We start from the raw sequence: 115,343 nt of genomic DNA, 5'->3' as shown, positions 1-115,343 counted from the left end.
TTATAACGACGATTACTTAAATAGCCCTTTTTCATATTTGAATGTCCAGATTGTTAATAATTTAGTTTCACCATATTCAACTACATATTATATAAAGCTCTCAGGCTCAGAGAACCAAGGGGTTCATGCAAGAATTATATTGGAAAAGGTACCCAACCAATTTGTACCTCTTGAACTTGATAGTCCAATTGATTTAACAATGGACATTTTTAAAGCGGGATTTTATCTGTTTAAACCAAGAATAACAGCAAATTATCGCTTATTCACAGGGCCTTATAAAGGGATAGGATCTAATAATGATACCGAGATCCAAGTTTATAGAGATTCAGAATTCGAATCATTATTAGTACTAAATGATGATTGGGGAGAAGGGAATTTTTCAAGCGTAAGCATTAGAATGAATGCAGGGGAGAATTACTATATATTGTTACGTGCGTACGACGATTTTAACAGCTTTAATGCCCGGTTTACGATAAGGGAAGAACAACCTCCTTCCATGCCGGATTTTTTCAGGGTCATAGATAGGACAGCAACAAGTGTAACTCTGGCATGGGACGCGTCAACCGATGATGTTGGTGTTTTAGGATATCAGATTTTTACTACTACAATTACAGATGACAATAGGATAGAAGAACACATTATTGCAACAGTAAATGCATCAACATTCAGCTACACGGTAACCGGTCTGTATGGCGATCGTATTTACAACTTTAAAATTCGAGCGATTGATACTAATGGAAATATTTCAATATATAATGATGTTTCAGTAAGTACAGATTCGCAAAGTCCAACTGCTCCAAGAAATTTAACTATTGTCAGCAAGACAATTGGGAGCGTAACGTTGAAATGGATAGAATCTACAGATGACGTAGGGGTATATAGCTATCACATCTATGACAATAACGAGTACATTCGTCAAGAGTCTTCAACAATTTGTGCACTCGTAATAAGTCCTAATTATCCACATTATATAACTGTCAGAGCAATAGATCGGGGTGGCAATCTTTCCAACCCGAGCAATACAGTGTATGTCTACATCGATACATCGCCCCCTAATGCTCCAACTAATTTAGCTGTCGCTAGTAAGTCAACTTCGAGCGCGGATCTAACATGGACAGCTTCTACTGACAATGTTGGAGTAATAGGTTATGACATCTATAACGGGACAACATTAATAGGCAGCAGTACAACGAATAGCTATAAGGTAACGGGACTATTGGCAAGCACTTCCTACACGTTCACGGTAAAAGCGAAAGACGCGGAGGGGAATGTATCTAACCCAAGCAATACAGTGTTTGTCTACATTGATATATCTCCCCCAACTGCTCCAACTAATTTAGTTATCACTAACAAGACAACTACGAGTGCAGATCTGACATGGACAGCTTCAACTGACAATGTTGGAGTAATAGGTTATGACATCTATAACGGGACAATGTTAGTAGGCAGCAGTCCAACGAATAGCTATAAGGTAACGGGACTATTGGCAAACACTTCTCACACAATTACGGTAAAAGCGAAAGATGCAGAGGGTAATGTATCTGAGCCTAGCAATGTTGTGAAATTCTTACTTATTAGTTCTGCTGAATATCACTATGATTCCTCTGGAAGGGTTGACTATATAAAGTTACCGTCAGGACAAATTATCGATATTCAAACAGATGCAAACGGGAATCAGACAAAGGTCATTAAACCATAGAAGTTCTGTTATACAAGCTGTTAGATTCTATATTCTTATAGGAGGATAACAATTCTAATGTTAAAAAAGCTTATTTCAACGTTGCTCAGCTTCATCATGCTCTTTACTCTCGCCGTACCAGCTTTTGCCGCTCAAAACAGCACAGTAACCGACAAGGAAGACCAATACATCATCAAATTCAAAGACGTCTCCAAAGGAAAAACGGAGCTGCAAAAGAACAAAAGGAAAGCGGACAAGCAATTTACCCGCCTTCCTTCTCATGCAGCACTAAAGCTGAAAGCTTCGGAAGTCCAGCAGCTGCGTAAAGACGCTAACGTCGAATACATCGAAAAAGATTATGCCGTCCATCAAACCGTGGAACAGGCGACATACAAGGATCAAATCAGCTACAATCTGCTGCAAATTCACGCCCCGGAGGCTCAAGAGCAGGGAGCAACCGGTGACAAAGTCAAAATCGCCATCCTGGATACGGGCATTTCATCGTCCTCGACAGAGCTCCATATTGCCGGTGGCGTCTCCTTCGTGCCTGCGGAACCGACCTACGAAGACCAAAACGGTCACGGCACAGCCATGGCGGGAATCGCCGCGGCAATAAAAGATAACAAAGGGCTGCTGGGCGTCGCACCCGGCGCAGAGATCTACGCGGTGAAGGTGCTGGACCGCCAAGGCAGCGGTACATACAGCCAGGTCATCCAGGGCATCGAATGGGCGATAGATAACCATATGGATATCGTCTCGATGAGCTTTGCCGGCATTGAATACTCCAAAGCTTTGGAAGAGGCGGCACAGCTGGCATACCAAAACGGCATTCTGCTCGTGGCGGCGACCGGCAACGATGGGGCTGCCACCGTCTCCTACCCGGCCAAATACAGCTCCGTCATTGCCGTCGGTGCGGTCGACGAGCATAACCAGCTCGCCAGCTTCTCCAATACGGGGGAGGAAGTGGAGCTTGTCGCACCGGGCGTCAACATACAGGGACTTTCCCTCACAACCTACAGTACCCTAAGTGGCACCTCGGCAGCAGTGCCCCATGTCGCCGGTGCGGCTGCGCTTGTGAAGCAGCAGCATCCGGAATATAAGAATGTACAGCTTCGGCAAGTGCTGAATCAAAGTGCGACTCCGCTCGGTAATAAAAATCAATTCGGTAACGGACTGGTCAACGCGTTAGGGTCCGTAAGGTACAGCGCTGTCGAGGGGACCGAGCCCACGCCAGAACCTCCGTCGAAGAACGATAAGTCAACACTCGGAAACTTTACGGAAGAAGAAGTAAACACCATTCAAAGCACATTCAGTTCCGATATGCTGCTGCTCGCCGCATACGTGTACCCAACATTATCCCCACTGCTGAGCCAGGAACAAGCAGGCGTTTTAGCCGGTTGGACTGATGCGCAAGCCGAACAAACGTGGACGCAGCTGAACGGTAGTCAACAAGCGCTGATCAAGAAGTGGACACCCGTTGTCGCACAGCGATGGGATCCTGCCTCCAAACCGAAAGACGACCCGGTTGAAAATACGGCGGCCAAGCAGGTTCAAGCCGCCGAGGATAACTATGATATCATCTACCGTGATCCGGTAGATCCAACACCGTATATGGCAAATATTGACGGCGCCATCGATACGATCCACCGGACTAGCGCGCAGCAGGAAACGGATTTGTACTTGCCCGGTAAACACGGTCTGGACTTCAGCATCGTACGCACGTATAATTCGCTGGCCGCTAAAGTGACGTCGCTTTCCAACTGCGGATTTTACAGCAAGGATTGTTACGTGGTTTCAGTTCCTTCGGTTTATTACCCGGGGTCCGATGAAGGATACGACTTTAACGCCACGGCACAACCGGATAATTTTAAAAAAGGAGTACGGCTCAACGAGATCGCTACCGGATGGAGTATTAATCTCCCTACCATGTCGAAAACGGTTGATTATCGGAATACAAGTACGAGTGGGAAAATTACTCTTAACACGACACCAAACGGTTATAATTATTATCGTCTTCAGCCTGTTTACGAACTCCACTTTACGCTGGAGGATGGTAAGACCTATTCGTTTCGCATAGGAGAGACCACTCCTTACAACTGGCCCTACAGCAATGTGAAATTGACCGATGCCAGAAGTGATTATTACATTCTTACGGTTAATGATGACGTACAGTACTACTTCATGTGGAACCGTGGAAACATGTATGACCGGACAAAACGTTCCGGACTGTACATGAAAAAAAATCGATACGGCGATGCGATTTATTATTCGCAAGATGGCATTCATGTAAATTCAAAAACCGGCTTTGCGGAAGGCACCCTGCAAATTACCGATACGATGGGGCGTCAAATATCGGTGCCGCTCGACAGCAGCGGCATATCCGGGTTTACGGTAACCGACGCCGGAGGGAATGAAACTCATCGGATCAGTTACAACCGGTCAAAGAAAGTACAGCAAGAAGGGGAAGAGTACTACGGTGAAACGTACTTTTATAAACTGGATAGTGTCACGGACCAGCATAACGGGCAAAAAGTTCTGCGGACGTATAAGTACAAAGATCCGGAGCAATGGCGCGCGGATGCCAATATCCAAGACGATTACCGTTACGATGTAGATAACTCTGGGAAACCGGTTCTGGATTTGACCGTAAACGGTCAAGGCGTGGACTCTTCGTGGATTCATAATAAGGACATGCAATATTCCAAAGATATCAAATACTTGCTGCTCGAATCGGTAACCGATGATATCGGATTTATAACCACGTATGAATACCAGCCTTACGATAGCAGCTGGAGGAGTTATCCTAGCTACGAGGAACGGATGCGAAAACGCGGGACCATCCGCAACTACATGGATCCGTATGCGCTGACGTATTATGGTTACCATCCTGTGGTCAACGTCAAGTTCAGCTATACCGACAGCACAGGAGCAGCGAAAAACTTAACACGGACCTTCAGTTCGAACAGCGCCGTCTCGGCGGAAATATGGAGTGAACCGAAAACAAACAACCCGTACGGCAACTTTCATTTGACGTATAGCGGAAGCTACCGCAGCGGAGATCGTCCGGCGACCACCGTGAAAACGTATTACGGCGATTACACGGAAGAGCTGACGACGCAGTATGCCGCAAACGGGTTAGGCTCCACGGTGCCGGTCAACCAATTGAAAAAGAGTAGTCCGAGCACCGTAAATTGGGAGAACGGCAACCAGCGGTACACCTGGTCGGACATCGAAGTCACCTCGTACCGGTATGACGTCAACAAGCCGAATCCCAAGAGCATCATCCGCTGGGTTGACGGCGGAGCGGCAGATACGAAGCCGCAGAACATTCTGGACTTTTTGCGTTATGGATTATATAACAATTTGCCAGCCGGTTTATCGAACTACGCAACTGTCAGCAAAAAAGATTACGATAATTACGGATATGTCACGTATGAGGAAGACTCGTACGGCAATAAGGTCACAAGGCAGTATATTGCGGATCCCGATCATCGGCTTAGTTACTTGAAGCAAACATCCGCGGACGGTCTTGTCCAGTATGAAGAAAGTTATGCTTATACATCACGAACCGGTGCAATCTCCTACTTCGTTACCGAGTATGACAATGATGGTTGGCCCTATCTTGCGGAATACCATTATCCGCTGTATACGCTCGATAAGGTGACGACAAAGGATACGTATCCGGACGCCAACACCGGTCAGGCGGTATCGGATACGGTCGTGACCGAATATTTGTTGTTTGATACAGCGAAAAAAGTACCGACGCAAATAAAAGAAGCGAGTTCCGGCAGCCAGTTTAACGATGCCATCGTAACCACGCGCAATCTGGAATATGACGGCGGCGGGCTGCATATCACCCGGGAAACGATCGGAGCTACGCTGGCCGCTGGACAAGGTCCGACGAATCTGGTCATTTCCCGGGAATACGATGCGTACGACCGGGTTAAAAAAATAACGTACCCGGATAACAATTCCGTGACCTACGGCTATGACTTTAAAAACCGCTTGACGCAGTCGATATTCGCACCGGCAGCGAATCCGGCAGCAACGCGGACGACCCAATTTGCCTACGACGATGCGTCACGGACCATCACCAAGACATTGCCGGACGGAGAGAAAGGGATCATAACCTACTCCCCGTACGGGAAAGTGGAAAAGCAGCAGCGCCAAGTGGGCGGCAGTACGATCCTGACGCTGAGAAACGTGATGGACAGCACCGGCGTCCTTTTGAAAGAAACGCAACCGTACGGGGATGCCTCGAAGAAGACGACCTACGTTTACGGAGGCAGCGGTGATATTCAAACGGCGACCAACGCGCTGGGGCAGCAAACGAACTATTATTATGGCAATACCGCTACCTCTTTAAATAATGCCACCCAGTTTCCGCAAAGCACCGTACGGGTGGTCGAGCCGGACGGTAAAGAGACGTGGACGATCAAGGACCGGGAAGGGCGCACGCTGCAGGTGGTGGAGAAGAGCCTGACGAAAAACCGGGAAACGCGGTATACGTACACGCCCCTGGGCAAGCTATCCCAGCAGCAGATTTTAAACGGCCAGGGTGCAGCACAGACGACCCAGTACAAATACGACGGTCTGGGCAACATGACGTATTTGAAAGACGATAAGGGACAAGTGTTCCAATATACGTACAACCGGTTTGGAAACATGGTCAAAACGATCATGGGAGGCACTCAGCAAAAACTCAATACATACAACGAACTGGGGTGGCTGCTTTCCAAGACGTTGTTTACGAATCCCGCGGAGCAGTACCAGTACAACAAGAACGGGCTGGTGAGTAGGTATACCGATAAGGCCGGACAGGCATATACGTATACGTACACGGATTACAACGAAGAGAGCAGAATATCGATCGTGAATCCGGCGGGGGCTGAAGTCTATTGGAAGCAAAACACTTACGACGGGTTGACTCGTTTGCTGACCGCTATAAGCAGCAGTGAAGGGGAGACGCTTGAATACCACTACGATAACCTTAAACGAATGGATTGGCAGAAGGCAGCAGGAAGAACCTACTCGCTGGGGTATGACGGCTTTGATCGGCTGAAGACACTGACCTATCCGGATGGTCAGCAAATTACTTACGGGTATGATAACTTGAACCGCATTAACTCCGTGGCCTATCCTGGAATGGGAACGGTAGTACCGTCGTACGGGGTTACGAACAACGAGAATAAGTATGCTTTGACGATGGCTAATGGGTTAAAGCAGGAGAAGAAGACCGATGCCTTTAAGGAACTGGTGGCGGAAACCCATTCCGTGAGCGGTACGAACACCTGGACCGAGTCTTTTGAATACGATGGCTTCGGGAATATTAGTAGGATTAACCGCAACGGGGCGAACTACGGGTTCCAGTACGACGGACTCAATCGGATTCAGCAGGAAAACTTGCCGAGCGGGACGAACAAATACACGTATGACGACAAAGGCAACCGACTAACGATGGAAACGTCGACAGGAGTGAACATCCCAGATAGTACACAGGATTTCACGTACAATGCGGTGAATGAGCTGAAGACGTTCAACAACAATGCGGGCACATCGGCATCGTACAGCTACTATGGGGATGGGCTGCGAGCAACGAAGAACGTTAATGGGAACCTGACTCGTTATGTGTATCTCAATGGTAAAGTCATTGAGGAGTTGGATGCCGGTGGCAACGTGAAGGCCCGAAACATTTGGGGTAACGAGCTGCTGTGGAGACAGGACAATACGAGCGGCAAGAGTGGATATTACTTCTACAACGGTCATGGTGATGTGGTGGCGATCAAGGATGCCGCGGGTAACAACATCAATACTTATGACTATGATATTTGGGGTAATCTGACTAGCAAGACAGGTATCATGGATAATCCATATCGTTATACAGGTGAACCACAGGATGACGAGAGTGGACTGATTTACCTGAGGGCGCGGTATTATGACCCTACTGTGGGACGATTCATAAGCCAAGATACGGTTGAAGGAGATTTGAATAATCCTCTGAGTTTGAATCTGTATACTTATGTGCAGAACAATCCGGTATTCTGTTTTTTACGAGGTGGATTAAAAAACAGGGAGTCAGCAATAAATTGGCATGAGAAGCCACCTTCGCATTCGTTGAAGGTGGTCTTTCGCATTCAGCCAATATAGTTAGAAGACTTAATAAATTTCTTGAAAAGTATTAAGACGCAGAAATGAAAGTGTTTCTTCAAAGTGAAGGTGGCATCTCTAAATTATTATTGTAGATCACCTTTGGATGATTTATTGGACCGACAAACACCTAATAGCGAAATCTAGCTTACTTCAACTCCGGCAACCCAAGCTCTCTTAAAAACCGATTGTGTTTTTCCTTGGCTTCATTTATATCTTTTTCAATGCAGTCTAAGTCCTCTTTTACTTTCGCAAGATTAATAATTTCTTCTTCCGGAGCTGTGCTTACATACCTTGATATATTCAGGTTGTAGCCGTTCTTTTCAATTTCTTCCATGGAGACACGGCGAGAATATTTTTTGTCATCTTCTTTTCGATATTGATATGTGTCAACTATTCTGTCAATATGCTCTGGCAATAAGATATTTTGACGTTTCCCCTTTTCGTAGTACTCACTTGCGTTAATAAACAGCACATCATCAAATTTCTTGCACTTTTTTAGCACAAGAATACAGACCGGAATACCAGTAGAGAAAAAGAGGTTTGCGGGTAATCCTATTATCGTGTCGATATTATTGTCCTTAAGCAATTTAGTCCTTATTTTTTCTTCTGCACCACCACGGAATAAAACACCATGTGGCAGAATGATTGCCATTGTGCCACTATCGCTTAAAAAGTGGAAACCATGAAGTAGAAAAGCAAAATCTGCTGCTGATTTCGGTGCCAATCCATAGTTTTTAAAACGAAAATCTTCAGCAAGTGTATCGTTCGGCTCCCAACGGTAACTGAAAGGTGGATTTGCTACAACTGCGTCACACTCCAATTTCTTGGCTGGGTTCATTTCATTGAAAATGTCCCAATCATTCAATAATGAATCTCCGTGAAATATTTGAAATTCAGAGTCTTTGAATCCATGAAGGAGCATGTTCATACGCGCAAGATTGTAAGTCGTGATATTCTTTTCTTGTCCATATATCTGCCCAATGCTGTTTGGCTCAAGTTGCTTTTTAACGTTAATTAGAAGAGAACCAGAGCCGCAAGCAAAGTCCAGCAGGTTATTAATATACTTTTTTTTCCCTTCACTTGGTTTTTGGCTATCAAGTATAACGATTCGAGAAAGGATGGTCGAAATCTGCTGGGGGGTATAAAACTCTCCAGCTTTTTTACCTGATCCTGCAGCAAATTGACTTATTAAGTATTCGTAGGCATTGCCCAGTAGATCACTTTCGTTAGAAAATTCATCTAGCCCCTCAGAAATTTCGGTTATAATCGAACACAGCATTGCATTGCGAGAGTTGTAATTTCTTCCAAGCTTATCAGAGTCAAGATTCACCTCTGAGAACAACCCACGAAACGTACTGTCGAAAGACTCATTTTCTATAAATTTAAAACCAGCTTGTAATGTCTTCAAGAGGTATTTGTTTTGCGTGCGAGCTAATTCGTATATATTACTCCAGAGATACTGCGGCTTGATTACGTAATGAAGCTTACGTCGCATTTGCTTTTCAAACATGGCTACTTGATCCAAGTTGTTATTATACCACATAATAAGCGGGGTCAACTTTTTACTTTCAAACAATGTGAAATGATCATCGAGCACCATCTTTTTTTCATTTTCTTCTAATTTTTGTTTGCTAAAATAATCTGCTGCCTGCTCTTTCATCACACTAATAGTCTCATCCTGCTTACTCGCAGCATAGATATTTTTAATTTCATTCTCACAATAAAGATAATCGCTACCAAGTTCTTTTTTTGCTGCCTGTTCATAGTTATCTGAAAGATAGCGCAAGAAGAGAAAAGACAACATGTAATCACGAAAGTCGTCGGCATTCATCGCTCCGCGAAGTTTATCTGCTATGGCCCACAGGGTTGCACCTAATTGTTTTTGTTGTAAATCATGCATCGTTACCACCACCTATGTGTAATACAAAATTATATTTATTTTGAAGCTTGTTAAATACATTTGATAAAAGTTCTGCGTTATCAGGAACTAATTCTTTTGCCTCGTACCGGAAAACAGTTTTATGCGACAATGTATTTACTATTCGAGCTACATCATCAGTGTCATCCACTCCGATTTGTTCAAGCACATACGATATTCGTCCAACGCCGAGAAAGGAGGAAACGTTTTCTAATACTTGTCTTAGTATTGCGAAATGATAAGCATATAACAGATTGTCGTTTATCGCATGCTGTAACATTTGCAGTAACTCAAGATGATAAAGAAAAACATCTTTTTTACAATCCAACAAAAATAATTCATTGGACGAGTTTTTTAAGGTATGCATTTGGGTAAATCTCTTATACGAAGATGCTTTTTCGCCTTTTGTCAGCCAGTCTGAAAGAATAGAAAAAAGTCCAACGTGGTGAGTTGTAATAATGATCTTCCTATTCTCATAATGATCATCAATCAAATCCATTATTGTTGATGCAGTAATAAAGATGTTATGGTCATCTAAGCTTGAAACAGGATCATCAATAAAGAAATGACTATTTTGTTCACCTGTCCAGCCTTGAACATCAAACATTGTGAGAAACAGGCACCAAATAAAAATTTGTTGCTCACCACGAGAAATTTTTATAGCTTCAGGTTGTTCTTCGCTTTCTGATTGCGGATAAAAACTAATGGAGCTAATTCCAAGCGATGTATCAGTATGATAATTAAACTTAAAATCAAACTTTGGCTTGTATGCAGTTAGCTTTTCACGAAGCTTTTCTTCATCCATTGACGAATGATATTGATTCAGGCTGGAATGCATGACATTCAGCTTTATTGGAGAACCAGTGTTTTCCGTATCATTATCCCAAACAAACAAATCTTCACTATAAGCATTATAATAAACACCGGAATGATTACCGCCGTTCAATTCTTTGGTAATATTTTTGTATTCAACAGAAAGTCGTGTTTTGCCGGTTCCATTAAAGGCAAACACTAAAATAATGTTTTTTCTCGATTCAACAAGTTGCTTTGCCAAAGTCTGTACATTTTCATCTGAGATAATACTCATTCTCCCACCTCCTTAATGGAAGGGAACAGTCCTTGCATTAATCCTTTTTTATGAGTGTTCAAAGCTTCAATTTTCTTTGCCTGTGCGGTAATAAGTTCATCTAAGGTAGAGAGGCAGTCAGCAATTTTTTGTTGTTCTTTTTGTTCTTTCGGAATAAAAAAAACATATTTTTCCAATTGGGTTCCATTAATTGAATTTATAGTCGCACCCAAATCAGCCTTTACTTGCCTTTCATAGGCTGTTGTTTGAAGAAGTTGAAAGACAAATTGTGGGTTTTGTGCTCTTAAGACTGTCATAAACGCACCATGTGTACACAAAGGCATATCCTTTGGTATAATCGCATTTTTTCCTATCAAAGTTTTTGAACCATTACGTACGCAAATTAATATATCGCCTTCTAAAGACAGATTTGCACCACTAATATCTGTCCTTACATAAACATTGTCATCCAATATAATTACACTATTTTTAATATTCGAAGATCTCAATACTAGCAACCCTGTTTCTCTTACATCATCTGGACTATAAGTTAACCCTGAGACAAGTTTACCCAATTGACCAAGAGTCTTCTTAGTCCATTCTCCACTATCTTTAAACTCTGGGAATCTCCACTCGGGTAGAGTTTTTCCCTCAGAAGGGAACAGCTTCTGCATTAACCCCTTTTTGTGTGCCCTAAGAGCTGACAGCTTTTTATCCTCGGCGGTGATGAGGTCGTCAAGGGAAGATAGGCAGTCGGCAATTTTTTGTTGTTCTTCGTCAGAAGGATAAGGAAGCGGCATCTTCATAAAGTTTTCTGTTGATATACTGATTCTATCGTGCCTCGCTCCAGTATTTGAAACGGTTTTTAAATAACTATTCCAAAGATTGGTTTTAAAATATTGCTCGTAAAATTCATTTCGAGGGTTATTGAATCGAAATACTGTATACAACGGAGACATTATACCTTTTCCTAATTTATTTTTGGAAATAGGGCCTACCGGTGCAGAAGTTGAAATGCGAGGGTTATAAACATAATCCCCCTCATCAACTATAAAATAGTTGTCGATATTGCTTTGTGTTACAATTTCTCTTTCAAAATACTCACTTTGATCTACAACGCCATCAGTGGCGGAATTTGTTAGAATTCGAGTTAAAGAACGATCTTTATTTTTATTTGTTATTTTGATAGCAAGTGAATTGAGAGTAGATACTTTCCATTCCCCACTTGAGTTAAACTCCGGAAACCTCAATTTTGGCACTAAAACCGTCTTTTCTTTCTTACTCATATGCCTTTAACCCCACAATCTCACGTCCATCTGCCAACTTTTTCAGTAGCGGAATTAAATCTTCCATCAGTTCCAATTCTTTCTTTGTTCTGTCTCTCCAGCCAAGGCCAAGAGGCTCTAAAAGGTCGCTTAACTTCTCACCATCAAAAATCATACGCTCCATAATTTTATCAACAAATTCTTGCAATGAGGCTGACTCTATGTCATGTTTATTTGCAACTGCATCCAATTCTTTAGCCGATTTTTCTGCCTTGAATTTTTGATAGCCTGCCCTTATGGATTTTTCATCCAATCCCTTTCCAGCTTCCAAAGTGTTGATATATTCTCCTATATCTTCTCGTTCATCCATCAAATTGGAGGTTGATGATATAAGGTCAATCAACTCTTTCTTGGTCATTTTTTCTTTTTTGGGAACATCAGGCTGTGTGAATTTTGAAATCAGCGACATGATATAATCATAGTCAATAATGGCAGAGGAGAACAAAACAAACTCAAAGTCGACTTGTTCGATTTCCGGCGCTTTATTCGCAATATCCTTGCCCTGCTGCGCCTTTAACCTTTGAGCCGTTTCAATATATGCTCCACGGAATGCACGCAAGGTGTCCTCAGGCAGCAACTTCTCAATAATTGCTGTCTGATCTTCTTTTATATCTGTATATTGGTCTAGCTGCGTTTTAAGGCGCTGTATCTCTTTGAATTTATCAATAAACTCCGCGCGTGCTATATCACCCTTCAGGTTGCTTACTTCTTCCGGTTTACACTCCAACCCATGTGATATCATGAATTTTTCCAGCTCGGCAACAGCATTATCCAACTTTTTAACCACGGCAGGAGCCGGATCAACAAGCCAAATTTCTTTTACCTTCTCGCTGCTTTCCGTGCCGGAAAAGAGTTTGATCGCATCATCGACCTCATTTTCGAGCCCTCTAAAGTCAATAATGTTACCATATGGCTTTGTGGGATTTAGAACACGATTTGTTCTTGAGAAAGCCTGAATTAAGCCGTGCTGCTTCAAGTTTTTATCAACATACAGAGTATTTAAATACTTAGAATCAAAGCCAGTTAACAGCATGTCCACAACAATAGTGATATCAATTTTGTTTTTGTGCGGATAATCTGCATTCGGATATTGTTGGTCTTTAATACGTTTTTGCACGTCCTGATAATACAAATCAAATTCGCTTATGCTGTGGTTCGTGCCAAATTGGGCGTTGTAATCATCAATAATAGCTTTAAGAGCTGCTTTTTTCTTATCGGGCTCCTGCTCATTGTCGGCTTTTTCTTGTACAAGGTCTTCTTGAAGCTGTTTCACATCTTTATTGCCCTCAGCTGGTGGAGAAAAGACGCAAGCAATATTTAGTGGATAAAATTTCTCATCTCCACTATTTTTTAGTTCCTCTTGCAGTGTTTTAAACAGTTCAAAGTACTCGATTGCGTCATTAATCGAAGATGTTGCAAAGAGTGCATTATACCGTCTGTTATATGTTGCTGCATCATGCTTTGATAAGATTGCTTCGACAACTGCTTGCTTATATTCCTTAGAGGAAACTTTTGCAGCCTTCTTATCATCTTCTGGTTTGAAATAATCGATATGAAAACGCAATACATTACCATCGTCAATTGCATTTGTTATGGTGTAGGCATGAAGTTCCTGCTGAAAAACATCTTTTGTTGTTCTGTAAGAGCCCACGGTGCCATCAATTTTCTTATATGTGGAGTTTTCTTCAAAAATTGGTGTTCCGGTAAAGCCGAAAAGCTGTGCTTTTGGAAAAAAAGTCTTTATTGCATCGTGATTTTCTCCAAACTGGGAACGGTGGCATTCATCAAAAATAATCGCCATTCGCTTATCCCTGAGTTTCTCTAATCTTTCTTTAAAGGTGAGTTCACCTTTTTTCTTTTTCTCTTGGTTACGTCTGCTGTCCTCATCAAGGGCTAATCCAAGCTTTTGGATGGTGGTAACAATCACCTTGTCTTTATAGTCGTCAGAAGTAAGGCGCCTAACCAAACTTTCGGTATTTGTGTTTTCCTCAACGCAGCCCTCTTGAAACTTATTAAATTCTAAGCGCGTTTGTCTATCAAGATCTTTTCTGTCCACAACAAATAAACATTTTTCAATTTCAGGATTGTCTTTCAAAAGTGTAGATGCTTTAAAAGAAGTGAGCGTTTTTCCACTCCCAGTAGTATGCCAAATGTAGCCGTTGCCACGATTTTGTTCAATGCAATCCATAATCGCCTTAACAGCATAAATCTGATAAGGACGCATAATCATCAGTTTTTGTTCACTTACAACAAGAACCATATATCGGTTAATTAATTGCCCAAGGGTGCATTTGGGTAAAAATCTATCCGCAAAGTCATATAGGTTCGTTATCTTTTTATTTTTCTCATCTGCAAACTCATAAATTGGCAAAAATCTTTCATCTGCATCAAAGCAAAAGTGTTCATTATGGTTATTGGCAAAATAGTATGTTTTGGTTTCATTGCTTACGATAAATAACTGCATAAAACAAAGAAGCGAATTGGTGTACCCATTGCCTTGATCATTTTTATAATCTACAATCTGCTCCATTGCTTTTTTGGGTGTAATTTGTAGAGACTTTAATTCAATTTGAACAACAGGAATACCGTTAATGAGAATAATAACATCATAACGGTGGTTACTGTTGTCTGTATTGATACGCAACTGATTTATCACTTCAAATTCATTTTTGCACCAATCTTTGATGTTTACTAGAGTGTATTGTAGAGGTATGCCATCATCGCGTTTGAAAGTATTAATTTCTCGTAACGTTTTAGCGGCCACAAATACATCTGCAGTGATAATGCTGTCCTTGAGACGTGCAAATTCAGAATCGCTTAACTTAACACGATTCAATCTCTCAAAATGTTCTCTGAAATTAGCCTCAAGAGACACTTTATCTCGAATGTCTTCTCGATATGTGTACTTTAAATCTTGTAGTTTTTGAATGAAGTCTACTTCAATTTGCTTTTCAGATTTCATATTTAATCTCCTCATATTTCTCAAGGACTGCATGTCTATTTTGTTCAAAAATCAACTCAATCTGTGTTAAGAACATATTTTTCAAAGCTCAATTAAAGCATGAAGAACAATCCGATTTGGTTTTGTAAGGTTATTCTCCCATCAATTCACCGGTATAGATACAACATGAAGTTCGCGAGCAAATATCTCTTGAGAAAAACCTAAATCCAAACGCGCAGTCTTAATTATTCCGTGAAGGACCATTTATAAATAACTATAGTACATTGTATCATATCCTATAAATTACAGTAAGAGCACGTTTTAAGCTGGTAAACCAAAGGGGGGCCGTATTCATTTTGCTTTTCACGAATTGTTCTTATTGCACTGTGGTTGGTGATATTTGAAACCGATTTAAGCACTGGGAACTGAATGGATGCGGCGCGGCTAATGAGGGGTCTTAGGGGCAAAGCCCCTAACAAGAGAATATGGCTATCCATATTCAGTGCTTGCTGCAACACGAGACAATTGTCTCGTGTTGCCCATCAAGGTCATTCACAGTTCAAAGTAAATTTCTCGCTCCTGTCACAAAATAAAAAGCCTGGTACCAATTTAGGACACAGGCTTGCATACCGTATTCACTTTATCGTGATTGTTCCGATTCACGGCGTTTTTCCGGCTCGAAGTCAATGCCGCTGATCGCATGTTCATACAAAAACAGCTTGATCTCGCTCATATCGTTCGAGGTATAGTAGGCAGATAATAATTCGTTAAATCGTTCCATATTTTTCTCTGTAATGGTCAGCATGCCATGTCCGCTCTCGACAAGAAGTTTGTTTGCAAGTAGAAGGGAGGTACGCTTGTTTCCATCCCAAAACATTTGCCGCCGCGCTCCCCATAGAAAAGCCGTAATGGCTTTCTCCGTTGTGGTTATGTCCGCGGCCAGCAAGTCCGCCAATTCCTGTTCGATCTCGCTCTGTACCGGGAGCGGCGGTACATAATCCGTGCCTGAAATTCCGACACGCCCGGTTCTAAAAACACCCCATTCCAGCGCTTCATTCCTCGCGACGTATTCATTGAGCTTGCAAATAAGGGAAAGCGTAATCGGCTCATCAATCGCGTTCAGCAAATAACGCCAGGCATCCCTCATATTAAGGACGGCTTGTATGTCGTCCAGCGCGACACCGGGAACATTGACGCCGTTCAGTATCGTTTGGGTTTGCGGAAAGGTAATATTCCGATTCTCCATCTTCATTCCGCAGTATATATTTTCGTCCCATTTTTTCTTGGCTAGAAACAAACTCTGTTGTTTGGTTAGCACATATTTATCCGAAAATGGTTTCATTTCGTATCCCTCCTGCCTGTTGTCATTATATCCGGTTTTGAAAGCAAAATCACCTTTTACCTGCACATAAAATGTTAGGAGGGAAACGCACATTCCCGTATCTCTTGTGTTGTTAGTCTTCAACCTGCCGAGAAAAAGAAAGAGCTTATTTACATTGGGTTTGACTTTTTGTCCAGACAATAATATATTATTGTCAGGACAAAAAGCGAGGTGAAGCGATGTCCTCCAAAAAGATGGGGCGTCCTCCATCAGACAAACCCAAAAGCAAAACGATTGAGATACGTGTCGATCAGGAAATTATGAACAAGCTCGACGCTTCCGCCGAGAAGCTGAATACGACACGTTCAGACGTCGTTCGCAAAGGGATTGAGAAGGTGTATGACGAGCTCCAGAAATAAAGAAGGAAGCGGCGCGTCCGACGAAGAACACAGCCACTTCCTATCCCGCAATCGCTACGTGAGCAGACTGCATAAATATCCTACCATGTGCAGGAATCTCATTCAAGCGATGCGATGACATTTGTGGGAGGATGAATATGGAATCGATTCTTGAAGCCCTGTACCGTGGGCAGCTTCATCCCGAAGAGATAATTGTACCGTCTCATCCTGAATATCGGCCGTTAAGCCGACAAATCGGCGCTATGACGGAAAAATGGAGAAAAGAACTGAGCGACGAGATGTTTCGTGAGCTTGAGGAGTATTCTGATCTTTGTGTGAGCGTGAACAGCTTGCATGTCGAAGCCGCCTTTATCCATGGATTCAGGCTCGGTGCCAACATGATCATTGAGGTTATGAGCAAACGCGAGGAGTTGGTTCCGAATGCAACTTCGGGCGTGTCATTATGATAAAGATCACGACGTCATGACGGTTGTATTTGCGGATGGGACAACATGCCGCCTTAATTGCTGCGAGATCGAAGCAACTCTGGATACGCATACAGCGGCGCGTTTCCGTCTGATCTGGCTAAAGGAAAAAGAGCCGTTTGCCTATGCTGAGTTGGTTCTTCAACACGATTTGAAGCGCTATGCCGAGGAATACAGCCGGGAATACATGAAGCAGCAGAACGAACTGGCAGAGCAGCTTGCCGATCACTATCAAGATAAGGCATATGCGCAAGCTATTGCGAGAGAAATCATGATGCATGGAGATTAACTTCGTTTTATCGAGGGAAGCGCATAAGGCAGAGGTAGCTTTCAGATCACCTAACCGAAAGGACGGATGACGCTTGAAAGCATTGCCGCCCCCGACGCTTCCTTCATTCTTTTTCCCGGCAGGTTTATACAACATGGAAATGCTGTCTTACGTTGCAGCAAGCACTGAATTTGGTCTCCCAAATTCGCTTGGCAGGGGCGCTCCCCTGATTCCCCTTACGTTTCCACCGACTTTTTCTTCGATTACATGTCCAGTTTCAGCCAATCCAAAAAAGCTTCAAGGGTGATTTCCCCGCGCAAACAAGCGTCCCGATTTAGCTTGGCCAGCTCTGCCCATTGATAGAACGTTTCTTCCGTTGTCTTCCCGTACCGAATCCATGCAAAGCGTCTTTTGTATTCCCGAGTGTAGGCTTTAAGCGCAGGCGAATCGGCTTTCTTGCGCTCCCATTGGTTGAGTGCTCCGATCTCCTTGCAGGTTTTGGAGGGAGTGGCAAACGGTCGTTCACAATATTCGGCATTTTTGTTTCGGCTCAGCGCAAAGTAGCGACCGCAATTTTTACATATTCGAAAACGCAGTTCACGACGAATACATTCGCGCACGAAAAAGTCAGGTATGTCGAATACGCTCTGTGCCTCAAGTATATCTGTAAAAATGCCTTCTTTAACGAATTCATACCGGAGTTGCAGCGGCTGAAACGTAAAGCATCGAGAGCTGTTGGGGCTCTCTGTATAGAGATTTATAAGCTTGGCTTGAATCGGCGCTTCGGATACATCCACGTCCAGAACGTCATGCCAAAGCACCCGAAGCTGTTGCTGTGTCGTTTCGAGCATAGCGGGAATCCGTACCAGTTCTTCGACAGGCAACAGTCTGTCTACGTCCTTGTACGACTGCTGCCGCGCTTGTTTCAGGCGTTCCAGCCATTGTAAACGCAAGCAGGCGAAATACATATGATAGCTGTTGAGTAAGGCCAGCCCCTCCGCAATCGGCTTTTCCAGTCGCTCCTCTTTCCCGGTTATTAGCTGATGAAGATCGGTTTGCAAGCGCTCTGTTACATCCCGAATCGGTTCTGCGTCCAGTTCCATCCATTCCAGAACAGTTTGGGAGAAAGGATATTGCGTATGCTGAACATGTCCGGAAGGTCCGTGCAGAAAGTGTTCCTGCCCATCGGCAATATAAGACTGAAAGGTATAGCTCATGTCGCACCTCGAATAGACAATCGAATGTTAATTAAAGTGATTATATATTTTTGTTGACAATAGGTCAAGTGAAGTGTAGCATATAAATTACATAGACAATTGTAATATATTATTTATGGTTATCTATGTAGTAACGAGGGAAGGAGAAGCAGGCAAGAAATCTGTTCCTTGATAATTGAATAGCTGTAGCGAGGAGGAGCGTGTATGAATGACGATCAACAGCGATTTCCGTCACCTACCCTGTCTGTTCCAAAAGGGGCAGGCAAGCAGGTGACGGGCTATCGCAATCATTCGGCAGAAAGTTTGCATCGACGCGAAGTGCAAATCGGTAAAACGATATACATAGTGCAAAGCTGCTACATCGGCAAAGACACGCTCAGCGACAAAATCAGGCGGCTTGTTCTGAGAAAATGGGAAGACGAGCAGCATCGGAGCGAATGAGGACCAATACCGGGAATCCACAAGATTCCCAGCTTTTTTCGGTTATGCCGCTTCATGAAGAGATATCATTCCCGTTCAGAAAAAAGCTGTACAATGAACAAGCCCCTGTGTGGAACCGTAGACCGCCTCCCTCGCTACGCTATTTCATGGAATGAACAGGAACATCGTTCAAAGATCCATTATACTGAAATCAGCCGACATGTTGCTGGGAAAGGATGGAGGATGAAAAAACAGCAGCGGACCCGAACCGCTATTTACTGTCGTCTGAGTCGGGACGATGAGCAGAGCGGCGAAAGCATGAGTATTGAAAATCAGCGAATTTTGCTCCAGCGTTATGCGAAAGACAACGGCTTTGAAGTGACGGACGTCTACATTGACGATGGCTGGAGCGGTACGAACTTTGATCGCCCCGATTTTCAGCGGATGAAACGCGATATTGAGAGCGGCGGCATTGATATCGTATTGGTAAAGGACTTGAGCCGATTAGGGCGCAACCAGATTGAAACAAGCCTGTGCATTCAGGTGTTCTTTCCCGAATACCAGGTGCGTTTTATTGCCGTCAGCGAAAACATTGACACCGCCAAAGGCGAAGACGACTTCATGGAACTGCGCAATCTGTTCAATGAATGGTTCGTCCGCGATACAAGCCGGAAGGTAAAGAGCGGCTACCGCCAACGGGCGTTGAACGGCGATTACACCGGAGCCTTTGCTCCCTACGGCTACCGCAAGGATGAGCAGAACAAGCATAAGCTGATTCCGGATGAGAACACCGCCCCTGTCGTACAGCGTATTTTTCGATTGGCGGTCGAAGGGCATAGCCCCTACAAAATCGGCAGATTGCTCCGAGCAGATCGCATTCTGACCCCGCGCGCTTACCTGGCCGAGCAGCATCAACGTTACCTGAAAGTAGTCAATGCCAGGCATCCGTATGATTGGGGAGCAACGACAGTCAAGGTCATACTCCAGAACAAGGTGCATCTGGGACATATGGTGAGTCACAAGACGACCAAGCCTTCCTTCAAGAGAAAAGGATTGGTTGCAGTCCCAGAGGACGAATGGATTGAGGTTCCAAATACACACGAGCCGCTGGTTGACGAGGAAACCTTTGCCTTGGCGCAAAAGGTGGTTCGCGTGAAAAAACGCCCGACCAAGACAGGCGAGCATCAAATCTTTGCGGGACTTTTGAAATGCTCCACCTGCGGACAAGGATTATCCTTCGCTCGCGGCGGCAGCAGCAAGACCAGCGGCGGCAAAGGAGGGCGTGGCAGCTTCGCATGCAATCAGTCGCGGACACGCGGCAAAGCCTATTGCAGTTTTCATTATATCAGCTATGTGGATGTGTACGAGATTATATTGGCGGATATTCAGCGTCATGCGAGGACGGCCAAGGAGCAGGAAAGCGCCTTTGTCGAGATGGTTGCCGCGATGAGCCACAGCCAACAGAGGAAGCAATGGGGAGCCGCAATGAAAGAGCGAGACAAGCTGAAGAAACGGGAGGACGAACTGCAAACCATTCAGCGGAAGCTCTATGAAGACAATGCATTAGGACGAATTACGGATGAGCAATATGTGGCGCTATCACGAGATTTTACAGCAGAGCAAGCACAATTGAAAGAACGGTTGAAGCTGCTGGAAGAACAGCTTAACCAGGTAGAAAGCAAACGGGAGAACACGACCCGATTTTTGGAACTGGTACGAGCGTACACTGATATGAAGGAACTAACGAAACCGATATTGAATGAATTGATTGACAAGGTTGTTGTGTTTGATGCCGAGAAGGTAAACGGCAAGCGAGTGCAGCGTATTGATATTTACTACCGATTCGTCGGCTTAATTTCGTAAACAACAGAGGTTCTTACCTCGTTAAAAATAGATTACTCCGTTGAGGTATACTGATCCTAGTGGGCATTGCCCGGCTTGTGTTTTACCGTTTATGCCCGAGGCAATTGCAGGGATGGGGGCCGCAGCAAGTGGTATTTCAATTGTTCAACAACCTCCAACCATCATAGAATACCCTCTTGAGGGACCGACTTATGGGCCCCCCTTTATAGATCAACCTTTTATAGGGCCACCCGCACCAACAGTTACTGAGCAACCATTTATTGGACCTCAATTGCCTGTTGTTGATAATCCGACTTTGGTTGAACCAGAAAATGGTTATGTAAGTCAACAACCATTTGTTGAGCAGGGGCCAAATGTAATAATGTCAAGTAATACAGTGAGGGTTGGTAGGTGGATGTCTCAACAAGAATACGATAAAATGATTTCAACTGGAATGGTACAGGAAAGCGATACAGGAACGACACACGTAGCATTTCCAGCCGACAGTAGTGCCTTTGGAAGACAAGCACCAGATGGTTCCCTATATGTTGAGTTCGATGTTCCTGAAGGCTCTGTTGTAAGAACTTCTGATATCTGGGGTAAAATATTGGGTCCAAATACAATTGAGGCTCGACTTGCGGAAAAAAAGGGACTGCCGAAGCCTGAAATGCCTGAAGCTAAAAACGTAGAAGTAAAGGGGAAAAAATAATCTTGATAAGCAAATTTTCTTCTTGGATTGAATCAAATAAATTAAATCTACAGGATCTAGGTATCATTTCAGAAAAAATTATTAAGTCATCGAATAATCTTAATCCAAGCATTACAATACATCAAACAACGGATGATTGCTTAGGACAAATTAGTGTATGGGAATCTGGTCTCGTAGATATGGAAGTTATCAGTATATCTGACGGTAGGAAATTATTGTATGAACACCAAGAAATAAGTAATGAGCCAAATTTTGATGAAATACTATTTGGATATATTCGAATAATGACAGAGGAAAAATAGAGTACGAGTATATTTCAATGTGGGACTCCAAACAGAGTTAACAACTCTATCGGGGTTCTTTTTTTCTGCCATGCCAAATACAACACGAAAAATCGCAAATATGTACGCCGCGGCGAATTCAGTGGGGCTAAGATTGACGAGGATACGCTTGAGGTTGACAGAATCGGCTTTCAAGATATGTTAGCCGCCTTGTCTACTAAAACCGCAGATGCGGTAATCGTACTCAATACAAGTCGTTTGTGGCGGTCTGACATTGTGAAAGTATTGGTGCATCGAGAGTTTAAGAAATACGGTGTGGATGTAAAAAGCATCGAACAACCAACATACAGCATTTATAAGAATTACCATTCTGACTTTTTAATCAACGGTTTGATGGAACTACTTGACGCATACCAACGGCTTGAAATCAGTAAGAAATTAAGCCGAGGACGCAACAAGAAAGCACAGCATGGCGGCTATGCAGGAGGTCGGGCGGCATTCGGTTACAGGGCCAAGAAGGGTCAAAAAGCCATTGAAATTAATCTTGACGAAGCGTTAGCTGTACAGCGGTTGTTTGAATTAAAGGAATTGTTTCCTGATTGGTCATTGTCACAGTTGGCCTACCAGATGAACTATGACCGTTTTACGACTGCACAAGGCAAGCGATTTACGAAAGTGCAGGTTAAACGAATCCTAGACCGCAAGGAATTTTATCAAGGCTTGTATCTCTATGGGGACATTAAAGCTGACGGAAAGCATCAGGCGATCATATGATGAATGACGATTATGAACATTTGTTACAGGAGAAAGCATTGCTCAGCCAGCAAATAATGACCATTGAAGAGGTCAAGAAGATAATTTTTGATGCCATCGAACAACGAGGTCATCAACTGCATGTACTGACTTTGGAAGATATTCTGATTTCCATACATTCGTTATCATCGAATCTGCAAATGGAACTTTTACTATTACATTTGGACAAGGCACTTGCGGCCTATAAATAAATTCGCTATTCAGGGAGGAACCTAACAGACTATATGAAGAGCGATCCACAAAAAGGAAAAACACGAGCGCGAGGCAGAAAAACCGCCCACGTTAATGATTACATTCATCCACTGGACTATTATTTTCAATTATTCATTCGAGCCAAAGAAACCGAGGGATTGCGTCCTAAATCAATTCTGGGCTACAGAAACAGCTATAAATACTTTCAAAAATGGTTGTTGCAGCAGTATCCTAAGCTATCTGTATCTGAATTTGCCGCGGATCATATCCGTCAATACATACTGTACATGCAACATGAGCGGCCTCGATTTACCGAACATCCACGGCTTAGACTCAAGTACCAAACGGATATTGGCTTGGCAGCGAAGACGATTTCTGTTCGAACTAACTTTATGAAGGCTTTATTCACGTTTATGTACCGAGAGGGTCATATCCAAACAGACATAGGTTCTTTGGTCAAAGTAGTCAAAAGTAAGGATGATACGGTTGAAGCCTTTACCAAAGAAGAAATGATGTTGCTGCTGACAGCACCGAATAAAGAAGAATACACTGGATTTCGTGACTATGTATTAATGTTCTTCTTATTTGATACTGGAATGCGGATCAATGAAACTCTGCTCATGAAAATCAGCAATATTGATTTTATTCACCGTATTATACATATTCCTGCTGAGGATGCGAAGAATGGTAAACCAAGAAGCGTTCCTTTTACGAAGAAAACGAAGGAATTGCTGCAACAGTTGATTGAGGAGAATGAAACGATGTTTGGTAAACAAGCTGAGTCGGTTTTCTTGTCCAACTATGGAGAGCCACTCTCGCAGAATCAGGCTTATTGCAGAATTAGAGAACATGGTGAGCAAGTCGGCCTCAAGCATAAACGAGTTTCCCCGCATATTTTCCGTCATACCTTTAGCAAAATGTATATTCTGAACGGTGGAGATTTGTTTACGTTGCAAAAGATACTGGGACATTCCGATTTAAGCATGGTAAGGAAATATGTGCAGATGAATCCAGATGATTTGAGGAAGCAGCATGATACGAATAGTCCGATGTCTCAGTTTTAGAGGAAATTTACTCCAAATGGCGAACATTCTTCAATAGAGTGTATCGCTATTTTTATTTTGCAGATGTTTGAAAATAACTTATGAAAGCACCCAAGTTTACACCGAAACACGGTGAAAACACGTGGGTGAAAAGGTGGGGAAAACGCTGGGAAGCCTTGATACATAAGGAAAGTCATTTGGAAACATGTGGGGTAAAATGTGATCCAAATACCTAACTTTATGTGGGTGAATTCGGATGAAATGGAAGAAATCCTATTGTATCAAGGGATTTCGGCATTGTGGAACGACAGATAAAGGCCCGAAACATTTGGGGTAACGAGCTGTTGTGGCGACAGGACAATACAAGCGGTAAGAGTGGGTACTACTTCTACAACGGTCATGGTGATGTTGTTGCGATCAAGGATGCCGTAGGTAATAACATCAATACTTACGACTACGACATTTGGGGCAACGTTCTAAGCAAGACGGAGAACATGAACAACCCATACCGCTACACAGGTGAACCGCAGGATGACGAGAGTGAATTGATTTACCTGAGGGCGCGGTACTATGACCCAACGATTGGGCGATTTACTTCTCAGGATACAGTTGAAGGGGATTTGAATAATCCTCTCACGCTGAATCTATATACTTATGTGCAGAATAATCCATTGAGATATACTGATCCTAGTGGGCATTGTATTGCTGGTTCGGCTTTCTGTGATTACTTATCTGATTATTGGAGCCAAGCTTCACAGGCAGCAAGTAATACATGGAATAGCGTTAAAGGCTGGGTAAGCACTGCTGTTGATTTTACTCCCGGCTATGGAAATGCCAAATCTGCAATCGAGGTTGTAAGCGGAAAGGACGCAATAACTCAAGAAGAGCTATCAGGAGTACAAAGAGGAGTAGCTGCATTAGGGACTGTTGTTGGAAGTGGAGAAGCGAAAATCGTTGTTAAAGCGGCAGAAGGACTTGTAGAGATTGGCGGGAAAGTATACAAGTTTTTTAAGTCTAGTGCTGGAGAAACGATGCTAAAAGAAGTGACTGGTAATACTAGACTATACGTTCCCAGTCCAAAACATGACCCAGTCAGTGGCTGGGGAAGTGCTAATCCAATACCTGATCTAGAAACTGGTCAGCAAATCCTTGACTCAGCCTATTCATCCCAAAAAAATAAGCAGTTGTATAATATTTATGAAGGTCAATTAATTAAATTCCAACCAGACGGTGATCTAGGCTGGCATCCATATTTAGTTGAAAATGCGGCGAAAGAAGTTCCTGCCGATGTGCTAAGAAAAATGTTAGATGACGGAAAGATCACGAAAGCACAATATAAGAAGTTTATCAAAAATGAAGACTAAGAGGTGTTATATATGAAAACATTCGGTGATATTGGAAAATTTGGCATTCGATATCACCTTTCACCCAATCCCTTTAATGAAGTGGGGATATATGGGAAGTCGTGGGGACAATTTGAATTATGGGTGGAAGGAAAAGATATATGTAAGTATGAAATTAATGGAAGTATATTTTCGTATCAATGGAATTTATTAAATATAGCAGAATACTTCTGTATAAACTTGAAGTACGTAATTCATGAGCAGACATTTCCGTTACCTGTTTCAGGTAATGACGCACTAGAACTTGTTTCTAATAGTCACTCTTACTTGAATAAATTGGAAAATATATATGATGCTTTTGAAATTTTTCAAGATTGGGAATTTAGACATTCATGGTTTTCGAGTCGAGCAGGTTCTTATTTGCCTAATGTATATTTCAGATTAAAAGATGAACTTGTCGAAGTTTCTTGGTGCAATTCAAACATTTACAAGAAAGATTCTATACAATTTCTACACTCTACTGGGAGCGTTGTTATTGAGAAGGATAGTTTTATCTCATTGATCAATGAATTTGTTAATTCTTTATTCGATGACTTATTTATTGACTTTCCAAATGCCCCCACATTGGTTGAACTTAAAAATGAGCTTAGCAATAGTCTGTAATGTTTACCCCGAGCAGAGCTAACAACTCTCTCGGGGTTTCTTCTTTTGTCATTGCCCCGCCCCCTACCGTACCATAAAGACAAATATTCCGTTTTGTTGCATAGCGGTGCATGATAAAAAGGCTCAAACCCCGCAACATACAACGTATTTTGAGCATTACTGAGAGAAAGAAGCATAGCAAAATTCAGAATATGGGACACTGCAATTCTAGAAACAGGGTCTAAACAAAGAACTCTGCGACACGTATAGGTTTCGTGTAAGGCGATAATCAAGCCTAAAAAGTCGTAGGGGGAATTACAATGAAAAAGTTTCTAGAAACCATGTATACCGCGCCATTTGTTGAATTAACCGCTAATTTCAATGAACTGAAAACGGTCAATATCGGTTTTTATCTGCCGATGCCTGAAATCCTGAGATGTTGTGTTGTTATTTCCTGCAAGCGTCTGAAAAGCTAGTTATGTTCGAACTGGTTTCATAGGCAGCAATTAACAGGGAAAGTGAAGAGGTTGGGTATTATTCCGTTCCTGAACCAATGATTAGAGGCAATACCAACTTGCCAAAAAGCACAGTTACTAAGGCGGTAAAATCCTTACAAGAAAAAGGGTTTATCCAAATTCGTAGATATTACGATGCTCGAAGTAAATACAAAGCTATTTGCCAAGATGTTGATCTAAAGCTAAATGAACTTTACGATTTGTCCCATCGTCGTTTGAAAGATCGTATGTAATCGCTCTGTCCGCCGCCGAGAGCGGTTTTTTTGTATTTAATTTCATCGTTTCACACAGAATTTCTACTTTTACACGATAATTTTTACATTCCAAAATAAAAAAAATAATTTACTGGATATCAAATATAATCTAGGGGCTATAAAAAATGATACCTATTATTAGTATGTTATTAGTATTTCAAAAGTGAAGTTATAAACAATAATCCTCTGTCAAACTTCGTTTGCCAGAGTGGGGGGGGAGTCTTGGTTGCCATTAAGGACGCCGCGGGTAACAACATCAACACGTACGACTACGACATTTGGGGCAACGTGCTGAGCAAGACCGAAGGCATGAACAATCCATATCGCTACACAGGTGAGCCACAGGACGATGAGAGTGGATTGATTTACCTGAGGGCGAGGTACTATGTCCAGCTGCAGGGCGGTTTATCTCGCAGGATACGATTGAAGATGATTTGAACAACCCGCTGACACTGAATCTTTATACGTATGTGCAGAATAATCCGGTATTCTGTTTTTTTACGAGGTAAATTCAAAAACATGGGAATCAGCGGCAAATCGGCATGAAAGGCCACCTTCAAGAACTAAAAGGAAGGTGGCCTTTCATATATCAGAACCTATCCTCTCCGGTAAAACCACGATGTAGGGCAAAATGCTAAAGAGATATTAGAAGTTTCACAAGTAATTAACCTTTTTTATATACGCAATGATTTTATCCAAACCTTTAGTAAGGTCATCAATCATAGCAGCATTGGGCTGTGGAATAATGCTTTGCTTTAATAAATGCTTAACTTCAAAGTTGTTATATATGTACCTAGCAAGTTCATCCTTGTGCTTAATAGTACCGCTTTTTGTAGCCACTCCAGTAAGCCCTCTGCTTTCTAATATGCGACCTGCCCCTTCGGAAGGGGAAAATACATCCCAATCTGATACTGACGAAGATCCGCTAATTTGGGATGCAGGATGCTGCTCCCTTTGAGAATAGAATTTTTTCAGGAGTTCAGGATGAGTATAGTTTTCTAGTTCTCTCCCTGACAAAATCCAAAGATTTGGAATTTGATCAGTTTGACTTTCGATGTTATCTTCGTTATCAATAATACAGTCATTTAATAGGTAATGCGTCCGATTCTGTCTATTTAATTCTTTTGCAATCCTTATGAATCGCTTGTACTTCTGAGAGTCCTTGGTTGTACGATCAGAATCGATCACCACAAAAGGATTAGGGTTTACTTTGAGCACTTTTAATAACGTGTCTTCTTCAATATCATTAAGTGAAATTACCGCTTCCTCAAAAGAATAATGGGAGATTGTACTACCGCCTGTCATAAGTAGTGAGTAATGCAGTCCCTCCAGTAAATAAGAGTTCAGCCTACCTTGACTAATTAGATATTCACAATAAGTTTTGATCCAAGTTCGAAGCCAAAAAACTTCAGATGGACCCTCAACCCAAATAACACTATTGCTCAATAAAACATCTCCCGGGAGCACCCCTAATTCATTGCAAATCTCTCTAGAAATTCTAGAACCCGAAGGATCGGATCCGACATGTTTAAAAAAACCACTAAATGAACATGCTCCTTCAATTTTTTGAGAACGATATAAATAATCTTCTTCAGTCGCTGTTTCTATTGCAATAGGTGAGTGGGTAGAAATAATAAATTGAGCGTTTCCAATCTGTTTTATAACTTTCATTACTTCTCTTACGAGGCCCGGCTGCAGATGACTTTCAATTTCGTCAATAATTATTAACATTTTTTTATTACGAACAAGTTCCATTAACAAGATATACAACATCGTATACCCTGTTCCGACTTCTCTGGACGATAACTCCATATTACCGCTAAAGGTGAACCGCAGTTCTTTCTGATTAACATTTGATGAGACTGCAACAGGTGAATCCAGATGAAGTTGCTTTTCAATATACTGCTTCACTTTATCTTTTGCGGTTCTTTTCTCGGAAAGGTGCTCCGTTTCATTCAACCAATTCACAAGCTCGTACCCACTTACGGTTATACTGTCTTCACCTGCACGATCAAAAGCTCGAATTGGGTCGAATACCAGTATACTTCCTTGAAATATGCTATATAAAACATTGCATATCTTCACAACTTCTTCGTCGTTAATTCCAACGTTATTTAAAAACTCCGTATTAAATGCTATTTCAAGAGATTGGTCTTTATTTGTTGCTATATGTGAACGGACTCCATTTATACCTATACAGATATTCCCCAAATATTGCTTGCCGCATTTATGAATTTGAATGACCATCTCTGTTTCATCAAATTTCACCAATTTATTTAAATTAGGGTCTTGATACTGTGCGAGAATAGAATTATCAATAGTAAAATCCAAAACGATTGGGTTGCTCGTATCTAAGTTATAAAAATCGTTATCTGTTATCTTCTCCGCGGCAAACCTCGTCGTATTTTTGACTTGTCCATCCAAATTGTATTGAAAAATCCGAACGAGCCTGGCCAATAATGATTTTCCAGAGTTATTCGGTCCGACAATAAATGTTGCATGGTTTCTTTTTGCTAGCAAAAGGACTTGTTTATTCTTTACTCCTCTATAATGCTCAATGGAAATTTGCTTTATAAAATACGACATTATTCAACATCCCACCAACGATGAATTGTGTCTCTTACATTATAGTTGTTAAGCCTTCTCTTCCAGACCGAACTAAATCCAACATCACTCGAGTTTGGTTCAGGGGAAGGCGGAGTGATATTAACCTTAGTAGGTATAGTGACACATTCGCCCGCGACCAAGCACTCTCCATTTTGAAAAAAGGGAATCATACTCGATAATGTATTTAAATGATCTGGAAGTACTTGATTTATAAAAGCTTGATCATTGGGATTAGTCACCCGAAGAACAAAAAAATTGGAACACTGGGATACAATCGTTTCACATAGATCGGATGGTCTTTGACTGATGATTAGCTGGTTAATTCCGTACTTACGCCCCTCTTTTGCAATTCTACCTAAATACTTTTTAGGCAGTCGTGTTATAGAATTCGACTCTTTAGGTATGTAATTATGAGCTTCTTCAAAAACAAGATATAGTGGTAGTTTTTTTGGGTTAGGATCCCATAACTTGTACTCAAAACATATACGAGATACGACCCCGATGATGATTGGCATAACTTCTGAAGGTAGTGTAGATAAGTCAAATATAGTCAGTTGAGTTGTTTTGCCACCAGATGGAACGGACAATAAACTTTCCATAAATCTATAGAATGAAGTGGAGACATCAAAGTTATTCGGAAACAAAAATTGGTATCGTCGATCTGAATATATACTTTGTAGCTTTTCGATTACTTGGTCCAGTTCTCCATAATAATTTTTATCTTGATGAACTTTGTCCATCTTACCGTCTCTAGGAATGTTGGTATTGCCTGAACTGGGCAAAAAATCACCTGTATTTAAGTCAATAGCAGGCTCGTTATCAGAACTCCAAATTGTCCTTTTATTTAATCTAATCAAAGTAGGTAACAATTCATCCGCAAAGGAAAAATAGAGCGGAGCGTTAATATTAACCTTGGCAATCTCCCCAACAGTAGCTTTTATTTTCTCATGTTCACGTTCTTTTAATGATACTATGGTTTCTTTCAAGATACGGATACCGTTGCTATTCTTGTAAAGGTCCACTTCACCAAGAAAAACAGACTGAAATTCATCAAAATTTAATAGCCAGTACGGAATGTGAAGATCTACAGAATCAATCTTATTTACTTTATAGCCGCCCCTTTTATTTGGAAAAGCATTGTCATACTCATCATGCGGATCAAAAAATACAACATGACTGTAAGGATGACTTTTCAGGACATTTTGCATGATACTGGCTACAGTACATGATTTCCCTGATCCAGTTGAACCCAAAATCACAGAATGTTTTCCAAGAAACTTGTCTATATGGATGGAAACATCCTCTTCCTGAACACCGGATGCTTTTCCAATTGTTATCCCAGTGCCTTCATTTAATGAAAAAAGCTGTTTTTTCTCCTCAGGAGATAATAAATGACATTTTGCATTAAATTTTGGATAATGTCCTGCTCCACGCATAAACTTTAGTTCATTCTTTTCTTTTAGATCTTGATAGCCAATTACTTTTGCAACCGCAATAGCCTTATTCTTTGGTTCAGTACTTCTATGGAGGCTATATGGGTCTTGTTCAAATGATGAAACCAGCTTAATTTCCTCGAAAATACCAAAATGCATTACATTATAAGTTGAAGGTCCGCCTACTAGAAAAATATCTCCAACCGTCCCTACATTGAACTTGATATTTTTTCCTGCTTCTAATACTTTTTCTTGTTCCAAATTATTTGCTAACACATCTTGATAAATTTCTATGGTCACGCTCATGCCAGTAATCGAAACAATCTGTCCAAATGGATGATCCTTCATTAAAATATCCATATGACTTGCACTCCCTCGTTACTCAGTATTCTATCCCTAGTGCCCTCAATTATCTTGACTTCAAGTTTAGTAATCAATAGACGACCAAGCAAATTCAATTAAGGATTATACAATATTCGCCAAAAAACTTCATAATCCTCCCATTCTAATTATATCCAATGAAGATAAAACAACACAAAAAATCTCTCAAACACTCGGTCCCACTATGGATTCGAGAAGCCAATCCTGAATGAACTGATTGACAAAAGTCGTTGTAGTTGATGCCGAGAAAGTGGACGGCAAGCGTGTGCAGCGCTTTGATATTAACTGCCATTTCGTCGGTCTAATCTCGTAAACGAACAAGGTTGATACTTCGTTAAAAATAGATTAACCCGCTGAGGTATACTGATCCGAGTGGTCATTATATCTTCGGTCCAACTCGGGAGGACTTATGGAACGGGGCTGCAGATGTTTGGAATAACGTGACAGAATGGGCTAGACAAGAAAATGATTCATTAAGTCAAACATCTACAATTTATGAAGAGACATTTGGCAATGATATTGGAACAGTTTTAGACCCAGATATGAGCTTACAGGAAAAAGCTTCGGAATTATTATCGGATTCGCTACCTTTAGGAGGGGTTATAACCAAAGGAAGTATTAAGCCATTTGATGTTGTAACTTATCGACCTACAAATTCTCCATTAGAAAATCATCATGGTATACTGGATGTATGGGCCAGTAAAAACATAGCCTCATATCAAAGTCGAGCAGCGGATACTCCAGCAATAGCATTGACAGAGGAACAACATGCCGCTACCAAAAAGGTTTATCGGGATTGGTTAGTGGAAAAGACCGGGAAAAGGGTTGGCGGTAGGGTTGATTTGACAAAAGTTACAAAAGATGAAGTAAAAAAGCTTTCGGAGCGTATGTTTGATGCAGCAGGTGTACCACAAGAAGCTAGAGATAAATTTTATAAAAAATTTGAAGAATATATAGGTGGTGATGAGTAGAGTGAGGATAGCTGAAATTTTAGAATTACTAGGAAAAGAACAGGATTGTACCTTATTTCCTCCAAATAATTTTCTACCCGAAATTGAAAAAAACTTGGTTATGCCTGATGATCTTAAGGAGTTTTACAAGTTATGTGGTGGGGTAAGATTATTTGAGTCACAACTTTATCCAATTACAATTGTTAGACCTGATGAATTTGTATTGGCTAACCCCGTAATTGTGGGAGAGAGGTGTGAAGAGGACATTTCAGCGAATTGGTATATTATCGGTAAGGAAGGTTTAAGCCAATTTATTACTATTAATCTTCGTTCTGAACAAAACGGTAGATGTTATGATAGTTTTGTTGATAGACATGGAATAGTTGGAGAATGCCCTATTATTGCAGTATCGTTCACAGATTTGCTCGAACGATTATTACATAATAAAGGGCAAAGATGGTACTGGCTTAATGATACATTTGATCCGTTAGGAGATGCTTATGATGAATAAGTAAAACATTTTTATACTGAGCAGAGCATTCAAATCTCTCGGGGTTCTTTTTTTTGCCGCACTAAAGACAACACGAAAAATCAGTAAATATGTGTGCCGCGGCGCGGTTGATATACTTGAGAGTAAACCAAGCAGACTGTTTCATCGCGACAGGCTGTTAAATTTGAAGCCGTTCAGGATGTACATTTTCGAGAAAGAGGCGATCTGTTCACCTTGCAGAAGATTCTCGGTCATTATGATTTGAGCATGGTGCGGAAATATGTGCAGATGAATCCGAACGATTTACGAGTGCAACATGATCTGAACAGCCCGATGGCTAAACCTAAGTTAAGGGGTGTGTCGCTGCCCGAAGTAGGGGTTGGTGACATTCCCTTTTTATGGGAGAAGGAAGTCAAAACGTGGGTGATTTTTGAAAAAACACGTAGACTTTACGTGGGTGGATTTTGACCTGAAAATGCCGAAAAGTCAGGCGTGGTAAGGGTTTATCTCTCGTTAACACTTGGGTTGTGAAATCGCTTTATTTTCAGCCATTATTTGGGTCGAGGGGGTTCAGAAAGCAAAGTCCTTATAAATCAAGGGTTTATAGTCATTGAAAACCTTAATAGAAGGCCCGAAACATTTGGGTTAACGAGCTGTTGCGGAGACAGGATAACACGAGTGGCAAGAGCGGATATTACTTCTACAACGGTCATGTTGATGTTGTTGCCATTAAAGACGCCGCGGTAATAACATCAATACTTATGACTATGATATTTGGGGTAATTTAACTAGCAAAACTGGTGTTATGGACAATCCGTATCGCTATACGGGTGAACCACAGGATGATGAGAGTGGATTGATTTATCTGAGGGCGGGTTATTATGACCCGACGGTAGGACGGCTTATCTCGCAGGATACGGTTGAAGGGGATTTGAATAATCTGCTGAGTTTGAATCTTTATACGTATGAGCAGAATAATCCGTTGAGGTATACTGACCCAAGTGGTCGTTGTATTGAAGGAGACGATATCTGCAATGAAAGTGAGCAAAATAAAAAAACCAGAACATTATGCTGATGAAAATGGGGTACTGCGCAATTCAAGTGACGGTAGTATAAGCCTATGAGTGGTACAATGAGTGGTTCCAAAATGACCCACAGGGCTTTATTGGTGCAATGAAAGTTAATGGATATTTGGAAGATGTAGCTATAACCATAATATTCTCCAACGTCAGCCCTGTTGAATTTGCTTCTGGCGGAGATGGTTTGGCAGGGAAAACATCGAGGTTAGTGAAAAGCAAGTTTGGTGAGCCAGATTGCAATTGTTTCGTTGCAGGTACAAAGATTCTTACAAACTTAGGGGAGAAGCCTATCGAGGAAATCGAGGTAGGGGATAAGGTACTAGCGAAAGACGATGTAACAGGCGAAATAGGTTATAAAGAAGTCGAATGGCTCTTCAGACGTGATGTTGAGGAAACTTATAATATTACTGTAGGCAGTGAGGTCATAACGACTACTGATGAACATCCATTTTGGATTGTCGGTAAAGGTTGGGTTAAGTCTAAAGATCTCGAGTCGGGTGATGTACTATCAACCTCTAATGGTACGGTATTAGCCATTGAGAAGATTGAGATAAAGAAAGGATATGCTATTGTTTATAACTTCATGGTTAAAGACTTCCATACCTACTTTGTTTCGAATCTTGGAATATGGACTCATAATGCATATAAGCCAATAAATTTACCTTCGTATAAGACAATTGATATTGGTATGGAACATATAATATCAGGTCATACAAGCGATGGTTCACGTGCCAAACAGAGTGGAGGAAAAACTATCTTCCCGTCGAATATGAATGAGTCCCAAATTGAACAGACGGTCCGTGAAGCATACAAAAACGGAAGCAAGGTACAAACTCAAGGAGAACGCGTTTTAGTAAGAGGGCAGGCTAACGGTATTAAGGTTGAAATGTGGGTTAACAGAAATACGAAGACAATAGAAACGGCATATCCAATCAATTAAAAAGGGTGGGAGATTTGATCAAAATAATATTTAATGAAACTACAACTGAGATAAGTAAGAAAGGTAATATAACAGGAGAATTATACTTCCAGTTAAAGGATTCTTTTTTTCCTATTGAAAACTGGAACGATTTCGTTGTTGTTATCTTAGTTTGGTGGAATAAATCAGCAGATTTACTTGCAAGATCTCCAGTAGGAACAATCGCCAATTTCAGTTTTATGGATGGTCCATTTTTTGTTCGGGGGAAGAAGATAGGCATTGATAATGTTACATTGACTTTTATAAGAAGAACATCGACTGTCGAGGAAGTTCTCTATACAATCGATGTTAATAATCATGTATTAAAGCGTTCTATCCTTGAGGTATCGAAAAGAGTTCTGATAATTATTAAGGATAAAAAATGGCAGTTGAACGATGATGTTCTTGAGTTAGAGAAATTAGTCTCAACGTAAATGGCTAGTCTTGGAGTCTAAAATTATGAACGCTTCAAAACTTTGAAAATCTCCCCGAGCAGAGCTAATTGAACTGTGACCTGTAGGATGGACACTTTGAAAAAAGTGCCCTTCTACGGGTCTTTTGTGTTTTAATCATGTTATAAGGAAAGTGAGGGAACGGGATGAGTAAAAAAATATTCACGGAATTAGAAATGAGGCAATTAGAGAGGAACCCAAATGTCCGTCATGTATCGGAAAAAGCCATTACCTATGAGCCGTCGTTTAAGTTGGCTGCTGTATTAGCTAATCTGGAAGGAAATACGCCTCAACAGATATTCTTAGAAGCGGGTTTTCATCTTGAGACGATTGGAAATGAGCAACCTAAACAATGCCTAAAGCGCTGGAGGGCAACATACGCCAATTACGGTGAAACTGGTTTACTGGAGGAACGCCGCGGGAAAGGGTCCCCCGGAAGGCCGTCAGAGAAGGCATTATCGATTGAGGAACAGTTAAAACGTGCAGAAGCTCGAATCGAGCTTTTAGAGGCAGAGAATGATCTCCTAAAAAAGCTCGAAGCGCTCGAAAGACAGAAGCGGAAATCCTGACGTGTTCCGAGCGCTTTCAAATGATTAATTCCACGGTCCGTTTGCATGGCATAAAACGTATGACAAGGTATCTTTGTAAGCTGCTAGCGGTAAGCTCAAGCGGGTACTATCGCTGGTTGAGCGCGGAAGAAACAAGGCAGAAACGCGAATATAGCGACGAGCAAGACGCTAATCTCATCAAAGAACACTTTGTTGCCTTACACGGTAAAGCCGGTGCTCTTGTGATCAAAATGCGGATGGAACAGCGTAGTAACGTGACCATGAACCATAAGAAAATCCGACGGCTTATGAAGAAATATAATCTCGTGGTCACGATTCGTAGAGCCAATCCGTACCGTAAAATCGCCAAAGCTACCCAAGAGCACGCTACATGTCCGAACCTGCTGGAACGTCAATTCGATCAAGGCGAGCCGGATAAAGTATTCCTGACCGATATCACCTACCTGAACTATGGGAACGGTCAGACTGCTTACTTATCTGTTATAAAGGACGGTTCAACACGCCAAGTGCCTGCTCATTACCTTTCCACGAGTCTAGACGTTTCTTTGTCGATACAAACCTTTGACAGACTCCTAGAACATTTAGATGGTAACATTCATCCAGAGGCCATGATTCATTCGGATCAAGGTATCCACTACACTCACCCTACATTTAGGGTAAAGGTGAGCGAGGCAGGCTTTCGGCAGTCGATGTCTCGAAAGGGAAACTGCTGGGATAATGCATCTATGGAATCATTTTTCGGTCATATGAAGGACGAGCTTGATCTCGCAGAATGCAACACTTTGGAGGAGCTCCGGAACCGTGTACAAGAGTATATCGACTTTTACAATTCCGAACGGTACCAATGGACATTAAAAAAGATGACCCCTGATCAATTCAGAAGTCATCTTTTGACAGCTTAGGTTCTTTTTCAATCGTCCACTTTATGGGTCACAGTTCAAATAACTCTCTCGGGGTTCTTTTTTGCTCTTTAGCTTGAACTATTTTGCGTTGACTAAAACGGCGGGGCGGCTGCATAACGAGGGCCAAAATTGCAGAACATACAAACATTGCATATGAATCCATCACAAGGAGGCTGGCCCGAATATGACTGAACAGCAAAACGAACGCAACCGGCTGCCGATTGCGAAAAACGAAGACGTGGAGTATTCCGCCGAGCTGGCAGATGCCGAAGACAAGGAAGCCCGACAGCGCGCGGATCAGGCGGATGCACGCCAGGAAGGACAATAGGTGTTTAAGACATGGCGGAAAAAAACTTACTGGCATACTTTCATACGCCGGAACAAGCGTCGGGCGTGGCTGCGAAGCTTAAGTCGCTTCGTGCGATCGACGTAAGCGTCGACCGGTTCGGCAAATACCCGGGCGAAGGCATCGAGGAAACGCAAAACCCGCTTACCGGCAACATTCCGAGCCTCGGCTGGCTGACGCTGGGCGGCGATTTTGACCGGGATTCCGGCATATTGGCCGCGGCCGATGTGAGCGCAAGCGGGATGAGCGACGGCGGGCAAGGCGGGCCGACCGGACTGGACATCGTGCTCAGCGCGGTTGTAGACGAAAGCATCTACGAGCAGGCCCGGCGCGTGATTGAAGAAGGCGGGGGGCAAATTTAACAGCCCCTTACTTTTTGCCGAAAGCAAGCCGCATCCGTCCCGGACGCGGCTTTTAATTTTGCTTGGGAAATGATGCAAAGCTAATTTTTATGGGGAACCGGGGGGATTTGATCTTGCTCCGCCTCCTGCGGGCCGTTTTGCTGAAGCAGCTCGATCAGGCGGCGCAGCGAAGGCGAGAGCCATTTCTTTTTATGGTAAATCACCTGGGTTTGGAAGCGAATATCCGGATGGGCAAAGGGCAGCACCGCCAGATTCCGCTCCTGACATTCTTTGGCGACAGCGATATAAGGCAAAAGTGCGATGCCCAGGCCGAGCCGCACCATCATCTTGATCCCCTCGATGCTGCCCAGCTCGTAGTTGAGCTCGTAACTCACGTTGTTTTCCGTAAGCAGCTTTTCCAAAGCGTCCCGGTAAGTGCATCCCGGCTCGGATGCGACAAGCGACTGGCGGTTGAAATCGGCCACCGACATCCGTTCCAACCGGGTAAGCGGATGTTCGGGGCTTGCGACAAGCACCATCCGCTCCTCGCGGATCGGCACCGTAATCAAATCGTCGTCGCGGCAAGGCCGGTCAAGGATTAGCCCGACGTCGTGGGAGCCTTTTTTGATCGCCTCGATTATGCCGGCTTCCGTCGAAGGATGAATGTTTAACAAAATGTGCGGAAAGTTTTCCCGAAATGCGCTTATAATCGGCGGCAGAAAAAAAGGCAGCAGCGATTCGATGGTGCCGATGTGCAGCTGGCCTATCGATTGCTTGGCTATTTGCTGCTTGGACTCCTCATGAAGGGCTAAAATCCGCTCCACATACTTCTTCAGCTCCTCACCCGCCGAGGTAAGCCTCATGATCCTGCCGTATCTTTCGAACAGCACGACGCCGTATTCGTTCTCGAGCTTTTGAATTTGCGCAGTGACGCTGGACTGGGCGTAACCGAGCTGTTCCGCGGCCTTCGTAAAGCTTTGGCAGCGGACGACCTCCATAAACGTTTTGAAATATACGAAATCCACCCGATCACCTTCAATCCGTCGTTCTGAAGTTTGACGCCGTTTTACATCTCATCTTACCTCATCCGGGCCTCCGTCGTACAGCGCTTCATTTCGTGCTCCAAAAACAAAACGTCCAAATGCATGTACGTACCCCTTAAAAATTCGTTTAGTGTTTGATGGATAATGTTAACACAAAGATGCCTTGAAGCGTTATCGATAAAAACAAATGACTTCCATCGAAATTATTGATAAATCTGGACGTATGTCGTCGGATATCAGCCAAGGCGGTTTAATGGCCGAAATCAGGTTTCCGGCCAAGCTTTTTTGCACCGTAAAAAATTGCTTCCTCCTTCCGGCCCGGTGAAAAAAATGGCGGCAGTCACTCCGAATGCTTGCCGTTATTGAAGGGTCAGCCGCTTCGCCAGCTCCCGCCGCCGGTAAATTATTGTCAATTGTTTCCCGGGCGGAAGCCGGATTATATTGTGGGGGAACGATTCAAACGATGCATAAAGATGAGGGGGACGAAAAAATGTCGGCAAAACATGAGCCGAATATTCTGGCATCGACGCAGCAATTGGTGAAGGAAGCGGCCCGGCGGCTCGGCTTCTCCGAGGCGATGGCCGAGCTGCTGGAGGAGCCGATGCGGGTGCTCAAGGTTCGCCTTCCCGTGAAAATGGATGACGGCAGCGTCGCCATTTTTACGGGATATCGCGCGCAGCATAACGATGCCGTCGGGCCTACCAAAGGAGGCGTGCGGTTCCATCCGGACGTGACGGAGGAAGAAGTGAAGGCGCTGTCGATCTGGATGAGTCTCAAGTGCGGCATCGTGGATCTTCCGTACGGCGGGGGCAAAGGCGGCATCGTTTGCGATCCGCGGCGGATGTCGTCCGGCGAGCTGGAGCGGCTGAGCAGAGGGTACGTGAGGGCGATCAGCCAGATCGTCGGGCCGACGAAAGATATTCCGGCTCCGGACGTGATGACGAATTCGCAAATTATGGCGTGGATGATGGACGAGTACAGCCGCATTCGCGAGTTTGACGCTCCCGGCTTCATTACCGGCAAACCGCTCGTGCTCGGCGGCTCCCGCGGCCGGGAAACGGCGACGGCGCAAGGCGTCGTGCTGATGATCCGGGAAGCGGTGCGCTGTTTGGACATGCCGCTCGAGGGGGCCAAGGTCATTGTGCAGGGCTTCGGCAACGCAGGGAGTTACCTCGCCAAGTTTATGAACGAAGCCGGGGCTTTGGTGGTCGGCATCTCGGACGAGCACGGCGCGCTGTACGATCCGCAGGGGCTGAATGTCGGCGAACTGCTCGATCGGCGGGATTCATTCGGTTCCGTTACCCGGCTCTTCCCGAATACGATCACAAATGCAGAGCTGCTGGAGAAGCCTTGCGACATTCTGGTGCCGGCCGCGGTCGCGGGGCAAATTACGGAGCGCAATGCGGCGAACATCCGGGCCAAGGCGGTGGTGGAAGCGGCGAACGGGCCGACCACAATGGAGGCGACCCGGATACTGGCGGACCGCGGCGTACTGATCGTCCCCGACGTGCTGGCGAGCGCGGGTGGCGTCGTCGTTTCCTATTTCGAGTGGGTGCAAAACAACCAGGGCTATTACTGGGATGAGGATGAAGTAAGCCGCAAGCTGGAGCAAAAGATGAAGGCAAGTTTCGAACGGGTGTACGGCATTTCCCGCCAAAGGAACGTCGATATGAGGACGGCGGCTTATATGGCAGGGGTACGTCGGCTTGCCGAGGCCATCAAATACAGAGGTTGGATTTAGCCGATTGTGCTACAATATCATATCATGAACCGATGACGAGGAGGGAAGGCTCGTGAAGCCGTTTATCGGACGACATTATATGAAAACCGTACTTGTATCCCTCTCCGCCGTATTGGCCATGGCTTTGCTGATCGCCTTGCCCGGTTACCGTTACGCCTCGGGCGCGTTTGACGGCAGCCATATATCCAACCACGTGAAAATGGCCGAGCTGCTGGGTGCGCAGCTGGATGCCGAGCTGGAAACGGTCGTCAAAAGCGCGTCCAGCCTGCTGATGGACCCGGAGGTGCTGCTGGCGATTTATGCGAAAGACATGGAGCAGCAGACGGGCAAAGTTTCGCTCATCCAGCAGAAGCTGATCGCGTATTCGAAAAATGTGAAAAACCTGTACAGCGCCGATTTGTATTTGCCTACGTCCAACCTGCTCATTTCCGGCACGCAGGGAATCATTCACTCCTCGTCGATTCCCGATGAAACGGTGCGGCTGTACCAGACCGTCGAAGCGCTGCGCAAGCCGCTGTGGATGTATACGAAGCAGCAGTCCAGCGAGGACGTCGTTTCGTTTTTTCAGCCGCTGCCGGTGCAGTCGAATTTTCCCCAGGCGTACCTGGCGATCCATATCCGGGAGCGGGCGATCAACAATATTTTAAAATCAGGCGGAACCGACATTCCGCATGAAGCGATGGTCGTCAGCGAATCGGGCAAAATCATTTCCTCGGAAAACAAGCAGCAGCTCGGTAAATTTTTGGATTCGGACAAACAGCGGATGCTGAAAAGCATTTTGGATTCGCCGGACCATACCGGCTATATCATGGAGCGTTCCTCGGATACATTTACTGCGTTCAGCCGCTCCTCGTCCGCGGAATGGATTACCGTGCTGCGGTTTCCGGCGGATTCGTTTTTTTCGTACAAATCCGACATGTTCCGCTTCACGGCGTTTTTGCTGTTTTTCCTGGTCGCGGCGGCCATACTGCTGCTGCCTCCGGTTTTTTATTACATGCATACGCCCGTCGTAAGGCTGATTCGAGGGATGGGCATCGCTCAGCGGCAGGAGGAGCCTCACCGGAAGGTGCGTTTCCCGGACGAATGGGAGCTTTTGCAGGAAGGAAAGCGTCACATGGAGCGGGAGCTCGCCCGGCTGCAGGAGCAAAACGGCAGGCAGGGCGTATCCGTTAAGGAGCTCGCTTTGTTCCGGCTGCTTCACGGATCGTTTGCCGAGACCGGGCCGGAGCAATTGGCCGTTTATATTCATGAGCAGGGGCTGAACGAGCGGGACAAATATTGGACGATCGTCGTGGAGCCGGAGCCGGACGAATCCGAATCCAATTTTGCGAACGAGGAGAAGCCGCTGCAGTTTTTCGCGGTATCCAATCTGTGCGACGAAATATTGCGGCAAAATCATTTGGATGGCCATGTGCTGCCCTCGCTCGATATGAAGCATGTGATCGTTTTGTGCAGCGCGCCGCTGCATACGAAGGAACGCCAGCTGATCGGCGTCACGATGTTGGCAGCCGAGTCGATCCAGGCCGCCGTTTCCAACTACTTGAAATTGTCCGTGTCGATCGGCATCGGGGACGCGTACACGCTGAGGGAGGGCATTCACCGCTCCTACCGCGAATCGTGCGATTGCCTGCGGGAAAGGCTTGTGCTCGGTCCCGGGCGGATTATTACGACGGCGGAGACGAATCGGAAGTTCGTCTATTCGTATCCCTACGAGCTGGAGAGCCTTATGCTCAAGGAGCTGAAGCAAAACAACCAGGAGGAGTGTCTGCGGCTTTTTGACAGCATCATTCAGCATATGGCGGATGCCCGCGTCAATGCGGCCGCAGCGCTTCAGGCGGCTTACACGGTGTACCTTTCCGTGCTTCGCATCGTGGACGAAGCGTCGGACGGACAAGCAATTGCCGTCCGCTGGGATCCGGAAGCTTCTCCGGGTTGGACTGCGATCGAAGAGCTGCAGGCGTGGTTCAAGACGGGATTTTTTCCGGAAGTTTTCAAGACGATGGATTTGATGAACGAAAACAAGGGGCGGCAAACGATCGAAGCGGTCAAGGAATATTTGTATGAAACGGTCACGCAGACGCACTCTTTGACCTCCGTGGCGGAGCAGTTCGGCCTGAACCCGTCGTACCTCAGCCGGCTGTTCAAGAAGCTGAGCGGCCAAAGCTTCGTGCAGTTTACCGCCAATCTGAAAATCGAAAAAGCGAAGCAGCTGCTGCTGAATACGAACCTGTCGGTTGTTGAAATCGCCGAAGCGGTAGGGTATACGGAGCGGACGTTCGGGCGTGTGTTTAAAAATGTGACAGGCACGACGCCGGCCAGCTTCAGAGTGCAGCATAAAAACTGACCAAGCTGATATGTGCGATCTTCCGACGGGTACTGAATCTGACCACCATCGTATGCAAAAAATACTCAGACTATTGAGTATATATTCATACTGCGAAATCAGTTACGATGTTATCCATAAGAGTGATCCAACAAAACAATATGGAGGCTGATTTCAATGAGTATGAGAAAAGTATTAAAAACGTCAGTATTTGGTTTAGTCGCGTCTGCCTTACTGTGCGTACCGGTATCTGCACAATACGTGGATTCGAGGAAACAAGAGCCGCTGCCTAAAATACAATATGAATTGCCAAAGGAACACGCTATTACACCGGCAATCGCTGCGGATTTAGGTACTGTATATCTTTCTTTCTTTGGAGGGTTTGATTCAGATTTCAAACGGATAAAGCTCCCTGCAAATCTGGATCATAATGTAGATAATATTGAAATTATTTGCGACGATTCTGTCAAAAAACTACTTCATGTGGGATATGACGGCTTTTATATTTCAGTCCAGCAGTTGTATTATCAAAAGGATACTGCAAGAGCGAAGGTAATAATAACAGGCAAGAATGGCGCCAAAGCGTTCCTCACCGTATTTATGGAAAAAGGGCACCCTTATCCGTAAAAGAAAACTTCTCCATATTCTCCATCGCCGAGCATATCGATCCAATAATCAGTCAACGCAAAAATGATGAAAACAGGCTGCCGATTTGTCGGCAGCCTGTTCAACTACTCGGTCTTCTATGATTCAACCTCGATTTCGTACATACCTGTTAATCCGACAACAATGCGCCCGAGCGCTTGGGATCACCCGGCGGGGATTGAGGGCGTATTTTTGCGTTTGCAGGCATACCGTCATTTTTTTTCAGTGTCGTTTTCGATGTGAAAAAAATGGCGGATTGCCTGTAGTCCGGGCAGGTTCAGGCTTGGAATGCGGCGGGTGCCCCTTGTGTGCGATTCCGCATCCGGACGGGTAAATTATTGTCAGTTGCCGCAGGGCGATGCCCCACTCTAAGATGAACTCATCAACCGCTGACCAATTTGGCAGATAAGGGGGCAAGCATGTGGAGGAAGTTTTATCCAAAGCTCAGCAGTTGAAGGAGCGGCTATCCGAATGGAGAAGAGAGTTGCACCGGCATCCAGAGCTCGGCTTTGAAGAGCAGAGAACGAGCGAATTCGTCAGGAAAAAGCTGGGTGACATAGGAGTCACCGGGCTGAAGACGATCGCCAAAACCGGTGTTGTCGCGCTGATCGAAGGGGAGGCGGAGGGGCCGACGATTATGCTCCGGGCGGACATGGACGCGCTGCCGCTCCAGGATGAAAAGCAGACCGAGTACGCCTCGCTTATTCCCGGCAAAGCCCATCTGTGCGGCCACGACGCTCACACGGCGATGCTGCTTGGGGCGGCGGCGCTGCTCAAGCAGTCGCGCATCCCGCGCGGCAGCGTCAAGCTCATTTTTCAGCCGGCCGAAGAGGGATTGGCGGGGGCGAAAGCGATGATCGCCGACGGCGTGCTGGAGCAGCCGAAGGTGGATGCGGCCGTTGCGCTGCACGTGTTTCCGAGCTTGCCGGTCGGCGCGGTTGGCGTTGCTCCCGGTGCGTGCACGGCTTTTTCGGACCGGTTCGATCTCGTGATCAGCGGCAAGGGCGGACATGCGGCGCATCCGCATCAGGCGGTCGATTCGGTTACAGTAGCGGCGCAGGTCATTACGGCGATTCAGCAAATTGCAAGCCGAATGACGGATCCGCTGCAGCCGGTCGTCGTCACGATCGGCAAAATCAGCGGCGGGTACACGCGCAACGTGATCGCTCCTTCCGTCTCGCTGGAGGGCACGGTGCGAACGCTCGACAAGGCCGCTCAAGAGGCGGTTCCGGAGCTGCTGGAGCAAGTCGTCAAGGGGGTTTGCCAAAGCTTCGGGGCAACCTTCCACTTGGAATACCGCAAAGGGTATCCCTCCGTGATGAACGATCCGTCGCTTATTCCGCTGCTCGAGGACACTGTGAAGGACGTGCTCGGCCGCGATGTGCTGAAGCTGAAGCCATCCATGGGCGGAGAAGATTTTTCCTATTACGCGGAGCAAGTCCCCGGTTTGTTTTTACGGCTTGGGGTTCGCAATGAGGAAAAAGGGTTCGTCCACCCGCTGCATCATCCGCTCTTCGATTTGGACGAAGAGGCTTTGCCGATCGGAGCGGCGCTGCTCGCCGAATATGCTTTAAAGTTTTTACGTACACATTCAGCACAATTGTAAACAAAAAGGGGGCCATAACGATGATCGACGAAAATAGCTCGACATGGGCAAAACGTTTGCTGCTTCTGATCTTGACGCTGCTTGTGCTGGCCGGCTGCTCGAAACCTTCCGCCACGCCGGACGCGAAATCTGCGGGAGCGGACAAAGGCGAAGACAAGGGAAGCCGCATTCTGACCATAGGCATGCCGACCGACATGGTATCGTTCGATATCCATAATCACAATACGATTTTGACCGAAGCGATTCATATCAATATGTTCAATTACTTATTCAAGCGCAATTCCGACTTGGAGATCAAACCCGATCTGGTGGAAAGCTACAAGGTCGTCGACGATACGACGTGGGAATTCAAGCTGAAAAAGGGAGTCACCTTCCATAACGGAGATCCGTTTACGTCGGCCGACGTGAAATATACGCTCGAGCGTGTAGCCAAGGACAAAGGGCTGAAGGAAAACCCAAACTACAAGCAGATTAAAGAAGTCAAGATCATTGACGATCAGAACTTTCAAATATTGACAGACGGCCCCCAGCCGGCTTTGCTTAACCGATTGTCTCGGATCGGCTCGGGTATGCTGCCCAAAGCTTATATCGAGAAAAACGGCTTCGACTATTTTCTTGCTCATCCCATAGGCACAGGGCCGTTCAAGTTCTCGGAATGGGTGCGGGACGACCGCGTGGTGCTGGAGGCATACGACAACTATTTCGAAGGCCGCGTGAAAGATTGGGATCGCGTCGTGTTCCGCAAAATTCCGGAAGATTCCAGCCGCGTCAACGAGCTCTTAGCCGGAAGTGTCGATCTGATCGCGAACCTGCCGGCCAACCTGGTCAACGTCGTGAACGCGGAGCCTAAAACGACGATGCTGAAGGCAACGTCCAACCGCGTAGGCCTGCTGGCCGTCCGCTCCACCAAGGGGCTGCCGACCGCAGACCCGAAGGTGCGCGAGGCGATCGACCTTGCGATCAACAAGAAGGCGCTCGCCGAGACGGTGCTCGGCGGATATGCGACGCCGACGCGCACCCGCGTCACTCCGGGCAATTTCGGCGCCGACCCTTCGCTGTACAACACGTCGCTTTACGATCCGGACAAGGCGAAGCAGCTGCTGAAGGAAGCGGGGTACGCAAACGGACTGACGATTACGCTGCATTCGCCGAACGGCGTGTATACGAAAGATAAAGAAGTTTCGGAAATGATCCAGGCGATGCTCGGCGAAGTCGGCATCAAGGTGAACCTGGAGCTGATGGAACGGGCGAAATTTACGGAAATGCGGGCGGCCGGCAAAAACAAGGAGCTGTTCCTTGCCTCCTACGGCAACTCGCTGTTCGACGCCGACACGGCGCTCGACGTGTACCGCACCGAAAAGGCGAAAACGGAGCTGGACTACAGCAACAGGGAGGTCGACGACCTGCTGAAAGCGGCGCTTGTCAATATGAACCCGAAAGACCGGACCGCCCAATACCAGCGGATTCAAAAAATTGTCGCCGAAGAGCGGCCGCACATTTACCTGTACTCGGAGCAGGGCTTGTACGGCGTGAAAAAGACGATCAACTTCAAGCCGCGGACCGATGAGATGATCTACGTGCCGGATATTACGAAAAAGTAAGAGCGGGCATAAGGGGCCGGGTTTACTTTCCCGGTCCTTTTTTGTCGGGTTGACTTGCCGCTTCACAGAACCTTGTTTTACGGGGAGGTATCATGAAAGGTTACATTGCCAAAAGACTGCTGCAAATCGTACCCGTTCTTTTCATTATTACGTTTATCGTATTTGTCTTGCTGTATATGACCGGGGATCCGGTGCTGCTGATGCTGCCCGAAACGGCAACCGAGGAAGAACGGCAGGCGCTGAGGGAAGCGCTTCATCTCGACCGTCCGTTTTATGTCCAGTTTGCGACCTTTTTATGGGGAGTGATTCAGGGTAACTTCGGCAAATCGTATTACTACGGCCAGGAAGCGCTGCCATTCGTGCTGGAGAGACTGCCCGCGACATTTGAGCTCGCAGCGGCTTCCATGCTCATCGCGATCGTGATCGCGGTTCCTTTCGGCATTTGGTCGGCCACCCACAAAAACAAATGGCTCGACGTCCTGATCAGCAGTGTCGCCGTACTGGGCAAGGCGATGCCGAACTTCTGGTTCGGCATTATGCTGATCCTGCTTTTCTCCGTGAAGCTGCACGTGCTGCCGGTTTCCGGCCGGGGGACCCTGGAGCACCTCGTGCTCCCGGCGGTAACGCTCGGCTTTGGGATCGCGGCGCAAATTACCCGCCTGATCCGTTCGGCGATGCTGGAAATTTTGCAGCAGGATTACATTCGCACCGCAAGAAGCAAGGGGCTGATCGAGATGCTCGTCATTTACCGGCATGCCTTCCGCAACGCGCTGATCCCCGTCGTCACGATTATCGCCATGCAGGCGTCCTCGCTCATCGGCGGCGCCTTGATTACGGAAACCGTCTTTTCCTGGCCGGGGCTCGGTCAATTGATCGTACAGGCGATCAGCCGCAAAGATATGGCGATCGTTGAAGCGTCCGTCTTTATCATCACGCTGGTCGTCATTTTGTCCAATCTGCTCGCGGACATTGTTTATAAATGGCTGGACCCGCGTATTAAGTACCAATAAACCAAAGAAAGAGCGATTTCATATGAAAACAAACGGCTTGAAACGCGGGATGTCGCTTTTGCTTCGGAGTAAAACGGGAACCATCGGCCTCATCATCGTCAGTTTTTTGGTGCTCATCGCCGTATTTGCTCCATGGCTTGCCCCGTACGATCCGGCGAAGGTCAATCCGTCGGCCATACTGAAGCCGCCCTCATGGCTGAGCGGAGGCTCAAGCCAGCATCTGCTCGGCACGGATAATCTCGGCAGGGATATGCTCAGCCGCATCATTTACGGCTCGCGGGTTTCGTTGTCGGTCGGCATCAGCGCCGTCGTGGTGGCCGGGGCCATCGGTCTTATGCTCGGGCTCGTATCCGGGTTTTACGGAGGTTTTATCGATAATGTGTTGATGCGGCTGGTCGATTCGTTTTTGGCCATCCCGCATATATTATTTACCTTGGTCGTGCTGGGCGTGCTCGGTCCGAGCATGACAACGCTTATACTTGTGCTCGGGATAACCAACTGGGTATCCTATGCCCGCGTCAGCAGGGGAGAAGCGCTCAGCGTGAAGGAGCGCGAATTCGTCAAAGCGGCCCGTTCCATCGGCGTGCGCGACCGGTTGATCATGCTGCGGCATTTGCTGCCGAACGTATTTTCTTCCTTTATCGTGATCGCGACCTTGAATGTAGCCGGAACGATCATTGCCGAAGCGTCGCTCAGCTTTCTCGGCCTCGGCATCCAGCCTCCCGCCGTTTCGTGGGGCGGTATGCTCAGCTCGGGACGCACGTATTTGTCGACAAGCTGGTGGGTGGCGACGTTTCCCGGGGCGGCGATCACGCTGACGGTGCTCGGCATCATCATGCTTGGAGATTGGCTCAGGGATTTGCTCGACCCGCGCTCCCAGGGCCAAAAATACGCGAAGGAGTGAGGGCGATGGAACAAACGGCGCTGCTGAGCGTGACGGATTTGAAAACATGCTTTTACACGGACGGCGGTGTCGTCGCTTCGGTGGACGGCGTTTCCTTCTCCGTGCAAAAAGGAGAAACGGTGGCGATCGTCGGGGAATCCGGGTGCGGGAAAAGCGTCACTTCTTTATCCATTCTCGGCCTGCTCGGAGACTCCGGCAAGGTCGTGCAGGGAAGCATCGAATTCGAAGGGACGGACCTTTTGAAGCTGTCCAAAAAAGATATGAGACGGATGCGCGGCAGCGATATTGCGATGATTTTTCAGGAGCCGCTTACTTCGCTGAATCCGGTTTTCACGGTAGGCTACCAGATCCGCGAGACGATACTGATTCACGAAAAAATCGGCAAAGAGGCGGCCAGGCAGCGGGTGATCGAGCTGCTCAGGCAGGTAGGCATCCCTCATCCGGAGCGGGTATACGGCTCTTATCCCCATTCCCTCAGCGGGGGAATGCGGCAGCGGGTGATGATCGCGATGGCGATCGCCTGCCGGCCGAAGCTGATCATTGCGGACGAGCCGACCACCGCGCTCGACGTGACGATCCAGGCGCAAATTTTGCGCATTCTTCGGTCGCTGAAAGAGCTGAACGAAACGACGATTCTGCTCATCACGCATGATCTCGGCGTCGTTGCGGAGGTGGCCGACCGCGTGATGGTCATGTATGCGGGGCAAATCGTCGAGCAGGCCGACGTATTTACGTTGTTTGCCGCTCCGAAGCATCCTTATACGGTCGGGCTGCTGAACAGCACGCCGAAAATCCACAAGCTGTCGGAGGAGCTGGAGAGCATCGAAGGCGCGGTGCCAAGCCCGCTCAGCATGCCCGGGGGCTGCCGGTTTCACCCGCGTTGTCCGCAGGCCAGGGACGTATGCCGGAAGGCGGCGCCTGAAACGTTCGCGTTCGCGGAGCGGGAAGAAGTCCGGTGCTGGCTTTATGGGGAAACGAAGGAGGCGGCTATCGGATGACGGACAGCCAAGATAAGCGGCACGTGCTGCTGGAGCTCAAAGGCGTCAAAAAATATTTCGACATCGGCGGCGGGTCCTTGTTCGCCCCGAAACAACAGCTGATGGCGGTCGACGGAGTGGATCTGACCGTCTATGCGGGCGAGACGCTGGGCATTGTCGGGGAATCCGGCTGCGGCAAATCGACGCTCGGCAATTTGATTTTGCGGCTGCTCGAGCCGACCGCAGGCGAGGTGCGGTTCGAAGGCGTGAACTTGAACACGATGAAGGGGGAGGCGCTGCGGCGCAAGCGGGCGGAGTTTCAAATGGTGTTTCAGGACCCGTTTTCCTCGTTAAATCCGCGGATGCGCGTTTTCGATCTGATCGCCGAACCTTTAAAAACGCATGGAGCCGTAAGCCGAAAAGAGCTGGGCGAGCGGGTCGGCGAGCTTCTGCAGGCGGTCGGGCTCGATCCGTCGTACGCAGGCAGGTATCCGCATGAATTCAGCGGAGGGCAGCGGCAGCGGATCGGCATCGCCCGCGCGCTTGCGCTGAAGCCGAAGCTGATCGTGTGCGACGAGCCGGTTTCCGCGCTCGATGTGTCGATCCAGGCGCAAATTTTAAATTTGCTCGCGGCGCTCAAAAAGCAGTACAAGCTGACGTACGTGTTCATCGCCCACGGCATTCCAGCGGTCAAGCATATCAGCGATCAGATCGCGGTCATGTATCTCGGCAAGGTAGTCGAGCTTGCTCCGACCGCCGCGTTGATGGAGCATACGGCGCATCCGTACACGGCAAGCCTGCTTTCGGCCGTACCGATCCCGGACCCGACGCTGCGGGGGGCTAAGAAGACGGCGCTGCTCGAGGGCGATCTGCCGAGCGCGATCAACCCGCCGTCCGGCTGCCGGTTTCACCCGCGATGTCCGTACGCGACGGACAAATGCCGGAACGAAGAGCCGCAGCTCGCGGAAATTGCGCAAGGCCACTATGCCGCATGTCATTACCCGCTGGAAGAAGGAGGGATGGCGCATGTATTGGCGTGAAGCGGAGGGCGCGAAAGGGAGCTCATGCAGCTCGCCTGCCGGGGATGCGGACGGGCAGGATGCTTTACACGAGCCGTGTGCGGCAAATGAGCGGGGGCTGTCGGCCGGGCAAAGGAATGGTCCGGGGGAGGAGCGCGAGCAAGACGTGGCACCTCCCGGCGGGCTCGAGCGGCTGGCGCGCCTGGCCGAGGCGCTGGAAGCGCCTTTTGCACTGAACGATTACAACGGCAATATGATGGGCGGCATCGTGTATGCATACCAGACGGGGGGCTGCCCGATCCTCGTCTCCTGCCCGCACACGGTCAACCATCTGCGCGGGGATTGGGTGAAGGAAATGGACGAGTACACCGGCGCGCTCGGTCTGATTTTGAAGAGCATGACCGACTGCCACCTGATGTACACGACACGGCTTTACGATGAGGATCCGAATTTCGTGGAGGGCGGTGTGTACAAAAACGAGCTAGTCCGGCTCGCGAGGCGCCACGGCATCCGGCTTGTGATCGACTTGCACGGCGCTTCGGCGGCCCGGGAGTTCGACATCGACCTCGGGACGCAGCACGGCAGGACGCTGCGCGAGCCGCTAGCCGGTCTCATCGTCCGCCGCTTACAAAACTATGGAATCAGCGGCGTCCGTTTGAACGATACGTTTGCCGCCACCCATCCGGGGACCGTGACATCGCATGTTTTTGAGCATATGAAAATCCAATGCGTGCAGGTCGAGATTAACGGCAAGTACCGCACGCCGCAGACCGACGCGGAATCGTTCGCGAGACTGGTTGGCGGACTGGCGGATGCACTGGAAGGCATAAAGGAGGAGATCGCACGGGATGAACGGGACAAAATCAGGATCATACGGAGTGAGCGCGGCTCATCCGCTGGCTGCCGACGCCGGCATGCGCATTTTGGCGCAAGGCGGTAACGCCGTCGATGCGGCGATTGCGGTTTCGTTTGCGCTCGGCGTCGTCGAGCCTTACGGGTCGGGCATCGGCGGCGGCGGGGCGACGATGCTGTACCACGAATCGCTGGGAGCTCCGCTGTTTTTCGACTACAGGGAAGTGCTGCCCGCGTCCGGTATCGTTTCGCCGAAGGAGGTCGGCGTCTGCGGGTTCGTCAAAGGCATGGAGCACATGCACGCGAAGCTCGGCTCGATGCCGTGGAGCGATCTGCTGCAGTCGGCGATCGAGCTGGCGGAACACGGCTTTGCGATCAGCGGCATCATGGAGCACCAGCTGAATTCGGTCGCGTATTTGGACCGCTCTGCGCTGCCGCATTTTTTTCCGGACGGCGAGCCGTTGAAGGCGGGAAGCGTTCTCCTTCAGAAGGAGCTGGCGGAAACGCTGCGGCATATTGCGGCGCAGGGGGCCCGTTATTTTTACGAAGGGTCGGTTGCGGAAGATATCGTTCGTCTCGTGAACGGCATGTCGCTTGACGATCTTCGCGGGTACCAAGTGCTCGAAAGAACGCCGGTCAGCGGATTTTTTGCGGGCTATGAAATTATCGGCTCGCCGGCGCCGCTTGCCGGAATTACGATCGTGCAGGCGCTGCAAATAGCGGAGTATTTGAAGGCGAGCCGTTATGAGGAAGGTACGGCCGAATTTGTCCATCTGATCGCCGACATCATCAAAACATGCTTCGACGACCGGAAATCGCTCATGGGCGACCCGGCTTTTGTACCCGTGAATGCGGAAAAGCTGACTGCGCCGGACTATTCGCTTAGGCTTGCGAGCCGGCTTCGCCCCGACCGTTTGTCCGACGCATCGGCCGCCGAAGCGAAGGACTACAACAGCACCACGCACTTCGTCGCGGTGGACCGGCATGGGATGATCGCTTCCGTCACGAACACGGTCAGCGATTTTTTCGGCTCCGGCATCTACTTGCGCGGGTTTTTCCTGAACAATCAGATGCGCAACTTCGCCTCGGAACCGGATTCGCCGAACCGCCCGGAGCCGGGCAAACGGCCGCACAGCTACGTCTCGCCGACGATGATTTTCAAGGAGGGCAAGCCTTTTTGTACTCTCGGATCGTCCGGGGGCAACCGGGTTCCGACGATACTGACGCGCCTGCTCGTGCGCTTCCTGCAAAACCGCATGCCGCTGAGCGACGCCGTCTCGCTGCCGAGATTTTATTCCGATGAGCGGCTTATTTATCATGAGGAGGACCTCCCGGAGGCCGAAAAAAGCAAGCTGCTGCAGATGGGCTACCGGCTGCAGCACCATCCGGTGCCGATCCGGTACGGCGGCATTCACGGCATGGTGATCGGCGAACAGGGTGCGATGTACGGCATCGCCGATCCCCGCCGCCAAGGAAAATGCGCGATCGGGCGCTGACGGCAGGATAAGGACTAGTCGGCGCATAGACCTTAGTACAAACAAGATTTTTTCCCGAACATATGTTACATCATCTCGACATTGGGGGTGATTGTAATTATGGCTCGTGTAAAAGCCGTTCGTCAGACTGACTTGGTTTTGATCACTTGGTCAAGAAACCCTTTGGTCCCCGGATCCGCGCGAAGAATTACAGCTGTTCGAGTTGTCGGCAGCGCTCAACCTTGTCGTATTTCCTTGGTGCCAAACGGGTTGCTGAGACAAGCACTGGCTTGCTTATTAGACAAAGACGTAGGTTTTAAAGTGGTTTTTCGCAGAAAAACTTCAAGTATCAGCGGTTATTTGCTGCTCCAACGTAATCGATAATCAAGGGCTATACGAAATCTTCGTATGTTTCTTCCCCCTTTTATACGGACCGAGAGAAGAGGAGAAAATCCTCTTCTTTTTTTCTGATGTTAGAAACCCATCCTCGCGACAAAAATGTTCCGCTGACGGTTCTTTTTTGAACAGGTTCTCCCGGTTTTCCCGAAATAGGGCTGTCAATCCGCAATGATGCCAAAACCTCCGGATAGCCCGGTCAAAAAATGACGGTCCCCGCACCGTCATTTTTTGATCTTTCTTTCATATGGGCCTGTCAATATTGGCAAAACGGAATTTCGACAGATCGGTTAAGCATCATACCGCTGCAAAAAATGACGGGACTGCCGAGCCGGGTAAATTATTGTCGCTTGAAACGGGATACCAATTTTTTACTATGGAGATGTGGGGCCCGAACATAAAAGTGCCCTGCACAAAAATGCGAGGAGGCGATGTAATGAAGAAAAAATGGGCTGTGAAAATGTTGGCGGTTTCACTGGCGGCGGCGGTCATGCTGCCGGCGGAAACGGTCGTGCGGGCGTCCAGCATGGCGGTTGCCACCGGCAATTCCACGATCGACGGCAGGCCGGTCGCATTCAAAAACCGCGACCACTGGTCGACACCGGATGGCTGGCAGGTGTATCCATACTATTATACGGCGGACAACAGCTCCTTCGGCAGCGGCGACCGCTACAAGGCCAGGTTCGGCTACATGGGCATTACGGCGAACGGCGATTCCGGCAAAGATCCCGTCACGAACACGACGATTCCATGGGCCGGTGCCAACGATAAAGGGCTCGGACTTGTCCAGGTGGCCGGGCACACGTTGTCTTCGGATTTTGCCTCCGATCACGGGTACCCGGTTTCGCAAGACTTGACAAACGGCATGTCGGGCGGATATATGAACCACATCATTTTGTCCCGCGCGGAGACGGTGGACGAGGTCGAGCAAATTTTGCGCGATACGAATGGCGGCGGCGGTTTCCACGGCAGCTTCGCCCGCAATACGTCGGCGATGATCAGCGTGTTTGACCGAAACGGCAACGCGGCGGTGTTCGAATTTGACGGCGACAGCTTTACGCGCGACAACATTACACAGGAATACCAGCAGGACGCGAACGGGTATTACACGGCGGCGCATAACGACGACAAGGATGCGGCAAACCCGGCCGACGGCGCTTATAGCGGCTACGACTGGCGCAACAATTTCAGCAAGGTGAACTGGACGAAGGCGAGCGGATTCCCTTATTTCTTCGATGAGCAGACGACGACGGTGGCGTCGGAAACCGATCCTCATACCGGCGATGAGGACATGAACGTCATTAACACCGTCTATGTGCCCGACGGCATTCACGACTGGGAATTTTCCACCAGCGCGGTGAAACGGCATACCCGGACAGGCATCCGGCTCGACGATCCGTTCAAGAAAGACTACCGTTTTTTCATGCATAAAGTGGTCGGAACGAACGCGCTCGGTACGGAAAATTACCTGGAGACGTTAAACAAAAACATCGGCGAACTTCCGGGGGACCAAAAGCCGACCGGCTGGCATATCAACCGGTTCGTCTCGACGTTCGGCACGGTGCTGGTCGGAAACAAAATCGGCGATCCTTACGGCGGCAAGCTGACTACGATGTGGGTATGCCTCGGTGAGCCGACGGTCGGCATTTTCATCCCGATTTTCCCGTATACCGGAACGATTCCGGCCGAGCTTGCCACGATGTATCAGGCGATCAACGCCAAACGCCATCTCGTCTATGATTATACAGACGACAATGCGGTCGGCTACAGCGGCGGGCGCAATGTCGACCACACGATCGATACGGCGGCTCTTGTCGGTTCGACCGACAATTATTACGCCGAAGGCGGTATCCAAAACTACACCTTCGATATCGAAAACTGGGCGTTCGACGAATATGATAAATTTATGGCCGATTTGCGGACAGGCACGCGCACGGACGCTCAGCTGAAGGCGGACATGACCGCCTGGCAGCAAAACATGGCGGCAAAGATGAAACAGCACTATGTTGCCGGCACCAGCCCTAACGTCGCTTTGAAAAAGGCGGTTACGGCCGATTCCACTTACAGCACTTATGCGGCAGGCCAAGCCGTCGACGGCATCGTCGCCGACGAATCGCGCTGGATCAGCGCGAATACGAACGGCCCGCACTGGCTGGAAATCAACCTCGGCCAAAACTTCACGATCAAAAGCGCCGAAATTACAACGGGCAAGGGTAACGGCGAAGCGGTGTCGAACTTCAGGCTGCAGTCGTGGAACGGCACGTCGTGGGTCGACATACCGGGCACGTCGGTCAGCGGCAACACAAGCACAAAGGTGATTAAAACGTTCAACCCGGTGACGACGAGCAAGGTTCGGTTTTATTCTACGGATAACGGTTACGTGAAAGTGAAAGATATTCGCATCTTCGAATAGATCCGGCAGCAAGAGGCTGCGCCTTAAGCGGAAAGCTTGGGGCGCGGTCTTTTTGTTGTGTCTGCGGATAACCGGGGAGTTTGCTTCTTTGTTTTACCCGAACGATTAATTATAGTACAATAGGCATAATGCGCTTTTTTTCCTACAATTGAACCGGGAGGACATCGAATCAATGCGTTGGCATGAAATTACGGTACATACGACCGAAATGGCGATCGAAATGATCTCCAATTTTATACACGAGCTGGGGGCGGGCGGTGTATCGATCGAAGAATCGGGCACACTGAATAAAAAACGCGACACGTCGCTCGGACAATGGTACGAGGTGCCTTTGAACGATATTCCGGAAGGCCGCGCGGTCATCAAGGGTTATTTTGTCGAAGGCACCGATATGGATGAAATATTGGAGCAGCTGAAAAAATCGATCAATCAGCTTCCGGAATTCGATATCGAAATCGGCGATCCGACCTACGAGCTGCGCACGGTGGACGAAGAGGATTGGGCGAACGCGTGGAAGCAGTATTTCAAGCCGCTGCGCGTTTCGGAGAGGCTGACGATCAAGCCGACTTGGGAGGAGTACAGCGGCGGGCCGGACGAGCTGATCATCGAGCTCGATCCGGGCATGGCGTTCGGCACGGGAACGCATGCGACGACATCTCTTTGTCTGAAGACGCTGGAAAAGACGATCCGCCCGGGCGTCGACGTCATCGATGTCGGCACCGGCTCGGGGGTGCTGGCGATCGCTGCGGCCAAGCTTGGCGCACGCCATGTGCTGGCCGTCGACCTCGATCCGGTCGCCGTCTCGAGCGCAACCGAAAATACCCGGCTGAACGGACTGGATGAGAAAATTACCGTGAAGCTGAGCGATCTGCTGCAGGTGATGAAGGAAAGCGGCGAGGGGACGACCGGTCTCGGCGTACATATTCCGGTGCAGGTGGTCGTCGCGAACATTCTTGCGGAAATTTTGCTGCTGTTCGTGAAGGATGTATACGATATTCTTGAGCCGGGCGGTCTTTATATCGCTTCCGGAATCATACAAAGCAAGGAAGCGGATGTGGCGCAGGCTTTGACCGCCCATCATTTCGAAATCGTGGAACGCAATTACGATCAGGATTGGGTCGTGCTTGTAGCCAGAAAGCGATAGGTGGCCATGGACTGGAACTTTTTCCGTTATCCGCTTGACGAAATTCCGTTCGTGCTGCTCGTGCTGCTGATCGCCTTTACGCTGCACGAGTTTGCACATGCTTACACCGCTTACAAATTCGGCGATCCAACGGCGAAAAATCTCGGCAGGGTGACGTTAAACCCGCGAGTGCATCTCGATATTATCGGCACGCTGCTCATTCTGATCGCCGGGTTTGGCTGGGCGAAGCCGGTGCCGGTCAACCGCGGCAAGTTCAAGCATCCGCGGCTGATGGGCATCGTCGTCTCGGTGGCGGGCCCGCTCGCCAACCTGCTGATCGCTTTTGTCGGGATGCTCATTTGCTACATTTTGTTCAAGTTCCACTTGGTCGAAGCGATGTCGACCGGCGTGTATGAAGCGGTCCGCTTATTTATGAAGCTGCTCATTTTCCTGAACCTGACCTTGTTTTTATTCAATCTTTTGCCTTTGCCGCCGCTTGACGGGTATCGGATTGTGGAAGACATTTTGCCGCTGCACTTAAGGCTGAAGTTCGCGAAAATCGAGCAGTGGGCGATTTACATCTTTTTGCTGATGGTATTTATTCCGCCGATTTCCCGGGTGACACTCGGACCGGTGTTTGCGCTGCAAATGCCGATTTTCGCCGGGATCGACGCGCTCTTGTCCGGCATTTTCGGCTATCGGGTCGATTGGGTGAAATTTTTGCTGGCTTAGGAAGACAGGCCCCGCTTTGAAGAACCGGCCGAATCGCTGGTGAATTGCTGTAAATGGTAGCATTTTGACGGAAAACGGTGTATGATGAAATTTGATTGTCTGGAAAGTAGGATGGCTGAATGCAGCGTTATTTTATACCTGCGGAACAGTTTTTCGAGGATTATGTCCTTATTGCCGGTGACGACGCCCACCATCTGGCGCGTGTGATGCGGGCCGAAGAAGGCGATCGCGTCATCGTGAGCGACGGGCTTGCCCGCGAAGCGCTTGTCGAGATCCGCGAGATCGCCAAAGACCGCGTCCGCGCCGAGATCGTCGAGCGGCTGCCGATGGACCGCGAGCCGAACGTCGAGGTTTGGATCGCGCAAAGCTTGCCGAAGGGCGACAAGATGGAAACCGTCATCCAGAAAGCGACGGAAATCGGCGCCGCGCGGTTCGTGCCTTTTGTTTCCGAAAGGACCGTCGTCCAACTGGATGCGAAAAAGGAAGGCAAGCGCGTGGAGCGCTGGCAGAAGATCGCCAAGGAAGCGGCGGAGCAGGCCCACCGCAACCGGGTGCCCGCCGTGGATAGCCCTTGCGATTGGAAGGCGCTGCTTGCGCTTGCGCAGGAAATGGATGCCGCCTGGATATGCTACGAGAAGGAAAGCGGCTCGCAGCTGAAGCCGGCTTTGCGCAAGCTGCTGAGCGGCGAGAGCGGTGAAGGAGCGCGCAAAAAAATCATGCTGATCGTCGGCCCCGAAGGCGGCTTCTCGGAAACGGAAGTGGCCAAAGCGGAGGCGGCGGGATGCCTGCCGGTCAGCCTCGGAAAACGAATATTACGTACGGAGACCGCCGCAATGGTCGGTTTGACGTGTATTTTATATGAAACCGGAGAGATGGGAGGAGACTGATGATGCCTAGCGTAGCGTTTCACACCTTGGGCTGCAAGGTGAATTTTTACGATACGGAAGCGATTTGGCAGCTCTTTAAAAACGAAGGCTACGAGCAGGTCGATTTCGAATCGACGGCCGATATCTATGTGATCAATACATGTACCGTGACGAATACGGGAGATAAAAAGAGCCGGCAAATGATCCGCCGCGCCGTGCGCCGCAATCCGGACGCGATCGTGGCGGTGACCGGATGTTATGCACAGACTTCCCCTGCGGAGATTATGGCGATTCCCGGCGTCGATCTGGTGATCGGGACCCAGGACCGGGATAAAATCATCCCGCTGGTCAAGCAATTCGAACGCGAGCGCCAGCCGATCAACGCGGTGCGCAACATCATGAAGACACGCACGTTCGAGGAGCTGGACGTGCCGGATTTTGCCGACCGGACGCGGGCTTTTCTGAAAATCCAGGAAGGCTGCAACAATTTCTGCACGTTCTGCATCATTCCGTGGTCCCGCGGGCTTATGCGCAGCAGGGAGCCGCAAAGCGTACTGAAGCAGGCAAGACAGCTTGTCGATGCGGGCTACAAGGAAATCGTGCTGACCGGTATTCATACGGGCGGATATGGCGAAGATTTGGAGGACTACAGTCTCGCCCGCCTGCTTAAAGATCTGGATCGCGTGGACGGGCTGCAGCGCGTGCGCATCAGCTCGATCGAAGCGAGTCAAATTACCGACGAAGTGATCGAAGTGCTGAATACGTCGGACAAAATGTGCCGCCACCTGCACATTCCGCTGCAAGCCGGGGACGACCGGGTGCTGGCGAGAATGCGCCGCAAATATACGACCGCCGAGTTCGGCGAGAAGATTCAAAAGCTGCACAAGGCGATGCCGGGCGTAGCGATTACGACCGACGTCATCGTCGGCTTTCCGGGCGAAACGGAAGAAATGTTCCGCGCCGGCTACAAATTCATGGAGCAGATGCAGTTTTCCGAAATGCACGTATTTCCGTATTCGAAACGGACCGGAACGCCGGCGGCGCGCATGGAGGATCAGATCGACGAGGAGATCAAAAACGCGCGCGTTCACGAGTTGATCGACTTGTCTGAAAAAATGCAGCTTGCGTATGCGCAAAAGTTCGTCGGCCAAGTGCTGGAGGTCATTCCCGAGCGCACGTACAAGGCGGATCCGAAAAGCGGCCTTTTGATGGGCTACTCCGACAACTACGTGCAGATCGTTTTCGAAGGGCCGGAGGAGTGGATCGGCGATATCGTCAAGGTTAAATTGACGGAGGCGGGCGTTAACGAATCCCGCGGCAGCGTCGTTCGCATTTTAGAGCCGGCGAAAGCGGTCAATGCTTAAAAGAAACCTAAGGAGGATTTTGTCCTGCCGCACGGCAGGGTGAAATCCTCATTATTTCTATATTCTCTACATAGGGCTTAGCGGAAAGGGTGGGCGGATATGAAGGAAGTATCGGCGGGCGGTGTCGTTTTTCGGCAGCAGGACGGAGAGACGTATGTGCAAATGATACAGGACCGATACGGAAAAATAACGCTCCCCAAAGGGAAAATGGAATCCGGCGAAAGCGTGGAGCAAACGGCGCTTCGCGAAATTTTGGAGGAAACGGGGATCGAAGGCCGCATCGTGGAGCCGCTCGAAACGATCCGTTACCAGTATACGATGATCGGCGTCGGCTTGGTGGACAAGGAGGTACACTACTTCCTGGTCGAAGCGACCGGCGGCAAGCTGACCGCGCAGGTGGAAGAAATCCGCGGAGTGGAATGGCTGCTCCCGAAGGATGCATGGTATCAGCAGGTACATAACGGATACGGCAACAATGACTCCGTCGTGAAGAAAGCGTTAATCAAACTTGGGTATGAGGTGAAATGACATGGAAATAGATGTGAAAAAAATCGCCGGGTACATAGACCATACGCTGCTCAAAGCGGACGCGAACCGGCAGGCGATTGAGAAGCTGTGCGCGGAAGCGAAGCAGTATCAGTTTTACAGTGTTTGCGTAAACGGGCACTGGGTGCCTTATTGCAAGGAGCTGCTTGCCGGCTCCGGCGTGAACATCAGCGTCGTTTGCGGGTTCCCGCTCGGAGCGATGCAATCCGATGCGAAAGCGTTCGAAGCGGCGAAAGCGGCTGAGCAAGGGGCAAACGAAATCGATATGGTGCTGCAGGTCGGCTTGCTGCTCGAAGGCAATCATCAGGCGGTGGAAGACGATATTCGCGCAGTAGTAAAAGCTGTGGAGGGGCAAGCTATCGTCAAGGTGATCTTTGAGACAGGTTTCCTTAATGATGAACAAAAGAAAACGGCATGCCGTTTATCGGAGCAAGCCGGGGCTCACTTCGTGAAAACGTCGACCGGCTTCGGACCGGGCGGCGCGACCGTGGAGGACATTCGTCTGATGCGCGCGGCGGTATCGAATCAGATCGGAGTGAAAGCTTCCGGAGGCGTCCGCGACGCGCAGACGGCGCTGGCGATGATCGAAGCGGGGGCGACAAGGCTCGGAACGAGCTCCGGAGTGGCGATCATGAACGGGCTATCCAGCTCCTCATCTTATTAATCGGGACGGTCGGTGACAGCATCTTATGCCAATTGTGATATTAACGAAAAAGCGGAAGAAGCGCCTCGAGCAGGGGCATCCGTGGGTGTTTAAAAACGAAATCGAGCGCATTGAAGATGAGGGCGCCGTCGTTCCGGGCCAGCTCGTTCCTGTGCACAGCCACCTCGGGCAATACTTGGCGACCGGCTATATCAATCCGGCGTCGCAAATCACGGTGCGCATTGTCTCCTCGCGCCCGATCGAAGCGATGACGGCGGATTTCTTCGCCGCCCGCTTTCGCGACTGTGCGGAGCTTCGCCGCCGCTTCGTCCAAGACAGCGACTCCTACCGGCTCGTCTACGGCGAGGCCGACTTCCTGCCCGGGCTGATCGTCGACAAATTTGCCGACGTGCTTGTCGTGCAAATTTTATCGCTCGGTATGGACCGGGCGCGCGAAGAGATCGTGGCGGCGCTTGTTCAAGTGTTCGCGCCGAAGGGCATTTACGAACGGAGCGACGTGCCCGTTCGCGAATTGGAAGGCCTGGAGCAGCGCAAAGGCGTGCTTTACGGCGATGTACCGCGTCTCGTGGAAATCCGCGAGAACGGCATCCGGATGATCGTCGATGTCGTGGAAGGACAGAAGACGGGATATTTCTTCGACCAGCGCGAAAACCGCGCCTCGATCGAACCGCTGATGACCGGCTGGGGGCGTCGGAGCGGCATTGAGCTGCAGGAGCTGCCGGGTGAGGACGGCGCTTTGCGGCGCATCCCGGTCAACCCGAACGGCAATGAAGTGACGTTTCCTTATTGGGACGGCGCAACGGTGCTCGAATGCTTCTCTCATACCGGCAGCTTTACGCTTCACGCCTGCAAGTACGGCGCGAAGAAGGTGACCTGTCTCGATATATCCGAGCATGCGATAGACAGTGCCCGCCGCAACGTGGAGCTGAACGGCTTCGAGGACCGCGTCGAATTCGTCGTCGCCGATGCATTTGATTATTTGCGCGAGCAGGTGAAGGGAATTGAGGAACGGTCCCTGCGCAGCCAGGCTGCCGTTAAGAAAGTGGACACGTCGCAAAAGATGACGGCCAAGGGCCGCACGTGGGACGTCGTCATCCTCGATCCTCCGGCGTTTGCGAAAACGAAAGGGGCCGTGGAAGGAGCCTGCCGCGGCTACAAGGATATCAACCTTCACGGCATGAAGCTTGTAAACGAGGGCGGCTTTCTCGTCACGGCGAGCTGCTCTTACCACATGCGACCGGATCTGTTCCTGGAGACGATTCACGCCGCGGCCGTCGATGCAGGAAAAGTGCTCAGACTGCTCGAGTTTCGCGCCGCAGGCAAGGACCATCCGACGATTCTCGGCGTCGACGAGGGGCATTATTTGAAATTTGCCGTGTTTCAGGTGACAAGCCGCTAAGGCCGGTGTCACCGGGCGCGAAGCAATTAAAGGACTTGGCGGTTTGCACCGGCCAGGTCCTTTTTCACACCCGCAGCCGCCGGGATTAAAGGAGCCGCAGCACCTTGCACAGCTCAATAAGCCGATGAATGCCCCGAAGCTGGTGGCGGTTGCGCTCATGGATACTGCGAATCGCGTCTTCCGTCAACTTTTTGGCCTGCTCGATGCTCTGGTGTTCGACGGCTTGCACAATGTCTTTCATGCTTTTTAAAAAATAGACGGTGCTGCGGAGCGTACGGATGAGCAGTATTTTTCGGAGATGCGTCGGAGTGAACAAACGGTACCCGTTTTCCGGATCGCGCTCCGGCGTAAGCAGCCCTTCCTTTTCCCAATGGCGGATCGCTGAAGTCGCGACACCTGCGAACGCGGCGGCTTCGCCGATCGTCATGCGGTTTTTCAGCTTTTTACCCGTGACGGTCGGAAGTTCGGGATGCTGCAGCAGTTCGAGCGTTTGGTCGGCAGCGACCTTTTCGCTTTGCAGGACCGCTTGCTCCTTGTTGACCAGCCAGAAGGCCCCATCCACATCGGCGCTTTGAATTTTTCGCAGCACCTCGCAAGTGACCGCAACGCCGAATCCCGGGAACATGGTGCGGAGACAGCGGAAATAAGCCAAATGCTCCTTCGTATATAGCCGGTACCCATTCGCCGCTCGTGCGGGTGCGGGTACGACTCCCCACGATTCGTAATGGCGCAGCGCGCTTGTGCTGATATAAAGTTCTCTCGCAATCTCGATCGGCTTGTAATAGTCCATTTTGCAACCTCCTCACGATACGCTTCGAGGCTACAATATACCAAAAACATGCAGCGCCAGGCAAATGTTGTTGTAAAACATTCAAGCTGCACGATAAGGTGGATTTCGCCGGCATAAGCCCGATTGCCCGATACATTCTCACTTGCATCTATGTTGTATAGTGGATGGTGAGAATACGTTGAAGGGGAGAATCGCGATGAACATTTGTTATGAAAACCCGAGTGCAGAAGAGTATTTCGTGTTAAGAACGGCGGCGGGGCTGGAAGTCAAAGATGAATCTGTGGCGGAGAAAGCTTTGAGCCGTTCGATTTTTTCCGTGATTGTAAGAAACGATGATTCAAAGCCGGTCGGAATGGGCAGAATCATTGGCGATGGAGGCTGTTTTTTTCAACTTGTCGATATCGTCGTAAATCCGGATTGCCAAGCGGAAGGGCTGGAAGACGTCATTTTGAAGGAGCTTACGGACTATCTGGACAGGAATGCCCCGAAGGGGGCGGAAGTGATATTGATGGCCGATGTGCCGGCAGTGCAGCGGTACAAGAAATACGGTTTCGAGTTGACCTACCCGAATTCGTTAAGCATGAGCAGAAAGGTATAAAGCGGGTACCCGGCGTATGGCGAAGAGGCGAACGCATGTCGCTCCGCCGGGGAATTTTTCATATACTGGTATGGTAAAAATGACTGTGAGCATCTCATCCCGGCGCTGGGCCGCCGGGACGAGGAGGGAGGCATTCGATGAGTGAACATCATGTTCAGGAAGCGGGGGAAACGAACGGCGGTAACGCCGTTCTGGAGGCGATTCGGCACAGGCGAAGCATCGGGAAGGTGAAGACGGACCCGGTCGATCGCGCAGCGATTGATGCCATGCTGGACGCTGCGGTATGGGCGCCAAATCATTATCACACCGAGCCGTGGCGCTTTTACGTTATGACGGGGGAAGGCCGTCGTGTGCTCGGCAAAGCTTATGCCGATATTGCAGCGGAAGAGGCGCAGACCCTTTCGGAAGAGGAGCTGGCGGAGCTGCGGGCCAGACAGGAGGCGAAGGCGTTCCGCGCCCCGGTGGTCATCGCCGTTGCCGTCAGCCCGTCGAGCGGGCCGAAGGTGCTGCGCACCGAAGAATTCGCCGCCGTGCATGCGGCAGTGCAAAACATGCTGCTCGCCGCTTATGCGCTCGGACTTGGCGCCATGTGGCGGACGGGCGATGCGGCCTATCATCCGCTTATGCGCGAGGCGTTCGGCTTGACCGGAGACGAGCAGCTCGTCGGCTTCATCTTCGTCGGTTACCCGGACATGACGCCGCACCACGCCAAACGCACCCCGGCCGCGGCAAAAACGGTGTGGCTGGACGGCAGCGATGGAACGCAATAGGAGCGGCAGTGAGACCGCCGGCAACTTTGCGGCTATTTTGGCGGTGATGCAAAACTGTACGAGGAAGGCAGCGCTTTGAGCTTAAACGGGAACATAGAGGAACTATGGTGCGCTAAAACGGGCAATTTCGGATATTTTGGCAAATTAGAGGAACTCAGGTGTTCTATTTGCTTGTTTTCCCACTCCACAAGCCATTTTCCACGTATTTAGCGCACCTGAGTTCCTCTATTTTTTCTGTGTGCCCTTTTATCCGAGGATAGCGGACGTGAGTTCCGCTATGTGTTATAAAATCTTAAACTACGGTCCGTATGTACTCGTTAACCTCGGGAGGATGGCGCGTGCTTCCTGTGTGGAAGGCCGCTTCGCCGCACAAGCATCCGGGGGTGCTCATGCACGGGAGCCAACGCCGCCCGGGCCTCGCGCTCTTAGCGAGGTAGGCTCGCCGTGGGGCAAGCAGCACCAGCCTACTGTGCACCGCGGAGCCCATGCCGCCGAGGCTTCGCGCCCCAGCAGAGCAGGCTCACCGGGCGCCCATCCATTTGCCGCGCTTCTGCGCCGCTCGAGCCCACGCCTCGCCTTGTGTTACTGGCTGCCCACACCGCACGCCTACAAAAACTGCACCAGCTCTCGGATATGTTCGATGGCCGCGAGCGGCCGAACCCCCCGCGCCTCCATACCGGCGGCGCCGGGGCCATACGCTACGAACGGCACGCCGGCTTGCTGAGCCGCCATGCCGTCCGTCCACGAATCCCCCACGGACAGCCACCGGTCCGGGGGGATTCGCTTATGCTGCCGCAGGACGCGGTGCACGCCGTCCGGCGCAGGCTTTAAGGCCGGGAGCCCGTCCCGGCCGACAATAGTCGCGAAATACCGGGCGATGCCGGTTTCGCGCAGTGCCCTCATCGCCGCCGCATCGGCGTTGTTGGTAAGCACGCTCAGCGTCAGCTTGCCGCTGAGCGCCTCCAGCAGATCGGCGACGCCGGGCTCCAGATCGGCGCCGATCATGCCTTCCTCCTCGATGGCTGCGATGCGCCGCCAGACGGCGTTTTCCACCTCCGCCGTGTACGAGCGGCGATGCCGGACCGAATCGATCAGCGTCACCGTCGTGTATCGCTCCAACGCCACATCGTCCGAAAGCACGCCATGCTCTGCGAGCAGCAGGTAGACCTCCCTTTTCATACGCGCGAAATCGATCCTTGAGCGCAGCAGCGTATTGTCCATATCGAAAATCAGCCCCTGCACACGGTACTTTTTTTCCATCAACTTGCTCCCCCTTATGGTTGACGCTGCGGAATTGAGACCCGCTAATTTTCAAAATAAGGGCACCCCTCGTCCCCCTCCGCTTCGCAATCCTCTTCATTTTGCGTTATCGAAGTTTAATTTCCGTTATTTATACACAATATAAAATCGGTTAGATTTAGTTTATCACCGGTAGCGCCGAATGTTAAACGCTTTCGCATGCGAAAGAGACGCGGAAGGCTGCCCGGAAGATAATGACAGGGGGAACACCACATGAACGCATCGATGAAACGTATGGCCGGCATCGGTCTGACCGCCGTCATGGCGACCGGACTGCTGGCGGGCTGCGCGACAAGCAAAACGCCGGAGGCAGGGCAGCAGGGCCAAGGTCAAGCCGCCGCCAAGCCGTTTGAAGGGAAAAAGCTGACGCTCGTTACGGCAAACCATCCGTGGGGCGAAGCGATCAAGCCGCTGCTTCCGCAATTCGAGGAAAAAACCGGCATGAAAGTGGAAGTGCAAAGCTTTTTCGAGGATCAGCTGACGCAGAAGCTGACCGTTCAATTTACGACCGGCGCGGCGACACCGGACGTATTCATGTACCGTCCGCTGCAAGAGGGGCAGCTGTTTTTCAAAAACGGTTGGGTGGAGCCGCTTGACGATTATACGAAAAAAGACGCCTCCTACGACTTCGCCGATTTCTCCAAATCGGCCGTCGGTTCGACGACGGTCGGCGGCAAGCTGGCCGGAATTCCGATCATCACCGAGCAGGAAATATTGTACTACCGCAAGGATCTGCTGCAGCAGGCGGGCATCGCGGTGCCGAAGACGATGGACGAACTCGTCGCGGCGGTCAAGAAGCTGCACGATCCGGGCAAGGAAATGTACGGCTTCGTCGCCCGCGGACAGCGTTCTCCGCTCGTTACGCAGGTGTCGAGCTTCCTTTACTCCGAAGGCGCCGACTTTATACAAAACGACAAGGCGACGGTGAACACGCCGGAAGCGATCAAAGCGTTTTCGACGTACGCCGACCTGCTCAAGAACTACGGGCCTCCGGGCGTGCTGAACATGTCTTGGCCGCAGGCGATCGGCATTTTCGCTCAAGGTAAAGTAGCTTTCTACACGGATGCCAACTCGATTTACCAAAACGCGACCGATCCGGCGAAATCGACGATTGCGGACAAAGTCGGCTTCGCCGTATTTCCGGGTGGAAAAGCCGGCTCGAAGCCGTACAACATCACCTCCTGGGGACTCGCGATGAACGCCAAATCGGCTAACAAAGATGCGGCCTGGGAGTTCATCAAATGGGCGACCAGCAAGGACATCGTGCTCGCGACACAGCAAAAAGGCAACCCGGGCGCTCGTTTGTCGGTGTGGGATAAGCCGGAAGGCGTAACCGGATTCCCGGCGGACCTCGTACCGGTCATCAAGGAGTCGCAAAAAGGCGGCGTCGACCACGACCGTCCGACCGTCATCAGCGTAGGCGAAGCCCGCGACGCGGTAGGCGCCATCGTGCTGAAAGCGATGAACGGCGAAGACATCAAGGCGGCTGCGGATACGGCGAACAAAGAGCTGCAGGCGATCATCGACAAAGATAAAGGCAAGTAAAGTTTTCATCGAAAGTCCCGGGGATGTGCCCTCCGATGAGGGACGTCCCCGGCTTTTATCTTAAACGGAAGAAAGGAAGAATGATTATGGCAACGAACTGGTTCGACCGCAATTTAAAATGGATTTACACCTTGCCTGCGGTCCTCTTTGTTCTTCTTATGATGGTGTTTCCCATTGTATATACGGTGCGAATCAGCTTCTTCGAATGGAGCATGTCGGCTACGACCCCGCCCAAATGGGTAGGGCTCGCCAACTATATCGCGTTGCTGAAGGATGCGCGGTTTTGGCACGCGGTGAACGCAACGTTTTATTTTACGGTGCTCGCGCTGGTGCTCGAAACGGTATTGGGCGTCGCCATCGCAATGCTGCTGTACCGCGAATTTCGCGGTAAAAACATCGTCAAGACGCTGTTTTTGCTGCCGATGGTGGCAACTCCCGTGGCGATGGGCCTCGTCTGGCTGCTCATTTACGAGCCGTCGATCGGCGTCGCCAACATGATGCTGAAATCGCTCGGCTTCAAGCCTTTGCTGTGGCTCGCTTCGCAAAGCCAGGTCATCCCGTCGCTGGTCATCGTCGATGTGTGGGAATGGACGCCGATGATCGCTCTGATCGTCATGGCGGGGTTGTCCACGCTGCCCTCGGACCCCTATGAAGCGGCGGACGTGGACGGGGCGACGCTGTGGCAGAAGTTTACGCACATTACGCTTCCTCTGCTGCGTCCGACGATTATCGTCGCCGTCATGCTGCGTCTGATCGACGTGCTGAAAACGTTCGACATCATCTATTCGACGACGCAGGGCGGACCGAACCTCGCTTCCGAGACGCTGAACCTGTACGGTTACGTGCTCGGCTTCCAGTACTTCAAGCTCGGCATGGCTTCGGCGCTGCTCGTGTTGTTCTTCATCCTGGTCATGGGTCTCACGCTGGCGCTCATCTTTGTGCGCAAACGATTGGAGGCGTCGATGTGAAAAAGAACAAGAGGCATCTCAACCTGCTGTATTCGCTGCTGACGTTCGTCGTCATCCTGTTGTTTTCGTTCCCGTTTCTGTGGATGCTGCTCGCCTCGTTTAAAACGCAGGCGCAGATCATGTCCACGAAGCAGTTTTTCATTTTCACGCCGACCGGTAAAAACTACACGAGCGTGTTCCAGCAGTACGAGTTTTTGCGTTTTATCGTCAACAGCTTTATTGTGGCGGTCGGCTCGACGGTCGGCTCGCTTATTCTCGGCCTGCCTGCGGCTTATGCGATCGCCAGATACCGCCTGCAAGGACTCGGCCTCGTCATTTTGGTGGCGAGAATCGTTCCCGGCATCACGTTCCTGATCCCCTGGTTCATCATCTTCTCGGGCCTTGGGCTGATCGATACGTATGCGGCGCTCATTTTAAGCCATATGCTCGTCGGCCTGCCGTTTATCATCTGGGTCATGATCTCGTTTTTTGAAGGCCTGCCTCACGAGATCGAGGAAGCGGGACTTATCGACGGCTGTACGCGCACGCAGGTGTTTCTGCGCATCATCATGCCGATTTCCGGCCCCGGGGTGATCACCTCGTCGCTGCTGTCGTTTATTTTTTCGTGGAACAACTTCATGTTTTCGATTATACTGGCGGGAGATAAAACGAAGACGCTGCCGATCGCGGTGTTCAACTTCCTGTCCTATTCCGAGATCAACTGGGGCGCCTTGATGGCGGCCGCCTGCATCATTACGCTGCCGGTGCTGATCATCGCCCTGCTCGCGCAGCGCTATATCGTCAGCGGTCTTGCCGCAGGCGCGGTCAAAGGGTAAATCCGTACACAAGGGCGGCGCGTCAAATAAGGGGCTGAAGCGATTGGTCGGTAAAATGACGATATTCGGCAGGGTGATCGGGCTGATCGTCCTGCTGCTTACGCCGGTTTTTATATTATACAGCTACTCGAATAAGGTCAGCGTTGACGTGGTGAAGAGCGAGCTTCAATCTTCCAGCCTCAATCAGCTGATCTTTTTCCTTCGTCAATTCGATGCTACGGTGGAGCAGCTGTCGATGTTCCCGGTTATTCTGAGCTTCGATCCGTTTATACGCGATTTTGTCGACCGCCGCAGCGGCGGCTGGTACGACGTGCTGCGCGAGCGCACGCGTATTGCCGAGAAGCTCGGACTGCAAAGCGTGTCCAGCGCCTGGATGAACGAGCTGACACTGTATTTGCCGCAGGAGCAGCAGGTCGTGTCGACGAATATTTTCAAAAGCTACCGGGCGGACGATGTGGCCCGGTATGCGAAGCTCGCCGGCTGGAACTACGAGCCGCTCACGGCGCCGGACGGGGGCGGATACCGTCAGGGGGCGGGCACGGCGAGCGGTCCTGCGGCCGGCATGGCCGCGGCGGTAAGAGCGCAATCGGCGGCATCCGGCGGAGCCTCGAGCGGCCGGCAAGCGGCGGCCGGCGAAAAAGCCGCTCAAGCCCCCGAAGCGGGCCGTTCTACCGGCGAGAGCGCTTCGGCAGCAACAGGGGATTATGCCCCGGCGTCGCCTTCCGTTTCCGCCGGCGGTCCCGCGAACGCGAAGCTTTTCCAAGCCTCTTCGCAGGCCGCAAGGCAAAGCGCTGCAGGTGCTCCGCAAATTCCAAGCGGGATGCGAAACGACGCGCAGTTCGTGCTGTCGATCGTCGAGCCTCCGCGGGCCACGGACACTTCGCAGATCAAAGCGATGCTGCAGGTCGCCTTCACGAGTGCGAACATCGCGCAAATGCTCGATCAGGTGAAGCTGGGGGGCAAGGGCGACCCGTTTTTTTACCAAAAAGGGCTGCCGCCGATTACGAACAGCTCCCCGGATTTGGACAAGGTCCAGGAGCTGCTTCCGCTGCTGGAGCGGCAAACGCTCGAAGGCGTGGGACATACGGTCGTCGAGCTCGCCGGGCGGCAGTATGCCGTAAACTATGCGCAGTCGAAGCAGCTCGGCTGGTTTCTCGTCGATTACGTGCCGGTGGAGAACATTTTGGCACCGATCACAAAGACGAGCGTGCTGTTTTATACGAGCATCGGGCTGCTGCTGCTGGCCAGTCTGCTCGCCGCCTACATGCTGTACCGCCACGTGCAGTATCCGATCCGCCGGCTTGTGCACGGCGTGCAGTTGATCAAGAAGGGGGATTTTTCGGCGCGGATCGAAGTGAAGGCGAACAACGAGTTCGACTTTTTGTTCGAACGGTTCAACGATATGGCCGCGCAAATTCAGGAGCTGGTCGAGCGGGTGTACGAGGAGAAGCTGCGGCTCAGAGAGGCGACGCTGAAGCAGCTGCAGGCGCAGATCAACCCGCATTTTCTGTATAACAGCCTGTTTTACGTGGTCAATACGGCGATGCTTGGCGATACCGAGGCGGTCGTCGCGATGGCGCAAAACTTGGCCGAATATTACCGCTATACGACGAGGATCGACGACCAGGCCGCTCCGCTGCGGGACGAAATCAAACTTGTGCAAAACTACTTGACGATCCAAAATCTGCGCATGCACCGGCTTCATTACGAGGTGGACGTGCCCGAAGCGATGCTGGACACGCCGATTCCGCGTCTCTTGCTGCAGCCGGTCGTGGAGAACGCGATCGTCCACGGCATCGAAAACAAACCCGGCGACGGATGGATCGCCATCCGCGGCTCCGTTAGGGACGGCGTATACGAGCTCGTCGTCGAGGATAACGGCGCCGGCATGAGCGATCAGGCGCTGCAGGAGTTCGAGCGGAGGCTGAGCCGCCCGGTCGAAGCGGAAGCCGGCTACGGCGTATGGAATGTGCACCAGCGGCTGCAGATCATGTTCGGCGAAGGCGCCGGGCTGAAGCTTGCCCGCTCCGCATCCGGCGGCGTCAAAGCGACGCTGCGCTGGACTCCGCGGCGGCAGGAAGGAGGAGACGGCGATGTCCCAGCTATTGATCGTGGATGACGAGGCGCATGTGGTGGAGCGGCTGGCGACGCTCGTTCCATGGGAGCAAACCGGGATTACCGGCGTGCATAAGGCGTTTTCCGCCTACGAAGCGCTGGAGGTGCTCGCCTCGCAGCCGATCGATCTCGTTCTCACCGACATCCGCATGCCGGGAATGTCGGGCCTTGAACTGGCCGGACGCATTCGCAGCGGCTGGCCCAAAACGAAATGCATCCTGCTTTCCGGCCACGCCGAATTCGAATATGCGAAGGAAGCGATCGCGCAGGGAACGGCGGACTACTTGCTAAAGCCGGTCACCGACAGCGAGCTGCTGGGAACGGTGTCCCGCGTCCTGCGCGAGCTTCACGAGGAATGGGAGCGCGTCATATCGCAGGAGCGGATCGCGCGCACGCTGAGGGAAAACCTGCCGCAGCTCAGAGGCAATCTCTTGGCCGAGCTGCTGCAGGGGAGGCGTTTTACCGGGGAGAGGCTGCGCGAGCAGATGGAGCTGCTGGAGGTGCCGCGCTTTTACGGCGAGCCGTTTGCGATGGTGCTGCTTCGTCTCGAGGAGCCGTTTCACCGCCACAATCCGCGCGGGCTGGCGCTGCTCGAATACGCGATCGGCAACATGGCGGAGGAGCTGTTTGCGCCGCAGTTCGAGATTTGGCACGGGAAAGACGTTCACGACTACCTGATCTTCCTTGTAAAAGAAAACGGCCAGCCGGACGGCGGCATGCTGTTTCATCTCGAGCGTCCGGCAGCCAAGCTGCAGGAGGCGGTCCGCACGTATTTGAAAGGCGCGGTATCGATCGCCATCAGCCGCCGCGGCACGTTTCCCGCCGACCTGGACGCTTTGTACGGCGAGCTGCTTTCCGCTTTGCGCCGGCAAATCGGGCCGGAGTCGGAGCTGATTTTGACGGCGGAAGGACAGGCGGAAACCCGTGCCGAAGTGCGCTCGCTCGAAAGCTTGTATGAGCTGCCGACCTTGGCGCAGCTGCTTGAAGCGAGCCGCTGGGAGGCGATCGGCGAGCGGTGCGAGCGCATTTTCCGCGAGCTGAAGGAGCGCTGGGGCGAGTCGCAGGAGCATCTGCTCGAGGTGTTTCTCGCGGTGTCTTCCGCGGCGGCGCACTACGCCCATAAAAACGGCCGGCAGCTTGCCGAGCTCATCGGCCCCGGCTACGAAAAGCTGCTGCAGGGCGTGCCGTACCGCTCGGTTCAGCAGCTGCACGATTGGACAAACGAGGTGCTCGGCTCGCTGAGACTCGACGTCGAAGGGGAAGTGAAGCATTCGCGGGCGCAGCTGATCGCCGAGGTGCAGCAGTATGTGGAACGCCATTTGGCGGACGCGTCGCTGAACGCAATTGCCGAACATGTTTACATGCATCCGGTGTACGTTTCAAAAATTTACAAGCTCGAGACCGGGGAAAATTTAAGCGATTATGTGTACCGTGTAAGGATGGAGCACGCGGCCCATCTGCTGCTGAGCAGCCAGGAAAAAATTTACGAAATTGCCGCGAAGCTCGGCTACCAGCGGGCGCACTCGTTCATCAACGTGTTCAAAAAGCACACCGGACTGACCCCGCAGGAATACCGGGACAAACATTTGTCGAGCAAATGAAAGATGCCCTGCCGGCCTCGCAATGGACCGCAGGGCATTAACTTTTTTGGGACCTGTTATAACTCCTTGGTCATAAACACGCTGTTCGGATCCTCTGCATAATCCGCAAAAGGCTCGCAATATCGAAAGCCGAAGCTTTCGTACAGCTTTCTGGCCGGCTCGAACTCCGCCATGGAGCCCGTTTCCAGGCTGAGGCGCCGGTATCCGCGCCGCTTGGCTTCTTCTACGATGTGCGCAAGCATGCTTCTGGCTACGCCTTTTCTCCGATGAGCTGCGGCGGTTCGCATCGATTTGATCTCTCCGTGTCCGTCTCCAAGCTCCTTCAGCGCACCGCAGCCGAGCAAATCGCCTTGTTCCCAGGCGCTCCAAAACGTAATCCCGGTTTTTTTCAATTCCTCCGGACCGAGAGCATGCATGCTTTCAGGCGGCGAAAGCTGCGCCATATGTTCAAGATGTCCCCTGATTAACGAGGTTATTTCGGTTCCCGTCAAGTCATCCAGCTTAATCTCCAAAACGATCACCCGCCATCTGTACGATTTAGTGTTAGTATAAAGGCAACGATAACCAATCTCAACCATTTCGCTCCTTGTTTGTTCGATATGACAAATTTTCGACAACTCCATTGTAAACCTTCTTAATAGACTCGTAGATTTGCCATTTTTATGGTATAGTAACTTTGTTTGTGGAAAAAATGGACGAATTTTCGCGAGAGGTGAATCATGAGAAGCAAGCCCTTTAAAATGCTGCGCACTGTGGCGGCGGCTGTTATTTTATTCGGTTTCACGGCGGCGTCAACGGGAGCCGTTCCGGAGACCGTTTCAGCGGCTGCAGGCGAGAGTACGGCGGCGGCGCGGCTGGACCTGTGGACTCCGTCCCATGTGGATGCTCCGCAAATCCCGCTGACTTTCATTTATGCCACCGGCAAGGCGGGGACCGTTACGGTCGATTTGCTGGTCAAACCCGAAGGAGCGGGGGAGTACCGCAAGGCTTCCCTGGAAGGCGGCACATCGTTTGAAACCGCAGGGGATCAAAGCAAATTCACGATATACTGGAACAAGGAAAAAGACGCGATCCCGCCGGGAACTTCCGTTGATCTTCGGTTGACAGCAACCGATGCGGACGGGGGCGAGACCGGCTACGATCTGAACCGGCTGCGCCTGGAGCGGCGGGACGCCGTCCGCAATCATATCGACAATTACTTGATCTATTACGGTCAGTGGACCGATTCTCTCATCGAGCAGGCAAGAGAGAAATACCGGATGGTTATTTTGGATACGCGTACGGGCATTACACCCGAGCAAATTGCCAAGCTTCGCGCGGGCAAAGACCCGCATGACGCTTCGGACGACGTGCTTGTCCTGGGTTACGTTTCGTTAGGCGAAGATCTGCGGACGGAGGGCATGACCCCGGAGCAAATGAAGCAGGACGCGAGATTCGTACTGGACGGTACGGGACCTTCCACCGATCCGCGGCCGGGCGCTCCGTTCCCGAAAGGCGCCCCGATTTCCCAGGACATCAATTTGAAAGGGAAGCCGACGAACGGAGGGTACGCTCCGTTTTATTTGAACGATAACTTTGCGACGTTCGGCACGATCGGAAATGCGGGCGAGCCCGATTTCAATACCAACTTCAAAGCCGCTTTCGTCAACCCCGGCCATCCCGAATGGTTTAAAGTTTTACGCGAGATGACGCTTCAGGCGGATCATGTCTCGGGGATCGACGAACTGCTTACGGTATACGGCTGCGACGGATTGTTTATGGATACGCTCGATACGGCGGCGCCCAACTCGTTTACCGATGCGTCGAGCTCCAATCAAGGCCAGTTCGAATGGTTGCCCCGGGGCTCAGACAGCTTGTGGCGAACATCCGGCAGGCGTACCCGAACCGGTTTTTGCTGGCGAATCGGGGGCTGTTTTTATACAATCCGGATTTGTCTTCCTACGCCTATAATTTAAGAGGGCTTATCGACTTCGCGCTGTTTGAGAGCTACCGGTTGGACAGCAGCTCCGGCCAATGGTTCAACGAAGCCTTTTTCAACGACAACAAATATAATTACGCGCAAAAATTGCTGGCCGAAGCGGACCGCGAGGACGGGTTTCGCGTGCTCAGTCTCGGCTATGCGGAAGGGCCCGGCGGCGACCTGGCAAAAAAAGCGCTGGATGGAGAACAAAACGAAGCTGCGGACATATTAAATGCGGATATTCGGGAAGCGGCCGAGTTGGGCATGGTTCATTACATATCGGACGCATTGGTGAAGTCGGTGAACAGCTACACGATCGATCATCGCGATTCCGAACCGAAGCCGCCTGCATGGGGCAGCACGCTGACGCCTCCTTGGGGAAAACCTATTGCCGAGCCGAGAGCGGGGATTCAAAATATCGTTGTTCGGGGCAAAGAGGTGTACGTGCAGTGGGATGTGGCCCACTCTTCGGCCCGTCCCGTAACGTACACGCTTTATATGAAAGAGGATCAAAATTTCGATTTTTCGCAGGACTTGAAAACGCAGGCGGTACGCGCCGTTGCGCTTCATCCCGGCGTGCCGGCGGATTACGCAGGCCCGGGCGACCGCACGAAACGGTACCCGTACGAAGACAAAGTGACCGGGCTCACGTCAGGCAAAACGTATTATTTCGTCATTCGCGCGCAAAATGCGGCCGGACAATCCGACGCCAACGAAAACGCGCTTAAAATCGCAGCACCCTGACATTTTGGGAAAAAAGCAGCTGTCCGCAGCGCATTTGCGTGCGCGGCCAGCTGCTTTTGTTTTGTACGGGAGATTTATCGTCAACCTATCTTGATTACCACTTTGCCGAAACGCGGCTGATCTTTGAGATAAGCGAATGCGGCAGAGGCTTCCTCAAACGGAAAAACGCGGTCGATGACCGGCTTCAGCCGGCTTAAGGCGATTGCGCGGTTCATCGCGATAAACTGGGAGCGGCTTCCGACGGCAATTCGCCGCAGGGTATAAACGTTGGCGGCGATGGCGCCGATCGGGACCGACGAGGTGCCGCCGGCAAGCCAGCCGACTTGGCTGATTTGTCCGTCGGCCGCGGCGGATCGGATCGACTTCTCCAGCGTGCCGGCGCCGCCGACTTCGACGACGCAGTCGGCGCCGCGGCCTTCGGTGAGCTCGCGCACAGTGATATGCCAGTTTGGAACCGCATTGTAATCGATCACGTCATCGGCTCCGAGAGCTTTGAGCCGCTCCGCTTTTTCCATGCTGGAGGTGGTTGCGATCACCCGCGCGCCGAACAATTTGGCAAGCTGGATCGCAAACAGCGATACGCCGCCAGAACCGAGCGTCAGCACAGCTTGCCCTGCCTCCAGCGGCTTGCCTCCCGTTAGCGCATTCCAGGCGGTGACGGCGGCGCAGGGAAGCGTTGCGGCTTCCTCAAACGAAAGATGGTCGGGAAAACGTACGACCGCCTCCTCGCTGAATACCGCGTATTCCGTCAGCATTCCGTGAAGCGAGCCGCCGAGCTGGCCGGAGTTCTCCCAACGGAACGGCCCATCCAGCCAATGGGGAAATACGACGCCCGCAACTCTGTCCCCGGCTTTTACTTTGGTGACGCCTTCGCCGACCTGCACGATCTCTCCCGCTCCGTCCGACACCGGAATGACGTCCGGCCGAATGGGAAGCGTGTAGCTGCCGTGAAACAGGATCATGATTTCCCGGAAATTGAGGGAGCATGCCCTTACCCGTACGAGCACTTCCCCCGGACCGGGAACCGGCATGTCGTGTTCCCGCAGCAGCAGCCCCTCCAGGCCCGCTCCCAAATTCACATGATAGCTCTTCATCGAAACCGCCTCCCGGTCATCATGATACGGGAAGCGTGTAGGTGAATTGGTAGTCGGCAACGATCCGGCCGTCATCGCCCAGGATGACGAACACAGTGCCGACCGCCGCAGCGCTTCCTCCTTCTTTCGGGACCATTTCCCAGCCGAGCTTGACGACGTTATGATGGCCGTCCGGGCTGCCTGCCGCTTTAAAGAGATAACCTCCCTCGACAACGTTTATTTCGTACGCTCTTATGATTCGTGCCTCAAGCTCCGCGTAACCTCGCGCCTCCAGCGTTTTGGCATAATGCTCGGCATCCTCCGCCCAGAGCTCGGAAATGAGTTTTCTGCGCCGTCCGGCGTCAGATTCGTTCCAAACCGCCGCGTATTTCTCCGCGAATGTGTTGATATCGATCATGCTTATTCACTCTTCTTCCCTGTTTTTTTGGATTACAAGAGTGACTTTATCACGTAAACAAGACAGATCCCGGCATGTTTTGCGGAGTAGGTTAGACAAGATTTATTTTTCTGTTTCTGCCAGGTGCGGGTAGAAGGGGAAGTGGGAGAGTGCTGAGGTTGGTGCGGTGAGAAGGCGGGAAATGAGGGAGGATTGAAAAAAAATGAAATACAGGAAATGTAGGAAAGGTTGGCAATTGCAGAACATTAAGCAAGTCTGACATAGGTTTTGCACCGGCAAAACCATGCCAGGCATACGCGGGGCAGAAGCTCACACCCGCTCCCCCGGCACCGCTCCAATAGTAAAGCGTGCCCGGAATGTGATTTTGGCGAACAGCCCAAAATCCATGCCGGGCAGACGCGAATTAGAAGCGAGCATTCGCGCACAGCGGGCGGGTCCAGGGCGCTTGGGGCGCCTGGGGTCCCCCCGGTGGGGGGATTTAGGGGGAAGCCGCGCCCAAGGGAGGAAGCCCTAGCCTGCCCTTACGAACCGACCCTGCTCTTCTTCCATTCCTCGTGAAGTGCCAGCGCCTTCTTCCAAATGTCGTCGCGTTCGAGCGGGCTGTAGTTCACCAAACGCTCGCCAAAAACATCGGCAAGCACCTCCAGCCATCGCGACTTCGTATCAAGCTCCGTCTTTACAATTCCGTCAGTATCGCGCTTGATCCACATCAAACCTCTCAGCTCATTGCTGCCGCTCTCGTGCCTGTGGCGCAAAAGAAAAGTGTTGATCCATTTCGAGTCCGGGGATTTGCTGTAAAATTCGTGTTTCGGCTCAAAGACGCTTAAATCATCCACGATGCCGGGGTCAAAATCGACTCCGGCGAACTGGGCGAGCGGATCGTGAACCAGACGCCATCCGCCCGCGGCCACAGTAGATTCCACGACTTGGTAAGTAAACGGATGCTGCTCGTAAACTCCCGGCTTAAGCGGAATCGGTTCGTACGGCATATCGCCGAGCCCTGCGTCGATGATCCATCGTTCCTCCTCCGACCGCTCATTCGCCAGGCTGACGGTCAGTCCAAGGTGAAACGAATTCACCCGCGGCTCCTCGCCGAGCGGCTGAACGCCGGCACGATGCCAATGAACGCGGTACCCGAGCGAGCGAAGCAGCGTGCTGAAAGCTCCGTTCAAATGAAAGCAGTAACCGCTTCGGCCGCTTGTAATGAGCCGAACCGATTCCCGTACATCCATAGATGCGGGTTTCCCGGCAAAGATGTCGACAGTCTGCCAGGGCAAATGCTTCACATGCGCTTTGTGCAGCTCGAACAAATATGCTTTGGTCGGCTCTTGAACGTCTTTAACCCCCAGGCGGTTTAAATAAGCTTTAATCTCGTCTTTCGAAAACATAACCGATCCCACTCCTGTCTTTTTAAAACTAACAAGAGAGTGTTCAAAAAGCGAGCGAAGGAGTTTAGCGGCGTACCTTTTTGAACACGCTCTGCAATCTTCGGAATCAAAGCTTGATGGAAATTATATTCCACTTTAAAATATAACTGACCATTAATAAATGGTCAGTTTATAAGTATTTTAAAAGACAGAGGAGCTTCAAAACATGTTTGATATACTGCTTTCGAATCAAACCGATCAGCCGCTGTACATGCAGCTGTATACGCAAATTCGCGACCATATCCGCAGCGGCATCATCGCGAACGGCATGCGCCTGCCTTCCGTCCGGTCGCTGCAGCTGCATTTGAACATAAGCAAAACGCCTATTGAAACGGCTTACCAAATGCTGTCGGCCGAAGGCTACATCGTCAGCAAGCCGCGCTCCGGCATCTATGCGGTTAAGCCGTACGAGACCAATCGGCCTTTATATTCAAGCGGAGATTCCGAATACAGATCTGCGAATCTCCGGAGTTCCGCCCGGGTTCCCGAAGAGACGGAATGGTTTATCGATTTCAATCCGTCCGGTGTAGACAGCGGCATATTTCCGGTGCGGGTCTGGAAGAAAATGATCCATGATGCGTTGGATCGGCATTCGTCGGAAATGCGGGATTATGGCGACAAGCAGGGAGAATACGCTCTGCGTGCAGTTCTGGCAGAATATCTGAGGAACGCGAGAGGCGTCGTTTGTTCGCCGGAGCAGATCGTTGTCGGTGCGGGGATTTCCTACAGCATCGGCCTTCTTGCCAAACTTTTGGCGGGGATCGGGGAGGTGGCCATCGAAGAGCCCGGATTTCGCACGGTAAGGGAACAACTCATAGCGGGAGGTTTCCGCGTGATTCCGATACCCGTTCACGATAAAGGCATTTCGCTCGATCAGCTTCGCAGCTGCGAAGCCAACGCCGTTTATGTTACGCCGTCGCACCAGTTTCCTACCGGCAGCGTCATGCCGTATGCCGAACGGGAAATGCTGCTGGGCTGGGCGAACTCGCGAAACGGGTACATCATCGAAGACGATTACGACGGAGAATTTCGCTATTACGGCAAACCGATCCCTTCCTTGCAAAGTCTCGACGATCGGGGAAGGGTCATCTACATCGGAACGTTTTCAAAAGCGTTTACGCCGGCGCTGCGCATGAACTACATGGTGTTGCCTCATGAACTGGCAGGACGGCTGGGAGAAATGCAGCGATTGCTTTTGAATCCGTCACGTATAGACCAGTGGGCTATGCAGGCATTTATCGAGCAAGGCCATTGGTACCGCCATATTCGCAAAATGCGCGGCATTTACCGCAAAAAACATCAAAAGATCATCGAATTGCTCCAAGCCCATTTTGCAGACAGCATCGAAATTACAGGGCAGAGCGCCGGTCTGCACATACAGGCAACCGTACGTACGGAGCGAACCTGTGAAGAGCTGGTGAACGCGGCCGCGGCCGAACGAGTCCGCATCTACGATTTCCGGGAGATGCGGATGAGTCCGATTTCCGAAGGAAAACCGAAGGTATATTTGGGGTTCGGCGGATTAAGTGAAAACGAGCTCGAAACGGGCATCAACCTGTTGAAAAAAGCGTGGTCCGGAATGATCGATTAGTCCGTACCTCGACAGTTCCCGTCGTTTTTGAAAAAATTACCTGGCCTGTATTGACAGAAACAATGATAATCGTTATCATTTACTTGGATGTCATTGAGAATCATTATCATTATTTAATGATACATTCGGATTTGATTACGGCGGGGAGGCTTACCTATGACACGGTTATTTGCGGAACGTCTTCATATCGGCTACGGCGAGACGACCATCGTCGGCGATTTGAATTTGCGCATTCCGGACGGCAAAATCACGGCGCTTGTCGGGGCTAACGGATCGGGAAAATCGACGATATTAAAAACGATGGCACGCATTATGCAGCCGCAGTCGGGCGGCGTTTTTCTTGACGGCAAATCGATTCATCGGCTTCAGACGAAGGAGGTGGCGAAACAGCTGGCTATCCTTCCGCAAAACCCGACATCGCCCGAAGGGCTGACCGTAAGCGAACTCGTATCTTACGGACGTTTCCCGCATCAGAAAGGGATCGGTTCCTTCAGCCCCGAGGATAAGCGGATGGTTGCATGGGCGCTGGAAGTGACCGGCATGGGCGAATTTGCCGGGCGGCCGGTCGAGCGCATGTCCGGCGGACAGAGGCAGCGTGCCTGGATTGCGATGGCTCTCGCGCAAGGAACGGACATATTGTTTTTGGACGAACCGACGACGTTTCTCGATATGGCGCACCAGCTTGAGGTGCTCAAGCTGTTGGAAAAGCTGAACCGCGAGGAAGGGCGGACAATCGTCATGGTTGTGCACGACCTGAACCACGCTTCCTTATATGCGCACCATCTGGTGGCGATCAAGAAGGGGGCCGTCATTTACGAGGGCAGTCCGGCCGAGGTCATTCATCCGGAAATGCTCCGCGAAGTATTCGGTATCGAAGCGGATGTCATTGCAGATCCGCGTACGGGGGTGCCGCTCTGTTTTCCGTATGGGCTTGCGGGTGAGAGTACGCATGCTGCCCAAGAGAGCCCGCCGGCCGTTCCGGCATCGGCGGCACAGGAGCGTGTCGAGAGGGAAATGGCCGAAGTGGGATAAACGTATGACGGCAAACCGATAGACTTCTGGTCGTTCTGTATTAAATTTGGTCAATCTACCAGAGCATTCCGAGAGGAACTCCGTATCATAGAAGAGAGAGTGAAAGCTTTCAAATCCAGCCTACTTCAGAGGGGGCGGGCGCAGATATGGAGTATTCCACTTATGGAAGGCATATCGCAGTTGACGTTTGGGGAGTAGATTTCGACATTTTGAACGATGCGGAATCGCTGAGGCACATGATGACGGAAGCGGCCGATAAATGTATGGCCAAAGTGCTGTCGGTCCGTTCCGAATCATTCGATCCGAACGGTTGCACAATTGTTTTACTATTGTCGGAAAGCCATCTTTCCATCCATACTTATCCGGAAAAGCGGTTCGCGGCCATAGATTGCTATACATGCGGACAAAAAGCAGACCCGCAAGCAGCGATCGATTTTTTGGTGGAACAGCTCATGCCGGAGAAAACGTATGCGAAAAAATTAATCCGCGGCATCGGAGAAATCGAAGTCGTCGAATAATTTCCGTCAATGAAAGGAAATACGAATTTGCCGGCAAAAAAATAAACAAGCCATCCGTTTATTTGAGAGGCTTGTTTATTTTTGGCATAAAGGAGGTTGAGGCAGCAAACACTGGGGGCTTGTCCTCTCTAAATCATATCTGCAGCCAGCATCGCAGTGGATGTTATGTCGCCAACGGTTCGGATTTGTTTTCTTTCCAGGATGAGCTTCTGACCGATGTTCAAGGCCATCCTTTCGCATGCCGCCCGAAGGTTCGGATCTTTGATGCTTTCCAGGTCCGCCGCACGCACAAGGCCGATGACTCTGCTAATCATTATACAGCCGGCAAATCCGCAAGCATCCTCAAGAAGTTCATGGAGAACGTGATCCAGGGTTCCCGGAATGGCGGTCGTTCGTTCATTGACGCATTTTCCCCATAAATCTTCATATTGCTCGGTAAAATGCCCCCATATCTCTTCAACCGTCGCAAGCAGATACTTCTGATAATCGTTGCGTTCGCGAAGGTCCGCGCAATGTCCCGCCTGCGAAACATAGCTGAGCAGCAGGCTGCCGAACAACGTACCGATATCGAATCCGGCAGGTCCGTAGAAGCTGAATTCCGGGTCGATAACTTTCGTATCTTTTTCCGTGACCATAATGCTGTCGGTGTGAAGATCCCCATGGATCAGCGCCTGAGAATGGGTGAGAAAATGATGCTTCAATTTGGCGACCTCCAGCAGTAACGGATCATGCTGCCAAATCTCTTTCACCGTATCCTCGATCAGCGGGTTGAAACGGTTCGTTTCCGCGTCAAAATACGGATCGCTGAAAATGAGATCCTCCGATATTTTACACATGTCCGGGTTCGTGAACTGTACCATTTGCTGCTTTTTTTGCTGGGAGGTCAGGGAAAAATCGGATGTCAAAAAGAGGGTTCCGGCAAGAAAGGCGCCGATTTGGCTTGCAAAATGAAGATAGCGCTTACGGGCAAGGAGCTCTTTACGCAATATCATGTGGTTGGGTAAATCTTCCATTACCGTCAAAGCCATAATAGGATCGCTGTGATGCACTTTAGGCACTCTGTCCGGACAAAGCGTATGCTGAACTTTCAAAGCTTGGCCTTCGATCTGCGAGCGGTTCAGCGTCAAAGGCCACGACTCCGGGGCGACCCGCGGGTAAGGAAGTGCCTGCTTGATGATGATGCTTTGTCCCGACAGTTTGTCCGCAATGCGGAAGACGAGATTTAAATTGCCTTCCCCGATCTCCGTGCAACAAAGATGCGCCTCGGCAGGAAACAGATGTTTCAGCTTTCTGGCGTACATTAAGGCTTTATATTCATTCAGTTGTACGTACTCAAGCACGCCGGTTCTCCTCCTCGAAAAAAAAGCTTTACATCTATTCATAATCAAGAGAAAGAGATTTGGTGTGTGTGCCGGCGAAAATAATGAATGTAACCAGGCAGCGGACGAACCGGGCGAAAAATAGGGAAGAGGGCTGCAGCCCTCTGTCCGGACGTAAGCTTCATTGTCTTAGCGAGGGACCGCTTCTCTCTGATCCCGGCGGTAGTATTTGAACAAGCGCAAATTTTTCAAGCTGTTCGGCTTGGCTTCATATTTTTCGGAGGTCACATCGCTGGGCAATTTGAACAATGCGGACAGCTTTTTGGGGAGCGTTTCGGTGGGGACGTGTACTTTTTTGCCGGACAGGTTCAATTTGGAGAAAGAAGCGATCTGGAATCCCCAGTCTCCGAAGGAAGGCACATACACATAATAGCTTTTGGCGTTCATCCCGATGCTTCTTAGCGTATGGTAAATACTCCAGTACACACGCGGCATATCTTCCGTCGAGTTGGACTGGATGACCATGACGCCTCCCTTTGCCAACGATTTGGCTGCGCGCTGCAGAAATTCCTTCGTGTACAGCTTGCTGATCGCTTTATCGGACGGATCCGGAAAATCGATGATAATTACATCGTACGATTTGGCCGTAGGGAAAAACCGCCTTGCGTCCTTTATATGAACCTTGACGCGGCGGTCGTACAGGGAACGTTTATTCAAGGAGGACAGCGGCTTGCTTTTGGCGAGACGAATGATTTTCGGATCCAATTCGACAAGGTCGACGGAGCGGACGTCGCGGTATTTCAGCACCTCCCGCACAGCGAATCCATCGCCTCCACCCAAAATAAGCACGTTGCCGCGACCGGATGACAGCGTCATCGCCGGATGAACGAGCGCCTCATGGTAGAAGCGTTCGTCGAGCGAGCTGAACTGCAGCTGCTTATCCAAATACAGCCGCACGTCTTTCGCTTCGAGCAGCGTAATTTTTTGATAACGGCTCCTGCCGTTGTACAGAACCTTAGGCTTCCGTAGCCATAACTGCTTGAGCGTCTTCACATCCCAAATATCTCCGCGGACCGCGCGACCGGCGCTGCCGCGCTTGATTGATTTTCTCAGCAACTCGCACACCTCAATATCATTTAGTTTCCCGCAGGAACAGCTTGCATTCGAATCCACTTTCGCACACATGATATGATACGAGTCCCGGAAAAGTGTGGGCAAGCGTCGGCCCGAGCGCGAAATGATCAGGAAATCAGTTTAAGCCCGACGGCTGCAACCAGCACCATACCGATACACAGGATGCGGCGCCAGTCGTGCGATTCGCCGAAAAACAGCATGCCGACAAGCGCGCCGCCGGCGGTGCCGATCCCCGTCCATATCGCGTAGGCTGTTCCCATAGGCAGACTTCTCATCGCAAAGCTGAGGCACAGAAAGCTGAAGACGATGCCGATGCCGAACAGCAAATAAGCTTTCACATCGTTATCCCGCTTGATGCGGTTCATGCCGACGACACCTACGACTTCAAACAATCCCGCAACAAATAAGGATACCCATTCCATTAATGTTCCGCCTCCTTCGCAGCGGAGGAACCGCCGATTAATTTCAGTCCGATCACCCCTGCCAGCAGCATGGCAATAAGCAGAAGTTTCGCCGGCTGCACCGGCTCTGCGAAGAGGAGCATTTCGGCCAGCACCGTACCGGCCGTTCCGAGCCCGGTGTAGACGGCATAAACGGTGCCGACAGGCAGTTTAGCCGACGCGATAATGATCAAATAAAACGAAATAACCAGCGACGCGACGGTAGCCAGCCACGCCAAAGGATCTGCGGCATGCTTGAATCCGATCACCCACGCCGCTTCAAACAACACTCCGATAAGTATATAGATCCAGCTGCGGTTCATGTGTGTCCCTCCTTGATGTTTTGAATGCCCCGCCAGAAAATAAACCAGGATGCGTCTAACCTTTTCATCGAACGTTCCAGACCTCCGTACAGCATCTCCACAAACATGCCGTCCATGACCGCGGTAAAGGCAGCCGCCGCGCGTTCGATCGAAACATCGGGGTGAATCTGTCCGGAGCGCGCCGCCGCGGCAAATATCGGCATGAGCAAAAGTTCCAATTGGTCGAGGTATTGGTTGCCGTATTCCACGATTTCCCTTTGCAGGTGGCCGGGAGGAAAAAAAGCCATGCGCAAAAAAAACTTGGTATCGTCTCTTTGCTCGTACCGTTCCTTGTAACCGAGCAAAAAGCCGAGAAGCAGCTTGTCTGGAGACATCCCGCCGCTTTGCTTCAAGTATGCTTCGACGAACTGCAGCTCCTTTGCGGCCACTTCGCTGAAGACGGCGAGGAACAAATCGTCTTTCCCTTTATAATGAGCATAGATCGACTGTTTTTTGATCCCTACCTCGGCGGAAATGTCGGCGAGCGAGGCGCCTTCGTAACCGTTTTTGGCAAAATGCCGCAGCGCCGTTTCCCTGATTTTACCTGACGTCATTGAAATCCCTCCCTGACGAACGTTCGTCAGTTCATTAAAACACAAGAAGACCTTGATTGCAACCGTATTTTCAACAAAGGGGTGAAAAAAAACATCGGCATTGCGGATCCAAAGTTGAATCCGGACTGCCGATGCTGTGGAGTTAACGCATTCCCCGCGCCATGGCTATCGTGCCCACGCGTGTCTCTTCGATGATTTCGTACGGCTCGAGCAATTGTTTGAGCGCATCCAGCTTTTCCGCGCTGCCTGTTACCTGTACGATCATGCTTCCCGTTCCGATATCGATAATATCCCCGCGGAAAATTTCCACAGCGGCGACGATTTCGGGTCTTTGCTCCGGAACAGCGCTTACTTTCAGGAAGGCCATTTCGCGGGAAACCATCGGATTTGCATTTAAATGCTCGACGCGGATGACGTCGATGAGCTTCTCAAGCTGCTTGATGACCTGCGAGATTTGCGGGAGACCGCCTTTGGTGACGATAATCATCCGCGACAGGCCGGGCTGCTCGCAGCGGCCCACGGTGATGCTTTCGATGTTGAAGCTGCGGCGGCTGAACAAGCCGGCGATGCGCTGCAGCACGCCGGGATGATCGCCGACAAGCACGGACAGCGTATGCGTTTCCGTTATCATGGTCACGGCAAATCCTCCCTTGTCAAAATCATGTCTCTTAACGTTTTGCCCTGCGGGATCATCGGCAGCACAAGCTCGTTTTTGGCGACGATAAAGTCGATCAGCACCGGACCCTGAATGGCAAGCGCCTCCTGCCAGACCCGCTCCGCTTCCTCCTCGCTTGCCGCCTTGAATCCGGCTACGCCGTACGCTTCGGCCAGCTTGACGAAGTCGGGGCTGCCCGACAAATCGATGTGGCTGTACCGCCCGTCATAAATCAGCTCCTGCCATTGGCGGATCATGCCGAGCGATCGGTTGTTGATCACGACGATTTTGACAGGGATGCGGTGAAGTGCGCAAATCGCCAGCTCCTGCGCGCACATTTGCATTCCGCCGTCGCCGTTGACGGAGATGACCAGCTCATCCGGCCGGCCGATCTGCGCGCCGATCGCGGCGGGAAAACCGAAGCCCATCGTGCCGAGGCCGCCGGAGGTGATGATCGAGCGTGGCCGCGTGAACCGGTAAAACTGCGCGACCCACATCTGGTGCTGGCCGACGTCGGTGGTGACGATCGCATCGCCCCGCGTGGTGCGGCTGAGCATGTCGATCACGTATTGCGGCTTAAGCTCGCCCGGCTCGCGGCTGAAGGTCAGCGGGTACGTCCCGGCCATCTGCTTGATGCGGTTAACCCACTCTTGCCGCGGCTTTGACCATGCGGCCGCGGCGGCAGGAGAGCCGGCTGCCGCGGCGTCGTTCAAATAGCGCAGCACCGTTTCGATATCGCCATGAACGGGGAAATCGGTGCGGACGTTTTTGCCGATCTCCGCGGCATCTACGTCGATATGGGCGATGCGGGCGTGCGGCGCAAAGCCGTCCAGCCGCATCGTGACGCGATCGTCGAAGCGGGCGCCGAGCGAGATGAGCAGGTCGGCCTGCAGCACGGCGTTATTGGCGGTGTATGTGCCGTGCATGCCCGGCATGCCCATCCAGAGCGGATGCGAACTCGGGAACCCGCCGAGGCCGAGCAGCGTGGTGGTAACCGGAATTTGCAGCGCATCGGCCAAACGGACCAGTTCATCGGCCGCGTTCGCATGGACGACGCCGGCTCCGGCCAGGATGACCGGCCGCTCGGCTTCGGTTACCGCCGCAAGCAGATCTTCCGCCTGCTCCCGATTTAGCGGAAGCGAAGGCGAGTACCCGCGGACATCAATCGTATCCGGATAGCGGAACACAGTGTAGGCGGCCGATACGTCCTTCGGAATGTCGACCAGCACAGGGCCTTTGCGACCCGTTCCGGCGATATAAAACGCCTCCTTGATCGTCCGGGCCAAATCGTTCACGTCGCGGACGAAATAGCTGTGTTTCGTGATCGGCATCGTGATGCCGACGATATCGGCCTCCTGAAACGCGTCGGTGCCGATCAGCGAGGTCGCCACGTTGCCCGTAATGACGACGAGCGGCACCGAATCCATATACGCTGTGGCGATGCCCGTGACGAGGTTTGTCGCTCCCGGGCCGGAGGTGGCGAGGCATACACCCGTTTTGCCGGTCGCTCTCGCGTAGCCGTCGGCGGCATGTATCGCGCCTTGCTCGTGGCGTGTCAGCAGATGCCGGAAGTCATCGTTGCCGTGCATTGCGTCGTAAATATAAAGCACCGCACCCCCGGGATAACCGAATACGCAATCGACGTCTTCGAGCAGCAGCGAACGCAGCAGCGCTTCCGAGCCGCTGACCGTGTCCGGTTTCAGCAGCTGCTGCCGGAGCCGCTCTTTCGCTGCCGATCGGTTGTTTTGATCAAGCCGCGTTTCTCTCATGGTTCGTTCTCCCCCTAAAATTGAAGATGTTTTCTGACCCCTGGCCTAAATCTAACATGAGATATAAGAAGCCTGGCACTATCCAACCGGAGATTTCGATAGTATACTTTTAGTTACACTTTTATTGGGGTTTTGCGGAGGTGTAAGCCGTGAACGATTTGGAGAGAGACGGTCGGAAGGGAGAAAGCATCGGGCGGACGGTGGCGGACTGGAACCGCCGTGTCTTTGTCGGACGGGAACAGGAGCTGGCTATATTCGGCCGGCTGCTGGACGGCACGCTGGGCGAGAGGCTGCTGAACGTGCACGGGACGGTAGGCTGCGGCAAAAGCTTTTTGCTGGAGGAGTTCGGGCGCAGAGCCGAGCAGGCGGGCGCGCTTTATTTGCCGCTTGGCGGCGGGTGGGGCTTCATGCGTTCGCCGGAAGCGGTCGTTCAGCGTCTGGGGCAGAGCTTGCAAGCTGCCGGGATTTCGGCATCTGCACCGGCCGGATCGGTCGGAGAAATCGACTGCATTGCGGCGATCAATCGGGCGGCAGGGGAGCGGAAGGTGATTCTCGCTTTCGATCATTATGAACAGGCGGGCGCGATGGACGGCTGGCTGAGAGAGGCGCTGATTCCCCGGCTGCAAGAGGAAGTGCTCGTCATCTTGTGCGGCCGGCAGCCTTTGGCCGGACCATGGCGGTTGAATCCGGGATGGCGCCAGCTTCTGTGCGACATGCCGCTGGCGGAGTTCCGCGAGGAGGAGACGGCCGAGCTTTTGCGCCGGCACGGAGTGATCGGTGAGGAGGCGCTCCGGCATGCGATGGTGGAATGCCGCGGCAACCCGCTCGCCCTTTCCCTGCTGCTTGCTACCGCGGATCCGGCGCGTCCGCCGGCGGCGGGAACTAACGAGCAGTATATCCGCCATTTGGTGCGCCATGCGCTGGATGACATTCGCGATAATGAGCTGCTGGAGCTCGTCAGGGCGGCTTCGATAATCGCCTATTTCAACGAGGACAGCTTGGAGTCGGTGCTCGGGCGGCCTGTCGGCGGCCTGCTGTTCGACCGTCTTGTCGGCTTGTCCTATGTGCATAAGACGGATCGCGGATGGACGATGCACGAGGTCATCCGGGAGGCGGTCAAGGAGGAGCTGCGCCTGCGCAAGCCGGCATCGTATAAAGAGATGGCGGAACGCTGTGCGGCACTGCTGCTCCGGGAAATCGGGCAAGGCGTTGCCGGGCCGGATGCAGCCTGGAAAACGGTGGAGCTGATGAGCTACGCGGACAACCCGCTGCTGCGGGCGCACTACCGCCATTCACGAGGCTCGTCGCATTATGTCGAACCTCTGCAGATGAGCAATATCGAGGAGGCCGAGCGGTATTTGATCCGGCGCCGGGAGCTGGCGAAGGATACGGTCGTCCGCTGCGCCGATGCGCTCACCGGCGCCGTGTTCGAGTATCGGCTGAGCGCGGAGGAGACGCTGTACCGGCTGTCCGGCCTTGAGCTGCGGCGCTGGATGGCGCTGGAGCCGGGAGCGGTGCTGCTGCTGAAGGAGCCCGGCGGCGAGATGGTCGGTTTGTTCGTGATCGTGCCGATTCATCTGGGGACGATCGGGGAGCTGCGGCGGGGGCCGGTGTCACAAGCTTTCTTCGAGCAGGCGGACAGCCTGCTGCTGAAAATGTTGTATGTGCCCCGGGAGGAAAGTCCGGGCTGGTTTATCCGCGCGATTGACGTAACGGACATGGCCGACGATTCGCTGCGCTCCGCGAGCGTCCGCGTGACGCTCGAATATGCGCTGGAGGGCAAGCTGCTGCTGGCCTCGCCGCCGGCGCTTGATTTTTACCGCGACGGTCATAGGGGACTCGGCTTCGAGCCGATCCCGGGCATCGTCCACTACGACTACGACGGCTCGACGCCGGTGCCGACACTCATGATCGATACGCGCGGCTCCCGCCGCATCGATTATTTGCGGCGGCTGCTCAAGCTGTCCGCCCCGGATGCCGCATTCGCTGCGGGGGAGGCGGGCGAAGGAGCTGCGGCAGCGCGGAGTGGGCCGGACGGTGCGGCCGGGCGCGCCTTCGCGCAGGGGCTGTCCGCCCCTGCGGAGTTTGCGCTGCGTCCGAAGCGTCCGGCGCTGACCGAGCGGGAGCGCGAGGTCGCCGGGCTGCTGATCGAAGGCGGAACGAACGCGGAGATCGCCGCGAAGCTGTACATCAGCGAAGCCGCGGTGAAAAAACATCTGAACGCGATGTTCCAGAAGCTGGCGGTGAAAAACCGCACCCAGCTCGTCAAAACGCTGTTGGAAATGCCATAGAGCTTAAATCCGAATACCTGCCCTGCCGGTTGATCAGCGCAACATTTCCTGACCGTCCTTCGTCTTTATTTAAAACGGCCCACGGACAAAGGATGATCAATTTGGCTAAAAATCGGATTATTGCGTTTGGCATTGCTGCGGCTGCCTTTATTATCGCCGGGTATTGCATTGTATTTTGGCCCTACAAAACCTCTGTGACGAACGATATTTATTTAATACCCGAAGGCTTTGAAGGCGACATTCAGGTTAACTATAACGTTGCGGGCGCCCCCGGGCTCGCAAAGGAAGGGAAATATGACGTCATTCCGATCCGCGCGGACGGAACCTACGATACTTCCAAGCCCGATATGGAATACGGAATTGTAACGGATCAATATTTTTACATCAGCCGCGACGGACAAAGAACGCCGATTGACAGAAGCTGCGTCCATGTCGGAGGAAACGGCGAATCTTCAACAGGATTAACGTCTATCAAGCATAACTATTTGAAAATAACCCGTACCAAGTGCGGCGACGATTTCAGAGCCTGGGGCAACTAAAGACGGGTGAGGATGGTCAAAAAATGGCAATAAAAAGCCACCGGCAGGCCGGTGGCTTTTTTCAACTCCGGAATTATAAATGATCCGCGGAACTGATGGAATTCACTTTACTACAAGATTAACCGAGGGCCAAGTTCGCGCATCAGTAGCTTGTTTTCAGCCAGTTCGTTTTCGTCCAGCTCAGCTTCCCGGCTCCGGCGCCGTCCGCTGCGGTCAGTCTCGCCTTCAGCGTCGACGGATCGTCGGGAGTGTAGCTGTAAGGAAGCGACGTAAAGCCGTTCCAGGAGAAAGCTTTCGGCGTTGCCGGTACGGGAGCAAGCGGGCTGCCCGACGATTCGCTGCCTCCACGGAACGAGGAGCCGTCGAGCGAGTACATCGTATCCAGCGCGCGGATTTTGCCGGTATAGGATGCATCGCTTGGATCGGTCTGGTTGTTGCGGATCGGGTATACGACATCGATGATTTGCGATTTTTCCACAAGCACCGCTCCGTCTTCGGTCGAGATAGCGCCGTTGCTCGTTACGCCGAAGTGGTAGCCTTTGCCGGAAATGGCCGTGGCCATGTCGGAGGTTATTTTCTTGCCTGCCGCCCGGGCATCCGCCGCATCCATGACGATATTGTATGCGTGGGCGTTTCCGCCTCTAAGGCGCGGCATCCGGTCCTGGATATCCTTGTAGTAGTTATGATGCATCGTAATTTCCAAATCGGCGTTATCGGAAGCAAATTCCGTCGACCCGACGAGATGGCCTTTCTTCTGGCTCGCCGCGATCGCGATGATATCGTCCTTGCTGAGCAAGGTGCGCAAATAATTGTACATCGGGTAAGCGGACTTGTTCGCTTCCATAGCGTTGATCTGCTGGGTGACGAAGCTGCCCGCGCTGCGGTCGTCGCCTTTGAAGGTGGACCAGGAGATGGTCACGCCGCTGCTGCCTTTTTTCACGTCGACAAGTCCGTCGTAAGCTTTATTGAACGTGCAGTGGTCGATCCAGACTTTGCTGCTGGCGCCTTCCACCGTGATGTAATCCCAGTCGTTTTTGTCGTAGTCGCCCTTGGTCGCTTCGTCCCATTCCCACAGCTCGTCAAACTCGAGGTTGCGGATGACGATGTTGGAGCTGTATTTGATAATAAAGCCGGCGTGTTTGATTTTCGCGCCGTTAGACGAGAAGATCGTCAGTCCGTTAAAACTGTCGATATAGACTTTGCTCACTCCGGTGCTGAGCAGCACGGGATGGGTTAAAGGAGCATTGGCCTGCGAGAACGGCGAAGTTTGTGCAGCGGAAGGGATTTCCTTCCATCCCAAATTCAAATCGTTCATGATTTCAATGACCTTTACGCCGGAACCTTTCTTTAAAGCGGCCGCGAGGTCGGAAGCGTTGTACACCTTTTTGTAGCGGGCCGTATCCGTCTCGGCAACGCTGCCTCCACCGGTGTTGCCGGCCGAGAACCCGGTCAGGTTATAAACCGCAAGCGATCCATCCGGTATTGGTGTTGGTGTCGGTGTTGGTGTCGGCGTAGGCGTCGGGGTCGGAGTAGGTGTCGGCGTAGGCGTCGGGCTAGTCGAACCGAAATCCGACACAACGATATTGTCGAACTTGGTTTGCGCCTTCCAGCCGATCAGACCGATAGCCCCGCTTGTCAGGCTGCCGTCGGTTGCCGTAAGCTGCAGGGTGCCGTTCACGTACATTTTGAGCGAAGTGCCCTGCATCTCCAGCTTCACTTTATAGATCGTACCGGTCGCCAACGTAAAAGCTTTGCTCGCCAGCACGGTGGTGGAGCCGCTTACTTTCCTGCGAAGCTCCAACGTTCCGCCGTTTGCGATATCAAGCGAAGCGCCGTAGTAATTATTGCCGTCCTTGTACCGACCGGCGACGATCGCCCTGCTGCCGTTGAAGTTGGCTACATTGACGTCGGCTTCCACACTGTAGTCCGTCCACGATTGGCTGCCCGCCATCGCGCGTCCTTCGCTGCTTGTGCTTGACTGGTAGTACACGTAGTTGCCGTTATCCTGCACAACCGACCAGCTGCCGTTGTTCACCGTCCAGCCGGAAGCGTTGCCGTCGCTGAAATCGTCGCTGAACAGACTGGCCGCATCGGCCGGGGTCACCGGGACCGCCGCAAATATGGAAATACCAAGCACCAGTGCTGTGAGTAAAGAGAGTCCTTTTTTCATTTTCCGAACATTCATGTAAGCTCCTCCTGTCATGGGGCGATATAGCCGATATCCGTACCGCCAGGTGTACCTGCTCCCTTCAAATCGCTTCCCGCAGCAAGCTTCAGGAAATTGCCGAGATTCGGGGAACCGTTCGCATTGCGCGTCAAGGAAGGCGTGAGGCTGACAAAATCCGCATCGCTTGCCACCAAACCTTTGGCGTTCACGCTCGCGCCGTTTTTCCACCATACGTTGGTGCCGGATACGTCGGTGCCGCTCGTTTTGTCGCTTGCTCCGCCTTTGTAGGACAAGTTGTTCGTGAATTGATGCGTGCCCGAGTCAAAAGCGAAGTTGCTTTGGCCGTTCGCATAGGAAGTATTGTTCGTCATTTGGATCGAACCCGGATTGCTGTTGTACGTGAAGCCGTGTTTTTTGTTTTGATAAGCGACGGAGTTGATCACGATATGGTTCACGCTGATTTTTTCCCCGCCGAGCTTAAAGCCGTTGCCGTCGCTGTTGCTGGTCGATTGACCGCTGGAGGTTTGGCCGTTGTGATGGGCGACGCTGTTTTTGATCGTCACCGGCGAAATCGCACCCGTGTCGGATTTGGTATACAGATCCCAACCGTCATCCGTGTTGTAAGCCGCTATGCAGCCGTCAATGATATTTCCCGGACCGACCGTCAGTTTGATCGCGAAGCCGTCGGCATCCTCGCCGTTGTCCGGATCGAAGTTGTCATGCGAATAAACGTTTACGATTTCATTGTAGCTGGGCCATTCGGCTTTTGTAGCTGAAGAAGCGTAGCGGCTGACCTGCACCCCGGAGTCCCGGTTATTGTGCACGTCGAGGTTTTCGACCCGATTGTAATTGCCGGAGATAAACAGGCCGTTGTCGGCGGCACCTTTGATTTCCAAACCTTTGACGACCCAATAGTCGCCGTTCAGCTGCAGCCCTCTGGCATTGGCGGATACGTCGGAAGAGTTGTACGGTTCGGAGGAGAAATCCAAAACGGGCTTCTCAGAGCCGTAAGCCAAAATCTGCTTCTTGGCGCCGGACGTCCCGTTGTTGCCGCGTGCCACCGTGACGGCGTTCGAGTATGAATACGTTCCGCCGCGCATATAGATCGCGCCGCCGGGGGCAATTTTCGTAATGGCGGCCTCAAGCGTAGTCGGCGAATCGATCGTCCCGCTGTTTCCGGCCGATCCGTTAGGCGCAACGTAAAGCACGGAAGACGGCGCAGTTGTCGGAGTCGGCGTTGGTGTAGGTGTTGGAGTCGGTGTAGTCGTAGGAGTTGGTGTTGGTGTCGGAGTCGGAGTCGGGGACGTCGACCCGAAGTCGGAAACAACGATGTTGTCGAACTTGGTCTGCGCTTTCCAGCCGATCAGTCCGATGGCCCCGCTGGTCAGGCCGCTGTCCGTCGTGGTAAGCTGCAGCGTGCCGTTCACGTACATGTTGATCGTCTGGCCCTGCAGCTCAAGTTTTACTTTATATGTCGTGTTCGTCGAGAGAGCGTATGCCTTGCTTTTCAAAACTGTCGAGGAACCGCTTACTTTTTTCCGCAGCTCGAGCGTTCCGCCGTTGGCGATATCGAGCGACGCGCCATAGTAGTTGTTGCCGTCCTTGTATCGCCCTGCGACGATCGCCCGGCTCCCGTTAAAGTTTGCAACGTTCACGTCCGCTTCGACGCTGTAGTCCGTCCAGCTTTGGCTGCCCGACGTAGCGCGGCCTTCCGAGCTTGTGCTCGATTGGTAGTACACGTAGTTGCCGTTATCCTGCACAACCGACCAACTGCCGTTGTTCACCGACCAACCGGAAGCGTTGCCGTCGCTGAAATCGTCGCTGTACAGCGTTGCCGCACTCGCCGGAAGCAAACCGGACATAAGCGTGAAGCCGAGAACCAAGGAAGCCAGAACCGAAACTTGCTTTTTGCCGCCTAACATTTTGACCATCACGTTTTCCTCCTCTTTTTTTGAAATGGCAGTTCATGTGCTTTACGCGTCATGCAAAACATCCTGAACGTGCAGTTCATCTTCTACGCCGCATCCCGCAATGTATCGCCTCCTTATCGGCTTCGGGTTGGAAATACGGTGAAAAACGGTCGCTTCGTGTCCGGATCGTACTTCCGATCGCTCTTTCGGTCACAAAGGCGACCGCTAGCGCTTCTCCGGTACGATTCCATCCACTCCGCTTCTTTTCCACCGAACCGTTAGAGGCGGCTTCGCCGTCGCCTCCAATTTCATTATCTCTGCCGGCGCATTACTTTCAATCGACTTCAAATAACCAATTGAGCCGCTGCCCCATCAAGAGAAGCGCCCAGCCTGCCATTTTTCCGCCAAATAAGCCTGTCCGCGGCAATTTGCCGCATTTTCGAGCGTTTTAACCGGTCATATGATGTACAGTAAACAAGTCAAAACTTGTGCATCGGCATCCGATAACTTTGGGGGGAGAGGGGAGGGAAGGGAAAAGAAAGGGCCAGCCGGCCGGGAAAAGCTGCACGAAAAAACCCGGTGCCGGAAATCCGCACACCGGGTTCTGCCGTTTTACATGTGGACGATCTTCTCCGCAATCCGGTTTGGCTCGGATGCGGCATGTTCGTCAAATCCGATTTTTTCCTGAAGCACATACAGCGGACGCCCTTTCGACTCGTCGTAAATCCGCCCGATGTACTCGCCGATAATGCCCAAAATCATCAGCATGATCCCGTTGAAAAACAGATTGAGCGCAATAAGCGACGCCCAGCCGACAATGGTCGTATCCGTAAACAGCTTTTGCCACAGCACGACCATCAGATAAAGGAAGCTGAGGCCCGATAGCGTAAACCCGAGGTACGACGCCAGCCTAAGCGGCTTGAAGGAGAAGGAGACGATCGCGTCGCTGGCGAACCGAAGCATTTTGCGCAGCGGGTATTTCGTTTCGCCCGCCCAGCGCTGCTCACGGACGTAACGGACGGCCGTTTGGCGAAAGCCGATCCAGCTGACAAGCCCGCGCACGTACCGGTTTTTTTCCTTCAGCCCTTTCAGCGTATCGCATACCTTTCGGTCGATCAGCCGGAAATCGCCCGTATCCACCGGGATTTCGAAGCTGGTCAGCGAGCGGAACAGCCGGTAGAAGAGGGCCGCCGACCATTTTTTGAACAGCGTTTCCCCGTTGCGCTTGATCCGCTGCCCATACACAACGTCGTAGCCCGTCTTCCAGAGGCGAATCATCTCCGGTATGACTTCCGGCGGATCCTGCAGATCCGCATCAATGACGATGACCGCTTGCCCTTGCGCATGGTCCATGCCGGCCGAAATCGCAATCTGGTGCCCGAAATTTCGCGAAAAGCTCAAGAGCCGCACGCGGGGGTCGTTCCGGCACAAATCCAGGACGACTTGCCGGGTCCGGTCGCGGCTGCCGTCATTGACGAAAATAAGCTCGTACCGCTCGTCCAGCGTCTCCATCACCTCGGACAAACGGCTGTACGTTGCCTCGATCACTTCCTCTTCGTTATACATCGGAACGATAACGGAATAGCGGATGTCCGCCGACATCAGGCTCCCTCCTTAGCGAAAAAAAAACGCCTCATTTTACACCCGCCTACGAGAAAAATATCCATTGCTTCGACCACCGCAGAAAATGCTCCGCATAAGCTTTTGAAACCTGCAGTCCCGATAAAACCGGATAAAACATCACAAACACGGCGACGACTGCAGCCAAATACGCGTGCAAATAACGTTTCCTTTGCGGATAAGCTTCCTCCAGCCGTTTATAAAAGTACACGATGGCGAGGATGCCGAACGGCACCATGGCGAAGTAGTGGTAAATAAACGTCAGCCTCGTGACCAGCATCCACGGCGCATATTGGGTCGCGAACGCAGCGGCGAGAAACAGAGGCACCCATTCCCGCTTGCGCCAAGCGGCGTAAACGGCGCAGACGATGGCGATAATCCCGGGCCACCATACCAGCGGGTTGCCGATCGCGACGATGCTGGAAATTTGTCCCGGCGGCAGCTCGGCCGCGCCGTAATACCAAACGGGCTTGCTCATCAGCGGCCACTGCCACCACGAGGAGCTGAACGGATGGGTCGCCTGCAAATGCGCATGATACTGGAACATGTTTTTTTGATAGGCCCAAAGGTCGGTCAGCGCATGTCCCGGCCCGGGAACGAGCATAAACGGTATGTAGGACAATACGTAAATACAAACGGGAACGATAACAAAAAAGCCGATGCAGGAAACGAGCGTCCAAAGCGTATACTTCGGAAACACGGCGGCCTTGTGGCGAAGCTGCGCCGTCCTCTCAGCGCCCGCATGCGGCGACCGCAGCTCCGATAGCGCTGAGCGGTACTCCCGGTATCGCTGGAGCAACGCTGCAAACAGCAGCAAGGCGAGTCCGGCGCCTCCGTACAGCGCAATCCATTTCGACGCCACGCCAAGTCCGAAAAACAGCCCGGACAAGGCCAGCGGCACCAAGGTTCTGGCCAGAGGCGCCGTATAAAAGTTCGTCCCGCAGTACCGGTACATAAAATAAAACATCAGCATGATAAAAAAGACGGCATACACGTCGATCGTGGCGATCCGGGACTGCACGAAGTGAAGCGAATCGAAGGCAAGCATCAGCGCCGCTGCGAACGCGTACTCCGTTTTGCCGAACAGCCTTTTTGCAAACAGGTACATGACCGGAATCATCGCGATGCCAAACAGCGTTCCCGCGATTCTCCACCCGAACGGGTTCATCCCGAAAAGAACCGTGCCGAGGGCGATAAACAGCTTGCCGAGCGGTGGGTGCGTCGATTCGTACGGCTCCATCCGGTGCAGGTGCTCGTACGCCGTGCGGGCGTGATAAACTTCGTCAAAGTACATCCCGTTCAAGAAGGTTTGCCGGTAAGCGGCCCGCTCCGGCTCGTCGAACAGCGCTTGCGCGCCGGGGCCGCTCTTGTCCTGTACGATGCCGGAGATCGGCAGCGGAGTCTCGTGCTGCGGCTCGAACAGCGCGATTTCGTACAGCGTAACCCCCGGCCGGTCGGCCGTAATTCGCACATAACGTCCCGAAGCGTTCGGGGCTTTGATCTGCCAGGTGAACACCTTGTACACGTCAAGCTCCTGGGTTACGGGATCGCGCCACGTCTGTCCGTCGTCGGAGAACGACATCGTCAGGGAGCCTTCGCCGATTCCCGGATACAGGCTGATCCGCTCGATCGTCCGCTTCGCGCCGAGATCGGCGACGACGCTTGCTCCGGGCGTTTCCGGCTTCCAGTACGTCTGCGGTGACTGCAGCGAGCCGAGCCGGAACAGAGCGAGCACCGTATACGCGAGGACAAGCCCGCCAAGCAGCAGGGTATCCTTCCTGCGCCAGTTCAGCGGATGTTCGGTCATTTCCGGCAGCCGGCTGCTCCTGCCGTTTACGGAGGATGGCCGATGCAGACGGTGCGAATTTTCCGACGAAACCGCCACTTCTGTAACGGCCCCCTTTACAAGGAGCTGCCAAAGCAGATGGCAAAAATAAGCGAACAGCGCCACGCCGGCAGCGGAAACGGCAACGAGGACGGGATCCCACTTCGGCGTGAAGTAAACTTTCCGGTAGCTTTCCAGCAGGACATGCGCGACGTTGATGAAATGCGTGAGCGTCATGCCGAAATAAACGTGAAGCAGTCGGCGGTCCTTCCAATATACAAAGCCGAGCAGCACGAGGAGCAGCGGATAATACGAGTAGCGCTCGTGCATTTTGGTCATGCACAGAAATACGCCGGCCAGCAAAAAGGCCGCGATCGGAAGCAGCCGGGACTCGTCCCGCCCGCCTTTGAAATAAAGGAGCGCGGCGTAGCCGTAAACGGCGCACATTCCCATTATTCCCCATATTTTGAACGGTAAAAACAGGAACGTCTCGCTGGCGGAGATGAAATTTCCTCCGAACAGCGCTTGCAGATTGTAAGCGTTCAGGCTCGCATACGGGTACGAAGACAACGTTCCGTAATAAAGCTTGAAAATCCAGAGCGGCCCTTCCTGCAGGCTGAACGGCAAAATGATCGCCGCGAATGCGGCGATGCCGCAAAGGCCGCTCACCGCAAGCTCCGTGACGCCGCGCCTTCGGACCGCGTACATGGCGAGCAGCGGGGCAAGCAGAAGCGCCTGCGGCTTTACAGCTAAAGCCACTGCATATATGCCGGCGGCCCCTTTGAGCTTGCCCTCCGCCAGGAAGACCAGAAACAGCGCGACCCACAGCATGAAAAACGAATCCACCTGCCCCCACGCGGCGGAATTCACGATCACCGCCGGGCTGAGCGCATATAGGGCCGCAATGCCGAAAGCGACCTCCAGCCGTAAGCGTTTCTTGGCCAACCTGTACAGCAAGTACGCAGTGAGCGTATCCGCCAGCATTGCGGGCAGCTTTATCAGCCCCAGCATCAGCGGCGAACCCGTAGGGATTGCCAACGCTTTTTGCAGCAAACCGACGATAAACAGCACATAAATATACCCCGGTGGGTAGTCTGCAAACATGCCTTGTGAGTAAAAGCGGGCAAAGCCGTTGGACGCAGCGGCATGAGCCCAGGCCTTGAACGTGTTCACGTCCGTTTCGTACCCGGTCGTGCTCACCGCGATCGCCAGCCGAAGCGCCAGCCCCGCGGCAAGGCAAATAAGCAAGTACCGGTCCGCCCGTTTCCCGTCATGCTGCAGCCATGCGTGCGGAAACACGCTGCGCCGAATGAATCCGTAAAGCAGTGCGAACATGAGTCCGGCTATCGCAATAAGTATGATGGGCCAAGCCCTCCTTTCCGCCTTCCTATCCTTTAAGTGTAGTGCCGGCGCGTCTTGACCGCAATGATCTTTTTCCAACTTTTCCAAAGCGGCCCGCCGTTTTAGGCAAGTTTTATAATGTTTATGGCAAAGCCCGATAATGGTAACTGTCTGCAAGGGCCGCTATTTCACGGATTTGCGGTACGCTTCCTCGTACTCGCGGATCATGTTGTCGCCGCCCGCTTTATGCCATCTGTCCACTTCCGCGAGCCAGCCGGCGTCGTCGATTTGCCCCATAATATATTTCGTCTGCGCTTCCGTAATCATTGTCCGCAGCTTCGAGCCCATTTCCATGTAAGTCGCCGAAAACAATTTGTAAGCCGGGTTCGGCACCGCAAAGCGGATGTTGTCCGCCACCAGTTTCCTTGCCTTCTCGCCGAGCGGCGTGTCCTCCAAAGGAAGAACGTTGTAGCCTTCCATGTTGAGCAAATTGTCGCGGTACGGCTTGACCTCGTTTTGAAAGCTGATCAAATCCGTCGTCTTCGCCTTGCCGCCGGGAAGCTTGACGTAATGCTTGCCTTCCATGCCGCGCAGCTGCAGGGTGGACATCGGTTCGTCCATCAGCCGGTCGAGAAAAGCCAGCACTTGTTTCAGCTCGGCTTCGGTCGGTACGCTTTTTTTCGGAATTACGTAAAAGCCGTTATTGCCCGGTTCGGCAAGCACTCTGCGGCCGGCCGAGCCGACGATCGGTGCGATATCGACCTGAGCGCCGGGAAACTTTTGCGCCAGCTCCTCCTGGTAAATTTTCGCCGAAAGCGCTGCCCCGCTTATAAAGCCGGAACGGCCGAGTCTGTTAAAGTCGTCCCGCGAGTCGTCATAGACGGAAAAATCTTTGTTGATCAAATCTTCCGCATACAAACGCCGGAACAGCTTCATCGTCTCGAAATAAGGCTTCGCCTCGAAATCGGGAACGAATTTGCCGTCCACAATGCCCCATTCGTTATAGCCTCCTTCGCCGATGGCGAGCAGCGGCAGCACCGGGGTGTTCGGCGTGTTCATCGCGTTATAGTCTCTGCCGAGCACCATCCCGTACGTATCCTTGCTCCCGTTGCCGTCCGGATCCCCGTATCTCATCGCTTTCATGACGCGATACCAGTCCTCCAGGCTCGCCGGCAGCTTGAGTCCCAGGGCGTTCAGCCAATCGCTGCGGTAGATGATGGCATAACGCGCCATATCGCGAAAATTCGGCACTCCGTAAATTTTCCCTTCCACCGCAATATTGTCGAAATATGCCGCATGCGCGGCCAAATTTTTATATGACGGCAAATAGGGACCGATTTCCCAAAACAGATCGGAACGAATAGCCGCGATCGTTGACGGCTCCATTCTCATTTTGAGCAGCTTCGGCATCTTGTTGCTGGCGATCATAAACCCGACCTTTTCCTCATAGGCAAAAACCGGAATCCACTGAATATCGAGCTTCGTGTGCGTATAAGCTTCGATGGCGCGTTCCACCTCGTTTTCCTTCGGCGGAATAACGACATCCGGCCTGACATAGGTGGCGATCGAGATGTCAAACGGCTCCTCGGCGTGCTGCGCAGCCGGTTCGCCGGAGCAGCCTGCCGAGGCTCCGGCAGCAAGCAGGAGGGGGAAAAGCGATGCGGCCAGCCGCTTCCTTGTCATGTCTCAACCTCCCGATTCCATGTGACATGCTGCATTTCTTCGCGGTATTTGCCCGGCGTGACGCCGACGATTTTCCGGAAAGCGCGGATAAACGCGCTCGTATGCATGTACTGCAGCTTCCGGGCGATATCGGCGATGCTCAAGGACGTATGCTCCAGGTAGGATTTAGCCATGTTCATTCGGTATTCGATCACGTAATCGACGTAAGCGATGCCGTAATGCTTCTTGAACACGCGGCTGATATAGCTTGGATGGTAATTCAGAAGCGATGCGCACGTTTCCAGCGAAATATCCTGATCGTAACGTTCCTCCACCAATTTCGCCATTTTCTCCGCTATGCTGCTGTTTTGCAGTTCATCCCGCTCGGCGAGAAAGGCGAGTATTTTCGGGAAAAAGTGCTGTTTGAAATGCCTGACCAGATCGTCCATCGTCTGAAACTGAATAAATTGCTCGACTGCGGCATTTTCGCCGAGCACTCCTTTGATTGTGCCGCCCTGCTCCTGGAGCAGCTGAAGCACCTTCGAAACGAGCTGCAGCAGCAAGAACGAAAACTCCTTATTATAAACCTCCTTTTGCCGTAAAATATGGATATATTCGTCGAATAAACGTTCTATCTGCTCCTTATCGCAAGATTTGACCGAATAGACGAGCTGCTCCTCTACCAGCTGAAGCTGCTTGTAGGTATCCGCCGCTATATGCTGGTTCGCGCCGATATCGTCATAACCCAGGATCAGCTCGTTGCCCAGGCGAATCCGGCACGAGAGCGCTTCCAGCGCTTCGTGATAGGCCGGGAGGGCACCGGCATAATCGGCAAAAGGCCTGCTGATTCCGACGCTGACCGGCAGATCCAAATACGTCTTCACCGCATGCCGGACCGCCTCCGCCGTTTCGTATAAATACGTTTTGACGGCGGCGGGATCCTCCATCGTGCACGACAGCAGCGTAACCTGCGACCTCAGGTCCATCAGGATCGGACTGAACCGCTGGCCGAGGGGAAGGGCGTCGTTAACGATATTGTTGACCGCAAACATCAACAGCTCTCTTTCGTTTTCTTTATACTTCGTGCCTTCGAGCGTATCGATTTGCAGCACGAGCACTCCGAGCCAGCGCCAGTTCGCGGCAAGACCGTACGTTTCCGCCCTGGAGGAAAAATCCGACTTCGATATTTGGCCGGTAAACAGCTTCAGCAGCAAAAACTCCTTGAGCTGCGCGAACTGCCCGCGAACCTGCTGCTGCAGCTCGAGCTTCGAGCTGAACAGCTGCTTCAGCTGGTGTTCGATATGCCTGAACTCGTCCGGCCTGGAGGCGGGATGTTCATGTCCGAGCAAACCGCTCACCATATTGTACAAATTGCGGACCGGCGAATACATTCGCCAGCTGCCGTAATAGGCGAGCAGCGCCGCGGCGATAAAGATCAGCACATAGACGACAAGGATGGCAAAAAAGATGCGGCCGAGCTGCCCGTATACCGCCGCAACCGGCGTCACGGATACGTACGTCCATCCGTATTGCGGCGAGACGATGTACGAAACGCTTGCTTTTCCGGAAGGCGAATCGGCGTTGAAATGGCCCATCTTGCCGGGCTGCGCTTGTATTTTGGCGAACAGACCGGCATTGAAGGCAGCATACGTCTTGTCCCTGGAAGAGTCGGACAAAAAATCGCCGCCGGCCGCGTCCAAAATATAGTTCCGCTCCGAACCGCTTTGCGTCATCAGGTCGGCGAATTGGTTTTTTTCAATCCGGACGACGACTATCGCTCTGGCCGCGCCGCCCGGGTCCGTCATCGGCAGCTTGGCGGCAAGCTGAACGACCGGCTCGTCCGTAGTGTCGCTTTCCGCCATCCATTTCATGCTTTCCTTGCCCAGCGCAAATTGCCGAAACCGCTCCTTTTCCTTTTGCCCCAGCTGCTCCAGCGGCCCGAATTTGACGATTCTGCCGCTCTCGATGACCCAACGGTGATCGAAATGGATCAAAAACGATTTTTGCACATCGACGAACGTCTGCAGGTTGTACAGGCTCATCCACAGCTCTTGAATCGAGACGAAATCATCCGGCTTGACCTCCTCGTAGAGCGCTTTTTTCACCGGGGAGGAGGCGGCGAATTGGGCGATCGAAAGTTCGAGCGTGCGCATCATCTGTTCGACCCTCAGCTGGTTTTGCCGCAAAATTTCCGCACGCATCGCATTCGCTTTGGCTTCGTTGTCGTTCCAGGAAAAATAGGCCGTCATAAGTCCGAGGCAGACGATCGGGACCGGTCCGATGAGAAAGCTGTAGGTGAGGATCCGGATTAAATATTTGGACATGATGACCTCCTTTAAAAGCGTGTTCAAAAAGGTGCGTCGCTGCGGAGTAGGGGAATGCTGCCGGTCGCTCTTGAGATCGTAAATTTATGAATAAAAATATAAAGGTCAATTTACGATCTCAAAGGCGAACGCTTACGCTCCTTCAGCATACCCCTAAACTCCTTCGCTCGCTTTTTGATCACCCTCTTTAACCAAGAGTACTTCACCGAACTTTTTTGCGGGCTTATTCCAAGCCCCGCCCGCCGCGCGAAGAAAAGACCCACAGCTTGCTGCCGGCAAAGGTGATGCCCATCGTTAAAAGGGTGGTACCTATTTTGCTTGCCGTGTTGGAGAGGCCGAATTGAGCCATAAAAATATGGAGGCAGAGCAGAGAGACGGCGAGTGAAAACGCATTCAAAGCCGCGAATTTGACAAAGGAGCGGTTGGGCGTTTTCGCCGCTTCCGTTTGTCCGAATGTCCATCGTTTATTCAGGTAGTAGCTGTTGACGATGCCGCAGCTGTAAGACACCGTTTGTGCGAAATAATAGGGCACCCCCGTCCAAACGAGCAAAGCGTAGACGGCCATATCGAGCAGCGTGTTCGCGACTCCGACCGCGTTGAATTTGAGCAGCTGCCGGATTGCCGGAAGGGATGGTCTTTTCAAGGCGAACCTCCGTCGAACATTCAGCAATAGTTAAAATTTAGGAGAGATGTATTCCTATATTATCAAATTGCCGGGAACAATGGGAGATGTAAATTGCGGTTGATTTTATGGCGGATTCCTTAATAAGTCCGGGGCGGCGGCTAACCTGAAAAAGGCCGTCCCCGAAGGGAACGGCCGGATGGAAAAAGCGGAATATGCGCTGATCAGGCATATGGCGGCTTGGCAGGATACGTTGCACGAAGCCTTGGTAGAACTGGCTCCGAACATCATTTGCCATTACGCTCATGAGCTTGCCGCTTTGTTCAACAACTTTTATGCCGACTGCCCGATTCTCCAAGCTGAGGGCGATGCAAGAGCTTTCCCTGTGGCTCACCGCCAAATTCGAAGAAACGCTCGGTGACGCGCTTTCGGTTCTCGGGCTGCCGGCTCCGGAACGAATGTAAAGGACGGCCCCCTTAAGCGGCCGATTCTTTCCCGCCGGCCATGATGACCGAATCTTTCGGCAGCAGCAGCGCAAACAGGCCGAGCAGCGGCAGGAACGCGCAGAGCTTCATCATCGCGGATACGCCGACGGCGTCCATCCATCCGCCGAGGACAACGGAGCCGATGCCGCCCAGGCCGAAGGCGAGGCCGAAAAACAGTCCGGCCACCGTTCCGACATGGCCGGGGAGAAGCTCCTGCGCGTAGACGATGATGACCGAGAAGCCGGACATCAGGATGAGACCGATGGCAACACATAGAAAAATCGAGCTGACGGGCCCGGCATACGGCAGCAGCAGCGAAAAAGGCGCCGTCCCGAGAATGGAAAACCAGATGACGGTTTGTCTTCCGAACCGGTCGGCCAGCGGGCCGCCGAGAAACGTTCCGGCCATTCCGGCGAACTGCAGCGCGAACAGGCAGATTTGCGCCCGCTCGAGCGGCAAATTGAACTTTTCCATATAGTAAAAAGCGTAGTACCCGGTCATGCCGGCCAAATAAACGAATTTGGAAAACAACATCAGGATCAGAATCGTCAGCGCAAAGGCAATGAAGCCTTTGCCAAACCGCCGCCCGTCGGACCGGCCCGCGCCGTGGCGGGAGCCGGCGTTCAGGCGGATTTGTCCGGCATACCATCTGCCGACTGCGGACTGCACGATAATTCCGGCGACGGCAAGCAGGGAAAACCAGACGAAGCCGAGCTGCCCCTGCGGGCCTATGATGAAGGCCGCCATCAGCGGCGCGAGCGCCTGGCCCGTATTGCCGCCGACCTGAAACACCGACTGCGCGAATCCTTTGCTGCGGCTGGCCGCCAAATGCGCGACGCGGGAAGATTCCGGATGCAGTACGGAGGAGCCGATGCCGATCAGCGCAGCGGAAGCGAGCAGCATCCAGAAATGCGAAGCCGCTGCGAGGCCCAGCATGCCGAGCAGCGTAAAAGCCATACCTGCCGGCAGAAGCAGCGGCATCGGCCGCCGATCCGTCATGTAGCCGATCAAAGGCTGCAGGATGGAAGCCGTCACGTTGAGCGTGAAGGCGACCCAGCCGATCTGGGCGAAACTGAGCTGCATTTGCTGCTGAAACACGGGAAATACGGCGGGAACGACCGATTGCATCGCATCGTTAAGCAGATGTGCGATGCTGACCCCCAGCAGCATATAAAAGGCCGTATTGCCGGCGTTCCGCGTAGTCGCGATTTGCGACATGTATCATCACCTCTTTTTTTTCACCTCATCATACATGTCGGGTGGCCGGGGTGTCGTCGCGATTATTGCGGAACAAATGGGCAACTTTTGCTATAATGTAGGCGGGTGAACTAAGATGCAGATGCAGATCAAATTGCCGCAGCTGGAGCTTTACAAGTTCGAAGACGGGTACGAAAACGCTCCGCATGCGCACGACAACGAATTTCAAATCACGATCCCGATCTACGGCACATGCCGGTTTACGCATGAGCACCGCACTTACGAGCTGGCGGCGGGTGAAAGTCTGGTCCAGCATCCGGCGGATCGGCATTCGTTTCAAATTGGGCATTCCTCGGGCGTCATTATTTTTAAAATCAACGAACGCGGCTTGCTTCAGCCGGATGCGGGCGCGCAGAGGCGAATCGAGCTGGACTTCCGGCAGCGCTTCGACCCGGCCGAAGTATCGCAATATTTCCGCAGGTGGACGTCGCAGCTGCTCACTCATGAACGGGTGGACCGGCTCGCGGCGGAGGAAACCGAGTCGCAGGTGCTTTGGTATTTGCGGCGTTCTCTGCGGGGCAGCCAGTCAAGCGAGCTGCCCGGGGACGGAGCCGTGCTTCCCGACCGGCATCTGTCCCGGGCGCTGGAATACATTCATGCGCATTACGCCGAGCAGCTCAGCGTGGAGTCGCTTGCCACGATCGCGCTGCAGAGCCGGTTTCATTTTATCCGGTCGTTTAAAAATTTTACCGGCATGACCCCCTATCAATATGTCCTGCGGCTGCGCGTTGAAGAGGCCAAGCGCAGGTTGGCGCACAGCCATGAGAGCGTAACCGAGATCAGCTTCGGCGTCGGCTTCGCCAGCCCAAGCCAGCTGTACCGTGTTTTCGAGAAAACGGTCGGACAGACGCCGGAGCAGTACCGCAGTGGACGGGACGGTGCAGATCATGAGAAGCGGGTGAAGGATTAAGGTGATGTGAATCTGCCCGAGGAAATGCCGAAGCCGCCGGTATATAATTACCCGGCGGCTTATTGCGTGATAAGGGTTATTCTATTAGTGAATCTTTTTGCGCAGCCGCTCAATCTTTTCCTCCGGGAATCCGGTTGCGGCTGCAATTGCCGCGTTGTCCAGTCCCATGTCGATCAGCCGCTTGGCGACTTGTTCAATGCCTTCTTCGCGCCCTTCTTCGCGCCCTTCCTCCCGGCCTTCCTCCAGACCCTTGAGGAATCCCTCTTCCATGCCCTTCTGCTTAATGGTCTCCAGATTTTTTTGCAGCCCCATAGTGTTCCCCCCTTTTTCTTTCATCTCCTGAATCAACTGCTTCACGTCCCGGCTTTCCGCGGGCAACTGCATGGCGATCATGTTCGTCAGTCAGTTTATAAATTGCGACTGTACATCTTCCGGCATTTGCCGGATCGTATTCATCAGCTTTCGCAGCCGCTCCAGAAGCAGATCTTGATCCGCCGTTTGATCGAGCAAAAAGACAGAGCCGATGGTGTTCGATAGCGACAACAGCTCTTCCTCCGTGTAACGCTCCACATCAAGCAAAATATATTCAAAATCGAGCAACTCTGGTCCAAAAGTCTCTTCTCCGGCAAGCAGCTCCCGGAACCGGCGTTTGGCCGACCAAGGCCGCTGGCCGTTGTACAGTACGATCGGTACGATCGCCGGCAGCGAGAAGGGCGATTCGTTGTCGTCCGTTTTGCGGTTTCGCAGCACGTAACGCCAAATTTCCGTCTGGTATAAAAGCAGACGGTAAGGCATAGCCATATCGACCGTCGACTGCAGCTCCACCAACACGTAAAAGATGACATCGCGGCCGTTAAGACGCACCTTATATACCAAATCTGCTTCCCTGCGTTTAAAGTCCGGCAGCACAAAGGAATGATTGATTTCTTCAACATGCGTTTCATCGAGCTGCAAGGTCCAGCCTCTGCGTACAAAGGAGCGAAGAAGCTCGATAAACAGCTTTTTGCTGGAAAGCAGATAGCGGTAGGAGGAGTCATGCGGGAACGGGATTTCCGAATTTTTTTGGCCTGTTTCCATCTCTTCCTCCTTGCCTCAGCGAAAGCATGTCAAACGCAGTTTGATTATTCTTATTATAGCTTAGCGATCCGGCTGGGAACAACCGGTTTTCCGTCGGCCCACGACACGTTAATACGTGTGCCAGAACCTGCCTTTACCCGTATAACGCCCAAATATGGTAGAATAATAGGATGAAAAAAATATCCCACGAAAAGGCGGGGTAATACATATGGCGATACGTTTTGTGATCGGCCGGGCCGGCAGCGGTAAAACGTCGTTTTGCCTGGACGAGATTCGCAGCCGATTGATGGGCGAGCCGGTCGGCAGCCCGCTCATTATGCTCGTACCCGAGCAGGCGACGTTTCAAGCGGAGTACGAGCTGGTGCGTACTCCGGGGCTTGGCGGCATGGCGCGAGCTCAGGCGCTCAGCTTTCGGCGACTGGCGTGGCGTGTGATGCAGGAAGCGGGCGGAACCGCCAGATTGCCGATCGACGATACGGGCAAAAAGCTGCTTCTCCATAAACTTTTACATAGGCGTCAAAACGAATTGAAATGGTTTCACGCATCCGTCGACCAGCTCGGCGTCATCGAAAATTTGAACGAGCTGTTTACCGAGTTCAAACGGTATGCGATTACGGCGGAGCAGCTTGGGGAACGTGCCGGAGCTCTGCTCGGTGAATCGGCGGGCCCGGCGTCGTTTGCGGACAAGCTTCACGATATTCATTACATATTCCGCGAATTTGAAGAGGAGCTCTCGAAGCTGTATCTTGACGGCGAAGACTGCTTGTCGCTGCTGGCCAAGCAGCTTGCAGAGGTCGATTACGCGAAAGAGGCCGAGATATGGGTCGACGGGTTTAACGGGTTTACGCCGCAGGAATTCGCCGTGCTGGGGCAGCTGATGCTGCATGCCCGGGAAGTGACGGTAACGCTTTGTCTCGACCGGGAGTACGGCGCGGACGAACGGCCGGACGAGCTGACGCTGTTCCATCCGACCGCGCGCACGATGGTCCGTTTGCAGCGGATCGCCGAGGAGCAGGGAGTCGTCGTGAAAGAGACCGTAAAGCTCAGACCGCCGGCGGAAGCGCGCTTCGGAAACAGCCCGATGCTCGCGCATCTGGAAAGCAGCCTTGATAAGAAGATCAGAGTGCCATATCGGCGCGTTCCGGAATCGGAGCAGGTCATTCCGCTGCAGCGCCCGCAAATTACGTTTTGCGGGGCGGTGAACCGCAGAGCCGAGGTAGAGGCCGCAGCCCGGGAGATGGTTCGCCTCGTTCGCGAGGATGGGCTGCGCTGGCGCGACCTGTCGGTGCGTGTCCGCAACAGCGAGGAGTACGGTGACCTGCTCGCGGCTACGCTCAGCGATTACGGCATTCCGCATTTTTTCGATCAAAAACGGACCGTGCTGCACCATCCGCTCGTCGAGCTCATTCGCTCGGCGCTGGAGGTTATCCGTTCCTACTGGAAATACGATCCGGTGTTCCGCTGCGTGAAAACCGACTTTTTCCTGCCGATGCCCGGCGAGGAGTCGAGAATCACCCGCGACGATATGGACCGGCTGGAAAATTACGTGCTCGCTCTCGGCATTTACGGGGCGCGCTGGACCGACGGCAAGCCGTGGACCTACGCATTCCAAAGCGATCTTGAGGACGATGAGGAGCAGGAGCTGACAAAGTCTCAAGAGCGTTATCTCCGCAAGATCAACGAATGCCGCAACCGAATCGCGGAGCCATTGCTCGCGTTTCAAACGCGGATGAACAAAGCGAAGACGGTGCGCAGACGGGTGGAGGCGCTCTATGAGCTGTTGTCCGGGCTGCGGGCTCCGCAAAGGCTGGAGCTTTGGAGCGTGCAAAACCTCAGAGCCGGCCGGCCGGAAAAAGCAAAGGAGCACGCCCAGGTTTGGGACCGCGTCGTCGACATGATGGATCAGCTCGTCGAACTGATGGGCGAGGAGAGCGTCACGCTCGATATGTTTGCCGAACTTGTGGAGACGGGACTGGAAAGCATTCGGCTTGGCCTTGTGCCCCCGGCCCTTGATCAGGTGCTCGTCGGCAGCGTCGATCGGACCCGCTCGGGGCCGGTCAAGCATTTGTTCCTGCTCGGAGTCGGTGATGGCGTGATGCCGTCGCGAATTGCCGAGGACGGCATTTTGACTGAGAGCGAGAGGGAAATGCTCGCCGGAAGCGGCCTCGAGCTGGCGGAGAGCAGCCGGCGAAAGCTGCTCGATGAACAGTTTCTCATCTACAGCACGCTGTGCGTCCCTTCGGATCGCTTGTGGCTCAGTTATCCGCTTGCCGATGACGAGGGCAAGTCGCTGCTGCCGTCCGACGTGATCCGCGAGGTGCGGCAGCTGTTCCCGGCCGTCAAAGAGCGGCTTCTCCTGGGAGAACCGGGTGCGGCGATGGAGCCGGCGGAGCAGGCCGAATACATTGCGCATCCGCAGCGGGCATTATCGTACCTGGCAGTGCAGCTGAAGCACGCGGCGCAGGGTGGGGCGATCGCCGATCTGTGGTGGGACGTGTACAACTGGTTCGCCGGGCGGGAGGAGTGGCGCGGCAAGCTGCAGGGCATCGTGCAGGCGCTCTTTTTTACGAATGCCGAGCGCCCGCTGGCGCCCCAGACAAGCTTGGAGCTCTACGGAGAGCGGCTTAAAGCGTCTGTCTCGCGGATGGAGAGATTCGTCTCGTGCCCGTTTTCGCAGTTCGTCTCACACGGCCTGCGTCTTTCCGAACGCCGTATTTACAGACTGGAGGCGCCGGATATCGGCCAATTGTTCCATGCCGCGCTCAGCAAGTTCGCAGAGCAAGTGACGCAGGATGGCGCAGATTGGGGCTCATTATCGGCGGACGAGTGCCGGGACCGAGCGGCCGCAGTCGTCGATGTGCTGGCCCCGAGGCTGCAGAGCGAAATTTTGCTCAGCTCCAAACGGTACCATTACATCGCCAGAAAGCTGAAGGCAACGGTCGGCAGGGCCGCGGCCATTCTGGGGGAGCACGCCCGCAGGGGCCGTTTCGAGCCGGTCGGACTCGAGCTCGGCTTCGGGCCGGGCGAGACGCTTCCGCCGCTTGTGTACCGTTTGGACAACGGAGCGACGATGGAGCTCATCGGCCGGATCGACCGCGTCGACAAGGCCGAAACGGAGCAGGGTACGCTGCTTCGCGTCATCGACTACAAATCGAGCCGGACGTCGCTGAATCTTGGCGAGGTGTATTACGGTTTGTCACTGCAAATGCTGACGTACCTGGATGTCGTTCTCACATATGCCGAGCGGTGGATCGGCACGAAGGCCGCCCCGGCGGGAGTGCTGTATTTTCACGTTCATAACCCGCTGCTGCCCAGGAAAAACGCGCCGACGCCGGACGAAATCGAGAAGGAGCTGGCGAAGCGCTACAAAATGAAAGGGCTCGTCCTGGCCGACGAGCAGGCGGTCAAGCTGATGGACGGCGGGCTCGAAGGAAAAAGCGGCTATTCGCAGCTGATTCCGGTTGCGCTGAAGGCGGACGGCGGCTTTTACAAATCGTCGTCGGTGGCGACGGAAGCGCAATGGACGTCGCTTCGCAAATACGTCCGGCGGACGATACGCCGCATCGGCAGCGACATCTCGGCGGGCAAGGTGGATATTGCCCCGTACAGGATGGGAAAAAAAGCGGCCTGCCAATTGTGCCCGTACAAGCCGGTTTGCCAGTTCGATCCGCTGCTGGAGGGCAGCCGGTTCGAGGTGCTGCCGCAGTACGGCAAAGACTATGCGCTGCAGCTGATCGAGCAGGCCGCTCAGAAGGAAGCGCCGCTGGAAGCGATTTTGGAAGCGACTGGAGAAGCAAGCGCGGATGCATACGGGAAATCGTTCACGGGAGGAGGAGACCGCCATGACGATACGCAAGGTGCCTAAACCGGAGGGCAGCACGTGGACGGACGATCAATGGGACGCGATTGCGCTGACCGGCCATAACGTGCTTGTTGCGGCGGCGGCCGGCTCGGGAAAAACGGCGGTACTTGTCGAGCGGATTATCCGCCGCATTTCGGACGAACGCGATCCCGTCGATGTGGACCGGCTGCTCGTCGCCACGTTTACGAAAGCGGCCGCAGCGGAAATGCGCCACCGCATCCGCGAAGCGGTTGAGAAGGCGCTCGTAAAGCAGCCGGATTCGGGCCACTTGCGCCGCCAGCTGGCGCTCATGGGCCGGGCGTCGATCACGACGCTGCACTCGTTTTGTCTGGAAGTGATGAAGCGTTACTACCAGCTTATTCATCTCGATCCCGGCTTTCGAATCGCCAACGAAACGGAAAGCGAGCTGATGCGCCAGGATGTGCTGGAGGAGCTGCTTGAGGAATGGTATGGCGCGAGCGGGGAGGACAGTCCGTTTTGGCGGCTGGTCGATTCGTTCTCGGGCGAGCGCAGCGACGAGCCGCTCTACCGGCTCATCCAGCGGCTGTACGACTATTCGCGCAGCCATCCGTGGCCGGATTATTGGCTGCGCGAGACGGCGGCGTTGTTCGAAGCGGATTTCGGCACGGACGATCCGTGGAAAAAGAGCCTGCTCGCCGATGTTCGGCTCGAGCTGTCCGGCACCTGCGACCTGCTACGCCAGGCGATGCGCATCGCCGAGCAGCCTGAAGGCCCGGCACCTTACATAGACAATCTGAAAGAAGATATCGCTGTTGTCGGGAAGCTGCTCGAAGCATCGCATACGTCGTGGGACGAGCTGTACGGCGCATTCGGGACGGCCGCTTTCGGCAAGCTGAAAGCGGTACGCGGCGACCAGTGCGATAAAGAGCTGCAGGAGCAAGTCAAGGAGCTGCGTAACCGCGCTAAAGACCAGATCGCGAAAATCAAGGAGGAGCTGTTCGAGCGCTCGTCGCAGCAGTATGCCGATGAAATGCGCGCGATCGCTCCGCTGATGGGCACGCTTGCGGAGCTTGTCATCCGGTTCGGGGAGCGGTACAAGCAGGCGAAGGCCGCCAAAGGGCTGGTCGATTTCGCCGATCTGGAGCATTTTTGCCTGCAAATATTGCGTCATCCCGATTCGACGCCGGACCGTCTCGTACCTTCGCAGGCCGCGCTTGATTACCGCGAGCAGTTCGTTGAGGTACTGCTCGACGAATACCAGGACACGAACAGCGTGCAGGAGGCGATCGTCGAGCTTATTTCGCGCCCTGCGCCCGGCAACCGGTTTATGGTCGGCGACGTCAAGCAGAGCATATACAAATTCCGTTTGGCGGAGCCGGGTCTGTTTTTGGACAAATACAAATCGTACCGGCCGGATGAGACGGAACCCGGCCTGCGCATCGACCTCGCGCGAAACTTCCGAAGCCGACAGGAGGTTGTCGGCGGCGTCAACTACATTTTCAAAATGGTCATGAACGAAGCGGTCGGGGAAATCGATTACGATGACCGGGCCAAGCTGGTGTACGGTGCGGGTTATCCGGATGCGCAGCATGCCGCGCACGACTTGTCCGCGGAGCTGCTGCTCATAGACAAAAGCGGTCCGTCCGAAAGCGAGGAGCGGTATTCGGAAACCGAGGACGACGACGCGAATTCGGCGGAGTTTTCGGCGTCGGCGGAAGCGGACGCGGCCGATCCGCAGCAGGAGGCTCAAGAGCTGGAGACGGCCCAACTCGAGGCGCGGGTGATCGCGGCGAACATCCGCCGGATGATGGGGCTGGACGGCAGCGGAGCACCCGCTTTCGAGGTATTCGACAAACGTACCGGCGGCATGAGGCCGGCAACGTTCCGCGACTTCGTCATCCTGATGCGGGCGACCCAGGCGTGGGCGCCGGTGTTTATCGAGGAGCTGCGGCTTCAGGGCATTCCCGCTTACGCGGAGCTGAGCGCAGGGTATTTTTCCGCGATGGAAGTCGAAGTGATGATGTCGCTGCTTAAAGTGATCGACAACCCGTTCCAGGACATCCCGCTTGCAGCGGTGCTGCGGTCCGCCATCGTGGGGCTGAGTGCGGACGAGCTGGCGCAAATTCGCATTTTCGCCAAAGGAGTGCCGTTTTACGAAGCGGTGAAAGCTTATGCGGCAGGCGGCCGGGAGGATGAGGATTCCGGGGAAGGGGACGTATCTGCAGACTTTGCCGGGGATTCGCGGGGATCGGAAGGCGCGGAAGGCTCCGGCGATGCGGTTCGGGGAGAGCGCGGATCGGAAGCCGCCGGAGGCCCGGATGGTACGGATTCCGGGCGGCAGCTCGACCTGTTCGATATGATCGGAGAGCGGCAGACGGCGCCATTTGCGGCGGATACTTCCGAACGAACCCGCAATCCCGGGGTTCAGCGCAAGCTTGCATTGTTCTTACGGCAGTTGGCGGATTGGCGGCGCGATGCGCAAAGCGGCTCCTTGGCCGAGCTGCTCTGGAAGGTGCTGCGGGAAACCGGCTACTACGATTTTTGCGGCGGCATGCCCGGGGGCGTTCAGCGGCAGGCGAACCTGCGTGCGTTATACGACCGGGCCCGCCAATACGAAGCGACGTCGTTCCGCGGATTGTTCCGCTTCCTCCGCTTCATCGAGCGGATGAAGGAAACCGGCGGGGACCTCGGAACGGCTCGGGCGCTCGGCGAGCAGGAAGACGTCGTGCGCATCATGACGATACATAAAAGCAAGGGCCTGGAGTTTCCTGTCGTATTCGTGGCGGGCATGGCGAAAATGTTTAACCAGATGGACCTGAACGATGCTTTCCTGCTGCACAAGGAGCTTGGCTTCGGTCCGAGGTTTGCCGATACGGAGCTGCGGGTGACCTACCCGACGCTGCCGGCGCTCGCTATTCGCCGGAGAATGCGGCTGGAGACGCTTGCCGAAGAAATGCGCGTATTGTACGTCGCTCTTACACGTCCGAAGGAAAAAATGTTTTTGATTGCGACCGTCAAAGGTCTGGATAAAAAACTTCTGCAGTGGGCCAGGCTGCTGGAGCACCCGCAGCAGACGCTGCCGGATTTCGAGCTGGCCCAGGCCAAATGCTACCTGGATTGGGTCGGTCCGGCGATGATCCGCCATCCGCATGCGAAGGCGCTTCGCGAAAGAGTGGGTGCGGATTTCCGGTCGCAGCCGTTCCTCGCCGACGAAACGTCCCGCTGGATCGTACATATCGTTCAGCCGGAGCTTCTCGCCCATACGGCAGAGGCGGCACCGACCGCCGCACCCGACAGCGGGCTGATGGACGCGGTGCGCGCGCTTCGCGCCGTTCCCGGCTCGGGCGTTTGGCAGCGCGAGGTGGAACGCAAGCTGTCGTGGACTTACCCTTACGGGGCGGCGCACGAGATGTTCTCGAAAACGTCGGTGTCCGAGCTGAAGCGAATCGGTGAAGATCAGCGGCTTTGGCAGGAGCTGCAGGGCGAGGAAGCGGTGGGAGAGCTGTTCCCGGCACAATCAGCAGGGACGTTTTTCAGACCGGTTATTACGAGACGTCCGCGTTTTTTGGAGCAGCGCAAGATGAATGCGGCGGAGCGGGGGACGCTGTTTCACGCAGTGATGCAGCATGTGCCGCTGGATGGCGAGCCGGACGAGGACAGCGTGCGGGCAACCGTTCGCCGCATGGTCGAAAAGGAGCTGATCACCGAGCAGCAAAGCGAAGCGGTCGACGTCAGCGTGATCGCCGGATTTTTCCGTACGCCGCTGGGCAGACGGTTGCTTGCATCCGGCAAGGTGCGCCGGGAAATTCCTTTCAGCTACCGGCTGGCCGCCGGCGAGGTTTACCCTGATGCGGACGAGGCGGCGAAGGACGAAACGATTTTGATCCAGGGGGTCATCGACTGCATGTTTGAGGAGCCGGCAGGCCTTGTGCTGCTCGATTTCAAGACCGATGCGCTGCAGGGCC

The 115,343-nt window shown here is 51.9% G+C and carries 93 protein-coding genes and 2 pseudogenes (2 of these 95 cut by a window edge); 62 read left to right on the top strand and 33 right to left on the bottom strand.

Translation table 11 applies throughout. From position 1 onward, the window contains the following. Together MYS68_RS15805 and MYS68_RS15800 are read left to right on the top strand one after the other, a co-directional pair. On the top strand, positions 1 to 1,699 hold the 3' end of the coding sequence (locus tag MYS68_RS15805; RefSeq protein ID WP_248926755.1) for a S8 family serine peptidase. 2,156 nt of this gene lie to the left of the window's left edge; 1,699 of the gene's 3,855 nt are visible here — the last part of the coding sequence; the start codon falls outside the window, past its left edge; the stop codon is at positions 1,697 to 1,699. 57 nt (positions 1,700 to 1,756) lie between these two features. Next, positions 1,757 to 7,825, top strand: coding sequence for a S8 family serine peptidase (locus MYS68_RS15800; protein WP_248926754.1), 6,069 nt, complete (start codon positions 1,757 to 1,759; stop codon positions 7,823 to 7,825). Between the two features lie 148 nt (positions 7,826 to 7,973). Here MYS68_RS15800 and MYS68_RS15795 read toward each other — a convergent pair whose 3' ends face one another. The 5 genes from MYS68_RS15795 to MYS68_RS15775 form a co-directional block, all read right to left on the bottom strand. Further along, the gene (locus MYS68_RS15795; RefSeq protein ID WP_216539654.1) at positions 7,974 to 9,728 is read right to left on the bottom strand and encodes a type I restriction-modification system subunit M; all 1,755 of its coding nucleotides are present in this window, start codon (positions 9,726 to 9,728) and stop codon (positions 7,974 to 7,976) included. Beyond that, complete coding sequence (locus tag MYS68_RS15790; RefSeq protein ID WP_216539655.1) at positions 9,721 to 10,833, bottom strand: AAA family ATPase; 1,113 nt, start codon at positions 10,831 to 10,833, stop codon at positions 9,721 to 9,723. Before MYS68_RS15790 ends, MYS68_RS15795 begins: the two co-directional genes overlap by 8 nt. Further along, a complete protein-coding gene (locus tag MYS68_RS15785; RefSeq protein WP_216539656.1) occupies positions 10,830 to 12,098 on the bottom strand; it encodes a restriction endonuclease subunit S in 1,269 nt (422 codons plus the stop codon). Before MYS68_RS15785 ends, MYS68_RS15790 begins: the two co-directional genes overlap by 4 nt. After that, a complete protein-coding gene (locus MYS68_RS15780) occupies positions 12,091 to 15,099 on the bottom strand; it encodes a type I restriction endonuclease subunit R (protein WP_216539657.1) in 3,009 nt (1,002 codons plus the stop codon). Before MYS68_RS15780 ends, MYS68_RS15785 begins: the two co-directional genes overlap by 8 nt. A gap of 619 nt (positions 15,100 to 15,718) precedes the next feature. Next, positions 15,719 to 16,513: a Fic family protein gene (locus MYS68_RS15775; protein ID WP_248926753.1), complete on the bottom strand. Its 795-nt coding sequence runs from the start codon at positions 16,511 to 16,513 to the stop codon at positions 15,719 to 15,721. A gap of 125 nt (positions 16,514 to 16,638) precedes the next feature. Between MYS68_RS15775 and MYS68_RS15770 the strand changes: the two genes are divergently transcribed. The 3 genes from MYS68_RS15770 to MYS68_RS15760 all read left to right on the top strand — a co-directional run bounded on the left by MYS68_RS15770 (position 16,639) and on the right by MYS68_RS15760 (position 17,571). Then, complete coding sequence (locus MYS68_RS15770; protein ID WP_216539659.1) at positions 16,639 to 16,818, top strand: ribbon-helix-helix protein, CopG family; 180 nt, start codon at positions 16,639 to 16,641, stop codon at positions 16,816 to 16,818. A gap of 137 nt (positions 16,819 to 16,955) precedes the next feature. Further along, positions 16,956 to 17,264 carry a DUF6809 family protein gene (locus MYS68_RS15765; RefSeq protein WP_216539660.1) on the top strand — a complete coding sequence of 103 codons (309 nt, stop codon included), beginning with the start codon at positions 16,956 to 16,958 and terminating at the stop codon, positions 17,262 to 17,264. Then, positions 17,239 to 17,571, top strand: a complete 333-nt coding sequence (locus tag MYS68_RS15760; RefSeq protein ID WP_216539661.1) for a DUF6061 family protein — start codon at positions 17,239 to 17,241, stop codon at positions 17,569 to 17,571. The genes MYS68_RS15765 and MYS68_RS15760 overlap by 26 nt, the downstream gene beginning before the upstream one ends. Before the next feature lie 242 nt (positions 17,572 to 17,813). On the opposite strand, the gene MYS68_RS15755 is transcribed toward MYS68_RS15760, so the two are convergent. Continuing rightward, positions 17,814 to 18,767, bottom strand: coding sequence for a DUF6076 domain-containing protein (locus MYS68_RS15755; RefSeq protein WP_216539662.1), 954 nt, complete (start codon positions 18,765 to 18,767; stop codon positions 17,814 to 17,816). A gap of 204 nt (positions 18,768 to 18,971) precedes the next feature. On the opposite strand from MYS68_RS15755, the gene MYS68_RS15750 reads away from it, so the two are divergent. From MYS68_RS15750 to MYS68_RS15695, 11 genes and pseudogenes are all read left to right on the top strand, one after another. Continuing rightward, a complete protein-coding gene (locus MYS68_RS15750) occupies positions 18,972 to 19,208 on the top strand; it encodes a hypothetical protein (RefSeq protein ID WP_216539663.1) in 237 nt (78 codons plus the stop codon). A gap of 222 nt (positions 19,209 to 19,430) precedes the next feature. After that, positions 19,431 to 21,050, top strand: a complete 1,620-nt coding sequence (locus tag MYS68_RS15745; protein WP_216539664.1) for a recombinase family protein — start codon at positions 19,431 to 19,433, stop codon at positions 21,048 to 21,050. A 112-nt stretch (positions 21,051 to 21,162) separates the two neighbouring features. Then, positions 21,163 to 21,738 (top strand): TreTu family toxin, encoded by a 576-nt coding sequence (locus MYS68_RS15740; RefSeq protein WP_248926752.1) that lies wholly within the window; start codon positions 21,163 to 21,165, stop codon positions 21,736 to 21,738. 2 nt (positions 21,739 to 21,740) lie between these two features. Next, positions 21,741 to 22,040 (top strand): immunity protein TriTu family protein, encoded by a 300-nt coding sequence (locus tag MYS68_RS15735; protein WP_248926751.1) that lies wholly within the window; start codon positions 21,741 to 21,743, stop codon positions 22,038 to 22,040. A gap of 120 nt (positions 22,041 to 22,160) precedes the next feature. Then, positions 22,161 to 22,793: pseudogene (locus MYS68_RS15730) on the top strand (recombinase family protein); the annotation flags it as partial. Then, entirely contained in the window at positions 22,793 to 23,023 is a 231-nt protein-coding gene (locus tag MYS68_RS15725) for a hypothetical protein (RefSeq protein WP_248926750.1), read from the top strand. The pseudogene MYS68_RS15730 and the gene MYS68_RS15725, both read left to right, overlap by 1 nt. A gap of 33 nt (positions 23,024 to 23,056) precedes the next feature. Continuing rightward, the gene (locus MYS68_RS15720; RefSeq protein ID WP_248926749.1) at positions 23,057 to 24,088 is read left to right on the top strand and encodes a tyrosine-type recombinase/integrase; all 1,032 of its coding nucleotides are present in this window, start codon (positions 23,057 to 23,059) and stop codon (positions 24,086 to 24,088) included. Positions 24,089 to 24,366: 278 nt separating this feature from the next. Then, positions 24,367 to 25,431, top strand: a complete 1,065-nt coding sequence (locus tag MYS68_RS15710) for an RHS repeat-associated core domain-containing protein (RefSeq protein WP_420852124.1) — start codon at positions 24,367 to 24,369, stop codon at positions 25,429 to 25,431. A gap of 12 nt (positions 25,432 to 25,443) precedes the next feature. Continuing rightward, the gene (locus tag MYS68_RS15705) at positions 25,444 to 26,073 is read left to right on the top strand and encodes a hypothetical protein (RefSeq protein ID WP_248926748.1); all 630 of its coding nucleotides are present in this window, start codon (positions 25,444 to 25,446) and stop codon (positions 26,071 to 26,073) included. Positions 26,074 to 26,372: 299 nt separating this feature from the next. Next, on the top strand, positions 26,373 to 26,528 hold the full coding sequence (locus MYS68_RS15700) for a hypothetical protein (RefSeq protein WP_248926747.1): 156 nt from the start codon (positions 26,373 to 26,375) through the stop codon (positions 26,526 to 26,528). Between the two features lie 515 nt (positions 26,529 to 27,043). Continuing rightward, complete coding sequence (locus tag MYS68_RS15695; RefSeq protein ID WP_248926746.1) at positions 27,044 to 27,259, top strand: RHS repeat-associated core domain-containing protein; 216 nt, start codon at positions 27,044 to 27,046, stop codon at positions 27,257 to 27,259. A gap of 216 nt (positions 27,260 to 27,475) precedes the next feature. Here the strand turns inward: MYS68_RS15695 and MYS68_RS15690 are convergent, their stop codons facing one another. Both MYS68_RS15690 and MYS68_RS15685 read right to left on the bottom strand, forming a co-directional pair. Next, positions 27,476 to 29,407, bottom strand: a complete 1,932-nt coding sequence (locus tag MYS68_RS15690) for an ATP-dependent nuclease (protein WP_248926745.1) — start codon at positions 29,405 to 29,407, stop codon at positions 27,476 to 27,478. Then, on the bottom strand, positions 29,407 to 31,221 hold the full coding sequence (locus MYS68_RS15685; RefSeq protein ID WP_248926744.1) for an ATP-binding protein: 1,815 nt from the start codon (positions 31,219 to 31,221) through the stop codon (positions 29,407 to 29,409). The genes MYS68_RS15690 and MYS68_RS15685 overlap by 1 nt, the downstream gene beginning before the upstream one ends. A 461-nt stretch (positions 31,222 to 31,682) precedes the next feature. Between MYS68_RS15685 and MYS68_RS15680 the strand changes: the two genes are divergently transcribed. From MYS68_RS15680 to MYS68_RS15640, 9 genes are all read left to right on the top strand, one after another. Further along, positions 31,683 to 32,213: a hypothetical protein gene (locus MYS68_RS15680; protein ID WP_248926743.1), complete on the top strand. Its 531-nt coding sequence runs from the start codon at positions 31,683 to 31,685 to the stop codon at positions 32,211 to 32,213. Further along, a complete protein-coding gene (locus MYS68_RS15675) occupies positions 32,206 to 32,703 on the top strand; it encodes an SMI1/KNR4 family protein (protein WP_420852123.1) in 498 nt (165 codons plus the stop codon). Before MYS68_RS15680 ends, MYS68_RS15675 begins: the two co-directional genes overlap by 8 nt. A 213-nt stretch (positions 32,704 to 32,916) precedes the next feature. Further along, positions 32,917 to 33,150, top strand: coding sequence for a hypothetical protein (locus MYS68_RS15670; RefSeq protein WP_248926742.1), 234 nt, complete (start codon positions 32,917 to 32,919; stop codon positions 33,148 to 33,150). Between the two features lie 337 nt (positions 33,151 to 33,487). After that, positions 33,488 to 33,757: an RHS repeat-associated core domain-containing protein gene (locus MYS68_RS15665; protein WP_248926741.1), complete on the top strand. Its 270-nt coding sequence runs from the start codon at positions 33,488 to 33,490 to the stop codon at positions 33,755 to 33,757. A gap of 98 nt (positions 33,758 to 33,855) precedes the next feature. Beyond that, positions 33,856 to 34,701, top strand: a complete 846-nt coding sequence (locus MYS68_RS15660; protein WP_248926740.1) for a polymorphic toxin-type HINT domain-containing protein — start codon at positions 33,856 to 33,858, stop codon at positions 34,699 to 34,701. A gap of 14 nt (positions 34,702 to 34,715) precedes the next feature. Beyond that, complete coding sequence (locus tag MYS68_RS15655) at positions 34,716 to 35,153, top strand: hypothetical protein (RefSeq protein ID WP_248926739.1); 438 nt, start codon at positions 34,716 to 34,718, stop codon at positions 35,151 to 35,153. 164 nt (positions 35,154 to 35,317) lie between these two features. Next, positions 35,318 to 36,642, top strand: a protein-coding gene (locus tag MYS68_RS15650; RefSeq protein ID WP_420852122.1) for an IS3 family transposase whose coding sequence is annotated in 2 segments (ribosomal slippage) — positions 35,318 to 35,696 and positions 35,696 to 36,642 — 1,326 coding nt in all. Because the reading frame shifts where the segments join, the coding sequence is not laid out codon by codon here. Between the two features lie 184 nt (positions 36,643 to 36,826). After that, positions 36,827 to 36,970 carry a YfhD family protein gene (locus tag MYS68_RS15645; protein ID WP_248926738.1) on the top strand — a complete coding sequence of 48 codons (144 nt, stop codon included), beginning with the start codon at positions 36,827 to 36,829 and terminating at the stop codon, positions 36,968 to 36,970. A gap of 11 nt (positions 36,971 to 36,981) precedes the next feature. Further along, the gene (locus MYS68_RS15640; RefSeq protein WP_248926737.1) at positions 36,982 to 37,350 is read left to right on the top strand and encodes a hypothetical protein; all 369 of its coding nucleotides are present in this window, start codon (positions 36,982 to 36,984) and stop codon (positions 37,348 to 37,350) included. Between the two features lie 80 nt (positions 37,351 to 37,430). Here MYS68_RS15640 and MYS68_RS15635 read toward each other — a convergent pair whose 3' ends face one another. Further along, positions 37,431 to 38,354, bottom strand: a complete 924-nt coding sequence (locus tag MYS68_RS15635; protein WP_248926736.1) for a LysR family transcriptional regulator — start codon at positions 38,352 to 38,354, stop codon at positions 37,431 to 37,433. Positions 38,355 to 38,862: 508 nt separating this feature from the next. Between MYS68_RS15635 and MYS68_RS15630 the strand changes: the two genes are divergently transcribed. The 19 genes from MYS68_RS15630 to MYS68_RS15540 all read left to right on the top strand — a co-directional run bounded on the left by MYS68_RS15630 (position 38,863) and on the right by MYS68_RS15540 (position 62,028). Beyond that, a complete protein-coding gene (locus MYS68_RS15630) occupies positions 38,863 to 40,113 on the top strand; it encodes a Glu/Leu/Phe/Val family dehydrogenase (protein ID WP_275983479.1) in 1,251 nt (416 codons plus the stop codon). Positions 40,114 to 40,165: 52 nt separating this feature from the next. Further along, positions 40,166 to 42,457: a helix-turn-helix domain-containing protein gene (locus MYS68_RS38855; protein ID WP_248926734.1), complete on the top strand. Its 2,292-nt coding sequence runs from the start codon at positions 40,166 to 40,168 to the stop codon at positions 42,455 to 42,457. 156 nt (positions 42,458 to 42,613) lie between these two features. Beyond that, the gene (locus tag MYS68_RS15620) at positions 42,614 to 43,063 is read left to right on the top strand and encodes a hypothetical protein (protein WP_248926733.1); all 450 of its coding nucleotides are present in this window, start codon (positions 42,614 to 42,616) and stop codon (positions 43,061 to 43,063) included. A 439-nt stretch (positions 43,064 to 43,502) separates the two neighbouring features. Further along, complete coding sequence (locus MYS68_RS15615; RefSeq protein WP_248926732.1) at positions 43,503 to 44,687, top strand: M20 metallopeptidase family protein; 1,185 nt, start codon at positions 43,503 to 43,505, stop codon at positions 44,685 to 44,687. A gap of 20 nt (positions 44,688 to 44,707) precedes the next feature. Then, on the top strand, positions 44,708 to 46,288 hold the full coding sequence (locus MYS68_RS15610; RefSeq protein WP_248926731.1) for an ABC transporter substrate-binding protein: 1,581 nt from the start codon (positions 44,708 to 44,710) through the stop codon (positions 46,286 to 46,288). 92 nt (positions 46,289 to 46,380) lie between these two features. After that, entirely contained in the window at positions 46,381 to 47,298 is a 918-nt protein-coding gene (locus MYS68_RS15605) for an ABC transporter permease (RefSeq protein WP_248926730.1), read from the top strand. A gap of 22 nt (positions 47,299 to 47,320) precedes the next feature. Continuing rightward, positions 47,321 to 48,202 (top strand): ABC transporter permease, encoded by an 882-nt coding sequence (locus MYS68_RS15600; protein WP_248926729.1) that lies wholly within the window; start codon positions 47,321 to 47,323, stop codon positions 48,200 to 48,202. Positions 48,203 to 48,207: 5 nt separating this feature from the next. Then, complete coding sequence (locus MYS68_RS15595; RefSeq protein ID WP_248926728.1) at positions 48,208 to 49,200, top strand: ABC transporter ATP-binding protein; 993 nt, start codon at positions 48,208 to 48,210, stop codon at positions 49,198 to 49,200. Continuing rightward, the gene (locus MYS68_RS15590; protein ID WP_248926727.1) at positions 49,197 to 50,219 is read left to right on the top strand and encodes an ABC transporter ATP-binding protein; all 1,023 of its coding nucleotides are present in this window, start codon (positions 49,197 to 49,199) and stop codon (positions 50,217 to 50,219) included. The genes MYS68_RS15595 and MYS68_RS15590 overlap by 4 nt, the downstream gene beginning before the upstream one ends. Continuing rightward, positions 50,206 to 51,138, top strand: coding sequence for an N-formylglutamate amidohydrolase (locus tag MYS68_RS15585; RefSeq protein ID WP_248926726.1), 933 nt, complete (start codon positions 50,206 to 50,208; stop codon positions 51,136 to 51,138). Before MYS68_RS15590 ends, MYS68_RS15585 begins: the two co-directional genes overlap by 14 nt. Next, positions 51,047 to 52,546, top strand: coding sequence for a gamma-glutamyltransferase (gene ggt, locus MYS68_RS15580; protein ID WP_248926725.1), 1,500 nt, complete (start codon positions 51,047 to 51,049; stop codon positions 52,544 to 52,546). Before MYS68_RS15585 ends, ggt begins: the two co-directional genes overlap by 92 nt. Positions 52,547 to 53,357: 811 nt before the next feature. Further along, on the top strand, positions 53,358 to 55,334 hold the full coding sequence (locus MYS68_RS15575) for a discoidin domain-containing protein (RefSeq protein ID WP_248926724.1): 1,977 nt from the start codon (positions 53,358 to 53,360) through the stop codon (positions 55,332 to 55,334). Positions 55,335 to 55,506: 172 nt separating this feature from the next. Next, complete coding sequence (gene prmA / locus MYS68_RS15570) at positions 55,507 to 56,478, top strand: 50S ribosomal protein L11 methyltransferase (protein ID WP_248926723.1); 972 nt, start codon at positions 55,507 to 55,509, stop codon at positions 56,476 to 56,478. 6 nt (positions 56,479 to 56,484) lie between these two features. Then, positions 56,485 to 57,189: a site-2 protease family protein gene (locus tag MYS68_RS15565; RefSeq protein WP_248926722.1), complete on the top strand. Its 705-nt coding sequence runs from the start codon at positions 56,485 to 56,487 to the stop codon at positions 57,187 to 57,189. A 119-nt stretch (positions 57,190 to 57,308) separates the two neighbouring features. Continuing rightward, positions 57,309 to 58,076 (top strand): 16S rRNA (uracil(1498)-N(3))-methyltransferase, encoded by a 768-nt coding sequence (locus MYS68_RS15560; RefSeq protein WP_248926721.1) that lies wholly within the window; start codon positions 57,309 to 57,311, stop codon positions 58,074 to 58,076. A 2-nt stretch (positions 58,077 to 58,078) separates the two neighbouring features. Then, positions 58,079 to 59,419: a tRNA (N(6)-L-threonylcarbamoyladenosine(37)-C(2))-methylthiotransferase MtaB gene (gene mtaB / locus MYS68_RS15555; RefSeq protein ID WP_248930920.1), complete on the top strand. Its 1,341-nt coding sequence runs from the start codon at positions 58,079 to 58,081 to the stop codon at positions 59,417 to 59,419. Positions 59,420 to 59,518: 99 nt separating this feature from the next. Further along, positions 59,519 to 59,947, top strand: a complete 429-nt coding sequence (locus MYS68_RS15550) for an NUDIX hydrolase (protein WP_248926720.1) — start codon at positions 59,519 to 59,521, stop codon at positions 59,945 to 59,947. 1 nt (position 59,948) lies between these two features. Continuing rightward, positions 59,949 to 60,629 carry a deoxyribose-phosphate aldolase gene (gene deoC, locus MYS68_RS15545; RefSeq protein WP_248926719.1) on the top strand — a complete coding sequence of 227 codons (681 nt, stop codon included), beginning with the start codon at positions 59,949 to 59,951 and terminating at the stop codon, positions 60,627 to 60,629. A gap of 25 nt (positions 60,630 to 60,654) precedes the next feature. Continuing rightward, positions 60,655 to 62,028: a class I SAM-dependent rRNA methyltransferase gene (locus tag MYS68_RS15540; protein ID WP_248926718.1), complete on the top strand. Its 1,374-nt coding sequence runs from the start codon at positions 60,655 to 60,657 to the stop codon at positions 62,026 to 62,028. Positions 62,029 to 62,113: 85 nt separating this feature from the next. Here MYS68_RS15540 and MYS68_RS15535 read toward each other — a convergent pair whose 3' ends face one another. After that, on the bottom strand, positions 62,114 to 62,818 hold the full coding sequence (locus MYS68_RS15535; protein ID WP_248926717.1) for a TioE family transcriptional regulator: 705 nt from the start codon (positions 62,816 to 62,818) through the stop codon (positions 62,114 to 62,116). A 196-nt stretch (positions 62,819 to 63,014) separates the two neighbouring features. On the opposite strand from MYS68_RS15535, the gene MYS68_RS15530 reads away from it, so the two are divergent. Beyond that, the gene (locus tag MYS68_RS15530) at positions 63,015 to 63,416 is read left to right on the top strand and encodes a GNAT family N-acetyltransferase (RefSeq protein ID WP_248926716.1); all 402 of its coding nucleotides are present in this window, start codon (positions 63,015 to 63,017) and stop codon (positions 63,414 to 63,416) included. Between the two features lie 137 nt (positions 63,417 to 63,553). Then, on the top strand, positions 63,554 to 64,186 hold the full coding sequence (locus MYS68_RS15525; RefSeq protein WP_248926715.1) for a nitroreductase family protein: 633 nt from the start codon (positions 63,554 to 63,556) through the stop codon (positions 64,184 to 64,186). Between the two features lie 606 nt (positions 64,187 to 64,792). Here the strand turns inward: MYS68_RS15525 and MYS68_RS15520 are convergent. Continuing rightward, the gene (locus MYS68_RS15520; protein WP_248926714.1) at positions 64,793 to 65,446 is read right to left on the bottom strand and encodes an HAD family hydrolase; all 654 of its coding nucleotides are present in this window, start codon (positions 65,444 to 65,446) and stop codon (positions 64,793 to 64,795) included. Positions 65,447 to 65,698: 252 nt separating this feature from the next. Here MYS68_RS15520 and MYS68_RS15515 point away from each other — a divergent pair, with 252 nt between their 5' ends. From MYS68_RS15515 to MYS68_RS15495, 5 genes are all read left to right on the top strand, one after another. After that, complete coding sequence (locus MYS68_RS15515) at positions 65,699 to 67,030, top strand: ABC transporter substrate-binding protein (RefSeq protein ID WP_248926713.1); 1,332 nt, start codon at positions 65,699 to 65,701, stop codon at positions 67,028 to 67,030. An 86-nt stretch (positions 67,031 to 67,116) separates the two neighbouring features. Continuing rightward, positions 67,117 to 67,998 (top strand): carbohydrate ABC transporter permease, encoded by an 882-nt coding sequence (locus MYS68_RS15510; protein ID WP_248926712.1) that lies wholly within the window; start codon positions 67,117 to 67,119, stop codon positions 67,996 to 67,998. Further along, a complete protein-coding gene (locus MYS68_RS15505) occupies positions 67,995 to 68,813 on the top strand; it encodes a carbohydrate ABC transporter permease (protein WP_248926711.1) in 819 nt (272 codons plus the stop codon). Before MYS68_RS15510 ends, MYS68_RS15505 begins: the two co-directional genes overlap by 4 nt. A gap of 43 nt (positions 68,814 to 68,856) precedes the next feature. Continuing rightward, positions 68,857 to 70,932: a sensor histidine kinase gene (locus tag MYS68_RS15500; protein ID WP_248926710.1), complete on the top strand. Its 2,076-nt coding sequence runs from the start codon at positions 68,857 to 68,859 to the stop codon at positions 70,930 to 70,932. Continuing rightward, entirely contained in the window at positions 70,907 to 72,529 is a 1,623-nt protein-coding gene (locus MYS68_RS15495) for a response regulator transcription factor (RefSeq protein WP_248926709.1), read from the top strand. The genes MYS68_RS15500 and MYS68_RS15495 overlap by 26 nt, the downstream gene beginning before the upstream one ends. 56 nt (positions 72,530 to 72,585) lie before the next feature. Here MYS68_RS15495 and MYS68_RS15490 read toward each other — a convergent pair whose 3' ends face one another. Further along, on the bottom strand, positions 72,586 to 73,041 hold the full coding sequence (locus MYS68_RS15490) for a GNAT family N-acetyltransferase (protein ID WP_248926708.1): 456 nt from the start codon (positions 73,039 to 73,041) through the stop codon (positions 72,586 to 72,588). Positions 73,042 to 73,248: 207 nt separating this feature from the next. Between MYS68_RS15490 and MYS68_RS15485 the strand changes: the two genes are divergently transcribed. Both MYS68_RS15485 and MYS68_RS15480 read left to right on the top strand, forming a co-directional pair. Next, a complete protein-coding gene (locus MYS68_RS15485) occupies positions 73,249 to 74,484 on the top strand; it encodes a hypothetical protein (RefSeq protein ID WP_248926707.1) in 1,236 nt (411 codons plus the stop codon). Next, entirely contained in the window at positions 74,385 to 75,233 is an 849-nt protein-coding gene (locus MYS68_RS15480) for a fibronectin type III domain-containing protein (RefSeq protein ID WP_248926706.1), read from the top strand. The genes MYS68_RS15485 and MYS68_RS15480 overlap by 100 nt, the downstream gene beginning before the upstream one ends. A gap of 80 nt (positions 75,234 to 75,313) precedes the next feature. Here the strand turns inward: MYS68_RS15480 and MYS68_RS15475 are convergent, their stop codons facing one another. From MYS68_RS15475 to MYS68_RS15465, 3 genes are all read right to left on the bottom strand, one after another. Next, positions 75,314 to 76,327 carry a zinc-dependent alcohol dehydrogenase family protein gene (locus MYS68_RS15475; RefSeq protein WP_248926705.1) on the bottom strand — a complete coding sequence of 338 codons (1,014 nt, stop codon included), beginning with the start codon at positions 76,325 to 76,327 and terminating at the stop codon, positions 75,314 to 75,316. A gap of 19 nt (positions 76,328 to 76,346) precedes the next feature. Further along, on the bottom strand, positions 76,347 to 76,724 hold the full coding sequence (locus tag MYS68_RS15470) for a hypothetical protein (RefSeq protein ID WP_248926704.1): 378 nt from the start codon (positions 76,722 to 76,724) through the stop codon (positions 76,347 to 76,349). Between the two features lie 521 nt (positions 76,725 to 77,245). Next, positions 77,246 to 78,112: an arylamine N-acetyltransferase family protein gene (locus tag MYS68_RS15465; protein ID WP_248926703.1), complete on the bottom strand. Its 867-nt coding sequence runs from the start codon at positions 78,110 to 78,112 to the stop codon at positions 77,246 to 77,248. A 205-nt stretch (positions 78,113 to 78,317) separates the two neighbouring features. Here MYS68_RS15465 and pdxR point away from each other — a divergent pair, with 205 nt between their 5' ends. From pdxR to speD, 3 genes are all read left to right on the top strand, one after another. Then, the gene (gene pdxR, locus MYS68_RS15460; RefSeq protein WP_248926702.1) at positions 78,318 to 79,742 is read left to right on the top strand and encodes a MocR-like pyridoxine biosynthesis transcription factor PdxR; all 1,425 of its coding nucleotides are present in this window, start codon (positions 78,318 to 78,320) and stop codon (positions 79,740 to 79,742) included. A gap of 156 nt (positions 79,743 to 79,898) precedes the next feature. Next, positions 79,899 to 80,774, top strand: coding sequence for an ABC transporter ATP-binding protein (locus MYS68_RS15455; protein ID WP_248926701.1), 876 nt, complete (start codon positions 79,899 to 79,901; stop codon positions 80,772 to 80,774). A gap of 146 nt (positions 80,775 to 80,920) precedes the next feature. After that, positions 80,921 to 81,292 carry an adenosylmethionine decarboxylase gene (speD, locus tag MYS68_RS15450; protein WP_248926700.1) on the top strand — a complete coding sequence of 124 codons (372 nt, stop codon included), beginning with the start codon at positions 80,921 to 80,923 and terminating at the stop codon, positions 81,290 to 81,292. A 128-nt stretch (positions 81,293 to 81,420) separates the two neighbouring features. Here the strand turns inward: speD and mtnK are convergent, their stop codons facing one another. The 7 genes from mtnK to ilvB form a co-directional block, all read right to left on the bottom strand. Further along, a complete protein-coding gene (gene mtnK / locus MYS68_RS15445; RefSeq protein WP_248926699.1) occupies positions 81,421 to 82,632 on the bottom strand; it encodes an S-methyl-5-thioribose kinase in 1,212 nt (403 codons plus the stop codon). A gap of 168 nt (positions 82,633 to 82,800) precedes the next feature. Next, positions 82,801 to 83,727: a spermine/spermidine synthase domain-containing protein gene (locus MYS68_RS15440; protein WP_248926698.1), complete on the bottom strand. Its 927-nt coding sequence runs from the start codon at positions 83,725 to 83,727 to the stop codon at positions 82,801 to 82,803. Between the two features lie 125 nt (positions 83,728 to 83,852). After that, positions 83,853 to 84,167: a DMT family transporter gene (locus MYS68_RS15435; protein ID WP_248926697.1), complete on the bottom strand. Its 315-nt coding sequence runs from the start codon at positions 84,165 to 84,167 to the stop codon at positions 83,853 to 83,855. Continuing rightward, positions 84,167 to 84,508 carry a DMT family transporter gene (locus MYS68_RS15430; RefSeq protein WP_248926696.1) on the bottom strand — a complete coding sequence of 114 codons (342 nt, stop codon included), beginning with the start codon at positions 84,506 to 84,508 and terminating at the stop codon, positions 84,167 to 84,169. Before MYS68_RS15430 ends, MYS68_RS15435 begins: the two co-directional genes overlap by 1 nt. After that, the gene (locus MYS68_RS15425; protein ID WP_248926695.1) at positions 84,505 to 85,101 is read right to left on the bottom strand and encodes a TetR/AcrR family transcriptional regulator; all 597 of its coding nucleotides are present in this window, start codon (positions 85,099 to 85,101) and stop codon (positions 84,505 to 84,507) included. The genes MYS68_RS15430 and MYS68_RS15425 overlap by 4 nt, the downstream gene beginning before the upstream one ends. 142 nt (positions 85,102 to 85,243) lie before the next feature. Then, positions 85,244 to 85,732, bottom strand: coding sequence for an acetolactate synthase small subunit (ilvN, locus tag MYS68_RS15420; protein ID WP_275983885.1), 489 nt, complete (start codon positions 85,730 to 85,732; stop codon positions 85,244 to 85,246). A 2-nt stretch (positions 85,733 to 85,734) separates the two neighbouring features. Continuing rightward, positions 85,735 to 87,525 (bottom strand): biosynthetic-type acetolactate synthase large subunit, encoded by a 1,791-nt coding sequence (gene ilvB, locus MYS68_RS15415; protein WP_248926694.1) that lies wholly within the window; start codon positions 87,523 to 87,525, stop codon positions 85,735 to 85,737. A 149-nt stretch (positions 87,526 to 87,674) separates the two neighbouring features. Between ilvB and MYS68_RS15410 the strand changes: the two genes are divergently transcribed. Next, on the top strand, positions 87,675 to 89,816 hold the full coding sequence (locus MYS68_RS15410) for a helix-turn-helix transcriptional regulator (RefSeq protein ID WP_248926693.1): 2,142 nt from the start codon (positions 87,675 to 87,677) through the stop codon (positions 89,814 to 89,816). Positions 89,817 to 89,917: 101 nt separating this feature from the next. Next, positions 89,918 to 90,355, top strand: a complete 438-nt coding sequence (locus MYS68_RS15405) for a DUF6843 domain-containing protein (RefSeq protein WP_248926692.1) — start codon at positions 89,918 to 89,920, stop codon at positions 90,353 to 90,355. Between the two features lie 142 nt (positions 90,356 to 90,497). Here the strand turns inward: MYS68_RS15405 and MYS68_RS15400 are convergent, their stop codons facing one another. The 8 genes and pseudogenes from MYS68_RS15400 to MYS68_RS15370 all read right to left on the bottom strand — a co-directional run bounded on the left by MYS68_RS15400 (position 90,498) and on the right by MYS68_RS15370 (position 103,847). Continuing rightward, positions 90,498 to 92,540, bottom strand: coding sequence for a pectate lyase family protein (locus tag MYS68_RS15400; protein ID WP_248926691.1), 2,043 nt, complete (start codon positions 92,538 to 92,540; stop codon positions 90,498 to 90,500). 14 nt (positions 92,541 to 92,554) lie between these two features. Beyond that, positions 92,555 to 93,853: a right-handed parallel beta-helix repeat-containing protein gene (locus MYS68_RS15395; protein ID WP_420852226.1), complete on the bottom strand. Its 1,299-nt coding sequence runs from the start codon at positions 93,851 to 93,853 to the stop codon at positions 92,555 to 92,557. Further along, positions 93,854 to 94,384, bottom strand: a pseudogene (locus MYS68_RS38850) (3-keto-alpha-glucoside-1,2-lyase-like domain-containing protein); the annotation flags it as partial. It abuts the gene before it with no gap. Between the two features lie 660 nt (positions 94,385 to 95,044). After that, the gene (locus tag MYS68_RS15390; RefSeq protein WP_248926690.1) at positions 95,045 to 96,034 is read right to left on the bottom strand and encodes a glycosyltransferase family 2 protein; all 990 of its coding nucleotides are present in this window, start codon (positions 96,032 to 96,034) and stop codon (positions 95,045 to 95,047) included. Positions 96,035 to 96,080: 46 nt separating this feature from the next. Further along, on the bottom strand, positions 96,081 to 99,326 hold the full coding sequence (locus MYS68_RS15385; protein WP_248926689.1) for a phospholipid carrier-dependent glycosyltransferase: 3,246 nt from the start codon (positions 99,324 to 99,326) through the stop codon (positions 96,081 to 96,083). A gap of 75 nt (positions 99,327 to 99,401) precedes the next feature. Further along, positions 99,402 to 100,901, bottom strand: a complete 1,500-nt coding sequence (locus MYS68_RS15380) for a type 2 periplasmic-binding domain-containing protein (protein ID WP_248926688.1) — start codon at positions 100,899 to 100,901, stop codon at positions 99,402 to 99,404. Then, entirely contained in the window at positions 100,898 to 103,204 is a 2,307-nt protein-coding gene (locus tag MYS68_RS15375; RefSeq protein ID WP_248926687.1) for a helix-turn-helix domain-containing protein, read from the bottom strand. The genes MYS68_RS15380 and MYS68_RS15375 overlap by 4 nt, the downstream gene beginning before the upstream one ends. A gap of 223 nt (positions 103,205 to 103,427) precedes the next feature. Further along, positions 103,428 to 103,847 carry a GtrA family protein gene (locus MYS68_RS15370; RefSeq protein WP_248926686.1) on the bottom strand — a complete coding sequence of 140 codons (420 nt, stop codon included), beginning with the start codon at positions 103,845 to 103,847 and terminating at the stop codon, positions 103,428 to 103,430. Positions 103,848 to 104,025: 178 nt separating this feature from the next. Between MYS68_RS15370 and MYS68_RS15365 the strand changes: the two genes are divergently transcribed. Next, positions 104,026 to 104,247 (top strand): DALR anticodon-binding domain-containing protein, encoded by a 222-nt coding sequence (locus MYS68_RS15365; protein WP_248926685.1) that lies wholly within the window; start codon positions 104,026 to 104,028, stop codon positions 104,245 to 104,247. Positions 104,248 to 104,302: 55 nt separating this feature from the next. On the opposite strand, the gene MYS68_RS15360 is transcribed toward MYS68_RS15365, so the two are convergent. Further along, the gene (locus tag MYS68_RS15360) at positions 104,303 to 105,529 is read right to left on the bottom strand and encodes an MFS transporter (RefSeq protein ID WP_248926684.1); all 1,227 of its coding nucleotides are present in this window, start codon (positions 105,527 to 105,529) and stop codon (positions 104,303 to 104,305) included. Positions 105,530 to 105,644: 115 nt separating this feature from the next. Here MYS68_RS15360 and MYS68_RS15355 point away from each other — a divergent pair, with 115 nt between their 5' ends. After that, entirely contained in the window at positions 105,645 to 106,478 is an 834-nt protein-coding gene (locus MYS68_RS15355) for a helix-turn-helix domain-containing protein (RefSeq protein WP_248926683.1), read from the top strand. 84 nt (positions 106,479 to 106,562) lie between these two features. On the opposite strand, the gene MYS68_RS15350 is transcribed toward MYS68_RS15355, so the two are convergent. Further along, complete coding sequence (locus tag MYS68_RS15350; protein ID WP_248926682.1) at positions 106,563 to 106,790, bottom strand: DUF936 domain-containing protein; 228 nt, start codon at positions 106,788 to 106,790, stop codon at positions 106,563 to 106,565. Between the two features lie 90 nt (positions 106,791 to 106,880). Then, entirely contained in the window at positions 106,881 to 107,555 is a 675-nt protein-coding gene (locus MYS68_RS15345; RefSeq protein ID WP_248926681.1) for an Rpn family recombination-promoting nuclease/putative transposase, read from the bottom strand. Positions 107,556 to 107,763: 208 nt separating this feature from the next. Between MYS68_RS15345 and addB the strand changes: the two genes are divergently transcribed. After that, a complete protein-coding gene (gene addB, locus MYS68_RS15340) occupies positions 107,764 to 111,420 on the top strand; it encodes a helicase-exonuclease AddAB subunit AddB (RefSeq protein WP_248926680.1) in 3,657 nt (1,218 codons plus the stop codon). Then, positions 111,398 to 115,343: the 5' portion of a helicase-exonuclease AddAB subunit AddA gene (gene addA, locus MYS68_RS15335; RefSeq protein WP_248926679.1), read on the top strand. 137 nt of this gene lie beyond the right edge of the window; only the first 3,946 of its 4,083 coding nucleotides appear in the window; its start codon is at positions 111,398 to 111,400; its stop codon lies off the right edge, out of view. The genes addB and addA overlap by 23 nt, the downstream gene beginning before the upstream one ends.

Origin of the sequence: Paenibacillus hamazuiensis, assembly GCF_023276405.1 — a bacterium.
Taxonomy (GTDB): domain Bacteria; phylum Bacillota; class Bacilli; order Paenibacillales; family NBRC-103111; genus Paenibacillus_AF; species Paenibacillus_AF hamazuiensis.
Note: the sequence above shows the minus strand (reverse complement) of the source record. Positions and strands in the feature narration are given on the sequence as shown.

What these genes read in the sequence shown, in the direction of transcription:
- MYS68_RS15800 (WP_248926754.1), top strand. Translation starts at nt 1,757, where the DNA reads ATGTTAAAAAAGCTTATTTCAACGTTGCTCAGCTTCATCATGCTCTTT.
- MYS68_RS15795 (WP_216539654.1), bottom strand. Translation starts at nt 9,728, where the DNA reads ATGCATGATTTACAACAAAAACAATTAGGTGCAACCCTGTGGGCCATA.
- MYS68_RS15790 (WP_216539655.1), bottom strand. Translation starts at nt 10,833, where the DNA reads ATGAGTATTATCTCAGATGAAAATGTACAGACTTTGGCAAAGCAACTT.
- MYS68_RS15785 (WP_216539656.1), bottom strand. Translation starts at nt 12,098, where the DNA reads ATGAGTAAGAAAGAAAAGACGGTTTTAGTGCCAAAATTGAGGTTTCCG.
- MYS68_RS15780 (WP_216539657.1), bottom strand. Translation starts at nt 15,099, where the DNA reads ATGAAATCTGAAAAGCAAATTGAAGTAGACTTCATTCAAAAACTACAA.
- MYS68_RS15775 (WP_248926753.1), bottom strand. Translation starts at nt 16,513, where the DNA reads ATGTGCGTTTCCCTCCTAACATTTTATGTGCAGGTAAAAGGTGATTTT.
- MYS68_RS15770 (WP_216539659.1), top strand. Translation starts at nt 16,639, where the DNA reads ATGTCCTCCAAAAAGATGGGGCGTCCTCCATCAGACAAACCCAAAAGC.
- MYS68_RS15765 (WP_216539660.1), top strand. Translation starts at nt 16,956, where the DNA reads ATGGAATCGATTCTTGAAGCCCTGTACCGTGGGCAGCTTCATCCCGAA.
- MYS68_RS15760 (WP_216539661.1), top strand. Translation starts at nt 17,239, where the DNA reads ATGCAACTTCGGGCGTGTCATTATGATAAAGATCACGACGTCATGACG.
- MYS68_RS15755 (WP_216539662.1), bottom strand. Translation starts at nt 18,767, where the DNA reads ATGAGCTATACCTTTCAGTCTTATATTGCCGATGGGCAGGAACACTTT.
- MYS68_RS15750 (WP_216539663.1), top strand. Translation starts at nt 18,972, where the DNA reads ATGAATGACGATCAACAGCGATTTCCGTCACCTACCCTGTCTGTTCCA.
- MYS68_RS15745 (WP_216539664.1), top strand. Translation starts at nt 19,431, where the DNA reads ATGAAAAAACAGCAGCGGACCCGAACCGCTATTTACTGTCGTCTGAGT.
- MYS68_RS15740 (WP_248926752.1), top strand. Translation starts at nt 21,163, where the DNA reads ATGGGGGCCGCAGCAAGTGGTATTTCAATTGTTCAACAACCTCCAACC.
- MYS68_RS15725 (WP_248926750.1), top strand. Translation starts at nt 22,793, where the DNA reads ATGAATGACGATTATGAACATTTGTTACAGGAGAAAGCATTGCTCAGC.
- MYS68_RS15720 (WP_248926749.1), top strand. Translation starts at nt 23,057, where the DNA reads ATGAAGAGCGATCCACAAAAAGGAAAAACACGAGCGCGAGGCAGAAAA.
- MYS68_RS15705 (WP_248926748.1), top strand. Translation starts at nt 25,444, where the DNA reads ATGAAAACATTCGGTGATATTGGAAAATTTGGCATTCGATATCACCTT.
- MYS68_RS15700 (WP_248926747.1), top strand. Translation starts at nt 26,373, where the DNA reads ATGAAAAAGTTTCTAGAAACCATGTATACCGCGCCATTTGTTGAATTA.
- MYS68_RS15690 (WP_248926745.1), bottom strand. Translation starts at nt 29,407, where the DNA reads ATGTCGTATTTTATAAAGCAAATTTCCATTGAGCATTATAGAGGAGTA.
- MYS68_RS15685 (WP_248926744.1), bottom strand. Translation starts at nt 31,221, where the DNA reads ATGGATATTTTAATGAAGGATCATCCATTTGGACAGATTGTTTCGATT.
- MYS68_RS15675 (WP_420852123.1), top strand. Translation starts at nt 32,206, where the DNA reads ATGAGTAGAGTGAGGATAGCTGAAATTTTAGAATTACTAGGAAAAGAA.
- MYS68_RS15665 (WP_248926741.1), top strand. Translation starts at nt 33,488, where the DNA reads ATGGACAATCCGTATCGCTATACGGGTGAACCACAGGATGATGAGAGT.
- MYS68_RS15660 (WP_248926740.1), top strand. Translation starts at nt 33,856, where the DNA reads ATGAAAGTTAATGGATATTTGGAAGATGTAGCTATAACCATAATATTC.
- MYS68_RS15645 (WP_248926738.1), top strand. Translation starts at nt 36,827, where the DNA reads ATGACTGAACAGCAAAACGAACGCAACCGGCTGCCGATTGCGAAAAAC.
- MYS68_RS15640 (WP_248926737.1), top strand. Translation starts at nt 36,982, where the DNA reads ATGGCGGAAAAAAACTTACTGGCATACTTTCATACGCCGGAACAAGCG.
- MYS68_RS15630 (WP_275983479.1), top strand. Translation starts at nt 38,863, where the DNA reads ATGTCGGCAAAACATGAGCCGAATATTCTGGCATCGACGCAGCAATTG.
- MYS68_RS15620 (WP_248926733.1), top strand. Translation starts at nt 42,614, where the DNA reads ATGAGTATGAGAAAAGTATTAAAAACGTCAGTATTTGGTTTAGTCGCG.
- MYS68_RS15610 (WP_248926731.1), top strand. Translation starts at nt 44,708, where the DNA reads ATGATCGACGAAAATAGCTCGACATGGGCAAAACGTTTGCTGCTTCTG.
- MYS68_RS15605 (WP_248926730.1), top strand. Translation starts at nt 46,381, where the DNA reads ATGAAAGGTTACATTGCCAAAAGACTGCTGCAAATCGTACCCGTTCTT.
- MYS68_RS15600 (WP_248926729.1), top strand. Translation starts at nt 47,321, where the DNA reads ATGAAAACAAACGGCTTGAAACGCGGGATGTCGCTTTTGCTTCGGAGT.
- MYS68_RS15595 (WP_248926728.1), top strand. Translation starts at nt 48,208, where the DNA reads ATGGAACAAACGGCGCTGCTGAGCGTGACGGATTTGAAAACATGCTTT.
- MYS68_RS15590 (WP_248926727.1), top strand. Translation starts at nt 49,197, where the DNA reads ATGACGGACAGCCAAGATAAGCGGCACGTGCTGCTGGAGCTCAAAGGC.
- MYS68_RS15585 (WP_248926726.1), top strand. Translation starts at nt 50,206, where the DNA reads ATGTATTGGCGTGAAGCGGAGGGCGCGAAAGGGAGCTCATGCAGCTCG.
- ggt (WP_248926725.1), top strand. Translation starts at nt 51,047, where the DNA reads ATGAACGGGACAAAATCAGGATCATACGGAGTGAGCGCGGCTCATCCG.
- MYS68_RS15575 (WP_248926724.1), top strand. Translation starts at nt 53,358, where the DNA reads ATGAAGAAAAAATGGGCTGTGAAAATGTTGGCGGTTTCACTGGCGGCG.
- prmA (WP_248926723.1), top strand. Translation starts at nt 55,507, where the DNA reads ATGCGTTGGCATGAAATTACGGTACATACGACCGAAATGGCGATCGAA.
- MYS68_RS15565 (WP_248926722.1), top strand. Translation starts at nt 56,485, where the DNA reads ATGGACTGGAACTTTTTCCGTTATCCGCTTGACGAAATTCCGTTCGTG.
- MYS68_RS15560 (WP_248926721.1), top strand. Translation starts at nt 57,309, where the DNA reads ATGCAGCGTTATTTTATACCTGCGGAACAGTTTTTCGAGGATTATGTC.
- mtaB (WP_248930920.1), top strand. Translation starts at nt 58,079, where the DNA reads ATGCCTAGCGTAGCGTTTCACACCTTGGGCTGCAAGGTGAATTTTTAC.
- MYS68_RS15550 (WP_248926720.1), top strand. Translation starts at nt 59,519, where the DNA reads ATGAAGGAAGTATCGGCGGGCGGTGTCGTTTTTCGGCAGCAGGACGGA.
- deoC (WP_248926719.1), top strand. Translation starts at nt 59,949, where the DNA reads ATGGAAATAGATGTGAAAAAAATCGCCGGGTACATAGACCATACGCTG.
- MYS68_RS15540 (WP_248926718.1), top strand. Translation starts at nt 60,655, where the DNA reads ATGCCAATTGTGATATTAACGAAAAAGCGGAAGAAGCGCCTCGAGCAG.
- MYS68_RS15535 (WP_248926717.1), bottom strand. Translation starts at nt 62,818, where the DNA reads ATGGACTATTACAAGCCGATCGAGATTGCGAGAGAACTTTATATCAGC.
- MYS68_RS15530 (WP_248926716.1), top strand. Translation starts at nt 63,015, where the DNA reads ATGAACATTTGTTATGAAAACCCGAGTGCAGAAGAGTATTTCGTGTTA.
- MYS68_RS15525 (WP_248926715.1), top strand. Translation starts at nt 63,554, where the DNA reads ATGAGTGAACATCATGTTCAGGAAGCGGGGGAAACGAACGGCGGTAAC.
- MYS68_RS15520 (WP_248926714.1), bottom strand. Translation starts at nt 65,446, where the DNA reads ATGGAAAAAAAGTACCGTGTGCAGGGGCTGATTTTCGATATGGACAAT.
- MYS68_RS15515 (WP_248926713.1), top strand. Translation starts at nt 65,699, where the DNA reads ATGAACGCATCGATGAAACGTATGGCCGGCATCGGTCTGACCGCCGTC.
- MYS68_RS15510 (WP_248926712.1), top strand. Translation starts at nt 67,117, where the DNA reads ATGGCAACGAACTGGTTCGACCGCAATTTAAAATGGATTTACACCTTG.
- MYS68_RS15495 (WP_248926709.1), top strand. Translation starts at nt 70,907, where the DNA reads ATGTCCCAGCTATTGATCGTGGATGACGAGGCGCATGTGGTGGAGCGG.
- MYS68_RS15485 (WP_248926707.1), top strand. Translation starts at nt 73,249, where the DNA reads ATGAGAAGCAAGCCCTTTAAAATGCTGCGCACTGTGGCGGCGGCTGTT.
- MYS68_RS15475 (WP_248926705.1), bottom strand. Translation starts at nt 76,327, where the DNA reads ATGAAGAGCTATCATGTGAATTTGGGAGCGGGCCTGGAGGGGCTGCTG.
- MYS68_RS15470 (WP_248926704.1), bottom strand. Translation starts at nt 76,724, where the DNA reads ATGATCGATATCAACACATTCGCGGAGAAATACGCGGCGGTTTGGAAC.
- MYS68_RS15465 (WP_248926703.1), bottom strand. Translation starts at nt 78,112, where the DNA reads ATGTTTTCGAAAGACGAGATTAAAGCTTATTTAAACCGCCTGGGGGTT.
- pdxR (WP_248926702.1), top strand. Translation starts at nt 78,318, where the DNA reads ATGTTTGATATACTGCTTTCGAATCAAACCGATCAGCCGCTGTACATG.
- MYS68_RS15455 (WP_248926701.1), top strand. Translation starts at nt 79,899, where the DNA reads ATGACACGGTTATTTGCGGAACGTCTTCATATCGGCTACGGCGAGACG.
- speD (WP_248926700.1), top strand. Translation starts at nt 80,921, where the DNA reads ATGGAGTATTCCACTTATGGAAGGCATATCGCAGTTGACGTTTGGGGA.
- MYS68_RS15435 (WP_248926697.1), bottom strand. Translation starts at nt 84,167, where the DNA reads ATGGAATGGGTATCCTTATTTGTTGCGGGATTGTTTGAAGTCGTAGGT.
- MYS68_RS15430 (WP_248926696.1), bottom strand. Translation starts at nt 84,508, where the DNA reads ATGAACCGCAGCTGGATCTATATACTTATCGGAGTGTTGTTTGAAGCG.
- MYS68_RS15425 (WP_248926695.1), bottom strand. Translation starts at nt 85,101, where the DNA reads ATGACGTCAGGTAAAATCAGGGAAACGGCGCTGCGGCATTTTGCCAAA.
- ilvN (WP_275983885.1), bottom strand. Translation starts at nt 85,732, where the DNA reads ATGATAACGGAAACGCATACGCTGTCCGTGCTTGTCGGCGATCATCCC.
- ilvB (WP_248926694.1), bottom strand. Translation starts at nt 87,525, where the DNA reads ATGAGAGAAACGCGGCTTGATCAAAACAACCGATCGGCAGCGAAAGAG.
- MYS68_RS15400 (WP_248926691.1), bottom strand. Translation starts at nt 92,540, where the DNA reads ATGAATGTTCGGAAAATGAAAAAAGGACTCTCTTTACTCACAGCACTG.
- MYS68_RS15390 (WP_248926690.1), bottom strand. Translation starts at nt 96,034, where the DNA reads ATGTCGGCGGACATCCGCTATTCCGTTATCGTTCCGATGTATAACGAA.
- MYS68_RS15380 (WP_248926688.1), bottom strand. Translation starts at nt 100,901, where the DNA reads ATGACAAGGAAGCGGCTGGCCGCATCGCTTTTCCCCCTCCTGCTTGCT.
- MYS68_RS15375 (WP_248926687.1), bottom strand. Translation starts at nt 103,204, where the DNA reads ATGTCCAAATATTTAATCCGGATCCTCACCTACAGCTTTCTCATCGGA.
- MYS68_RS15365 (WP_248926685.1), top strand. Translation starts at nt 104,026, where the DNA reads ATGGAAAAAGCGGAATATGCGCTGATCAGGCATATGGCGGCTTGGCAG.
- MYS68_RS15360 (WP_248926684.1), bottom strand. Translation starts at nt 105,529, where the DNA reads ATGTCGCAAATCGCGACTACGCGGAACGCCGGCAATACGGCCTTTTAT.
- MYS68_RS15355 (WP_248926683.1), top strand. Translation starts at nt 105,645, where the DNA reads ATGCAGATGCAGATCAAATTGCCGCAGCTGGAGCTTTACAAGTTCGAA.
- MYS68_RS15350 (WP_248926682.1), bottom strand. Translation starts at nt 106,790, where the DNA reads ATGGGGCTGCAAAAAAATCTGGAGACCATTAAGCAGAAGGGCATGGAA.
- MYS68_RS15345 (WP_248926681.1), bottom strand. Translation starts at nt 107,555, where the DNA reads ATGGAAACAGGCCAAAAAAATTCGGAAATCCCGTTCCCGCATGACTCC.
- addB (WP_248926680.1), top strand. Translation starts at nt 107,764, where the DNA reads ATGGCGATACGTTTTGTGATCGGCCGGGCCGGCAGCGGTAAAACGTCG.